Annotated in this window: 98 protein-coding genes (1 of these 98 running past the window's edge); 52 read left to right on the top strand and 46 right to left on the bottom strand. The window is 68.9% G+C overall.

Annotated features, from left to right (window positions below):
- A protein-coding gene (locus BM360_RS08725) for an SDR family NAD(P)-dependent oxidoreductase (protein ID WP_093313382.1) crosses the window boundary here: on the bottom strand, window positions 1-613 show its 5' portion. 215 nt of this gene lie to the left of the window's left edge; 613 of the gene's 828 nt are visible here — the first part of the coding sequence; it begins with the start codon at window positions 611-613; its stop codon lies beyond the left edge, outside the window.
- Between the two features lie 98 nt (window positions 614-711).
- Between BM360_RS08725 and BM360_RS08730 the strand changes: the two genes are divergently transcribed.
- Window positions 712-1,068 (top strand): winged helix-turn-helix transcriptional regulator, encoded by a 357-nt coding sequence (locus BM360_RS08730; protein WP_093313384.1) that lies wholly within the window; start codon window positions 712-714, stop codon window positions 1,066-1,068.
- Between the two features lie 13 nt (window positions 1,069-1,081).
- Here BM360_RS08730 and BM360_RS08735 read toward each other — a convergent pair whose 3' ends face one another.
- On the bottom strand, window positions 1,082-1,996 hold the full coding sequence (locus BM360_RS08735; RefSeq protein WP_093313386.1) for an alpha/beta hydrolase: 915 nt from the start codon (window positions 1,994-1,996) through the stop codon (window positions 1,082-1,084).
- Window positions 1,997-2,014: 18 nt separating this feature from the next.
- Between BM360_RS08735 and BM360_RS08740 the strand changes: the two genes are divergently transcribed.
- On the top strand, window positions 2,015-3,127 hold the full coding sequence (locus BM360_RS08740) for a helix-turn-helix transcriptional regulator (protein ID WP_093313388.1): 1,113 nt from the start codon (window positions 2,015-2,017) through the stop codon (window positions 3,125-3,127).
- On the opposite strand, the gene BM360_RS08745 is transcribed toward BM360_RS08740, so the two are convergent.
- A complete protein-coding gene (locus BM360_RS08745) occupies window positions 3,124-3,891 on the bottom strand; it encodes an SDR family NAD(P)-dependent oxidoreductase (RefSeq protein ID WP_093313390.1) in 768 nt (255 codons plus the stop codon). The two genes, BM360_RS08740 and BM360_RS08745, sit on opposite strands and share 4 nt — an antisense overlap.
- A complete protein-coding gene (locus BM360_RS08750; RefSeq protein ID WP_093313392.1) occupies window positions 3,888-5,045 on the bottom strand; it encodes an LLM class flavin-dependent oxidoreductase in 1,158 nt (385 codons plus the stop codon). The genes BM360_RS08745 and BM360_RS08750 overlap by 4 nt, the downstream gene beginning before the upstream one ends.
- Window positions 5,046-5,299: 254 nt before the next feature.
- On the opposite strand from BM360_RS08750, the gene BM360_RS08755 reads away from it, so the two are divergent.
- Genes BM360_RS08755 through BM360_RS08765 form a run of 3 tightly spaced genes read left to right on the top strand, consistent with a single transcriptional unit; the run spans window position 5,300 to window position 7,252 of the window.
- Window positions 5,300-6,259, top strand: a complete 960-nt coding sequence (locus BM360_RS08755) for an aldo/keto reductase (RefSeq protein ID WP_242653377.1) — start codon at window positions 5,300-5,302, stop codon at window positions 6,257-6,259.
- A 37-nt stretch (window positions 6,260-6,296) separates the two neighbouring features.
- The gene (locus tag BM360_RS08760) at window positions 6,297-6,818 is read left to right on the top strand and encodes an SRPBCC domain-containing protein (protein WP_093313396.1); all 522 of its coding nucleotides are present in this window, start codon (window positions 6,297-6,299) and stop codon (window positions 6,816-6,818) included.
- The gene (locus BM360_RS08765; RefSeq protein ID WP_093313398.1) at window positions 6,815-7,252 is read left to right on the top strand and encodes a VOC family protein; all 438 of its coding nucleotides are present in this window, start codon (window positions 6,815-6,817) and stop codon (window positions 7,250-7,252) included. The genes BM360_RS08760 and BM360_RS08765 overlap by 4 nt, the downstream gene beginning before the upstream one ends.
- Before the next feature lie 44 nt (window positions 7,253-7,296).
- On the opposite strand, the gene BM360_RS08770 is transcribed toward BM360_RS08765, so the two are convergent.
- Window positions 7,297-7,731 carry a nuclear transport factor 2 family protein gene (locus BM360_RS08770; RefSeq protein WP_242653378.1) on the bottom strand — a complete coding sequence of 145 codons (435 nt, stop codon included), beginning with the start codon at window positions 7,729-7,731 and terminating at the stop codon, window positions 7,297-7,299.
- Window positions 7,728-8,543 carry a sugar phosphate isomerase/epimerase family protein gene (locus BM360_RS08775; RefSeq protein ID WP_093313402.1) on the bottom strand — a complete coding sequence of 272 codons (816 nt, stop codon included), beginning with the start codon at window positions 8,541-8,543 and terminating at the stop codon, window positions 7,728-7,730. Before BM360_RS08775 ends, BM360_RS08770 begins: the two co-directional genes overlap by 4 nt.
- 83 nt (window positions 8,544-8,626) lie before the next feature.
- Here BM360_RS08775 and BM360_RS08780 point away from each other — a divergent pair, with 83 nt between their 5' ends.
- A complete protein-coding gene (locus tag BM360_RS08780) occupies window positions 8,627-9,076 on the top strand; it encodes a lipocalin-like domain-containing protein (RefSeq protein WP_093313404.1) in 450 nt (149 codons plus the stop codon).
- Between the two features lie 176 nt (window positions 9,077-9,252).
- On the top strand, window positions 9,253-9,534 hold the full coding sequence (locus BM360_RS08785; protein WP_093313406.1) for a hypothetical protein: 282 nt from the start codon (window positions 9,253-9,255) through the stop codon (window positions 9,532-9,534).
- Window positions 9,535-10,051: 517 nt separating this feature from the next.
- Here the strand turns inward: BM360_RS08785 and BM360_RS08790 are convergent.
- From BM360_RS08790 to BM360_RS08800, 3 genes are all read right to left on the bottom strand, one after another.
- Complete coding sequence (locus tag BM360_RS08790; protein WP_093313408.1) at window positions 10,052-11,227, bottom strand: replication initiator protein A; 1,176 nt, start codon at window positions 11,225-11,227, stop codon at window positions 10,052-10,054.
- 76 nt (window positions 11,228-11,303) lie between these two features.
- Window positions 11,304-12,341 carry a ParB/RepB/Spo0J family partition protein gene (locus tag BM360_RS08795; RefSeq protein WP_093313410.1) on the bottom strand — a complete coding sequence of 346 codons (1,038 nt, stop codon included), beginning with the start codon at window positions 12,339-12,341 and terminating at the stop codon, window positions 11,304-11,306.
- 56 nt (window positions 12,342-12,397) lie between these two features.
- A complete protein-coding gene (locus BM360_RS08800) occupies window positions 12,398-13,594 on the bottom strand; it encodes an AAA family ATPase (protein WP_093313412.1) in 1,197 nt (398 codons plus the stop codon).
- A 383-nt stretch (window positions 13,595-13,977) separates the two neighbouring features.
- Here BM360_RS08800 and BM360_RS08805 point away from each other — a divergent pair, with 383 nt between their 5' ends.
- Window positions 13,978-14,517: a hypothetical protein gene (locus BM360_RS08805; RefSeq protein ID WP_093313413.1), complete on the top strand. Its 540-nt coding sequence runs from the start codon at window positions 13,978-13,980 to the stop codon at window positions 14,515-14,517.
- Window positions 14,518-14,541: 24 nt separating this feature from the next.
- Window positions 14,542-14,739: a hypothetical protein gene (locus BM360_RS19315; protein ID WP_131819219.1), complete on the top strand. Its 198-nt coding sequence runs from the start codon at window positions 14,542-14,544 to the stop codon at window positions 14,737-14,739.
- Here the strand turns inward: BM360_RS19315 and BM360_RS08810 are convergent.
- Genes BM360_RS08810 through BM360_RS08820 form a run of 3 tightly spaced genes read right to left on the bottom strand, consistent with a single transcriptional unit; the run spans window position 14,718 to window position 18,899 of the window.
- Window positions 14,718-16,199 carry an efflux transporter outer membrane subunit gene (locus BM360_RS08810; protein WP_093313414.1) on the bottom strand — a complete coding sequence of 494 codons (1,482 nt, stop codon included), beginning with the start codon at window positions 16,197-16,199 and terminating at the stop codon, window positions 14,718-14,720. The two genes, BM360_RS19315 and BM360_RS08810, sit on opposite strands and share 22 nt — an antisense overlap.
- Window positions 16,200-16,203: 4 nt before the next feature.
- A complete protein-coding gene (locus BM360_RS08815; protein WP_207544549.1) occupies window positions 16,204-17,775 on the bottom strand; it encodes a DHA2 family efflux MFS transporter permease subunit in 1,572 nt (523 codons plus the stop codon).
- Window positions 17,772-18,899, bottom strand: coding sequence for an HlyD family secretion protein (locus BM360_RS08820; RefSeq protein ID WP_093313415.1), 1,128 nt, complete (start codon window positions 18,897-18,899; stop codon window positions 17,772-17,774). The genes BM360_RS08815 and BM360_RS08820 overlap by 4 nt, the downstream gene beginning before the upstream one ends.
- Before the next feature lie 73 nt (window positions 18,900-18,972).
- Here BM360_RS08820 and BM360_RS08825 point away from each other — a divergent pair, with 73 nt between their 5' ends.
- The 22 genes from BM360_RS08825 (at window position 18,973) to BM360_RS08930 (ending at window position 44,101) form a co-directional block, all read left to right on the top strand.
- Complete coding sequence (locus BM360_RS08825; RefSeq protein WP_242653379.1) at window positions 18,973-19,449, top strand: MarR family winged helix-turn-helix transcriptional regulator; 477 nt, start codon at window positions 18,973-18,975, stop codon at window positions 19,447-19,449.
- Entirely contained in the window at window positions 19,446-20,141 is a 696-nt protein-coding gene (locus BM360_RS08830) for a TetR/AcrR family transcriptional regulator (protein ID WP_093313417.1), read from the top strand. The genes BM360_RS08825 and BM360_RS08830 overlap by 4 nt, the downstream gene beginning before the upstream one ends.
- Window positions 20,142-20,183: 42 nt before the next feature.
- Window positions 20,184-21,827, top strand: a complete 1,644-nt coding sequence (locus BM360_RS08835; protein ID WP_131819221.1) for a class I adenylate-forming enzyme family protein — start codon at window positions 20,184-20,186, stop codon at window positions 21,825-21,827.
- Window positions 21,814-22,683, top strand: a complete 870-nt coding sequence (locus BM360_RS08840; protein ID WP_093313419.1) for an amidohydrolase family protein — start codon at window positions 21,814-21,816, stop codon at window positions 22,681-22,683. Before BM360_RS08835 ends, BM360_RS08840 begins: the two co-directional genes overlap by 14 nt.
- Window positions 22,684-22,696: 13 nt before the next feature.
- Window positions 22,697-23,812, top strand: a complete 1,116-nt coding sequence (locus tag BM360_RS08845) for a Rieske 2Fe-2S domain-containing protein (protein ID WP_093313420.1) — start codon at window positions 22,697-22,699, stop codon at window positions 23,810-23,812.
- The gene (locus BM360_RS08850; protein ID WP_093313421.1) at window positions 23,812-24,858 is read left to right on the top strand and encodes an acyl-CoA dehydrogenase family protein; all 1,047 of its coding nucleotides are present in this window, start codon (window positions 23,812-23,814) and stop codon (window positions 24,856-24,858) included. Before BM360_RS08845 ends, BM360_RS08850 begins: the two co-directional genes overlap by 1 nt.
- 1 nt (window position 24,859) lies before the next feature.
- A complete protein-coding gene (locus tag BM360_RS08855; RefSeq protein ID WP_093313422.1) occupies window positions 24,860-26,023 on the top strand; it encodes an acyl-CoA dehydrogenase family protein in 1,164 nt (387 codons plus the stop codon).
- A gap of 5 nt (window positions 26,024-26,028) precedes the next feature.
- Window positions 26,029-26,535 carry a VOC family protein gene (locus BM360_RS08860; RefSeq protein ID WP_093313423.1) on the top strand — a complete coding sequence of 169 codons (507 nt, stop codon included), beginning with the start codon at window positions 26,029-26,031 and terminating at the stop codon, window positions 26,533-26,535.
- Window positions 26,532-28,148, top strand: a complete 1,617-nt coding sequence (locus tag BM360_RS08865; RefSeq protein WP_093313424.1) for a GMC family oxidoreductase — start codon at window positions 26,532-26,534, stop codon at window positions 28,146-28,148. Before BM360_RS08860 ends, BM360_RS08865 begins: the two co-directional genes overlap by 4 nt.
- Before the next feature lie 55 nt (window positions 28,149-28,203).
- Window positions 28,204-29,049 carry a helix-turn-helix transcriptional regulator gene (locus BM360_RS08870; RefSeq protein WP_093313950.1) on the top strand — a complete coding sequence of 282 codons (846 nt, stop codon included), beginning with the start codon at window positions 28,204-28,206 and terminating at the stop codon, window positions 29,047-29,049.
- 134 nt (window positions 29,050-29,183) lie between these two features.
- Window positions 29,184-31,484 (top strand): TonB-dependent receptor, encoded by a 2,301-nt coding sequence (locus BM360_RS08875; protein WP_093313425.1) that lies wholly within the window; start codon window positions 29,184-29,186, stop codon window positions 31,482-31,484.
- A 4-nt stretch (window positions 31,485-31,488) separates the two neighbouring features.
- Window positions 31,489-33,288 carry an acyclic terpene utilization AtuA family protein gene (locus tag BM360_RS08880; RefSeq protein ID WP_093313426.1) on the top strand — a complete coding sequence of 600 codons (1,800 nt, stop codon included), beginning with the start codon at window positions 31,489-31,491 and terminating at the stop codon, window positions 33,286-33,288.
- The gene (locus tag BM360_RS08885; protein WP_093313427.1) at window positions 33,285-34,091 is read left to right on the top strand and encodes a Coq4 family protein; all 807 of its coding nucleotides are present in this window, start codon (window positions 33,285-33,287) and stop codon (window positions 34,089-34,091) included. The genes BM360_RS08880 and BM360_RS08885 overlap by 4 nt, the downstream gene beginning before the upstream one ends.
- Complete coding sequence (locus tag BM360_RS08890; protein ID WP_242653380.1) at window positions 34,082-34,942, top strand: alpha/beta fold hydrolase; 861 nt, start codon at window positions 34,082-34,084, stop codon at window positions 34,940-34,942. The genes BM360_RS08885 and BM360_RS08890 overlap by 10 nt, the downstream gene beginning before the upstream one ends.
- Entirely contained in the window at window positions 34,939-36,762 is a 1,824-nt protein-coding gene (locus BM360_RS08895; protein WP_093313428.1) for a long-chain-acyl-CoA synthetase, read from the top strand. Before BM360_RS08890 ends, BM360_RS08895 begins: the two co-directional genes overlap by 4 nt.
- The gene (locus BM360_RS08900) at window positions 36,752-37,927 is read left to right on the top strand and encodes an acyl-CoA dehydrogenase family protein (protein WP_093313429.1); all 1,176 of its coding nucleotides are present in this window, start codon (window positions 36,752-36,754) and stop codon (window positions 37,925-37,927) included. The genes BM360_RS08895 and BM360_RS08900 overlap by 11 nt, the downstream gene beginning before the upstream one ends.
- Window positions 37,924-38,859: a bifunctional MaoC family dehydratase N-terminal/OB-fold nucleic acid binding domain-containing protein gene (locus BM360_RS08905; protein WP_093313430.1), complete on the top strand. Its 936-nt coding sequence runs from the start codon at window positions 37,924-37,926 to the stop codon at window positions 38,857-38,859. The genes BM360_RS08900 and BM360_RS08905 overlap by 4 nt, the downstream gene beginning before the upstream one ends.
- 10 nt (window positions 38,860-38,869) lie before the next feature.
- On the top strand, window positions 38,870-40,000 hold the full coding sequence (locus BM360_RS08910) for an acyl-CoA dehydrogenase family protein (protein WP_093313431.1): 1,131 nt from the start codon (window positions 38,870-38,872) through the stop codon (window positions 39,998-40,000).
- Complete coding sequence (locus tag BM360_RS08915) at window positions 39,997-40,395, top strand: MaoC/PaaZ C-terminal domain-containing protein (RefSeq protein ID WP_093313432.1); 399 nt, start codon at window positions 39,997-39,999, stop codon at window positions 40,393-40,395. The genes BM360_RS08910 and BM360_RS08915 overlap by 4 nt, the downstream gene beginning before the upstream one ends.
- Window positions 40,392-41,564, top strand: coding sequence for a lipid-transfer protein (locus BM360_RS08920; protein WP_093313433.1), 1,173 nt, complete (start codon window positions 40,392-40,394; stop codon window positions 41,562-41,564). The genes BM360_RS08915 and BM360_RS08920 overlap by 4 nt, the downstream gene beginning before the upstream one ends.
- 64 nt (window positions 41,565-41,628) lie before the next feature.
- On the top strand, window positions 41,629-43,269 hold the full coding sequence (locus tag BM360_RS08925) for an MFS transporter (protein WP_207544550.1): 1,641 nt from the start codon (window positions 41,629-41,631) through the stop codon (window positions 43,267-43,269).
- 13 nt (window positions 43,270-43,282) lie between these two features.
- Entirely contained in the window at window positions 43,283-44,101 is an 819-nt protein-coding gene (locus BM360_RS08930) for a nuclear transport factor 2 family protein (RefSeq protein ID WP_093313435.1), read from the top strand.
- A gap of 4 nt (window positions 44,102-44,105) precedes the next feature.
- On the opposite strand, the gene BM360_RS08935 is transcribed toward BM360_RS08930, so the two are convergent.
- Genes BM360_RS08935 through BM360_RS08950 form a run of 4 tightly spaced genes read right to left on the bottom strand, consistent with a single transcriptional unit; the run spans window position 44,106 to window position 48,188 of the window.
- On the bottom strand, window positions 44,106-44,888 hold the full coding sequence (locus tag BM360_RS08935) for a sugar phosphate isomerase/epimerase family protein (protein ID WP_093313436.1): 783 nt from the start codon (window positions 44,886-44,888) through the stop codon (window positions 44,106-44,108).
- A 9-nt stretch (window positions 44,889-44,897) separates the two neighbouring features.
- A complete protein-coding gene (locus tag BM360_RS08940) occupies window positions 44,898-47,039 on the bottom strand; it encodes an oxidoreductase (protein ID WP_093313954.1) in 2,142 nt (713 codons plus the stop codon).
- 25 nt (window positions 47,040-47,064) lie between these two features.
- The gene (locus tag BM360_RS08945; RefSeq protein WP_093313437.1) at window positions 47,065-47,784 is read right to left on the bottom strand and encodes an EthD domain-containing protein; all 720 of its coding nucleotides are present in this window, start codon (window positions 47,782-47,784) and stop codon (window positions 47,065-47,067) included.
- A gap of 8 nt (window positions 47,785-47,792) precedes the next feature.
- Window positions 47,793-48,188, bottom strand: a complete 396-nt coding sequence (locus tag BM360_RS08950; RefSeq protein WP_093313956.1) for a nuclear transport factor 2 family protein — start codon at window positions 48,186-48,188, stop codon at window positions 47,793-47,795.
- A 138-nt stretch (window positions 48,189-48,326) separates the two neighbouring features.
- On the opposite strand from BM360_RS08950, the gene BM360_RS08955 reads away from it, so the two are divergent.
- Together BM360_RS08955 and BM360_RS08960 are read left to right on the top strand one after the other, a co-directional pair.
- Window positions 48,327-48,839, top strand: a complete 513-nt coding sequence (locus tag BM360_RS08955) for a nuclear transport factor 2 family protein (protein ID WP_093313958.1) — start codon at window positions 48,327-48,329, stop codon at window positions 48,837-48,839.
- On the top strand, window positions 48,839-49,912 hold the full coding sequence (locus BM360_RS08960) for an alcohol dehydrogenase catalytic domain-containing protein (RefSeq protein WP_165611256.1): 1,074 nt from the start codon (window positions 48,839-48,841) through the stop codon (window positions 49,910-49,912). Before BM360_RS08955 ends, BM360_RS08960 begins: the two co-directional genes overlap by 1 nt.
- On the opposite strand, the gene BM360_RS08965 is transcribed toward BM360_RS08960, so the two are convergent.
- A complete protein-coding gene (locus BM360_RS08965; RefSeq protein WP_165611257.1) occupies window positions 49,900-50,781 on the bottom strand; it encodes a LysR family transcriptional regulator in 882 nt (293 codons plus the stop codon). The two genes, BM360_RS08960 and BM360_RS08965, sit on opposite strands and share 13 nt — an antisense overlap.
- Window positions 50,782-50,882: 101 nt before the next feature.
- Between BM360_RS08965 and BM360_RS08970 the strand changes: the two genes are divergently transcribed.
- The 4 genes from BM360_RS08970 to BM360_RS08985 all read left to right on the top strand — a co-directional run bounded on the left by BM360_RS08970 (window position 50,883) and on the right by BM360_RS08985 (window position 56,214).
- The gene (locus BM360_RS08970) at window positions 50,883-51,962 is read left to right on the top strand and encodes a 3-ketosteroid-9-alpha-monooxygenase, oxygenase component (RefSeq protein ID WP_093313960.1); all 1,080 of its coding nucleotides are present in this window, start codon (window positions 50,883-50,885) and stop codon (window positions 51,960-51,962) included.
- A 49-nt stretch (window positions 51,963-52,011) separates the two neighbouring features.
- Entirely contained in the window at window positions 52,012-52,779 is a 768-nt protein-coding gene (locus tag BM360_RS08975) for an SDR family NAD(P)-dependent oxidoreductase (protein WP_093313440.1), read from the top strand.
- Complete coding sequence (locus BM360_RS08980) at window positions 52,776-53,654, top strand: SDR family NAD(P)-dependent oxidoreductase (RefSeq protein ID WP_093313441.1); 879 nt, start codon at window positions 52,776-52,778, stop codon at window positions 53,652-53,654. The genes BM360_RS08975 and BM360_RS08980 overlap by 4 nt, the downstream gene beginning before the upstream one ends.
- 184 nt (window positions 53,655-53,838) lie before the next feature.
- Window positions 53,839-56,214 carry a TonB-dependent receptor gene (locus BM360_RS08985; protein WP_093313442.1) on the top strand — a complete coding sequence of 792 codons (2,376 nt, stop codon included), beginning with the start codon at window positions 53,839-53,841 and terminating at the stop codon, window positions 56,212-56,214.
- Here BM360_RS08985 and BM360_RS08990 read toward each other — a convergent pair.
- The gene (locus tag BM360_RS08990; protein ID WP_165611258.1) at window positions 56,204-57,106 is read right to left on the bottom strand and encodes a helix-turn-helix transcriptional regulator; all 903 of its coding nucleotides are present in this window, start codon (window positions 57,104-57,106) and stop codon (window positions 56,204-56,206) included. The two genes, BM360_RS08985 and BM360_RS08990, sit on opposite strands and share 11 nt — an antisense overlap.
- A gap of 98 nt (window positions 57,107-57,204) precedes the next feature.
- On the opposite strand from BM360_RS08990, the gene BM360_RS08995 reads away from it, so the two are divergent.
- The 5 genes from BM360_RS08995 to BM360_RS09015 are packed head-to-tail and all read left to right on the top strand — an operon-like array spanning window position 57,205 to window position 61,872.
- A complete protein-coding gene (locus tag BM360_RS08995; RefSeq protein ID WP_093313444.1) occupies window positions 57,205-58,170 on the top strand; it encodes an SDR family NAD(P)-dependent oxidoreductase in 966 nt (321 codons plus the stop codon).
- The gene (locus BM360_RS09000; RefSeq protein ID WP_093313445.1) at window positions 58,167-59,888 is read left to right on the top strand and encodes a methylmalonyl-CoA mutase family protein; all 1,722 of its coding nucleotides are present in this window, start codon (window positions 58,167-58,169) and stop codon (window positions 59,886-59,888) included. The genes BM360_RS08995 and BM360_RS09000 overlap by 4 nt, the downstream gene beginning before the upstream one ends.
- Window positions 59,889-59,891: 3 nt before the next feature.
- Window positions 59,892-60,320: a cobalamin B12-binding domain-containing protein gene (locus BM360_RS09005; protein ID WP_093313446.1), complete on the top strand. Its 429-nt coding sequence runs from the start codon at window positions 59,892-59,894 to the stop codon at window positions 60,318-60,320.
- Window positions 60,317-61,273 carry a methylmalonyl Co-A mutase-associated GTPase MeaB gene (meaB, locus tag BM360_RS09010; protein ID WP_093313447.1) on the top strand — a complete coding sequence of 319 codons (957 nt, stop codon included), beginning with the start codon at window positions 60,317-60,319 and terminating at the stop codon, window positions 61,271-61,273. The genes BM360_RS09005 and meaB overlap by 4 nt, the downstream gene beginning before the upstream one ends.
- Window positions 61,270-61,872, top strand: a complete 603-nt coding sequence (locus BM360_RS09015; protein WP_093313448.1) for an EthD domain-containing protein — start codon at window positions 61,270-61,272, stop codon at window positions 61,870-61,872. The genes meaB and BM360_RS09015 overlap by 4 nt, the downstream gene beginning before the upstream one ends.
- Before the next feature lie 21 nt (window positions 61,873-61,893).
- Here the strand turns inward: BM360_RS09015 and BM360_RS09020 are convergent, their stop codons facing one another.
- The 3 genes from BM360_RS09020 to BM360_RS09030 all read right to left on the bottom strand — a co-directional run bounded on the left by BM360_RS09020 (window position 61,894) and on the right by BM360_RS09030 (window position 64,473).
- The gene (locus BM360_RS09020) at window positions 61,894-62,703 is read right to left on the bottom strand and encodes an SDR family NAD(P)-dependent oxidoreductase (protein WP_093313449.1); all 810 of its coding nucleotides are present in this window, start codon (window positions 62,701-62,703) and stop codon (window positions 61,894-61,896) included.
- Between the two features lie 29 nt (window positions 62,704-62,732).
- The gene (locus BM360_RS09025; RefSeq protein ID WP_093313450.1) at window positions 62,733-63,497 is read right to left on the bottom strand and encodes an SDR family oxidoreductase; all 765 of its coding nucleotides are present in this window, start codon (window positions 63,495-63,497) and stop codon (window positions 62,733-62,735) included.
- Between the two features lie 139 nt (window positions 63,498-63,636).
- Window positions 63,637-64,473: a helix-turn-helix transcriptional regulator gene (locus BM360_RS09030; RefSeq protein WP_093313451.1), complete on the bottom strand. Its 837-nt coding sequence runs from the start codon at window positions 64,471-64,473 to the stop codon at window positions 63,637-63,639.
- Window positions 64,474-64,583: 110 nt separating this feature from the next.
- Between BM360_RS09030 and BM360_RS09035 the strand changes: the two genes are divergently transcribed.
- Window positions 64,584-65,666, top strand: coding sequence for a DUF1214 domain-containing protein (locus BM360_RS09035; protein WP_093313452.1), 1,083 nt, complete (start codon window positions 64,584-64,586; stop codon window positions 65,664-65,666).
- Window positions 65,667-65,716: 50 nt separating this feature from the next.
- Here the strand turns inward: BM360_RS09035 and BM360_RS09040 are convergent, their stop codons facing one another.
- From BM360_RS09040 to BM360_RS09055, 4 genes are all read right to left on the bottom strand, one after another.
- Complete coding sequence (locus BM360_RS09040) at window positions 65,717-66,736, bottom strand: alcohol dehydrogenase catalytic domain-containing protein (RefSeq protein ID WP_242653381.1); 1,020 nt, start codon at window positions 66,734-66,736, stop codon at window positions 65,717-65,719.
- A gap of 14 nt (window positions 66,737-66,750) precedes the next feature.
- Window positions 66,751-67,602, bottom strand: a complete 852-nt coding sequence (locus BM360_RS09045; RefSeq protein WP_093313454.1) for an SDR family NAD(P)-dependent oxidoreductase — start codon at window positions 67,600-67,602, stop codon at window positions 66,751-66,753.
- A gap of 25 nt (window positions 67,603-67,627) precedes the next feature.
- Entirely contained in the window at window positions 67,628-68,314 is a 687-nt protein-coding gene (locus tag BM360_RS09050) for a hypothetical protein (protein WP_093313455.1), read from the bottom strand.
- A 126-nt stretch (window positions 68,315-68,440) separates the two neighbouring features.
- Window positions 68,441-69,271: a glucose 1-dehydrogenase gene (locus tag BM360_RS09055; protein WP_242653383.1), complete on the bottom strand. Its 831-nt coding sequence runs from the start codon at window positions 69,269-69,271 to the stop codon at window positions 68,441-68,443.
- Window positions 69,272-69,378: 107 nt separating this feature from the next.
- Between BM360_RS09055 and BM360_RS09060 the strand changes: the two genes are divergently transcribed.
- Both BM360_RS09060 and BM360_RS09065 read left to right on the top strand, forming a co-directional pair.
- Complete coding sequence (locus BM360_RS09060) at window positions 69,379-70,173, top strand: SDR family NAD(P)-dependent oxidoreductase (protein ID WP_242653384.1); 795 nt, start codon at window positions 69,379-69,381, stop codon at window positions 70,171-70,173.
- Window positions 70,174-70,217: 44 nt separating this feature from the next.
- Window positions 70,218-71,096 (top strand): LLM class flavin-dependent oxidoreductase, encoded by an 879-nt coding sequence (locus BM360_RS09065; protein WP_093313457.1) that lies wholly within the window; start codon window positions 70,218-70,220, stop codon window positions 71,094-71,096.
- Window positions 71,097-71,130: 34 nt separating this feature from the next.
- Here the strand turns inward: BM360_RS09065 and BM360_RS09070 are convergent, their stop codons facing one another.
- The 20 genes from BM360_RS09070 to BM360_RS09165 are packed head-to-tail and all read right to left on the bottom strand — an operon-like array spanning window position 71,131 to window position 89,613.
- A complete protein-coding gene (locus BM360_RS09070) occupies window positions 71,131-72,192 on the bottom strand; it encodes an alpha/beta fold hydrolase (RefSeq protein ID WP_093313458.1) in 1,062 nt (353 codons plus the stop codon).
- A gap of 2 nt (window positions 72,193-72,194) precedes the next feature.
- Window positions 72,195-73,739 (bottom strand): FadD3 family acyl-CoA ligase, encoded by a 1,545-nt coding sequence (locus BM360_RS09075; protein WP_093313459.1) that lies wholly within the window; start codon window positions 73,737-73,739, stop codon window positions 72,195-72,197.
- Window positions 73,736-74,917, bottom strand: coding sequence for an acyl-CoA dehydrogenase family protein (locus tag BM360_RS09080; protein WP_093313460.1), 1,182 nt, complete (start codon window positions 74,915-74,917; stop codon window positions 73,736-73,738). The genes BM360_RS09075 and BM360_RS09080 overlap by 4 nt, the downstream gene beginning before the upstream one ends.
- A 3-nt stretch (window positions 74,918-74,920) precedes the next feature.
- Window positions 74,921-76,123, bottom strand: coding sequence for a thiolase family protein (locus tag BM360_RS09085; RefSeq protein ID WP_093313461.1), 1,203 nt, complete (start codon window positions 76,121-76,123; stop codon window positions 74,921-74,923).
- An 11-nt stretch (window positions 76,124-76,134) separates the two neighbouring features.
- Window positions 76,135-76,509: a steroid Delta-isomerase gene (locus BM360_RS09090; protein ID WP_093313964.1), complete on the bottom strand. Its 375-nt coding sequence runs from the start codon at window positions 76,507-76,509 to the stop codon at window positions 76,135-76,137.
- Window positions 76,510-76,514: 5 nt separating this feature from the next.
- On the bottom strand, window positions 76,515-76,976 hold the full coding sequence (locus BM360_RS09095; RefSeq protein WP_278247408.1) for a MaoC family dehydratase: 462 nt from the start codon (window positions 76,974-76,976) through the stop codon (window positions 76,515-76,517).
- A gap of 5 nt (window positions 76,977-76,981) precedes the next feature.
- Window positions 76,982-77,770, bottom strand: coding sequence for an SDR family oxidoreductase (locus BM360_RS09100; RefSeq protein WP_093313463.1), 789 nt, complete (start codon window positions 77,768-77,770; stop codon window positions 76,982-76,984).
- Window positions 77,767-78,849, bottom strand: a complete 1,083-nt coding sequence (locus BM360_RS09105; protein WP_093313464.1) for an acyl-CoA dehydrogenase family protein — start codon at window positions 78,847-78,849, stop codon at window positions 77,767-77,769. The genes BM360_RS09100 and BM360_RS09105 overlap by 4 nt, the downstream gene beginning before the upstream one ends.
- Before the next feature lie 3 nt (window positions 78,850-78,852).
- Window positions 78,853-79,758, bottom strand: coding sequence for an SDR family oxidoreductase (locus tag BM360_RS09110; protein ID WP_093313466.1), 906 nt, complete (start codon window positions 79,756-79,758; stop codon window positions 78,853-78,855).
- Window positions 79,759-79,772: 14 nt separating this feature from the next.
- Window positions 79,773-80,222 carry a nuclear transport factor 2 family protein gene (locus BM360_RS09115; protein WP_093313468.1) on the bottom strand — a complete coding sequence of 150 codons (450 nt, stop codon included), beginning with the start codon at window positions 80,220-80,222 and terminating at the stop codon, window positions 79,773-79,775.
- On the bottom strand, window positions 80,219-80,857 hold the full coding sequence (locus BM360_RS09120) for an LbetaH domain-containing protein (RefSeq protein WP_093313470.1): 639 nt from the start codon (window positions 80,855-80,857) through the stop codon (window positions 80,219-80,221). Before BM360_RS09120 ends, BM360_RS09115 begins: the two co-directional genes overlap by 4 nt.
- Window positions 80,858-80,867: 10 nt before the next feature.
- A complete protein-coding gene (locus BM360_RS09125) occupies window positions 80,868-82,019 on the bottom strand; it encodes an acetyl-CoA C-acetyltransferase (protein WP_093313472.1) in 1,152 nt (383 codons plus the stop codon).
- Window positions 82,019-83,062 carry an acyl-CoA dehydrogenase family protein gene (locus tag BM360_RS09130; protein ID WP_093313474.1) on the bottom strand — a complete coding sequence of 348 codons (1,044 nt, stop codon included), beginning with the start codon at window positions 83,060-83,062 and terminating at the stop codon, window positions 82,019-82,021. The genes BM360_RS09125 and BM360_RS09130 overlap by 1 nt, the downstream gene beginning before the upstream one ends.
- Window positions 83,063-83,075: 13 nt before the next feature.
- Window positions 83,076-84,233, bottom strand: a complete 1,158-nt coding sequence (locus BM360_RS09135; RefSeq protein ID WP_093313476.1) for an acyl-CoA dehydrogenase — start codon at window positions 84,231-84,233, stop codon at window positions 83,076-83,078.
- 1 nt (window position 84,234) lies between these two features.
- Complete coding sequence (locus tag BM360_RS09140) at window positions 84,235-84,990, bottom strand: enoyl-CoA hydratase family protein (protein ID WP_093313478.1); 756 nt, start codon at window positions 84,988-84,990, stop codon at window positions 84,235-84,237.
- Between the two features lie 15 nt (window positions 84,991-85,005).
- On the bottom strand, window positions 85,006-86,097 hold the full coding sequence (locus BM360_RS09145) for an NAD(P)H-dependent flavin oxidoreductase (protein WP_093313480.1): 1,092 nt from the start codon (window positions 86,095-86,097) through the stop codon (window positions 85,006-85,008).
- Entirely contained in the window at window positions 86,097-87,002 is a 906-nt protein-coding gene (locus tag BM360_RS09150) for an enoyl-CoA hydratase (protein ID WP_093313482.1), read from the bottom strand. Before BM360_RS09150 ends, BM360_RS09145 begins: the two co-directional genes overlap by 1 nt.
- A 1-nt stretch (window position 87,003) precedes the next feature.
- The gene (locus BM360_RS09155; RefSeq protein ID WP_093313484.1) at window positions 87,004-87,804 is read right to left on the bottom strand and encodes a CoA-transferase subunit beta; all 801 of its coding nucleotides are present in this window, start codon (window positions 87,802-87,804) and stop codon (window positions 87,004-87,006) included.
- Window positions 87,804-88,691, bottom strand: a complete 888-nt coding sequence (locus tag BM360_RS09160; protein ID WP_341350588.1) for a CoA transferase subunit A — start codon at window positions 88,689-88,691, stop codon at window positions 87,804-87,806. Before BM360_RS09160 ends, BM360_RS09155 begins: the two co-directional genes overlap by 1 nt.
- Window position 88,692: 1 nt before the next feature.
- On the bottom strand, window positions 88,693-89,613 hold the full coding sequence (locus BM360_RS09165; protein ID WP_165611259.1) for a VOC family protein: 921 nt from the start codon (window positions 89,611-89,613) through the stop codon (window positions 88,693-88,695).
- A gap of 361 nt (window positions 89,614-89,974) precedes the next feature.
- Between BM360_RS09165 and BM360_RS09170 the strand changes: the two genes are divergently transcribed.
- From BM360_RS09170 to dmpG, 6 genes are all read left to right on the top strand, one after another.
- Entirely contained in the window at window positions 89,975-91,108 is a 1,134-nt protein-coding gene (locus tag BM360_RS09170) for an acyl-CoA dehydrogenase family protein (RefSeq protein ID WP_093313970.1), read from the top strand.
- A 25-nt stretch (window positions 91,109-91,133) separates the two neighbouring features.
- The gene (locus tag BM360_RS09175) at window positions 91,134-91,958 is read left to right on the top strand and encodes an alpha/beta fold hydrolase (protein WP_093313488.1); all 825 of its coding nucleotides are present in this window, start codon (window positions 91,134-91,136) and stop codon (window positions 91,956-91,958) included.
- A complete protein-coding gene (locus BM360_RS09180) occupies window positions 91,951-92,442 on the top strand; it encodes a flavin reductase family protein (protein WP_207544552.1) in 492 nt (163 codons plus the stop codon). The genes BM360_RS09175 and BM360_RS09180 overlap by 8 nt, the downstream gene beginning before the upstream one ends.
- 80 nt (window positions 92,443-92,522) lie before the next feature.
- The gene (locus tag BM360_RS09185) at window positions 92,523-93,227 is read left to right on the top strand and encodes a fumarylacetoacetate hydrolase family protein (protein ID WP_093313972.1); all 705 of its coding nucleotides are present in this window, start codon (window positions 92,523-92,525) and stop codon (window positions 93,225-93,227) included.
- A gap of 12 nt (window positions 93,228-93,239) precedes the next feature.
- Window positions 93,240-94,184 (top strand): acetaldehyde dehydrogenase (acetylating), encoded by a 945-nt coding sequence (locus tag BM360_RS09190; protein ID WP_093313492.1) that lies wholly within the window; start codon window positions 93,240-93,242, stop codon window positions 94,182-94,184.
- Window positions 94,181-95,215 carry a 4-hydroxy-2-oxovalerate aldolase gene (gene dmpG, locus BM360_RS09195; RefSeq protein ID WP_093313494.1) on the top strand — a complete coding sequence of 345 codons (1,035 nt, stop codon included), beginning with the start codon at window positions 94,181-94,183 and terminating at the stop codon, window positions 95,213-95,215. The genes BM360_RS09190 and dmpG overlap by 4 nt, the downstream gene beginning before the upstream one ends.
- 13 nt (window positions 95,216-95,228) lie before the next feature.
- Here dmpG and BM360_RS09200 read toward each other — a convergent pair whose 3' ends face one another.
- Window positions 95,229-96,245: a helix-turn-helix transcriptional regulator gene (locus BM360_RS09200; RefSeq protein ID WP_093313496.1), complete on the bottom strand. Its 1,017-nt coding sequence runs from the start codon at window positions 96,243-96,245 to the stop codon at window positions 95,229-95,231.
- A gap of 92 nt (window positions 96,246-96,337) precedes the next feature.
- Here BM360_RS09200 and cysD point away from each other — a divergent pair.
- Window positions 96,338-97,254, top strand: a 917-nt coding sequence (cysD, locus tag BM360_RS09205) for a sulfate adenylyltransferase subunit CysD (RefSeq protein WP_093313498.1), incomplete at its 3' end; no start/stop codon positions are given.

Consider the following 97,254-nt stretch of genomic DNA (forward strand, 5'->3'; position numbering starts at 1 on the left):
TGGCATTCTCCTCCGACACCATCGCCATGACGGGCACCTGCGGCGTGTCGGTCGTCTCCGGCGCGATCAGGTTCACGCGGATGCCGTCCGCCGCCAGCTCCAGCGCGAGGCTCTTGGTGAAGCCGAGCAGGCCCGCCTTGCACGCCGAATAGACCGCGCAATTGGGAATGCCGCGAAAACCCTCGATCGACGAGACGGAGACGATGCTGCTGCCGGCACCCCGCCTCTTCAGGAGCGGCAGCATGGCGGAGGTGACGCTGAACACCTGGCCGAGGTTGGTCGCGTAGAGGCGGGCAATCTCGTCCGCATTCTGCCGCGCGAACGGCTTGGCGAGGTTCAGGAAGTCACCGACATTGTTGACCAGCACGTCGAGGCCGCCATGCTTCGCCTCGATCGCCGCCGCGGCCTTGGCGACCACGCCGGCATCGGTCACGTCGCCGACGATCACCAGCGCATCCTCGCCCAGTGCCGCCTGCGCGTCCGCCGCGCGACCCTCGTCAATCTCGATGATCGCCAGCTTCGCGCCGGCCTCCGCGAACGCCTCCGCCGTCGCGCGGCCGATGCCCGCGCCGCCGCCCGTCACCAGCACCGCCTTGCCCGTGAAGTCGAACATGCACCCTGCTCCTTGATTTTGCCGGAGGGTTAGATTTGGCACTTACCAATGGCAACAAGGCACCTTACGGAACCCTGGTATCCTTTGGAGACCATGACATGGCCGATTATCGCGCACTCACCCTCGAGGTGATGGATCTGGTCGGCGACAAGTGGACCCTGCTCGTCGTCTATGTGCTGGGCGAAGGGCCGCTGCGCTTCTCCGATCTGCGCCGCCGCACCGCGCCGATCAGCCAGAAGATGCTGACGCAGACGCTCCGCCAGCTGGAGCGGCACGGCATGGTCACGCGCACCGTGCTGCCAACCGCGCCGCCGCAGGTCGAATATGCGCTGGCCGATCTCGGCCGCAGCTTCCTCGCCGCCGCCAGCGTGGTGTGCGCCTGGACGCGCGACAATATCGACGCGCTGGAGGCAGCGCGCACCCGCTCCGATGCGGCGGCCGGCGAGAAGGGCTGACCGCCGCACCCGCTCAGCCGTGCAGCCGCTTCAGCGCGCCCGCTGCCAGCGCCACCGCCTGATCCGCGATCGGCGCCACGCCGAAGAAGCTGGCGAAGCCGTGAATGCCGCCCGAGAAATCGTGCAAATCGGTCGGCACGCCCGCCTCCCGCAGCTTCACCGCATAGGCAAAGCCCTCGTCATGCAGCGGATCGTTGCCGGCGAGGATGATCGTCGCGGGCGCCAGGCCGCTCACGTCCTCCGCCCGCAGGGGGGCGGCCAGGTGATGCGGGTCCTCGTCGCCGACATAGGCGTTCCAGAAGAAGCGCATCATGCCCGTCGTCAGCATCGCGCCCGCCTCGCCCAGATTGCGGTAGGAAGGCGTGTCGAAATCGCTGTCGATCACCGGATAGAGCAGCACCTGCGCGGCGGGCGCGTTCGGCTTGCCCTTCAGCGCCAGCGCCACCGCGGCAGCCAGATTGCCGCCCGCGCTGTCGCCCGTCACGCCGTAGCGGTCCGCCCGCACGCCGAACTCGGCGGCGCGGCTCGGCAGCTCGGCAATGGCGGCAAGGCAATCGTCGAGCGGCGCGGGGAAGGGATGCTCGGGCGCGAGGCGATAGTCGAGCGACAGCACCGCACAGCCGGAATCGCGCGCCAGGATGCGCGACAGGCCGTCATGCGTGTCCAGCGTGCCGATCACCCAGCCGCCGCCATGCAGCATCACGACAAGCGGCAGCACGGTGCCGGGCGCGGGGTGATAGAGCCGCGCCGCAATCGGCCCGGCCGCCCCCGACACCGTCACGTCGCGCACCTCGGCCACCTCGACGGGCGGCTTGGGCATCGGGTTGTTCAGCGCCGCGCGCATCGATGTCGCCGTCATCGGCTCGGGCAGCGCGAAGCCGCTTGCCGCCATCGCCGCCAACATTTGCTGCAAAACCGGATCGATCATTCTATTCCCCTCCTCATCATGCCGGCGCCGCCACCCGAACCCGCTTATCCGGACCTGCCCGACGTCCTCGCCGCCTTGTTCTCAAGCCTGCTCGATGCCGAGCCGTGGGCCGCCTTCCTGGATCGCCTGCGCACCGCGGCGAACGCAACCTATGCCACGCTGATCCTCGGCCCCCGCACCGGTGCGCGGCCGGGTCTGATCCTGACGCCGGGCGCCGATCCGACGGTCGGCGCCGAATATGCCCAGCATCTGTTCGCCAGCGATCCCTTCATCGGCCTGCCCGACGGCGAAGTCGCCCATTTCCGCGATTTCGTGTCGGAGGAGGCGCTGCGCCGCGCGCCCGATTTCCGTGCCTTCATGAGCAGCCTCGAAGTGCTCGGCGTCGATCTCCATCTGGCCGAGCGGGTGGAGCTCAGGCTCCGCCTCACCCGCACCGAGCGCGAGCCGCCGTTCGAGCGCGACGACGCGATCCGCCTGCAACGGCTGGTGCCGCATGTCCGCATCGCGCTCGCCTTGTTCGACCGGCTGGCGGCGGTGGAGAGCGAGCAGCTCATCTATGCCGGTGCGGTCGCGCAGATGGCGATCGGCGTCGTCACGCTCGATCGGCACGGCAAGGCGCTGCGCGTCAATCCGCGCGCCGCCGCGATCCTGGCCGAGTGCGACGGCATTGCGCTGCGCCACGGCAGCATCGCGCTCGACGATGGCGATCTCGCCCGCCAGCTCGGCGCGCGGCTGGCCAATGGCGCGGCGGGCGATGCGCTGACGCTGCGCGTGCCGCGCCGGTCGGGTGCAGGCGATCTGCTGCTGGTCGTCGGCAAGGCGCCGGCCAACGATCCGGTCGGCGGCGGCCCCGCGGCGGTGCTGTTCCTCACCGATCCCGCGCACGCCCCCCGCATCACCGCCGCGGCGGTGCGCGAACGGCTGGGCCTGACGCAGAGCGAGGCGGCGGTGACGGCGGAGCTGGCCGAGGGCCTCGCTCCGGCGGAGGTGGCGGCACGGCTGGGCATCTCGCTCAACACCGTGCGCGCGCACCTGCGGTCGATCTTCGCCAAGACCGGGGTCAGACGGCAGAGCCAGCTGGTGCAGCTCGTCCACCACAGCCTGCCCGGTCTCGGCCACCCTCCTGGCTAAAGGTCGAGCGGGGCGAAGGCGGCGCTGGCGGCGGCATCCACCACCTGCGCATGGCCGTTGATCGCCGCTGCCTGGCGTGACAGCAGGAACAAGGCGATTTCCGCCACCTGCTGCGCGGACAGGCCGCCGCGATAATCCGGGTCCGCCGGCTCCGCGAGGATGCGGTCGTCCTGCGCCACACCGTTCATCGGCGTCAGCACATTGCCCGGGCAGATCGCATTGACGCGCAGCCCGCGCGACGCGAACGCCCGCGCGGCGGAGCGCACCAGCCCCAGCACGCCATGCTTGGACGTGGCATAGGCCGCCGCCTCGGAAAAGCCGGTCAGCGCCGCGGCGGATGCGGTAACGACGCACGCCCCCTCCGGCCGCAGCCGCGCCTGCGCCTGCTTCAGCCCGAAGAAGGTACCGCGCAGGTTCACGCCGATGATTCGGTCGAAGATCTCCGTCGTGATGTCCTCGAACGGGCCATAACGTTGCAGCATGCCCGCGTTGAGGAAGGCGAGATCGACGCCGCCCCACGCCTGCTCGGCCGCATTGAACATCGCCTTGTTGTCCGCCTCCGACGCGATGTCGGCGCGGATCGCCTGCGCGGTGCCTCCGTCCGCGACGATCAGCGATGCGGTTTCCTCCGCCCGCGCGCCGTCGAGATCGGCGACGAGGACGCGTGCGCCCTCGCCCCCGAGGCGGCGGCTGGCGGCCCGGCCGATGCCGGAGCCGCCGCCGGTGACGAGGGCGACCTTGCCCTCGAACCGCCGCCCGCTCACTCCGCCGCGATCGCGGTCGGCGCCGCCTGCTTGTTGCGGAAGTGCGGGATCACCTTCTGACCGATGTTGCGGATCGTCTCCAGGATGGACTCGTGCGGGATGGTGCCCATCTGGAACAGGAACAGCACCTCGTCCGCGCCCGCTTCCTGCAGCCGCGTGACGTAGCGGATACAATCATCGGCATTGCCATAGGCATCCTGCGCGACCGTGTAGTTGCTGGTCATCGCATCCGCGCCGTCGACGATCTTCTCTTCCGAGATGTAGGCGACGACCTGCTCGCGCGCCTTCTCCAGCGCGTCGGCATTCTCTTCGTCGGACTCGATGTGCGCGGTCGGCTTCGGCCCGCCCTGATACCAGTAGGAGATCGCCTCGGCGAAGAAGCGCTGGCCCTTCAGGCCGATGCGGCGCGCCTCGTCGCGGTCGTCCAGCACGCAGGCCGCGCAGAAGGCGGCGAGATGCTCGGTCGGCACCACGCCGACCTGATCCTCGGCCTTCCGGTTGCGGAAATTCTCGCGGTAGATGGCGTTCTTGCGCGCAATCTCCTCCGGGCCGGAGAAGCCGAGCACCAGCGCGCCGATGCCGCGGCGGCCCGCCAGCTCCAGCGTCGATTCCCGCGTGCACGCATAATAAAGCGGCGGATGCGGCGTCTGCAGCGGCTTGGGGTGGATCGGCCGGCGCGGGATCTTGATGTAGGTGCCGTCGTGCTCGATCTCGTCCTGCGTCATGATCTTCGGGATCAGATACATCGACTCGTCGATCATCGGCTGCAGCTCTTTCAGGTCATAGCCGAACGTGCCGGCTTCCTGCTGCGTGCCGCCCTTGCCCATGCCGAAATGGACGCGGCCGTTGGACAGGATGTCCAGCGTCGCGATCCGCTCCGCCACCTTCACCGGATGGTTCATCGCCGGCGGCAGGCAGACGACGCCGTGGCCGATGCCGATCCGGCTGGTCTTGCCGGCGAGGAAGGCCAGCATCGTCTCGGGCGCGGACATGTGGGCATATTGGGTGAGCGCGGTATGCTCGACGCACCACACCGTATCGAAGCCCTGCTGCTCGGCCAGCATGACCTGCTCGACGATCTCGTTGAAGCAGCGCACCTCGGATTCGCGCGACGGATCCGCCATCTGCGCTTCGTAAATGATCGAGAACTTCATGGGTGATCCTCTCCCTCGCCCGCCGTTGTCCGGCCCCGTGGCATGATCCTAGCGCCCGTGCGGCGGCGTACATCGTCCATTCGGACTATGCGTGGCGCCCTTATGCCGCTCCGCGTTCGCGTAAGTCCAGCGGTTCTGCGGCCCGATATGCGTGGCGCTTGCTTGTTCCCGCCACGAACGCGCGCTACGGATCGCCCGCCACGCCGGCGTGCGCCGGCTCCCTTTTTCGCAAAGGATGACGGATGCTTTCAAAGGTGACGATCGCCGGGACGGACCTGTCCGTCAGCCAACTCTGCTACGGCACCAACATGCTGGGCACCGCGGTGGATCAGGATCGCGCCAATGCGATCCTCGACACCTTCGTGCAGCACGGCGGCAATTTCGTCGACAGCGCGCGCATGTATGGCGATTGGGTGCCCGGCCCCGCCGGCGCGAGCGAGCGGGCGATCGGTGCCTGGCTCAGGACCCGCTCGCGCGAGGGGATCGTGGTCGCCACCAAGGGCGCGGCGATGGACATGCGCGCGGGTGACTGGCGCAACCGCGTGACGCCCGCGGACATCGAGAAGGATCTGGGCGAGAGCCTCGAGCATCTCGGTATCAAGACGATCGATCTCTACTGGCTCCACGCCGACAATCCCGAAGCCCCCGTCGAGCCGCTGATCGACGCGCTGCTCCAGCACCAGGCGGCGGGGCGCATCCGCTATTTCGGCGCGTCCAACTGGTCGGCAGATCGCATCCGCGCCGCCAACGCCTATGCCGCGTCGATCGGCAAGCAGGGCTTCGTCGCCGCGCAGCCCTTCTGGGGCCTCGCCCTGCCCGACAAGGCGGGGGCCGACGCGCAGGGCTACCAGCTCCATTACGAGGGCAATTACGAGACGCTGCACGCCGAAGGCCTGCCGATCATCCCCTATGCCGGGCAGAGCGGCGGCTATTTCACCAAGCTCGACCAGGGCGGCGAGGATGCGCTCGGCGATCAGCTGAAGGCGCGCTACGCCAATCCGGGCAATGCCCGGCGGCTCGCCGCGGTGCAGGCGCTGGCCAAGGCCAAGGGCGTCTCGATCAACGAGATCGTCCTCGCCTATCTGGTCAACCAGCCCAACCAGACCATCCCGATCATCGGCGCCTCGCGCCCTGAGCAGATCGAGGAAAGCGTCAAGGCGGTCGACGTGAAGCTCACCGCGGCCGAGCTGGCGCAGCTGCGCGGCGAGGGCTGATCCGGCGCCGGCCGCCATGCTGCCAAGGAGAGGATAAATGACCGAAGCTCCGTTCGATCCGTTCGCCGCCTACGACAATTCAACGCTCGTCGCCTCCGATCCGATCGAAATCGACGCGCCCGCCTCCGTCGTCTGGGAAGTGCTGACCGACCTGCCGAAGTACAGCGCGTGGAATCCGTTCTGCGTGCGCGCGGAATCCACGCTGGAAATGGGCGCGCCGGTGACGATGTCGCTGGTCGACTATACCGGTGGCGGCCAGCTCGCGCCCAATGTCGAATATGTCTGCGCGTTCGAGCCGGAGCGGCTGCTGTCGTGGGAATTGCTCGACAATCCGGTATGGCCCTACCCCGCCCGCCGCGATCAGGTGATCACCGCGCTCGGGCCGGATCGTTGCCGCTATCTCTCCACCGATGCCTTTCACGGGCCGAACGGCGTCCATGTGATGAATTTCTGCGGCCCCTGGGTGAAGCGCGCCTTCGACGACACCGCCCGCGCGCTGAAGAAGCGGGCCGAGGCGCTCCATGCCGAGCGCGGCGCCAGCCAGGAGAAAGCCGCATGAGCACGCCCACCTTCTCGCACATCGGCCTGTGCGTCACCGACATCGATCGCAGCGTGAACTTCTACGTGCAGGGCCTCGGCTTCGAACTCGGCCAGGGTTACGAGATCGGCGCGCCGTTCCACATCGTCATGGATCTGCCGGACACTCTCCACCTCAAGTCGCAATTCGTCCAGAAGGACGGCGTGCAGCTGGAATTGCTGCAATATTTCGCCCCCGAGACGCTCGGCCCGGCGGAGCGTCGGCCGATGAACCAGCTCGGCCTCACCCACCTGTCCGTCCGCGTCGAGGCGATCGAGCCGGTGATCGAGCGTGTCGTCGCGCATGGCGGCCAGGTCCACCGCGAGACCTATGTCGATGCCGGCCCCGGCGGTGAATTCGTCTACTGCACCGATCCGGACGGCATTCGCGTCGAGCTGATGCGCCTCAACGGCTGAGGCGGCTGGCAGGGCGTTTCTCCGGGGAAACGCCCTGCCGCCACTCAGGCCACCGGGAGCGGGAAATCCGCGCTGAAGCCCGGCACCTGCCGCCGCGCGGCGATCCGCCAGCCCGCGGGCGTGCGGCGGAACTCGTCCTCATACCACAGGCCCGTCACCGACGTGCTCAGCGCACCGCCGGGCTGCACCGCCGTCATCGGCACGAGCGCGGCGGAGCGCACCGTCGCCGTATCGCCGTTCAGCGCGATCGAGTTGGTCGATCCCGCATGCAGCGTCATCGCCAGCCCCTCCACGATCGGCTGGAGGAAGGCGATCATTGCATCCGGCCCCGTCACCTCGCCGAGACCGATATAATCCAGCCGCGCATCCTCGGTGAACAGCGCGCGGAACGCGTCCCAGCGCTGCTGGTCGAGCAGGTGGCAATATTGCGCCAGCACCTCCTCGATCTCCGCCCGGTCGATCAGATCCTGCAAGGTCATCGCGCCCTCCCCTTTATCGCCTGTCGCACGCTCTCCACCGCCGCGCGCGCCCGCACCTCGGCCGGGACGCCCGCCGCCAGCGCCGTGTCCCGCGGCAGCTCCACGCTGGCCCGGCAGCCGGGCGGCAGCGCCGCGGCGAAGCCGGCGACATCCAGCGCCCCCTCCCCCGCCAGTTGCCGCTCGTGCGAGGCCTCATAATCCCACGACAGCGTTTCCTGCACCGCCGGCGCATCGCAATATTGGCCGTAGAGGATCCACTCGCCCGGTACCCCCGCCAGATCCGCCACCGTCCCGCCCGACCGCGCAAGGTGCAGCAGATCCGCATTCACGCCGACGCGCCCCGGCGCCCCCACCCCGCGCACCAGCGCTACCGCTTCGCGGAGCGTGCGCACCTGCGACAGCGGATAATATTCCACCACCACCTTCAGCCCGAAGCCGTCCGCCGCCTCGCAAAAGGCCGCAAAGCGGTCCGCCCGCCGCGCCGCGTCCCGGTCATAGGCCAGCACGTTGACGCCCCATGCGCCGAGCCTCGCCGCCGTCTCCAGCGCGGGGGCGAAAGCCGCGATGTCGCTGCGCGCGCTCAGGGTAAAGGGATAGGCGATGTCCAGCGTCACGCCGCTGTCCGCCATCCGCGCCAGCGTCTCGCGCCGCTCGGCCGTATCGCCGTGGATGTCGAAGCCGGGCAAGCGCGGCAGCACCGCCATGGGCTCGAGAAACAGGCACACCGCCGCGCAGCCCGCCGCCGCCGCCACCGCGACAAGCTGCGACGGTGTCGTGTCCGCCACGGTCAGATGATCCAGCGCCAGCCGCATCGTCGCCCCTCTCCCCTCCTCGCGCTATGGCGTGGCCCGCGCGCAGGCTCAAGCAACGATCCGCGCCCCTCAGGAGAGCGAAGATGACCGGACAGGCAGCCCCCCTCCCCCACCCGCCCGAGGCCGCCTTCGTCGGCGCATGGGATCTGGTGCTGTGGACCAGCTTTCGCGCGGACGGCAACGCGCATCACCCCTTCGGCCGCGACTGCATCGGCCAGATCCTCTACACCGCCGACGGCCGGATGAGCTGCCACCTGACGCGGGCCGGCCGCCAGCCGCTCGGCGCCGGGATCTACGACGTGTCGGATGCGGCGCTTGGCGCCACGACGCGGGATTATTCGGGTTATTTCGGCACGTGGACGGTCGATGCTGCGGCTGGCATCGTCACCCATCACGTGCTCGGCGCCTGGTATCCCGACTGGATCGGCCTCGACCAGCCCCGCCGGTTCAGCTTCGAGGGGGACGAACTGGTGCTGGAGGCAGAGACCGGCGGAGAGCGCGTGCAGCTTCGCTGGCGGCGCGTGGCCGCGTGATGCGGCGCAGCGTGGCGCCGATATGGTTTACGGCCGAGATCCCCGTGGCGCCTCGGTGATCGGCACAAATCATCAGCGTGATCGTGATTAATCGTTCGCTGGCGGTCATTTTGTGCTGGCGTGCCGCAATGCACCATATTAATGCTGCGGCCGCTAATTCTGCCACGGAGACTTCCATGCGTTCGTTCATGCTTACCCTCGCCGCGATCGCCGCGATCAGCGGGTCCGCCGCCATTGCCCAGACCGCGCCCAAGGCCGGCAATGTGATCGTGTCCAGCGACGGCAAGCGCATCGGCCGCATCGACCGGATCGTCAACGACGCCGCGGGCCAGCCCAGCACCGCGTCGGTGATCTTCGACTCGCACTTCGTCTACGTGCCCGTCAGCACGCTGACCGTTGCCGAGAATGGCCGTGCGACCACCTCGCTCAGCCGCAAGGAAGTCGCCGCGCTGCGCTAAGCGCCGCTGCATCTGCGAGCTTTCGGCACCCCGGGCGACCACAGGGTCTCCCGGGGTGTTTTGCGTCCACGGTGCTGCGATGCACCTTTCATCCCTTTCAAACCAAGCGAAGCTCTCACCGCGTTAGAGAGGTTATTCAGAGTCTTAGAAGGTTAGATCCCTCCGGCGCACGGCCAACCCGCCGGAATCGCGCGAGTCGCGCGCATCGGCGTGTTCCCGGAAGATCGACACTTCGTTCCCGAAGGATCGATGTAGCCGTTCCCGAAGGATCGACCCTGCGTTCCCGAAAGGGCGTGCCCCGTTCCCGGAGTGTCGAAGGCCTGCCCTGCGGCGCTGATCGGCCGGCCGGATTGAATCACTTCGCGCGCGCTTTCCGCCGACGAGGTTCAATCTCGTCGCGCGCGCACTCGGCAGCACCGGCTGCGACCAAACGAACCGACACTTCGGGAACGCGCCAGCCGGGCGGCAACGCGAAGCGCCGCGTCGATCGGCAATTGCGGGGGATCGGCAGGCCGCGTCAGCGGCCGAGTTCGTGCCGGTGCTTGGCGTCATACTGGCGGACGAAGCCGATGAACGCATTCTGGTAGTTGACCGGCGTCCGCTCCTGCGCGCCGTCGATCCATTCGCGGAACAGCTGGTGGAGATTGTCATAATCCCACCCCGGACACTCGCCGCGCAGCAGGGCCAGCGTCTCGTCGGTCACCAGCCCGTCGCCTGCCCGCGTCGACAGCCGCGTGATCGTTCGCCGGATCAGCTTGGCGGCATCCTGCGCCGGCACGGCCGCGGCCTCCGCCGCATCGGCGGGGGGAACCGCCGGGACCCTCGCCGTCCGCACCGGCCTGGCCGCCCCCTCCCCTGCCGCACGCCGCCGCATGCGCAAGGCCGGCTCGCGCTTGCCCGCGGCCTGCTCCAAGGTCAGCGCGTAGCCGGGCAGCGCATCCTTCTCGGCGATCTTGGCGATCTCGAATTTGAAGCGGCGATACTGCCCCTCCGCGCCCGATTTCTCGAACAAGGTCGGCATCGAGATGGCGAAGCCCGCCTCCCCTGCCCCGCCGGCATGCTTGCGCGCGACCTTGTACAGCCAGCGCTCGCGTCCGCCGGTAATGTCGAAATAAGCGCGGTCGATGGAGAGCACGCCGCCCTGCATCAGCACGCCCTCATAGAACCAGTTGCTGAGCTCGATCGTCATGCCGCGCGATCGCTCGGTCCGCTCGTCGACCAGCTGCGTCCAGCCGTCGAGCCAGCTGAATGTCGCCTCGCGCCGGTTCTCCGCGCGGATGTTGGTCTTCACCGTCGTAGCGACCAGCCGGTCGAGCGACTGGCCGAGCAGCTCATAGGCACGCCCGGTCGTCGGCCGGCCGATGGCGCGGAGCAGATCATAAGGCATCAGGTGGAGCTTGCGCGGCACGTCGTTGGCGCCGCGCCGCGCCATGTCGGCCAGCACGCTGGCGCAATAGATCAGGATGTCCGCATCCCAGATCGTCGCCATGCCGTAATCCGGATTGGCCGAGACATGGACCCACAATTTGCCGTCGGGCGCGCGATAGTCGATCGGCTTGACCCGCTTGGATTTCGCCAGGCTGAAGAAGGGGCGCTCCATCATCTCCCGCTGATCGCGCAGCGGCAGATCGGCGAGGTAGGGCAGGAACAGGTCGAACTGGCTCGGCACCGGTTCGCGCGCAGCGACGGTCATCGCCTGTTTCCCCGGGAAAACAGCGTCGCCGCGGGCAGGCACGGGGGAACGTTTCCCCGGGGAAACGTCCGCTCATTCATTTCGTCAGACCCGTGCCGACGCGGTCGAGATGCGCCAGCGCGTCGCGCACCGCCGAGATGACCTGCTCGCGATCCGCTCCCGACCCGCTGTGCAGCCGCACCGTCACGCCCTGGCGATTGGCCGACTGAACCGACACCATCAGCCGCCCGTAAGGGCTGCGATGCTCGTAGCGCTCGGGCTTCTCGGCCGGCGTGCGCGGTGCGGCGAGCAGCCGCTTCAGCACCTCGGCGGCGGGCAGGGCAGGGGTGCCCGCCTCCCGCGCCTCAGCCTGCTCGACCGCCAGCCGTTTCGCCTCCGCCGCGATCGCCCTGGCGGCGCGCGGCTCGTCCAGCGCCTGCGCCAGCGCATAAGCGGGCTTCAGCTGCACGTCGCCGGGCGAGGCGAAGGCGGCAACGATCGCATCGGGGATCGACGCGACCTTGATCATCTTGCTCAGCCATCCCTTGGAGAGCTTCAGCCGCTCCGCCATGCGGGTCAGGTGGCTGCCATAATGCGCCGACAGGGCCGCCGCATAATTGCGCGCACGCTCCAGATCCGACACGTCGGCGCGCGCGCGATTCTCGATATCGGCGAGGCGGAAGGCGGCCTCGTCGTCCAGCACCGCGACCTGCGCCAGCAGCATCATGTCCGGATAGGAATGCGCGCGCAGCCAGCTGATCGACCAGTGCCGCCGCGTGCCGGCGATCACCTCATAATCGTGCGCCGGATCGCCCTCCACACGCCGCACCACCGCGGGCACCTTCTGCCCCCCCTCTGCCACCAGCGAATCGATCAGCTCGCGGCAATTCGCCTCGGACAGGTGCGAGTAGCTCCGCGCATTGCCCGGCCACACGCGCACGCGCGCGGGATCGAGCAGCAGCTGCGTCACCTGCCGCACTTCGCCCGCCGCCACGCGTGCCAGCGCACTCTCCCGCCCAAGCAAGGTCGTGCCACGCGCGCGATCCGGCCGCGGCGGGGCAGGGGAGGGGGCCTCCTCCGCCTCCGGGCCGTCGCTCAACAGTGCGTTCAGGTAATCCGCTTGCTTACGCGCCATGGCCGCTCCCCCTCGCGCGCTCACATAACCATATAGGTTCACAGATGCAAGCCATTCTATGCTGCATGGATCAGCGCCTCTTCGCTCGCCGGCGTGACGCGGCCCCAGCCCTGCCGCACCAGCTGCTCGATCTGCCCCAGCGCCTCATCGAGGTTCGCGCGGCAGCGTTTGTGCGTGCGCGGCGTGCCGATCGGCCGCTCCAGCTCGTAGACGGTCATCATGCGAAGCGCCGCATGGCTGATCTCCGCCGAATCGAGGATCGGCACGGGCAGCAGGGCAGGGCCGAAGCTCTGCTCCATGATCGCGCGCACCATGGCGTGGCTGGGATCGTTCGCGTCGAACTTCGAACAGATCAGCCGCACGAAGCTGTAGTCGACCGAAATGCCCGCGCCCTGCAGCTGGCCGATCACCTGATCCATCATCGACAGGAACTGGACGGTGGAGCAGAAATCGGGCGTCGTCGCGGCCAGCGGCACCAGCAGCGCATTGGCCGCCTGCATCACCGCCAGGCTGATCGTGCCGAGGGCAGGGGGCGGATCGAGCAGGACGATATCGTAATCGCGCGCGAGATCGGCGAGGCCCTGCTTCAGCTTGCGGAAGCGCGCCGCCAGCACCGACCCGCCGTCGCTGCCCGCCGCCGCCAGCTCATATTCGACGTCGAACAGCTCGAGGTTGGACGGGATCAGGTCGACATTGGGCCAGGGCGTCCGCTTCACCGCATAGAGGAGGTCCGCCTGCGTCGGATCGATCGACAGATAGGGGTAGAGCGTCTCTTCCCGCTGGATGTTGAAGTGCGGGTTGAAGCCGAACAGCGTCGTCGTCGTCGCCTGGCTGTCGCAATCGACCACGAGCACGCGGTAACCCTGCACCGCCAGATAATGGGCGAGGTGGCAGGTGACGGTGGATTTGCCGACGCCGCCCTTGAAGTTCTGCACCGCGATCACCGCGGGCACGTCCAGCCCGGCGCGCTCGGGCGAGGCGCCAAGCACGCGCCGCATGTTGAGCAGCTCGTCCACCGTATAGCCGGGGCGGCGGCCATTGTCCGACGGCGGGGGCGGGGGCAGGCGGCCGTCATCCTCCGCCATGCGGATGCGGTTGGTCGAACAGCCGAGCAGCTGCGCTGCTTCCGCGATGCCGAAGCGCAGGTTGAGGCCCTTGCGGCTCTCCGGCAGGAAGGCCTTGCGGCGCAGCCGCTCGATCATCCGCTCGCCGGCATCCGCCAGTTCGCCGATCTGCGACACGATTGAATGCATCGGTTGCCCCGCATGCCCGATTGAAGCTTCTTGCGATTCGCTATCTCACAAAAGCTTCAGAGCAGCAATCTTCGTGCGCACGGCCACTACTGACACTTTGCCCGAGGCGGCGGTATCGGCACCCAGTGGCCGGACGATAGTTCGTGCGACCGCCTGCACGCTATCCTCAACCGCCAACCGCGCAGGCCATCTCGGTTCGTGAAATGTGCATGACCGTGCTCGAGCATCGCCTATAACGCCACCACTTCCGACACTTAGCCGCCAAGCCGAGGCAAAGTGTCACTTCCGACAAAGCCGACCTGTTTCCCCGGGGAAACGCATGCAGGGGATTCACGCGAGTCGCCGTTTGTGCTTTGTTCCCGAGTCACCGGAGGAGCCACGAAGTGATCGCCACCCATGCCGCCCCCGCAAGTCCGGCCTTTGCCAGTCGGTCCGCCAGCCTCGGCGCGATCTTCCAGCGCCTCGCCGAGCGCTCCGCCCGGCCGCGTTACGCCTTCATGGTGCTGAACCTCATTTCCGAGGCGGCGGGCACGCGCGGCATGGCCGGCCCGTTCGTCGAGCGCGCCGGCACCCGGCTGCCGCTGCGCGACTGGCTGGCGGGCGAGCTCATGCCCTTGTCCGGCCGCGACAGCCGGCGCGAGGCGCTGCGCCGCCGCATCGTCGCCGAACTCGCGCCCAGGCTGACCGGCGAGGCGGAGCGCGACGCCGCGTTGATCGAGGCGGCGGTGGAGGAGGAGGCGCTGGCGGTCGGCAAGGCCAATGTCAGCCGCGCAGTCACCGATCTCGTCCGTGCCGGGCTGGTGCGGCGCCACTATGCCGGCCGCATCACCGACCATCCCAATCGCGGCGGCAAGCGGCTGGCGGTCTATGCCGTCGATGCCGAGGTGATGGCCGCGATCCGCACGCGCACCACGCTGATCTGACCGGCAGGGCAGGGGAGTGGCCCGTTGGCCGACCCGTTGACGAGCGCCGCATTTGGTGACAGCCTCCCCGAATCACGCCGCAAGAGCGTGACCCGAGGACGGAGAGAGTCGATGGAAACCGACGAACAGGTGATCTGCCGCCTGGATGCGTGGATGTTGACCGTGGCCAGCGGCTTTTCGGCGCTGATCTCGGGCGCGGTCTACCTCATCTTCGCCGCCTGATCGCCCGCGGGCACGCCGCCCGCATCCATCCGGTCCCAGCCGAGGCCGAGCGCCTTGGCGATCGCGACATAGCTGAGCGTCAGGTTCGCACGCGCCTGGATCAGCGCCTGTTCCGCCTGCATCTGCCGCTGCTCCGCCTCCAGCTGCTCGATCAGCGTCCCCGTTCCTGCCGCATAACGCTGCCGCGCCAGTGACGCGACCGCCCCGGCCGATCGCTCAGCCCGCGCCAGCGATGCCAGCGTCACTCGGCTCGCGCCGAAGCGCGACAGCGCACCCTCCGCATCGCGCAGCGCCGTCAGCACCGCACCACGATAGCGCGCCTCGCTCTCGTCGCGCACCGCCTCCGCCTTGGTGATGCGCGCGCGGTTGCGGCCGAAATCGAGGAAGCCCCAGCTCAGTTGCGGTGCGGCGATAGCGGCGAGATCGTCGAGCTTGGTCAGGTCGGTCAGCCGCGATCCGCCAATGCCGACGATGCCCATGAACGACAGGCGCGGGAAGCGGGCGGCCCGCGCCTGGCCGATCCGTGCGGTGTCCGCCGCCAGCGTCCGCTCCGCCGCGCGTATGTCCGGGCGGCGCTGGAGCAGGGCGGCGGGATCGCCGATCGCGACCTGTTCCGGCGGCAGCGGCACCGGCTGCACGGTCCCGAGCGCCGCATCCTCGACCCCCGGTTCGGTGCCGGTGAGCGTCGCGAGCAGGTCGAGATAGGAATCGCGCTGTGCGCGCAGCGGCGTAATGTCGGCACGCGATCCGTCGAGCGCCTGCACCAGCCGCTCGACCTCCGCCTGCGTCACCGTGCCGGCGGCAAGGCGCTGGCGGGTGAGGGCGAGTGCCTGTTCCTGCCGCGCGATGATCGCCTGGTTGAGCGCGAAGCGCGCCTGCCGGTCGCGCAGGTTGAGATAGGCCTCGGCGACCGACGCGGTCAGGCTGACCTGCGCATCGGCCAGCCGCGCCTCGGCCGCATCGGCGCCGGCGCGTGCCGCCTCGATCGCACGGGCGGTGCCGCCGAACAGGTCGACCTCCCAGCTCGAATCGAAGCCGAGATTGTAGACGTTGAGGCTGCTCGTCCCGCCGCCACCGCCGCCCCCCTCCTCCTCGGAGCCGAGGTCGAGGCCGGGCACGCGGGCATGGGCGTAGAGCGCGCTGGCATTGACGTTGGGCAGGCGATTGGCGCGCTGCGTGCGGAACTCGGCACGCGCCTGCCGCAGCCGCGCGGAGGCGACGGCGATGTCCGGATTGGCCGCCAGCGCGCGCGCCTCCAGCGCATTCAGCGTCGGATCGCCCAGCGCTTCCCACCAGCGCGCCAGCACCGGCTCCGCCGTGGTGAGCCCGTCGCCCGCCCGCCGGAAGGCGCCACCCGCGGCGGCATTGGGCGCGGCGGGCGGCGGGCCGGCATAATCGGGCCCGGTGGTGCAGCCGGCGAGTGCCAGCGCGAGCAGGGCAGGGGGGGTGAAGCGGCGCATGGGTCTAGTGCGCTCCTGCCATGGGGGCGCCCTGCGGCAGCGGCCGCAGCAGCAGCGCCAGCGGCGTCACGCAGACGATCGCCACCGTTACGATCCAGAACAGGTCGGCATAGGTCATCGTCATCGCCTGGATCCGGATCGTGCCGTCGAGTGCGCGATAGGCCGCCTCCGTGCTGCCCAGCGTCTGCGCCTGCGCCGCCAGATAGGTCTGCACGCCGGCATCGTTGGCGCGCAGGCTTTCCTCGATGCGGCGGCTGTGCAGCCAGATGCGCTGATCCTGGATCATGCCGATCGCGGCGAGCGCGAGGCTGCCGCCGAGGTTGCGCGCGGTGTTGTAGAGCCCGGCGGCGTCGCTCGCCATCTCGCGCGGGACGGAGCGGATCGCCGCCTGGTTCATGAAGATGGAGGCGAAGATGGTGCCGAGCCCGCGCAGCACCTGCGATTCGGCAAAGGCCGAGCCCGTCGACTCGGATGTCAGCCCGGTTTCGAGATAGGCGGAGATGGCGAGGATCGACATGCCGGTGATCACCGCGATGCGGATGTCCACCGTCCGCATCAGGAAGGGCGTGAACGGCATCATCAGGATCATCGGCAGGCCCGACAGCAGAACGACCTGCGCCGACTGCAGCGAATCATAGCCGGCGATGGCGGAAAGGAACTGCGGGATGACGTAGCTGGTGCCGTACATCACCATCCCGATCGCCATCACCATGATGACGACGGCGCTGAACTGCCGGTCGAGCAGCAGGCGCAGCCGGATGACCGGCTTGGTTGCGCGCGCCTGCCCCCAGAAGATCAGCGCGAAGCCGATCACCGCGGTCAGCGCCAGCCAGCGAATCTCGGCCGAGGCGAACCACTGCTCGCGCTGGCCCTCCTCCAGCACCACGGTCAGCCCGCCGAGGCCGAGGGCGAGGCCGGCAATGCCCGCCCAGTCGGCATAGCGCAGCTGATCCCAGTCGGGCGCGCGGTGCGGCAGCGCGACGGCGAGCAGCGTCAGCAGCGTGACGCCCACGGGCAGGTTGATGAAGAAGGCGTAGTGCCAGGACAGGTTCTCGGTCAGCCAGCCGCCCAGCACCGGGCCGACGACCGGTCCGAGCACGACGGTGACGCCGAACATCGCATTGCCGATCGGCTGCTGCTGCGTCGGCAGGCGCGTGGCGATGATCGTCATCGCCGTCGGGATCAGCGCACCGCCGGTGAAGCCCTGGCCGATGCGGCCGACGATCATCATCGGCAGCGTATCCGACAGGCCGCACAGCATGGAGAAGCTGACGAACAGCGATGTGGCGATCAGCAGCAGGGTGCGCAGGCCCAGCAGCCGCTCCAGCCAGCCGGCCAGCGGGATGATGACGATTTCGGCGACGAGATAGGAGGTGGAGATCCACGTGCCCTCGCTGCCGCTGGCGCCGATCTCGCCCTGGATGGTCGGCAGCGACGAATTGACGATCGAGATGTCGAGCGTCGCCATCATCGCGCCCAGCGCACCCGCGGCCACCGCCAGCCAGTCGGCGGTGCTCGCACGCTCGAACGCCGGCGCGGCTCGGGGCGGCGCGGACCGAGCCGCGGCGTCGCTCACCGGCGCTGCTCCTCGCGCGCGGTGATGCGGCTCATCTCGTCCTTGGCACCCCGCGTGTCGACGGTGACCTCCAGCGACAGACCGGGGACGAGGATGCGGCGCACCTCCGGCCCGGCATCGATGGCGATGCGCACGGGCACGCGCTGGACGATCTTGGTGAAGTTGCCCGTCGCATTCTGCGGGGGGATGAGCGAGAATTGCGCACCGGTGCCGGGCGACAGGCTCTCGACATGGCCGTGCAGCTCGACGCCGGGCAGCGCATCCACCTCAATCGTCGCTGGCTGGCCCGGGCGCATCAGGCCGATCTGCGTTTCCTTGAAGTTCGCGCTGACATAGATGGCGGCGAGCGGCACGACCGACATCATCCGCGTTCCCGGCTGGACGAACTGGCCGGTGCGCACCGTGCGATCGCCGATGCGGCCCGCGGCGGGCGCGCGCACCAAAGTGGCGCCGAGATTGACGTTGGCGGCGGTCAGCTGCGCACGGGCGGCACCGCCCTGCGCCTGCGCCTGACGGATCTGCGCGTTCAGCGAGGCGATGCGCCGTTCCGCGCTGGCGAGCGAGGCGGCGCGGGCGGCCGCCTCGTTGCGCGCGCGCGTGGCCTGGTTGCGCAGCTGCGCCAGCTTCTCGCGGCTTTCCGCGCCGCTGGCGGCGAGCGGTGTGTAGCGGGCCACCTCCTCCTCGGCGAAGCGGAGATCGGCGAGCGACGCATCGCGCTGCGCGCGCGCCTGCTCGACCATGGCGCGCTGTTCGGCGATGCCCGCGCGGACATTATCGGCATTGGCCTCCGCCACGCCGATCTGCGCGCGATATTGCGCCGCCTGCGCGCCATAATCGCGCGAATCGATGCGGACGAGCGGCTGACCCGCCTGCACGTCCTGATTTTCCGCCACGAAGACGCGGTCGACATAGCCGCCCACCTTGGGGCTGACGGTGATCACGTCCGCGCGCAGATAGGCGTCGTTGGTGGAGGCGAGATACTTGCCGACCGTCTGATAGTGGATGAACCACGCCAGCGCCGCGCCGGCCAGCACGACGACGAGCGCGAGGACCGCCAGCTTCACCTTCGGATTGAGGCCGCGGCGTGCCGCGCCCGCCGGTTCGCCCGCTATCTGATCCGCCATGATTGTTCCCGTGGGGCCTTCCCGTGTGACTCCGCCATTGCCTCGCCGCCTGAGTTGTGACAACCCTCTTAATGTGGACCCTCAACATAAATCGGGCGGCCGATCGGCCCTTGGCGATCATGAGCGCGTCAGCCTTGCGGTGCGCGACTTCTACTGGCGGTCGCACCGGCTGGTGGATCGGCTGATGATCGCGGAGGGCGTGTCGTGGGCGCGCACGCGCGTGCTGGCGGAGATCGACCGGCGCGGCCCGCTCCGCTCGACCGATATCGCGACCGGCTTCGGCCTGGCGCCCCGGACGGTGACGGAGGCGATCGACGGGCTGGAGCGGGACGGCCTCGCCCGGCGCGATCCCGATCCGCTGGATCGCCGCGCCAAGCGCATCTCGCTGACCGAGGCGGGGCAGGCGGCGGCGGCGGCATCGGAGGCGTCGCGCATCCGCTATATCCAGGCGGTGTTCGGCGTACTCGATCCGGATGAATGTGCAGAGATGGTGCGCCTGTTCGACAAGCTGAACGAGCGGCTGGAGGCGCTGACGGTGGAGACGGCATGAGCGCGAGCCGCGGCATGGTGCGGGCGGCAACGGCGGCAGCCGCCGCCAGCGAGGCGCCGTCGCGCCGCGCCAGCAACAAGGCGCGCACCACCGCCGCGATCCTTGACGCCGCGCGCGCCTGCATCGCCGAGGGTGGCGTGCAGGCGATGACGATGGACCAGGTGGCGGCGCGCGCGCCCGTCTCCCGCGCCACCCTGTTCAACTATTTCGCGGGCAAGGCGGAGCTGATCGACGCGCTGGTGGAAAGCAACGAGGCGGGCTTCTTCGTTGCGGTGCAGACGTGGCGGGCGGCGGAAGGCCTGTCGATCGGTGAGCGGCTGACCGGCCTGTTCGCCGCCACCGGTCGCTATCTGCGCCGCGCGACGCCGATCCAGCGCGAACTGCTCGGCATTTCGTGGCTGGCGTGGAACGACCTGGTGAGCGTGCCACGCGTCGCCCGCGTGCTCGCCACCTTCGCCGGCCTGCTGGCGGATGCGCGCGACCGGGGCGAGATCGCGCCCGACATCGACATGGCGGCGGCGGGCGAGATCGTCTGCAACAGCTTCCTCGGGGTGATCCATGCGTGGCGGATGGATGCGGCCTATCCCGTGGCCGACCGGCTGGACGGCGCCGCCCGGCTGCTCGCCGTCATGCTCCAGCCGGACCGGCCGGCACCGGCAATCCCGCCCCGCATAAAAATACCTGGACTGTAGTCCAACAATGCGCCAGTCTCCGGCAAAAGCTCGGGAGTGGCTGTGGCGGAGAGGGACAGTGCGGTGGTGGACGCGCTCACCCGTGTGGGTGCGCCGTTCGAACTGACCGATATCGTGGTCGGCGGCGTGCCCATGCGCGGCATGCGCCGGGCCGAGGCGGGGCTGGCCAGCCTGTTCGACAGCTTCGACCGCTTCGCCGACCGTCCGTTCGTGGTGGCGGACGATCTGCGGCTGAGCTTCGCCGAGGTCGCGAGTGCCGCGGCGCGGCTGGCGGGGGTGCTGGTGGAGCGCGGCGTGCGGCCGGGCGACCGGGTGGCGCTGGCAGGCGCCAATTCGGCGGCCTGGATGATCGGCTTCGTCGCGACGGTCGCGGCGGGCGCGATCCCTGCGCTGGTCAACAGCCGCGGCACGGCCGCCGACATGGCGCACGCCATCGCGCTGGTCGAGGCGAAGCTGGTGCTGGCCGATGCGAAGCGCGCGACGATGCTGGCGCCGTTCGGCTTCGATTGCCTCGTCCCCGAAATCGATGTCTCGCCCGGTGCGCCGCCGCTGCCTCGGCCGGGTGCGGCGCCGGGCGATCCGGCCATGATCCTGTTCACCTCGGGCACCACCGGCCGGGCCAAGGGCGCGACGCTCAGCCACCGCGCGGCGCTGACCGGGCTGCTGCTGGCGCAGATGGCGGGGGCGATGATCGCCATCCGCATGTTCGGCGCCGACGCGCTGACCATGCCGCGGCCGCAGCAGGCGACGCTGATGGCCTTCCCGCTGTTCCACGTCAGCGGTTGCCACGCGACTTTCCTGTCGGCGCTCGCCTCCGGCAACCGGCTGGTGATGGCGCCCAAGTGGGAGCCGGATGCGATCGTCCGGCTGATCGAGCGCGAGGGCGTGACCGCGGTGTCGGGATCGCCGGCGATGATCTGGGACCTGATCGCCGCCAAGGAGCGGGCGGGCGCGACGCTGGAGACGCTCACCTCCGTGTCCACGGGCGGGCAGGCACAGCCGGTCAACCTGCTCGACGCGGTGGTCGCCGCCTTCCCGCGCGCCATCGTCGGCACCGGCTTCGGCGCGACGGAGACGGCGGGCGCGATCGCGATGCATACCGGCAGCGACTATCTCGCCAATCCGCGCGCTGCCGGGCGCGTGCTGCCGCTGGCCGAGGTGCGCATCCGCGATGCGGAGGGGCGCGACCTGCCGGTGGGGGAGGCGGGCGAGATCGTCGTACGCGGGCCGATGGTGACGAGCGGCTACTGGAACGACCGCCCGGCGAGCGACCGGGCGCTGAAGGACGGCTGGCTGCGCACCGGCGATGTCGGCGCGCTGGACGCGGCGGGCAACCTCACCATCCTCGACCGGCTGACCGACATGGTCATCTCCGGCGGCGAGAACATCTATTGCGCCGAGGTGGAGGCGGCGATCCAGCAGAATCCCGGCATCGTCGAGGCGGCGGCCTATGGCGTGCCTGACGAGCGGCTGGGCGAGCGGCTGGTGGCGGTGGTGCGCGGGCAGGGGCCGGTCGATCTCGACGCGCTGGCGGCGCATCTGCGCGGGACGCTCGCCGATTATCGCCGCCCGACCGAGATCCGCGTGACGCAAGAGGGCCTGCCGAGGAACGTCTTGGGCAAGGTGGACAAGCGCGCGCTTCGCGCCGCGCACGAACAGGGGGAGGGCGCCGATGCGGCCGCGTGACATCAAGGTGATTGATATGATGCTGGGCGTGCCCATGCGCGAGGATCGATCGGACTGGTTCAACTTCTTCAAGCCGCTGCTGCGCGACCAGCAAAGCCTGTCGCAATTCGCGATGCCGGCGCAGTATATGTTCAAGAACATTCCGACCGCCGAGGGCGTGGACGACCTGCCCGGCTGGACGGTGAGCGAGATGGATCGCTTCGGCATCGATCAGGCGCTGATCGGTTACAATGAAGGATCGCCGCTGAACGACATCGTGCGGGATCGCTTCGCCGACCGGTTCATCTTCGACATGCCGGTCGATCCGAATGGCGGCGTCGACGTGGTGCGCGCGATCCGCCGGGCGCATGCGGAAGTCGGCATCAAGGCGATCAGCGTGTTCCCGTGCGGCTGCGTGCCGCAGGTGCCGATCAACGACAAGCGGATGTGGCCGATCTACACGCTCGCCTGCGAGCTGGACATTGCCGTGCTGGTCAATGTCGGCGTGCCGGGGCCGCGCGTGCCGATGGCGCCGCAGCATGTAGAGCTGATCGACGAGGTCTGCTGGTTCTTCCCCGAACTGCGCTTCATCATGCGCCACGGCGCGGAGCCGTGGGAGGCTCTCGCCGTCAAGCTGATGCTGAAATATCCGAACCTCTATTATTCGACGAGCGCCTTCGCGCCGAAACATTATCCCAAGGCGATCATCGACTATGCCAATAGCCGCGGCGCCGACAAGATCATCTATGCCGGCTACTTCCCGATGGGGCTGAGCCTGGAGCGGATCTTCACCGATCTCGATTCCGTGCCGTTCAAGCCCGAGGTCTGGCCCAAATTCCTGCGCGACAATGCCCGCCGCGCGCTGAAGCTCGATTGAAGGACGCGAAGCGATGACCGACATCGATCCCAAGCTGGCCGCCGCCACCGATGCGCGCACCGCGCCCGTCGCCGTGTGGAAGGTGCTGTCCGAACTGAAGGGCGATGCGCTGAAGGACTGGCGTGTCGCCGAGGTGCACAACCGTCCGAGCGCGGAGGAGCGTGGCATCGACCTGCCGTTCCCGCTCGGCTGGTTCGCGCTCGGCTATTCGGACGAGCTAAAGGTGGGCGAGGCGGTGCCGCTCCGCTACTTCGGGCGCGAGCTGGTGATGTGGCGCGGCGAGGACGGGAAGCCCCGCGTGCTCGATGCCTATTGCCGCCATCTCGGCGCGCATCTCGGCTATGGCGGGCGCGTGTCGGGCAATCTGATCGAATGCCCGTTCCATGCCTGGCGCTATGACGGCGAGGGCGTGGTGCGCGAAATCCCCTATTCCTCGTCCATCCCGCCGCAGGTGAAGCGCCCCTGCGCGCACCAGTGGGTGGTGGAGGAGGCGAACGGCTTCATCTGGACCTGGTATCACCCGCATGGCGAGGCGCCGCGCTGGGAGCTGGACCATTATCCGGAAGCGAGCGACCCCGCCTGGACCGACTATCAGCGCCACGAATGGTTCGTCTACGGGCCGCTCCAGTCGATGGCGGAGAACGGCGTCGACAATGCGCACTTCCAGTTCGTCCACGGCACGGCGGGCTTCCCCGATGCCGAGATCAAGTGGGACGGGCAGCGCCGATCGGGCATCGTCAGCGCCAAGATGGGCACGCCCGCGGGCGAGGTGGACGGGCGCATCGTCAACGGCCAGAACGGGCCGGGCCAGGCCTATACGCGGTTCGAGGGCATTTCGGAGACGTTGCTGGTCGCCGCGATCACGCCGATCGACAAGGATCGCGTCCATGCCCGCTTCGCCTTCACCCAGCCGCGCACGCAGGCGGAAGGGCCGGGGGCGGGCCTTGCCCGCGCGCTGATCCGCGACATCTGCAAGCAGTTCGATCAGGACAAGGTGATCTGGGACCGGCAGGCCTATCTGCACGATGCGATCATCTGCGCGGGCGATGGGCCGATCATGAAGTATCGCCGCTACTATCAGCAATTCTACGCCGAACAGTCTCCGTCGCCCGCGCGTGCGGCCGGCTGATGCAGTTCGCCGAAACGTCCGAACAGACCCTCGTCGCCGAGACCGCGCGGGGCCTGTTCGCCGACTTCGCCGCCACGCTGCGCGAGACCATCGCCGGCGCTGACGGCTTCGATCGCGCGGAGTGGATGCGCGCGGTGGGCGAGATGGGCTTTGGCGGCATCGCCGTGCCCGAGGCGCTGGGCGGCGCGGGGCTGGGCCCGGTCGAGCTGGCGCTGGTCGCGATCGAGAGCGGCACCGCGCTGTGGCCGTCGCCCTTCGTGCCGAGCATCGCCACCGCCATCCCGCTGCTGATCGCCACCGGGCTGACCGAGGCTGTGCCCGCACTTGCCTCGGGCGAGCGGATCGCGACGATCCTGTTTGCGGGCGACGCGGCCTTCACGCGCGAGGGCGACGGCTGGCGCGTGCAGGTCGAGGGGCTGGCGCCGTTCGGACAGGCCGCCGATCTGCTGCTGGTGGTCGGCGCGACCCGGCTGGCGGTGGTGAGCACCTTCGGAGCGGAGCCGCGCCTGTCGCTCGATCTCACCCGCCCGCTTGCGGCGGTGAGCGTGGACGGCATGGCGGATGCGGCGGTTGCGGATGCAGGCCCGGCCATCGCCGACGCGCTCGACCGCGCGCGCGTCATGCTGGCGGCGGAATGCCTGGGCGCGGCGGAAGCGGCGCTGGCGCGGACGGTGGATTATGCCAAGCAGCGCGTGCAGTTCGGCCGCGCCATCGGCAGCTTTCAGGCGCTGAAGCACCGCATGGCCGACATGATGATCGCGACGGAGGCGGCGCGCTCCGCCGTGCTCTATGCCGCGACGGCGGCGGCGGAGGGGGATGCCGGCTTTGCCGAGGCCGCCGCCATTGCCCACTTCACCGCGATCGAGACGCTGCAACACTGCGCGCGCGACCAGATCCAGCTGCATGGCGGCATCGGCTTTACCTGGGAGCATGACGCGCATCTGTTCTTCCGCCGCGCGCAAGGGGCGGCGACGCTGCTCGGCACGCCGGCCGCCTCGCGCGCCCGGCTCGCGCGGCTGATCGGCCTTGATGTGGAGGCGGCCTGACATGCGGCTCGGATTCACCCCCGAACAGGAACGCTTCCGCGCCGAGGTGGCGGACTGGCTGGAGACGCAGCTGTCCGGCCGCTTCAAGCCCTTGCGCAACCTCAAGAGCCAGAGCGCCATGCCCGAGGAGCGGCGCGACTGGGAGCGCGCCATGGCGGCGGACGGGTGGAGCGTGATCGGCTGGCCGAAGGCCTATGGCGGCCGCGACGCGAGCTTGGCCGAACAGGTCATCTTTGCCGAGGAATATGCCCGCGCGGGGGCGCCGGGGCGGATGAGCCATATCGGCGTCGAGCTGCTCGGCCCCACGCTGATCGCCTTTGCCAGCGAGGAGCAGAAGGCGCGCTTCCTGCCCGGCATCGCATCGGGCGATGATTATTGGGCGCAGGGCTATTCGGAGCCCAATGCCGGATCGGACCTCGGGAGCCTGCGCACCCGTGCGGTGCTGGACGGCGACGAATGGGTGATCGACGGCCAGAAGATCTGGACCTCGCTCGCCCGCCATGCCGACTGGATTTTCGTGCTGGCACGGACGGAGCCCGGCAGCCGCGGATCGAAGGGCCTGTCCTTCCTGCTGGTGCCCCTGAAACAGCCCGGCATCACGCTGCGCCCGATCCGCCAGATGAACGGCGAGGCGGAGTTCAACGAAACCTTCTTCGATGGCGCGCGGACGGCCAAAGAGAATGTCGTCGGCGGCGTCGGCAATGGCTGGGCGGTGGCTATGGGGCTGCTGGCGACAGAGCGCGGCGTCTCCACGCTCGGCCAGCAGATGGGCTTCATCGCCGATTATGATGCAATCGTCGCTGCGGCACGAGCGAATGGCGCGATCGATGATCCGGCGATCCGCGACCGGCTGGCGCGTGCCTATGCAGGGCTGAAGATCATGCGTGCCACCGCGCTGCGCATCCTCTCGGCCGAGCAACTGCCGCGCGCGGCGCTGACGCAGAAGGTGCATTGGGCGAGCTGGTATCGCGATCTCGGCGAATTGGCGATGGACGTGGCCGGCCAGACAGGCGAAGTTGCGCTGCCGGGCGCGGAGACGATGCCGCGCATGGCGGACCTGTTCCTCTCCACCCGCGCCGCGACCATCTATGGCGGGACCAACCAGATCCAGCGCAACATCATCGCCGAGCGTGCCCTCGGCCTTCCGCGCGAGCCCAAGGGGTAAAGACGATGTTCGGACCCATCGACCAGATCGGCCATGTGGTGGAGGATCTCGACGCCGCGGTGGCGGCGCGGCTGGCGTTGGGCATCGGGCCGTGGACGGTCTTTCGCGGCACGACCCTGCATGGCCGGCACCGGGGTGAGGAGACGATCGTCACGATCGACGTCGCGCTCGGCTATCAGGGCTCGGTCCAAGTCGAGCTCATCCAGGAGATGACCGGCACGCCGTCGCCTTATGCGGGCGCACGCGGCCCTCATCACCTCGCCTGGCTGGTCGACGATCTCGACGCGGCCGTTGCGCAGGCAAGCGCGCGCGGGCTGGTGCCCGTGTTCGAGGCGGGGAATGCCGCGGTACGCGTCGCCTATCTCGAGCATCCGGCCGATCCGGGCAGCTATTACGAACTGATCGAGGGCGAGGGGATGCGGGCGATGGTCGATGCCGGGATCGTGGCGGCGGCGACGTGGGACGGCAGCGACCCGATCCACGAGATCGACATGCGCGGGCCCGCCGCATGAGCGCGCTGCCCGATCGCGCCGATTACGTCATCATCGGTGCAGGCTCCGCCGGCTGCGTGCTGGCCAACCGACTGAGCGCGGATCCGAAGAACCGCGTCGTCGTGCTGGAGGCGGGCGGCCAGAATGCGCATCTGCTGGCGACGATGCCGGCGGGAATGGCAACGCTGATGCGCGGGCCCAACCAGAGCAACTGGGCGTTCGAGAGCGAGCCTGTCGAGGCGTTGGGCGGGCGGCGCATGTTCGTGCCGCGCGGCAAGGGCTGGGGCGGCTCCTCCTCGATCAACGGCATGCTCTACGTCCGCGGCAACCGCGCGGATTACGACCAGTGGCGCCAGATGGGCCTTGCCGGCTGGAGCTATGACGACGTGCTGCCGCTGTTCCGGCGCATGGAGAATTTCGGCGGCGAGGCCAATGAATGGCACGGGACGGAGGGCGAGCTGCCCGTCCGCTACGGCGAAATCCGCGATCCCATCTACCACGCCTTCATCGCCGCCGGGCGCGCGGCTGGCCACCGCGAGACGGAGGATTTCAACGGCGCCGAACAGGAGGGCGTCGGCCGCTATCAGGTGAATATCGAGGGCGGGCGGCGGGCGGGCGCGCGGCGCGCCTTCCTGCTGCCGGCGCTGAAGCGGCCCAATCTGGTCGCCGCGACCGACATCCACGTCACCCGCATCGTGGTGGAGGAGGGCCGCGCCGTCGCGGTCGAGTATGTCACCGGCAAGGATCGCACGCCCGGCCGCATCGCCGCCGACCGTGAGATCATCGTCAGTGCGGGCACGATGCAGTCGCCGCAGATCCTCGGCCTGTCCGGCATCGGCGACCCTGAGGATCTGCGCGCGCTCGGCCTGCCGGTCGTCGCTTCGCTGCCGGGCGTCGGGCGCAACCTGCAGGACCATGTCGACATCGCGGTCACCTATCGCTCGCGCCTGCCGCTCTTGTGGAGCCGCACCAAGGGCTGGCGCGCGGCGCGGATCGGCATCCAGTATCTGCTGTCGCGCGGGGGGCTGGGCGCCAGCAACTCGCTGGAGGCGGGCGGCTTCCTCAAGACGCGGCCGGAGCTGGACCGGCCCGACGTGCAGATCCAGTTCATTCCCGGCGCCATGGTCAATCACGGGCAGAAGGGCATGCAGCCGTTTGACGGCTTCTCGATCGACATGATCGCGCTGCACCCGGAGAGCCGCGGCACGGTGCGGCTGCGCTCCGCCGATCCGTTCGCCGCGCCGGAGATCCATCCCAACCACCTCGCCACCCCCGGCGACGTGGCGACGCTGCGCGCCGCCGTCTGGCTGGCGCGCGAGATTGGCGAGCAGCCGGCGCTGGCGCCGTGGCGGATCGCGGAGGACGAGCCCGGCAAGGACGTGATCGACGACGATGCGATTGACGCCTGGCTGCGCGAGCGGGCGGCGACGATCTTCCACCCGGTCGGCACCTGCCGGATGGGCGCGGCGGACGATCCCGGCGCGGTCACCGATGCGGCCCTGCGCGTGCGCGGGGTGGCGGGGCTGCGCGTGGCCGACGCCTCCGTCATGCCGACCATCGTCACCGGCAATACCAATGCGGCATCGATGATGATCGGCGAAAAGGCGGCCGACCTCGTGCTAGGGCGCGCCTGACGCTATAGGGACGTTGGACCGGGAACACCCGGCCTCAAGCGCCGAGAGGATGAGCATGGAAAGGACGCTGCCCGGCGTCGAGCTGCGCACCAAGCAGGCGCGCATCCACGTCTATACCTATCGCTACGACACGCCGTCGCACCAGTCGCGCTCGCCGCAGGAGGATGTGCTGGCGCTGTTCGTCGATCAGGCCCGCGGCGCGCGCGGCCTGTTCCGCTCCGATGCGGGCACCAGCCGGCTATTCCCTCTGGGCGGGCTGATGATCGTGCCCGCGCGCGTCTCGATCGAGGCGTCGGGGCCGGGGGGCGACCGGCGGCTCGCCTCCTGCACGATGGTGCCGGGCATCCTGCCTGCGGAGTTCGACCGCGGCGATCTGGCGCATCTGGCGATGTGCGGCGACATTCGCGATCCGCACGTGCGCGCGGCGATGCAGCGGATGGCGCAGGAGGCGGTGCGGCCGGGCTTCGGCCATGACGTGCTGATCGATTCGCTGGCGATGGGCATCAAGATCGATCTCGCGCGCTATCTGATGCGCACGGGCCCGCGCGAGGCGGCGCATGTCGGCATGCTGGCGCAGTGGCAATTGCGCCGGCTGGAGGATCATGTGCAGAGCGTGGAGGGCGGGGGGCTACGCATCGCCGATCTTGCGGCGCTGCTGGAGATGAGCCCCGGCCACCTCGTCCGCACCTTCCGCAAGACGACCGGGCGCACCGTCCACCAGTTCGTCGAGGAGGCACGGCTGGCGCGGGCGCGCGTGCTGCTGAGCGAGACGGACCTGCCGCTCAAGCGCATCGCCGCACAGCTGGGATTCGCAACGCCGAGCAGCTTCTCGCTGGCCTTCCGCCGTGCCACCGGCGTGACCCCCGGCCGCTTCCGCGGCGAGGAGAGTGCGATCAACTGAGCGCCGCCGCGGGGTCGTCGTACAGGAGGCGATTTCGACATGCGCGCGCAGATATGACGATCCGCTACGCCCCACCTCCATTGTCGATTTGCGTAAAGCGACGCGACAAGCAAAAATCCGGAAGGTGGGGAAGAATGGTGAAGTGGATCGGCCTGTTGGCTGGGACGGCGGCGTGTGCACTCGGCACCGCGGCAGGCGCACAGCAGGTGACCGCCGCTGCCACCGCCGCACCGCAGCCGGCGGACAATGGCGGGCTCGAGGAGATCGTCGTCACCGCCGAAAAGCGTGAAGGCTCGCTCCAGCGCACGCCGCTGGCGATCAGCGCGGTCAGCTCCGATCTCATCCAGTCGCGCAACATCACCAGCGCCGCGCAGCTGGGCGCGATCGCGCCGAACATCACCACGACGCTCGGGCCGAATTCCTCCACGCACCTGATCGTCCACATCCGCGGCATCGGCGAATCCGAGCCGATCCTGACCTCCGATCCGCCCGTGAGCATCTATGTCGACGGCATCGTCGTCGGCCGCTCCACCGGTGCGGTGTTCGACATCGTCGACCTAGAGCGGATCGAGGTGCTGCGCGGGCCGCAGGGCACGCTCTATGGCCGCAACACGACGGGCGGCGCGGTCAACTTCATCACGCGGAAGCCCGGCGACGAGTTCGGCGTGCGCGTGATGGCCGGCTACGGCAATTACGATTCGCTGCAGGGCCGCATCTCGGTCGATACCGGCAGCATCGGCGGCACCGGCCTGAAGGCGACGCTCGCCTACATGCACAAGCAGCGCGACGGTTATGTCGACAGCGTGTTGCAGAAGGACAGCAAGGATCCCGGCGCCTTCAATAACGAGGCGGCGCGCGTGGCGCTGGCCTATGATGATGGCGGCCCGTTCCGCGCCAATTACGCGTTCGACTGGTTCCAGTCCAAGGCGGTGGCGCCGGCCAGCCAGCTGGCAGCGGTGGGGCCGAACCAGCTCGCTTATTTCAGCCGCTCGGCCGCGCTCGGCGGCACCGCGCTGATCGGCCCGTCGCAGACGCGGCTGGACACGATCCGCTCGGAGGGCACCTTTACCTTTGACAAGACGACGTCGCATTCGCTGACGCTGGAAGCGGACCTGACGGACGACATCACGCTGCGCTCGCTCACCGGCTTCCGCCGCTGGCGCGGGGACACGGCGAACACCGATATCGACGGCAATGCGGGCCTGCGCGGCCTGGTGGTCAGCCCGCCGCCGGTGGGCGTGCGCGATGTCGGCCTGTTCGGCGCCGACAAGTTCAACCGCCAGCGCCAGTTCACGCAGGAGCTGAACCTGATCGGCACGGCGGGCCCGGTCGACTACGTGCTCGGCGGCTTCTACTTCCGGGAGCGGGCGCGTGAGGACAATCCGCAATATTACACCTTCGTGGTCGTCAATCCGCTGCTGCCCGGCGGCCTCGGCGGTGCGAACCTGACCAACCGGCTGATCTACCGCACGCGCAACGTCTCCAAGGCGGCGTTCGGCCAGCTGACGTGGCACATCACCGACTCGCTCACCGCGATCGGCGGCCTGCGCTATACCGAGGACGAGAAGCGCCTCGTGCAGGCCTCGCCCGCCAACCTGGTGCGCACGCTCAACCGCAATTTCGACAAGCTGAACTATGCCGCGACGCTGCAATATCAGATCAACCCGGAGACGATGGTCTATGGCCGCGTCGCCACCGGCTACAAGGCGGGCGGGTTCAACGCGCGCTCGGTCAACAACGGCTATGATCCGGAGTCGGTGACCAATTACGAAGTTGGCGCCAAGACCTCGCTGTTCGACCGGCGGCTGCGCCTGAACGCGACCCTGTTCTACGCCAAGCTGGACGACAAGCAGCTCAACCAGTTCCTCGCCAATACCGGCGGCGCGGCCAGCGTGACGGTGAATGCGGGCTCGGCCGAGTTCAAGGGCATCGAGCTCGAGGTCGAGGCGCTGCCGATCGACGCGCTGCGGCTGAACGCGTCGTTCGGCTACACGGATCGCAACTTCAAGACGTTCAACGTCGTCGATCCCGCCACCAACCTGCTGACCGACGTGTCGGACGAGGCGCGCTTCAGCTATTCGGCCAGCACCACCTTCACCGGCGGCGCGCAATATACGGTGGGCGAGGTGTTCGGCGGGCAGCTGTCGGCGCGGCTCGATTACACGTACCGCAGCAAGCTCTACTTCAACGTCGTGCCGCGCTTCGCGCCGTTCGACGAGGCGATCCGCGCCAAGGGTGTCGGCCTGCTCGACGGGCGCCTCGCGCTCGGCAAGCTCGACTTCATGGGCAATCGCGGCGAGATCGCGCTCTGGGCGAAGAACCTGACGAAGGAGAAATATCGCATCTCCGGCATCGACTTCGGCTCGCTCGGTTTCGCCACCAACACCTACGGCACGCCGCGCACCTACGGCGCCGAGATCCGGATGGAGTTCTGATCGCATGGCGGAGCCCCGTGTGATCCGGATCGGCGGCGGCTCCGCCTATTTCGCCGACAGCGCGCATGGCGTGCCGCAGCTGCTGGCGGCAGGCGGGCTCGATTACCTCGTCTTCGATTATCTGGCGGAAGGCAGCATGGGGATGCTCGGCCGCCTCCGCCGGGCCGATCCGCCGGTGCGCTACCCGGCCGATTTCCTGAACGTCCATGTCGGCCCCTATCTGCACGAGATCGCCCGGCAGAAGATCAAGGTGGTGGCCAATGCCGGCGCGCTCGATCCGCTCGGCCTGGCGCAGGCGCTGGAGGCGCGGATCGCCGCCGAAGGCCTGTCGCTCACCGTCGCGGCGGTGACGGGCGACGAACTGATCGACCGGGTGGAGCAGCTGCGCGGCCAGGCCGACATGTTCACCGGCGCGCCCTTCCCCGACGGCGTGCTGACGTGCAACGCCTATCTCGGCGGCTTCCCCATCGCCGCGGCGCTGGGGGCGGGGGCGGACATCGTCGTCACCGGCCGCGTGGTGGACAGCGCCATCGTGCTGGGGCCGCTGATCCATGAATTCGGCTGGGGGCAAAGCGATCACGATCTGCTCGCGGCGGGCACGCTCGCCGGGCACCTGCTGGAGTGCAGCACGCAGATCACCGGCGGCACCTTCACCGACTGGCGCGCGGTGGAGAGCTGGGAGACGATCGGCTTCCCCATCGGCGAATGCCATTCCGACGGCAGCGTCGTCATCACCAAGCCCGAGGGGTCGGGCGGGCTCGTCTCGGTCGGCACGGTGGCCGAGCAGCTGCTCTACGAGGTGAGCGATCCGGCCGATTATGTCGTGGCGGACGTGTCTTGCGACTTCAGCGAGGTGCGGCTGGAGCAGCAGGGACCGAACCGCGTCCGCGTGTCCGGGGCCAAGGGCCGGCCGCGGACGCCGTTCCTCAAGGCCAGCGTGACGCACGAGGCCGGCTGGCGCGCGGTCGGCTACCAGCCGATCATCGGCGAGGAAGCGGGCGCCAAGGCGCGGCGACAGGGCGAGGCGCTGTTTGCCCGCGCTCGCGCGCTGCTGCGCGCGCGCAACATGGCGGACTTCACCGAAACCGAGGCGCTGGTGATCGGCGAGGAAGCGAGCTTCGGCGCGCATGCGCGGGTGCAGGGCGCACGCGAGGTGATCCTGAAGATGACCGCCGACCATCCCAGCCCCGAGGGCGCGGGCCTGTTCGCGCGCGAGCAGGCGTCGGGCATCTCCACCATGTCGGTCGGCACCGGCATCAACATCGCGACCAGCGTGCTGCCGCTGACCGGCATCTTCGCTTTCCTCCTGCCGCGCGGCGAGGTCGAGCCGACCGTGACTTATGGCGGGCGGAGCTGGACCGTGCCGACCGGCACGGGCGAGACCACCGCACCCGCCGTGCATCCCGTGCCCGTGCCGGAGCGGACGGACGAGGAGATGACGCAGGCCGACCTGATCCGGCTGGCCTGGGGGCGGAGCGGCGACAAGGGCAGCCTGTTCAACCTCGCGGTGATCGCGCGCGATCCGGCCTATCTGCCGTGGATCGCGGCGGCGATGACGCCCGAAGCGGTTGGCGACTGGTACCGGCATTTCTCGCCGGACGGGCAGCCGCTCGACGTGGATCTCTACTGCGCGCCGGGGCTGAACGCGCTCAACTTCGTCGTGCGCAACTCGCTGGATGGCGGCATCCTGCGCGGCAAGGGCCTCGATCCGGCGGCCAAGGGCATGGCGCAGGTGATCATGCGCTTCCCCGTCGCCATCCCCACAGCGCTCGCGCCGGCGGCCCCCCAGGATGTGACCGCATGAACGATTACAGCTATCTGATGAAGGGCATCGTGCCGCTCCAGACGGAGAGCAGCACGCTGATCAGCTCGTCGCGCTATCTCAACGATCCGCGGCTGCGCGACTGGGTGGCGAGGCACATGCTCCGCCGCAACGGGCCGGACGTGCCGACGCCGTCGGATTCGATGAAGCTCTCGCTGATCATGCGCGAGGTGCAGGACATCGACCATATCAACCGCCTGATCGCGGCGGAGCGCGCGAAGAACCCGGCGCTCGATGCATGGTTCGAGGCGCGCTTCTCGTCCGATTTCAGCCGCGAGGATCTGGCGCGGCATGCGCCGGATACGGTGGGCGGCATCTTCTACCGGCAACTGGTCGACAATGACCTCCAGGTCGATATCGTGCCCAAGTTCACGCCGCGCAACGATTACGAATATTTCCAGCTGCGCGCCGGCCAGCTCCACGATTTCGAGCATATCCTGGGCGGCGGCGGGTTCGACTTCATCGGCGAGCTGGTGCCCTATTACATGCGGCTGACCAACCTGTTCGTCCATCTCAGCCCCGAGCTGGCGGGCGAGCTTTCGGCCTTTTCCATCTTCGGCTCGACGCGCATCATCACCCGCGCGGTGCTGCATTATCCGCAGACGTGGCTGACCGTGCTCGACACGATCGAGCGGGGCGCCAAGGTCGGCCGGGAATCCGAACCCATCTACATGATGCGCTATGAGGAGGTGCTGGACATGACCCCCGACGAGGCACGCGCGCATCTCGGCATTCGCGGCGTGCGCCTGGCGGATACGGCGGAGGCATCAGCGCTATGGTGCTGACCGTGGCAGAGGATGTCGCGCACTATGCGGGCGCGGGCGGGCTCGGCCTTGTGGCGACGCGCTACGGCGCGAAGGGCGGTGCCCCGGTGCTGCTGCTGCACGGCGGCGGGCAGACGCGCGGTGCATGGGTCTCCGCCTCGCGCGCGCTGGCGGCGAGCGGCTTTCACGCCGTCGCACTCGATCTGCGCGGGCATGGCGACAGCGACTGGAGCGCGGACAATCGCTACACGCTGGACGCCTTCGCCGACGATCTGCGCGCGGTGCTCGCGACGTTCGATGCCGCGCCGCTGCTGGTCGGTGCGTCGCTCGGCGGCCTCGCGTCGCTGCTGGCGGCGGGCGAGGCGCCGGCGGCGCCGACCGCGGGGATCGTGCTGGTCGATATCGTGCCGTGGATGGAGAAGAAGGGCGGCGAGCAGGTCGTCGGCTTCATGCGCGGCACGTCGGGCGGGTTCGACACGCTGGAGGAGGCGGCCGACGCGGTCGCCGGCTATCTGCCGCATCGCCCGCGGCCCGAGCGGCTCGACGGCCTGTCGCGCAATCTGCGGCAGAAGGCGGACGGGCGCTGGTACTGGCATTGGGATCCGGGCTTCGTCGCCCCGCAGGACGGGTGGGACATGGAGGCGATCAACGCGCGCCTGTCCGCCGCCGCAAGGGCGGTGCCCGCGCCGCTGCTGCTGGTTCACGGCACCAACAGCGAGATCGTCTCGGCGGAGGGAGCCGCACGGTTCCGCGCGATGCTGCCGGAGGCGCAGGTGATCCCGATCGAGGGCGCGCATCACATGGTGGCAGGCGACGACAATGACGCCTTCGTCTCCGCCATCCTGCCTTTCCTGAAAGGACATGCGGCATGACCGGCTTCGTCGCACCGCCGCGCGCGGAAACCATGAAGCGCCTGATGCGCGGCTATGCCCGCGTCGCGCCGTTCGCCCGCGACATGGCCTATACCGTCGCCGACCGGCTGGAAGAGCGTGCCGCCGATGCGGGCGATGCGGCCTTCATCCTGTTCGAGGAACAGCGGATCAGCTTTGCCGAGATGAACGCGCGCGCCAATCGCGTCGCGCATGCGGCGATGGCGGCGGGCCTGAAGCGGGGCGACACGGTCGCGCTGCTGATGCTGAACCGGCCCGAATATCCGATGATCTGGCTGGGCCTGGCCAAGGCCGGCATCATCACCGCGCTCATCAACACAACCGCGACCGGCCCGGTGCTGACCCACGCCTTCAAGCAGGTGGAGGCCAAGGCGCTGATCGTCGGGTCCGAGCTGACCCAGCTGGTCGAGGGCCTCGCGCCCGCCGATCTGCCCGAACTCGTGTTCGAGCAGTCGGAGACGGGAGCGGACCGTTCGGCCAATGGCTGGCGCGATCTCGACGCGGCGATGGCGGAGGCGCCCGACAGCGATCCGGATCGGGCGCTGCGCGACGGCATCACCATGGCCGATCCGCTCTACCTGATCTTCACCTCGGGCACGACCGGCCTGCCCAAGGCCGCGAAGATGAGCCACATGCGCTTCCTGAATGCGGGCGAGATGATGGCCGGCCTGCTGGAATTCGGCGCGGAGGACACCTTCTACTGCGTGCTGCCGCTCTATCATGGCGCGGGCGGCATGGTGGTGCCCTCCGTCTCGCTCGCGACGGGGCGGCCGTTCGTGCTGCGGCGCAAGTTCAGCCGCTCGGGCTTCTGGGAGGATGTGCGGCGGCATCACATCACCTCCTTCTATTACATCGGCGAAGTCGTCCGCTATCTGCTGGCGACGCCGCCCTCGCCCGACGACCGCGACCATCCCTTGCGCGCGATGACCGGCGCGGGGCTGAAGCCGGACGTGTGGGCCGCCTTCACCGAACGGTTCGGCATCCGCGACGTCTATGAAGGGCTGGGATCGACCGAGGCCAACTACGGCATCACCAATGTCGACAATCGCATCGGCTCGGTCGGGCGGCTGCCCTTTCCGGAGGCGACCAACATCCGCTTCCTGAAATATGACGTGGCAGCGGGCGAGCATGTCCGCAACGAAGATGGCAGCTACGTGCTGGCCGCCCCGCACGAAGTGGGCGAACTGGTCGCCGAGGTGCTGGGCGGCACCGGCGTCGGCGGCTTCTTCGAGGGCTATACATCGGCGCCCGCTACCGAGGCCAAGTTGCTGCGCGACCTGTTCAAGCCCGGCGACTGCTGGTTCCGCTCGGGCGATCTCGTCCGCTTCGACGAGGAGGATTACGTCTTCTTCGTCGACCGCGCCGGCGACACGTTCCGCTGGAAGAGCGAGAATGTCTCCACCGCCGAGGTGGAGACGGTGCTGGCGGGCTTTCCCGGGCCGTCCGTGGTCAACGCCTACGGCGTGCTGGTGCCGGGCACCGAGGGGCGTGCGGGCATGGTGGCGCTGACCTATCCGGAGGGCGTGGAATTCGATCCCGAGGCCTTCTACGCCTTCGCCACCGGCCATCTCGCCCATTATGCCGTGCCGCTGTTCGTGCGGCTGACCGAGACGGCGGACATGACCTCCACGTTCAAGCTGCGCAAGGTCGAGGTGCAGCGCGAGGGCTATGGCCCCGCTTTCGTCCATGGCGACCCGCTGTTCGTCGCCGATCCCGCAGGCCGCACCTATGTGCCGCTGACCCCCGAGGCGCTCGACCGTCTCGGCATCCCACCCTTCGAGGGACCAAGCCATGCAGGTTGATTTCAGCCCCGAGCAGAAGGCGCTCCGCGCCGAGTTCCGCGCCTATCTCGACGGGATCATGACCCCGGACGTGCGCGCCGCCACGCTGAACGCGGAAAGCGGCCCCGCCTATCGCGAGGTCATCAAGCAGATGGGGCGCGACGGCTGGCTGACGCCCGGCTGGCCGAAGGAACATGGCGGCAAGGGGCTGGACCCCCTGACGCAGAAGATCCTGCTGGAGGAACTGGTGCTGGCCGATGCGCCGTTCCCGTTCGTCACCGTCAACACCGTCGGCCCCGCGCTGATGCGGCTCGGCACGCCCGAGCAGCAGGCCGCCATCCTGCCGCGCATTGCGACAGGCGACCTGATCTTCGCCATCGGCTATTCGGAGCCGGGCGCGGGCACCGACCTCGCCAACCTCAAGACGCGCGCGGTGCGCGACGGCGACGATTATGTCGTCAACGGGCAGAAGATCTTCACCAGCGGCGCCGAAGGCGCGGATTACGTTTTCCTGGCGGTGCGCACCGATCCGGATGCGCCGCCGCACAAGGGCATCACCATCCTGATGATGGACACCAAGCTGCCCGGCTTCTCCGTCTCGCCGATCTGGACGGTGGGCGGCTTCCGCACCAACGTGACCTATTACGAGGATGTCCGCGTTCCCGCCGACATGGTGATCGGCGAGGTCAATGGCGGCTGGCGCCTGATCGCCGAGCAGCTCAACCACGAGCGGATCGGCCTCGCCGCGCTGACCTATGGCGCCAATGGCTGCTTCGACCAGGTGGTCGCGTGGGCGCGCGAGGTGGAGGCAGGCGGCGGCATCCTGCTCGATGTGCCATGGGTCCAGTCGGCGCTGGGCGAGGCCTATGCGCTGCTCAGCGCGATCGGCCAGATGGGCAACCGCGTGGCGGCCGAAGTGGCGCAGGGCTCGACCCGCGCCGATCTCGCCTCCGGGCTCAAGGTGTTCGGAACCGAGGGGGTGATCAAGGTCATGCGCCTGCTGCTCGATGTGCTGGGGCCCGTGGGGCTGGTGAAGGACGGCTCGCCCGGCGCGGTGCTGCGCGGCCGGATCGAGCGTGAATATCGCAAGTGCCAGATCAACACGTTCGGCGGCGGCACCGCCGAGGTGCTGCGCGACATGGTGGCGCAGGTCGGCCTCAAGATGCCGCGGGCGGCCCGGGCATGAGCGCGCTCCTCGAACAGGCCCGCGAATGGGTCGGCAAGCCCGCCAACAAGCCGGCGACGGCGCGCGATGCGGTCAACCTGCCAATGATTCGCCGCTGGTGCGAGGCGATGGGCGAGACCAACCCCGTCTATACCGACGAGGCCGCCGCCCGCGCCGCGGGCCACCCCGGCATCGTCGCGCCGCCGGCGATGCTGGATGTGTGGGCGATGCCGCCCTATCGCCCCGGCGGCCGGACGAGCGAGGAGGACATGCCCGTCCTCGCGCTGTTCGATCAGGCGGGCTATACCGGCGTCGTCGCGACCAATGTCGAGCAGCACTATAACCGCTATCTGACGCTGGGCGACGTCGTCACCTCGACGCCGACCGTCGCCGACGTGTCCGACGAGAAGCGCACTGGGCTCGGCATCGGCCATTTCGTTACCCTCGCCTACGATTTCACCGTCGATGGCGAGCCGGTCGGGCGGATGACGTTCCGCGTGCTCAAGTTCAAGCCGAACCTGAAGCAGCCCGAGCCGCAGGCCGCCCCCGCCGCGGGCGCCGAGAGCTTCCCGCATCCGCGGCCCGCCATCACGCACGACAATGCCTTCTTCTGGGAGGGGCTGAACAACCGCAAGCTGCTGTTCCAGTCGTTCGGCGGGCGCCTGCGCCATCCGCCGGGGCCGATGGATCCGGTGACGGGCAGCCTCGATTTCGACATCGTCGAGGCGAGCGGGCGCGGCACCATCCACAGCTTCGTTGTCATGCACCAGCCGCGCATGCCGGGCTTCGATTATCCGCTGCCCGTGGTGCTGGTCGAGCTGGAGGAGGGCGTCCGCATCGTCGCGAACATGATCGACGCCAGCCCGGAGGACGTCGCCATCGGCCGCGCCGTCACCGCCGACTTCGTGGAGGTGGAGCCCGGCTACGTGCTGCCCGCCTTCCGCCTCGCCTGAGGGGAGAGCCATGGACTTCAACCTATCCGACGATCAGCGCGAATTGCGCGATCTCGCCGCGCGCATCCTGAGCGATGCCACCAGCGACGAAAAGCTGCGCGATTTCGCCGCCTCGGGCGAGCCCTTTGACAGCGCCCTCTGGCAGACGCTGGCGGAGGCCGGGCTGCTCGGCCTTGCCGTCTCCGAGGCCGGTGGCGGGCTTGGCCTCGGCATGATCGACCTCGGCCTGCTGCTGGAAGAGCAGGGCCGCACGCTGGCACCGCTGCCGCTCACCGGCACGCTGGCGATGGCGGCGGTGGCGCTCGATCGGGAGGGCAGCGACAGCCAGAAGGCGTGGCTGCCCAAGGTCGTCGCGGGCGAGGCGATCCTGGCCGTCGCCGTCGAGGAGCTGGGCGGGCTCGATCCCGCGCAGCCGATCGCGCGCGCGATTGCCGACGGCAATGGCTGGCGGCTGAGCGGCACCAAGATGGCGGTGCCCTATGCCGCGCAGGCGCAGGCGCTGCTGGTGACGGCGACGACCGAGCAGGGCCCGGCGCTGTTCCTCGTCGATCCGGCAACGCCGGGCCTGCGGATCGAGGCGCAGGCGTCGACCAGCGGCGAGCCGCAGGCGATGGTGACGCTGGATGGCGTGACGCTGGACGGCGACGCGATCGTCGGCAGCATCGAGGACGGTGCCCGCATCGTGCGCGAGCTGGTGCAGCGCGGGCAGGTGGCGCTGGCGCAGCGCCAGGTGGGCGTCGCGGCGGAAGCGCTGCGGCGCACTGCCGATTATTCGTCCAACCGCATCCAGTTCGGCAAGGCGCTCGGCAGCTTCCAGGCGGTGCAGCAGCGTGCGGCCGACGGCTTCATCGATGTCGAGGCGATGCGCGGCACGGCGCTGCTCGCCGCATGGCAGATCGACACCGGCACGGTGCAGGAGGCGGACATCGCCACCGCCAAATATTGGGCGGCGGCGGGCGGCCACCGCGTCGTCCACACCGCGCAGCACCTGCATGGCGGAATGGGCGCGGACGTGACCTATCCCATCCACCGCTTCTTCCTTACCGCCACGCAGATCGGCGAAACGCTGGGCGGCGCATCGCCGATGGCGGCGCGGATCGGCGCGGCCATCGCGCACGGACAGACGGAGCCGCTGGCATGACCTTTCCCGCAGCCGGGCAGACCCTGCCCGAACTCGCCTTGCCGATCACCGCCGGCGCCATCGTCGCCGGCGCGATCGCCACCAATGATTTCGAGAATGTCCACCACGACAAGGCCGCCGCGCAGGCGACCGGCGTGCCCGACATCTTCATGAACATCCTGACCACCAACGGCTTCGTCCAGCGCTACGTCAGCGATTGGTGCGGCACGCAGGCACGCATCGCCGGCATCGCCATCCGCCTCGGCGCGCCCAATTTCGTCGGCGACACGATGACGCTGACCGGCGAGGTGGCGAGCGTCGAGGGCGACCGCGCCACCGTCTCCGTGCGCGGGCGCAACAGCATCGGCGACCATGTCACCGCAACCGTCACCCTCGATTACGGGAGCGCACGATGACCGACGCACTATCGGGCAAGGCCGCCATCGTCGGCATCGGCGCCACCGAATTCTCGAAGAATAGCGGGCGTTCGGAACTGCGCCTCGCCGTCGAGGCGATCACCGCCGCGCTGGACGATGCGGGTATCGACCGCGCCGAGGTGGACGGCCTGTGCACCTACACGATGGACAATAATCCGGAGATCGAGGTCTTCCGGAACATCGGCGGCAAGCAGCTCAAATTCTTCAGCCGCATCCATTATGGCGGCGGTGCGGCCTGCGCGCCGATCATGCAGGCGGCGATGGCGGTGGCGACGGGCGTCGCCGAGGTGGTCGTCTGCTACCGCGCGATGAACGAGCGGTCGCAATATCGCTTCGGCAGCGGCTACACGCCGCCGCCCGTGCCCAATGCGGAGAGCGCGCATTACGGCTATTACGTGCCGTTCGGCCTCGTCTCGCCCGCATCGTGGGTGGCGATGGCGGCGCAGCGCTACATGTATGAAACGGGCGCGACCTCCGAGGATTTCGGTCGCGTTTCCGTCGCCTGCCGGCGCCATGCCGCGACCAACCCCAAGGCGTGGTTCTACGAGCAGCCGATCACGCTGGCCGATCATCAGGCCTCGCGCTGGATCGTCGAGCCGCTGCACCTGCTCGATTGCTGCCAGGAATCGGACGGTGCGCAGGCGATCGTCGTCACCACCGCCGCGCGTGCCGCCAAGTTGCGCCAGCCGCCCGTCATCGTCCGCGCCGCGGCGCAAGGGGCGGCGGACGACCAGCAGATGATGACCAGCTATTACCGGCCGGACATCTCCCGCCTGTCGGAAATGGATCTCGTCGCCCAGCAGCTCTACGCGCAGGCGGGCGTCGGCCCGGCGGACATCCGCACCGCCGTGCTCTACGATCACTTCTCGCCCTTCGTGCTGCCGCAGATCGAGGCGTTCGGCTTCGCGGCCAAGGGTCAGGCGCGCCACTTCATCCGGGAGGAGGGCATCGAGATTGGCGGGCGCCTGCCGGTGAACACCAATGGCGGCCAGCTGGGCGAGGCCTATATCCACGGCATGAACGGCATTGCCGAGGGCGTGCGCCAGGTGCGCGGCACTGCGGTGAACCAGGTGCCCGGCGACGGGCTGGTGCTGGTGACGGCGGGCACCGGCGTGCCGACGAGCGGGCTGATCCTCGGCGCCGCCTGATCCTGCCGCCTTGCCCGCCGGCCATCCACGCGCCACGGAAGGCGCGGGCGGTGGGATGACGGGCATGAGGGCGACAGCGGCGGCCGTGGAGAGGGAGCGCGGGCCGCTGTCCGTGCCCGCCTTCCGCGCGATCTGGACGACCAGCCTGCTCGGCAATGCCGCGCTGCTGATCCTCGGCGTCGGCGCATCGTGGGCGATGACGGACATGACCTCCTCGCCGCGGCTGGTGGCGGCGGTGCAGACCGCGCTGATGCTGCCGGTGATGCTGCTGTCGATGGCGGCAGGAGCCGTCGCCGACATGTATGATCGCCGCCGCGTGGTGCTGGCGGCGCTGTCGCTCGCCTCCGGCGGTGCGGCGCTGCTGACGCTGCTGGCCGCCGCCGGGCTGGTGACGCCGGGCGTATTGCTGGTCGCCTGCTTCCTGATCGGCTGCGGCGTCGCGCTGGCGGGCCCGTCCTGGCAGGGATCGGCGGCGGAGCAGGTGCCGCCGCCGCTGGTGGCGCCCGCCATCGCGCTCAACAGCATCAGCTACAATGTCGCGCGCAGCCTCGGCCCCGCGGCCGGCGGCGTCATCGTCAAGGCGGGCGGCGCCGTCGCCGCCTTCGGCGCGGCGGCGATCCTCTATCTGCCGCTGATCGCCGCATTCTTCGCGTGGCGCCGCGTGCGCGAGCCGAGCCGCCTGCCGCCCGAGCGGCTGGGCTACGCCATTGGCGGCGGCCTGCGCTACATCGTCAACGCCCCGCCGGTGCGTGCGCTCCTGGTGCGGCTGGCGCTCACTGGGCTGCTCGCGGGATCGCTGTCGGGCCTGATGCCGCTGGTGGTGCGCGACATCCTCGGCGGCGGCGCCGGCGTCTATGGCCTGATGCTGGGCATCATCGGCGCGGGCGCGCTGACGGGAGCGCTGACCGCGGGCGAGCTGCGGCGGCGCTACCCCAACGAATGGCTGGTGCGCGCGGGCACCGCGATCACCGGGTCCGCCTATCTCGTCGTCGCGCTCAGCCCCAGCCTGTGGCTTACCGCGCCCGCTCTGTTCGCCATGGGGGCGGCGTGGATGGTGTTCGTGACCGTCATGAACATCGGCGTGCAGCTGCTGGTGCCACGCTGGGTCGCGGGGCGGGCGCTGGCAGGATATCAGGCCGCGATCATGGGCGGCCTCGCGCTCGGCAGCTGGAGCTGGGGGCAGGTGGCCGGCGCCTTCGGCGTGGCGCAGGCGCTGATCGTGTCGGGCGTCGTCACGCTTGGCGCGGTTCTGCTCGGCCGCTGGTTCCCCATGCCGCGCGAGGCGACGGTGGAGGAGGGCAGCGGCCTTGCCACCCCGGCCGTCGCGCTGGCGCTGACCGCGCGCAGCGGCCCGATCACCATCGAGATCGGCTACCGCGTCGATCCGGCCCGCGCGCGCGAGTTCTACACCGCCATGCAGGAGGTACGGCTGATCCGGAAGCGCAACGGCGCCTATCAATGGCTGCTCTCACGCGACGTGGCGGCGCCGGATGCTTGGCTGGAGCGCTATCATTACCTCACCTGGGCGGATTATCTGCGCCAGCGCGATCGCCGCACCGCGGAGGAGGAAGCATTCGAGCGCGACATGCTGGCGCGGCTGGTGCACCCTGACGGGATCGTGGTGCGGCGCTGGCTGGAGCGGCCGTTCGGCTCGGTCCGCTGGAAGGATGAAACACCCGATCCGGGGCAGCCGGCGGGGGTCTGACGGGGAGAGGGACATGCTGAAATGCATCGCGCTGCTGAAGCGCAAGCCGGGCCTGAGCGACGAAGCGCTGGTCGCTTATTACGAAGGGCGGCACGCGCCGCTGATCGTCGGCCTGTGCCCGCAGATCCTCGCCTATCGGCGTAACTTCGTGCAGGCGGAGGGCCGGTTCGAATTCGGCGCGGCGATCGATTTCGATGTCGTCACCGAACTCTATTTCGCCGACCGCACCGCCTATGACGCCTTCGTCGCGCGCAATGCCGAGCCGGAGGTGGCGCGCCTGATCGCCGAGGATGAGGAGAATGTGTTCGATCGCGCCGCCACGCGCATGATGGTGGTGGAGGAACATGGCGGCGCGATCCCCGGCCGCCCGGTGCCCGCCGCCGACGGCCTGCGCGCGCTGCAGGACGAGCGCGCGATCCAGCGCGGCCTTGCCCGGTTCGCGCGCGTGCTCGACGGCAAGGACTGGGGGAGCCTAGGGGACGTGTTCGCCGCCGATCTCGACTTCGACTACGGGCAGGGCGAGCGGCAGGGCATGGCGGCGCTGGAGGATCAGATGCGCCGCTATCTCGATGCGTGCGGCGGCACGCAGCATCTGCTGGGCAGCATCCTCGTCGACGTGGACGGGGACAGTGCGGTCAGCCGCGCCTATGTCCAGGCGCGGCACCAGCGGCGCGGCGAGGGCGGCGGCGCCATCTTCGACTCGAACGGCGAATATGTCGATCGGTGGGCGCGGCGCGCCGACGGCTGGCGGATCGTGCGGCGCGATGCGACTTGGGCGACGCACAGCGGCGATCCGGCGATCCTGGCGGCCGGCGCGGACGAGCTGGGCTGAGCGGCTACCAATAGGCCCGGCTGGCGGCGAAGGCGCGGGCGGCAAGCTCGCGCATCGGCCGGCCGCGCCACGCGGTGCTCAGGATCTCGACGCTGACCGGGCCGGCATAGCCGAGCGCGGCGATGGTCGCGGCGAAGCGGTGGCAATCGAACACGCCCTCGCCCGGCAGCAGGCGCGCATTGACCGTGTCGGCGGGCGCATCGCCGGTGGATGGCGCGGCATCGTCGAACTCGACATAGGCGATCGCCTCCAGCGGCACCGTGGCAAGATCGTCCCAGTCGTCGGGCCCGCGCTCGTGATGCCACAGGTCGATCATCGCGCCTGCCCGGTCGAAGCCGACGGTGCGGGCGAGCGCGACCGTATCGGTGACACGGTCGAGCGGCGTGAACGGCAGATATTCGATGGCGAGGCGCACGCCGTCGCCCACCGCCGCGCACGCCTGCGCCAGCACGTCGCGCCCGTCCGCCACCGCGACGTTGACCTGCACGAACGGCGCGCCCAGCGCCCGGGCACGCTCACCCGCCTGCGCAAGTGCCGCGGCGAGGTCCGGCTCCGCACCCAGCATGCCGGCCGCAGTGATCGCACCGCAGCGCAGGTCCGCCGCCGCCAGCCACCGCGCCGCAGTGTCGAGCCGTCCGCCGCCCGCCTCGAACGCGTCCAGCGTGAAGCGATCGAGCCCGATCAGGTCGAACCCCGCATCCGCCGCCGCTGCGATCTGCGCCTCCAGCGGCACGGGCGCGCCGAGATAGGGCGAGCCGTTGAACGCGTTGAAGCTGAGCGGCCGCATCGCCTCCGCTCAGCCCGCGGCCACCGCCTCCGCCGCGCCGCGGATCGCGCCCTCGATATAGGTGACGCCGGTCGCATCGCCGTAGGCGCGCACCGCAAGGCCCTGCGCCGCCAGCGCATCGGCCAGCGTCGTGTCGCCATGCGCGCCCATCGCGACGATGACATGGTCCGCCGCCACGCGCTGCGCTTGGCCCGCATTGTCGGTGAAGCTGACTGCGGACGCATCGATGGCGATGCCCGACGAGCCCGGGAACATCGCGACGCCATGCTCCTTCAGCTCGGCCAGCAGCCGCATGCGGCGCACCAGCAGCAAGCCGCCACCGAAGCGCGGCGCCTCGCCGACGACGGTGACGGTGCGGCCGCGCTCCATCAGGAACTCGGCGAGCTCCACGCCGACAAGCTCGCCGCCGATGATGACGATGTTCTGGCCGAGCGGCATCCAGGTGTGCGTGGCCTTGCGCACCAGATCGAGGTTCGCCGTCGCACCCGTCATCGCGCCGACCTTGGTCGCCAGACGCGTCGTCCAGCTCGTCTTGCGCTTCAGGTCGCTGCTCGTCTCGCCCAGCATCATCGCGCGCATGTCGTCGCCGCTATAGACGTGGGGCAGGTCGTTGCCTGGGATCGGTGGCATGTCGCGCACCGCGCCCGTCGCCACCATCACCAGATCGGGCTTGAGCGCGGCGATGGAGGCGGGCGTCGCCTCCGTGCCCAGCCGCACGTCGACGCGCGACGCCTCCACCTGCCGCCGCAGCCAATCGAGCAGCCGCTCATTCGGTTCGTAGGCGAGGCCGGCGAAGCGCAGCGTGCCGCCGAGGCGATCCGATTTCTCCAGCAGGATCACCTCGTCGCCGCTGGCATCCAGCCGCCGCGCCGCCTCCATGCCGCCGGGACCGCCGCCGACCACGACGACGCGGCGGCGCGGGTGCTTGGGCAGCCAGTCCTGCCCCTCAAAAGCGGTCTCCGGCCGCACCGCGCAGCGCACGGATTCGCGGAGGTAAGCGGTGCTGACGCAGGTGTAGCAATAGATGCACGGCCGCACGTCGGCGATGCGGCCCTCGGCCAGCTTGTTGGGCAGCTCCGGGTCCGCCAGGATCTTGCGGCCCATGGCGAGGAAATCGAACCCGCCGGACTCGAGCGCCGCTTCCGCCGCATCCATCTCCAGACGGCCCGAGGCGATCACCGGGATGGAGAGGGCGCGCTTGATCGCGCGCGCCGCCTCCAGGTGGACGCCCGGCTCATGCGGGATGTTGGAGGCGGAGTGGAGCTTGCCATTGCCGGTATCGTGATAGGCGGTGACGGTGATCGCGTCGGCGCCCGCGGCGGCGACCAGCGGCGCCACGGTGCGCGCATCGTCGAGCGTGATGCCGACGTCCTTGCCCATCTCGCGCGAATCGAGCTTCACCCACATCGCGAAATCGGGGCCGACCGCCGCCCGCACGGCGCGCACCACATCGAGCAGCAGCTTGGCGCGCTTCTCCAGCGAGCCGCCATAATCGTCGTCGCGCGTGTTGGTGGATGGCGACATGAAGGAGGACAGCAGATAGCCGTGGCCGCCGTGGATCTCGACGCCGTCGAAGCCGGCCCGCTGCGCGCGCACGGCCGCATCGGCGAACTGCTGCACGACATGGGCAATGTCCGCCGGCTCCAGCACCTTCACGGTCGGCATCACGCCGCCGGCGAACGCCGCCATCTCCTCGGGCAGGAAATAATCGGGGAAGTCGCCGGTAAAGGCGGGCGGGATGGCGGGTCCCCACAAGGGATGGCCGTCCTGCGCCGAATAGCCGGCGACGAGGCCGCCATGATGCAGCTGCGCCGCGATCTTGCCGCCCTCGGCATGCACCGCCGCGACCAGCCGGGTGAGGCCGGGGAGGTAGCGATCGTCCGAAATGCCCGTCTGGTTGGGCGAAACCTGCCCGACCGGCAGCGCGACGCCCGTCACGCCCATCACGATCAGCCCCGCGCCGCCCTTCGCCTGCGCGACATGATAGTCGATCAGCCGCTGGCTGACCTGCCCGTCAGGCTCGGACAGGCTGACGCCCATTGCGGTGACGATCATGCGGTTCTTGATCGTCAGCGCGCCGATCCGCCCTTCGGACAGGAGGTTCGGGTGGCTGTTCGCGCGGGGGCGGGGGGCGGTGCGGGCTTGCGCCATCTTGGTCATCCTCTCGGTCGCGCGCTCAGGCGAGCTTGCGATATTCATACTGGCTGGTGGGGAGCACGTGGATGCCGCCCGGCATCTCGATGAAGCGTCCGCAGCTTTCCATCATCAGCGCGCTGTTGGCGGCGAACTTCTCAGGGTCGTCCACCGCATCGTAGAAGACGCGCGCATCCTGCATGGCGGCGGCCGGGAAACATTCCTCGACGATGCCGCCATAGGGATAGGCGCCCTCCGTCAGTGGGCGGGCGACGACGTGCTGGACATATTCGAAATTGGCCTGCGTCTCGATGCCGACGGCGGTGTGCAGCACCTGCCAGTTATGCAGCCATTCGTCCGGCGTGTAGCAATCGGGCCGGCGGATGAAGCAGAATTGCGACCAGCCTTCCGTCCGCTCGCCTTCGCGTGAGGGGTGCTGGGTGTTGGGGATGATGGTCGATTCAGTCACCAGCCACGCGTCGATCCGGGCCGCCGCGGCGGACAGGGCATCGTCCACCGGCTGGCGGAAGGCGGTATGCGCCACGTCGACCCAGACCTGCGCGACGGCGTCCATCTGCTCGCCGGGGCCGGGCTGGCGCAGCGCCTCGGCGGCGGCGACGTCCGCATCCTGGAGGTTGAGGCGGAGCGCGCGGACGTTCGGCAGCGCGAGCAAAGCGGGTGCCGCCTCGTCCTTCAGGCGCGCGTTCAGCGCTTCGCGATCCTCGCCCGGCCGGCGCCACAGCGCATAAACGATCTTTTCCATCTCTCGCCTCAATCGCCAGAAGTAACGGGATCCTCGGAGACGTCCTCCGGACCCCAGAAGCCGCGCAGGCTGGTGATCAGCCCGTCCTCGTCGAAGGTGCACACGTCCAGCGATCGGATCAGCAGCCGCGGGCTGCCGGGCGGCGTGAAGCGCACGTCAAACGCGATTGCCGCCTCCGCCCCGTGCGATCCGCGCGGCGGCCCGATCAGGTCGATCCGCGCGCCGTAGGCCGCGCCGTCGCGGAACAGCTGCGCCATCTCCGCGCGCTGCTTGATCGGCGTGCCGACCGGATCCTCCATGACGGCATCGGGCGCGAACAAGGCGAGCAGGCCATCCGCGTCGCCCGCATTGGTGCGATCGACATAGGCCTGCAACGCAGCCTTCATCACCTGCTGGTCCGGCATGCCCTCTCCCCGCCGCGGCGCGCTTTGCGCACCTGCCCGGCACCGCTTTCGTGGCAATTTCGGACCTCCGGAGCAAGCGGAAAGCGGATTGCGTAGCGGGCGCGGGGCTTCTAGCGACAGGCCCGGGGAGGAGCCGGGATGCAGGAACTGCTCGACAGGATCGCGCTTGCTGATCTGGTGGCGCTTTATTGCCGCGGCTGCGACCGGCGCGATTTCGCGCTGGTCCGCTCGCTTTACCATGACGATGCGATCGACGATCACGGTGCGATGTTCCGCGGCGGCCCGGACGAGTTCGTCGCCTGGCTGCCGACCGCAATGGCGCCGTGGGAGCTGACGGTGCACAGCATCACCAACAGCCTGTTCGCGATCCAGGGCGACAAGGCGGAGGGCGAGCATCACGTCCGCGCCTATCACCGCACGCACGGCGAGCGGCGGCGCGAATATGTCGTCCATGGCCGCTATCTCGACCGCTATGAGCGGCGGGACGGCAAATGGAAGTTCATCCACCGCTCGCTGGTGTTCGATTCGGGCGACATCGTCGACATCGACGAGGATCGCTACGCCCAGATCAGCAAGGACGCCGCGCCCGGCACCGCGGACGAGCGCGACCCCTCCTGGGGCCTGAAGATGCTTGCGGCGAGGAGAGGGTGATGCGCGGGATCGTATTCGATGGCGGCCGCCTGCAATTGACCGACGCCCTGACGGTGCGCGATCCGGGGCCGGGCGAGGTGAAGGTGCGCGTGCTGCGCTCCGGCATCTGCCACAGCGACCTCAACATGGTGGACAGTGGCATGATCCGCACGCCCATCGTGCTCGGCCACGAGGCGGCGGGCGAGGTGATGGCGCTCGGCCCCGGCGTCACCGACTTCGCGGTGGGCGACCGCGTGATGGTCGGCACGCAGACGCCGTGCGGGGAATGCCGCGAATGTGCGCGCGGCGCGCCGGCCAATTGCGACGTGACATGGGGCATGGTCGCGCCGCAGCCGTTCGAGTGGGACGGGCGGCCGACCTACAGCTTCTCCAACGTCTCCTCCTTCGCCGGCGAGATCGTCGCCAAGACGGGGCAGCTGTTCCGCACCGGCGATCTGCCGCCCGAACAGGCGGCGCTGATCGGCTGCGCGGTCTCGACCGGCTATGCCGCGGCGCGCACGCTCGGCCAGGTCGGCGCGGGGGACCGGGTGGTGGTGATCGGCGTCGGCGGCATCGGCGTGAATGCGATTGCGGGCGCCGCACTGGCGGGGGCCGAGGTGCTCGCGGTCGATCTCAACCTGGCCAAGGAGCAGGCGGCGCGCGATGCGGGCGCCACCGACTTCCTGCTGGCGACGCGGGCGATGGATGCGGAGGGGCTCGCCACGGCGCTGCGCGATGCGTTCGATCCGATCGACGTGGCGATCGAGTGCAGCGGTGCCGGCGTCGCCGCGGAAGCGTCGATCCTCGCCACCAAGCGCGGCGGTCGCGTCGTCCTGATCGGGCAGAGCGGGGCGGGCGCACGGGCGAGCTTCGATCTCAACGGTCTGACGATGGGCAAGGAAATCGTCGCCCGCCTGAACGGCGGCGCGCGGCCGGCGGAGGATTATCCGACGCTGATCGCGCTGGCGCAGGACCGCCGCATCGATCTTGGCCGCCAGGTCACGCAGGTGTGGCCGCTGGCCGAATTCGAGGCGGCGATCGCGGCGCTCCATTCGGGGGCCGTGACGCGCGCGGTGCTCGATCATACCGCCTGAGCGCCGAGCCGGACGGCGATCCGCTCCGCCAGCCTTTGGGTGAGCGCGGCGGCGGCGGCGCTCTGCGGCGTGTCCGCGCGGTGGAGCAGCCAGAGGCCCGTGTCGAAGCGCGGATCGGGCGGGGCGATCCGCTCCAGCACAGGATCGTCGTCGGCGGCGAAGCAGCACAGCCATGCTTTCCCGACGCCGCTCCGCACCGCCTGCGCCAGCGCGCCCCAGCTGCTGAAGCGGATCGCACCGGGCGCATCGTCGCCGCTATTGGCGGCGGTCCAGTGGCGGGGCAGTGCCAGCTCCACCTCCTCGCCCCAGCAGAGCGGCGGACCCTCGGGCGTGCCGCGGCGGGCGTAACGCGCCTGCGTGACGATGCCCGCCTGCCGTCCCGCCAGCCGCCGCGGCACCGCACGGATCAGCGCGAGGGCGAGGTCCGCGCGCCGGAGCGTCACCGCTTCCACCGGGTCGATCGCGTGGACCAGCTCGATCGCCGGGCCGCCGGACGGCGCAGCGGCGCCCAGCTCGGCCATCAGCTCCACCACCAGCCCGGCGCTGCTGGCGATGCGCAACGGCGCAGGGTCGGGCGGGGCGAGTGCGATGCGCCGCAGCACCTCGGCAATCTCCGTCTCTACGCGCGCGCCCGCCTCCAGCAGCAGCCGGCCCGCCTCGGTCGGCTCGGGCCCGGTCGGCGTCTCGCGAAACAAAGCGGTCTGGAGCGAGGCTTCCAGCGCAGCGACACGCCGGCCGATCGTCGTGCGGTTCAGCCCGAGCTGCGGCCCGGCCGCGCTGTAGGAGCCCGCGCGCACCGCGGTGAGGAAGACGCGAAGATCGTTCCAGTCCATCCCCGTGCAATGATGCACACCCGGTGTGCAGATCAAGTGCGTCGCCCGTCCCCCTCGCGAACTACGCCAATCGATGCTATGTCGGATGCAAAGGCGTGTCCGGCGTGGCCGACGCGCGCTGGGATGAGGATCGGGTAATGGCGACCAGTAAGGATTATGGCCTGGGCGAGCATCGCTTCCCCCGCGGCTGGTTCATGATCGCAGGCGCGGACGAGGCGACGACCAAGCCGCAGGCGGTGCGCTTCTTCGGGCAGGACATGGTGCTCTATCGCGGCGAGACGGGCACGCCCCACCTGGTCGAGGCCTATTGCCCGCACATGGGCGCGCACCTCGCCAAGAACTCGACCTCCTACATCGTGCTCGACGGCGAGCAGGTGCAGGGCGATTCGATCCGCTGCCCGTTCCACGGCTGGCGCTTCGACGGCAAGGGCCAGTGCGATCACGTGCCCTATTCCAAGTTCGTGCCCAAGGCGGCGCAGCTGAAGACCTTCCACGTCGTCGAGCGCGCCGGCATCATCTGGATGTGGCATGACGAGGAAGGGCTGGAGCCGGAGTGGGAGCTGCCGAGCTTCGGCAACCATTATGATGCGCCCGGCTGGGTCAACTGGAAGATCGACTTCATGGGCGACCTGCCCGTGCACGGCATCGAGATCGTCGACAACATGGCCGATTTCGGCCACTTCGTGCCGATCCACGGGGCGATGGACTTCACCTACTTCGCCAACGAGTTCAAGGACCACATCGTCCACCAATATTACAGCGCCGGCCACCGCACGCTGACCGCGGCGGAGGGCGACCAGCTGGTGCTCGACACGTGGTATGAAGGGCCGGGCTTCCTCCAGTCGGAGATGGCGGGCGAGTATGACTCGTTCATCATGATCGCCAACACGCCGATCGACGACGGCCTCAGCCGCACGTGGCACGCGCTGATGGTGCAGGTGCATGACGGTTCGCGCGAGACCAACGATGCCGATCGCGCCGCCGCGCTCGCCTATCAGGAGGGCAGCCGCCTCGCCTTCGCGCAGGATGTCGAGATCTGGCAGAACAAGCGCGCCTGCCTCGCCCCGCTCGCGCTGCCGAACGACGGGCCCTATGGCAAGGTGCGGATCTGGTACAAGCAGTTCTACAATCCGCGCGCGCAGGCGGAAACCTTCCAGAAGCGCGTGAACGGCCTCGTCGTCACGCACGATACCCGTCCCGACAGCAAGGCCGCCTGATCGCGGCCTTGCCCCGGCCGCTTGAGGCCGGGTGATCTGGGGGGACGGCTTGGCTACATTTCCTGACGGCTGCACGCTGCTGTTCGGCGGCAGCGGCGGCATTGGCAGCGGCATCTCGCGCGTGTTCGCGGCGGGCGGCAGCGACATCGCCATCGTCTATCGCAGCAATGCGGATCGCGCCGCCGCCGTCGCGGGGGAAGCGGAGGCGGCGGGCCGCCGCGCGACGATCCATGCCGCCGACGTGACCGACGAGGCATCGGTGCGCGCGGTGGTGGCGGCGGCGATCGCCACGCATGGCCGCGTGCACAGCGTCGTCTGGGCGGCGGGGCCGCTCGTCAACCAGCGCTATCTGGCCGAGACGCCGATGGACGAATGGCGCCACGCCTTCGAGGTGGAGGTGCACGGCTTCTTCCGCGTGGCGCAGGCGCTGATCCCGCACATGCGCGAGAGCGGCGGCGGCAGCTTCGTGACGCTCGGCTCTGCGGGGCATGACTGGTGGCCCGCGCGCGACGGCATGTCCGTCGCGGTCAAGGCATCGAACGAGCAACTGGTGCAGGGCATCGCCAAGGAAGAGGGGCGCTACCGCATCCGCGCCAATTCGGTGCTGGTCGGCGTGATCGAGGCGGGGCAGCTGCACGAGCTTCAGCGCCTGGGCCAGATCGACCAGCGCTGGATCGACAACACGCACCGCCTGCTGTGCCTTAAGCGCTTCGGCACGGCGGAGGAGATCGGCCACGCCTGCCTGTTCTTTGCATCGAACGAGGCGGCCTACGTGACCGGCCAGCGCATCTCGGTTTCAGGGGGATTTGGGGTATGAGCAGCAGCAACGAGACCGGGCGCAAGGTCGCGATCGTCACCGGCGCCAGCCGCGGCGCGGGCAAGGGCATTGCGGCGGCGCTGGGCGCGGCGGGATGGCGCGTCTACGTCACTGGCCGCACGCTGCGCGAGGGCGATGCCGCGCTGCCCGGCACGATCGGCGCGGCGGCGCAGGCTGTCACCGATGCGGGCGGCGAGGGGATCGCCGTGCAGGTCGACCATGCCGATGCCGGCGCCATCGCCCGCCTGTTCGAGCAGGTGCAGCGCGAGAGCGGACGGCTGGACATCCTCGTCAACAATGTCGCCGCCATCCATGACGATCTTGTCGCGCCGGGACCGTTCTGGGCGAAATCGCCCGATCTGGTGGACATCCTCGATGTGGGCCTGCGCTCGCACTATCTCGCCTCCTATCACGCCGCGCCGATCATGGTGGCGCAGGGGCGAGGGCTGATCGCCTTCACCTCCTCCTTCGGCTCGGTCTGCTACATGCACGGCCCGGCTTATGGCGCGCAGAAGGCGGGCGTGGACAAGTTCGCCGCCGACATGGGCGTCGACTTTCGCGACGAGAAGACGGGCGTCGCCGCGGTTTCGCTGTGGATGGGGCCGCTGCGCACCGAGCGGAGCGAGCGGACTCTGGCGGGGCATCCGGATCAATATGAAGGCTTCATGGCGCAGGCGGAGACGCCCGAATTCAATGGCCGCCTGATCCTTGCCATGTATGACGATCCCAAGCTCGCCGAGCTGAACGGCCAGACGGTGATCGGCGCCGAGATTGCCGAGCGCTACGGCGTGACGGAAGAGGGCGGTCGCAAGCCGCCATCCTATCGCGACATGCTGGGCGAACCGCGCGTGCCGCACCCTGCCATCGTGCGCTGACGCCCTTGCTGCGCGCGCCGGCGGCTGTTGCGCCGTCGCATCGCTGTCCGCGTAAACATACGTGCATTTCGCAACGCATGATCGATTGCTTGCACGCCTAGCATCACGACGCTAACGGGCTGCGCAATCGCGTTAAGGCGAATGATAATCGCACAGAAACGCGCAATTAAGCGGGGAGTCCAACATGCGCCATCACCAGATCAGCCTCACTGCATTGGCCGTGTGCCTGCTCGCTCCCACACCTGTGTTTGCGCAGACCGATCCTGTGCCTGCCAATGTTGCGCAGGACGCGGCCGTGCCGCCGCCGCCCACCACCACCGCGGCGACCACGCCCGAGACGGCGGCAGCCAATGGCGGTCTGCAGGACATCGTCGTCACCGCGCGCCGCACGTCGGAATCGCTGCAGACGGTGCCCGTCGCCGTCACCGCGCTCAGCGGCGACTTCCTTGATCGGCAGAATGTGCAGGACGTGACGAGCGTGCCGCAGTTCACGCCGAACCTCAGCATCCTCCAGCAGTCGACCAGCGTCACCGCCGCGTCGGTCTATATCCGCGGCATCGGCAACCAGGAGCCGTCGTCGGCGGCGGAGCAGGGCGTCGGCGTCTATCTCGACGGCGTCTATGTCGCGCGCTCGGCGGGTGCGCTGTTCGACCTCGTCGATCTCGAGCGGATCGAGGTGCTGCGCGGGCCGCAGGGCACCCTGTTTGGCCGCAACACGGTCGGCGGCGCGATCCAGCTCGTCTCCAAGAAGCCGAGCAACGACTTCCACGTCGAGGCGAAGGCGGGCTACGGCCGCTATAATGAGTGGTTCGTCCGCGGCCGCGTCGACACCGGCTATATCGGCGGCTCGGTCATCAAGGCGTCGATCGCGGGTCTGCACAAGCAGCGCAACGGCTATGTCAACAATCTGCTGACCCCGTCGAAGCGCGATCCGGGTGCGCAGAATGGCGACGCCATCACCGCCAACGTTCAGGCCGATTTCGATGCGGTCACGGTCAACTACAATTTCGACTATAATGACCGTCGCGGCACCGCGCCCTTTTTCCAGGTGATCGTCGCCTCGCCCGATTTCGTGAATTACTACAATGCGTCGCCCGCCTTCGGCGGCGATCCGCTGCAGATCAGCCGCGACCGGCTGGATGATGTGAAGCAGGCGGGCTTCGTCGATCGCAAGGGCCGGCTGCGCTACGATGCGCGCGCCAAGATCGAGGGCCACGCGCTGACCGTCGCGCTGGAGCCGGTCGACGGGCTGACGGTGAAATCGATCACCGCCTATCGCAAGTTCTTCCAGGATACGATCCTGACGCTGGGCGGCCAGGGCAATACGCGCGGCGTGCTGCTCGATCCCGTGACGTTCGCGCCCTCGATCGGAGCGACCACGCCTTATAACGGCAACAATGCGCCGCAGAAGCAGCACCAGTTCAGCCAGGAACTGCAGGCGCTCGGCACCGTCGGGGAGATCAGCTACGTCGCCGGCCTTTATTACTTTTACGAGAATGCCAGCGAGAGCAACAACCAGCAGCTGACCTTCATCCTGCCGGGCGGGCAGGCGGGCCTCAACCTGACGCCGCTGCAGGCGTTCGGCAGCACCTCCGAGAGCGCGGCGGCCTTCGGTCAGGTCAGCTGGAAGCCGGTCGCGCTCGACGAGAAGATGGAGCTGACCGGCGGCATCCGCTACACCGCCGACCGCAAGACCATCCTGCTCGCGGGCGACGTGCAGCCGAATCTCCGCGGCGCAGTCGATTTCGACAATGTGTCGTGGCTGGCCTCGGCCAATTACCGCTTCACCCCCGCGATCATGGCTTATGCCCGCGTCTCGACCGGTTATCGCTCGGGCGGCTTCAATCCGCGCGCCTCGACGCTCAACTCGTTCGATCCGGAAAAGGCGACCGCATACGAGATCGGCCTGAAGTCCGAGCTGTTCGACCGCAAGCTGCGGCTCAACCTCGCGGCCTTCCAGACGGACTATGACGATCTCCAGATCAACCAGTTCGCGAGCGGCACCGGCGGCGCCACCTCGCTCGTCGTCAATGCCGGCAAGGTCGTGTTCCGCGGTTTCGAGGCGGAGATGACCGCGGCGCCGACGGACAATTTGACGTTCGACGGATCGGTCGGCTACACGCAGCCCAAGTTCAAGAGCTTCCTCTACCGTGATCCGGCCAACAACCAGGTGGTCGACGTTGCGGACGAGGCGCACATGAACATGGTCGCCAAGTTCCAGGCGCATGCCGGTGCGCAATATTCGGCCGATGTCGGCATGGGCAACCTGACCGGTCGGGTCGATTATGCCTATCGCAGCCAGATCATCTTCTATCCGCTGGATCGTACCAGCCCGTTCAATCACGACATCCGCTCGCGCCCCGATCACAACCTCAAGGCGCGTCTGTCGCTGTCCGACGTGAAGGTGGGCGGCAGCACGATGGAATTCGGCATCTGGGGCGATAACCTGACCAATCAGACGAACATCGATTTCGCGATCGATTTCGGCGGGCTTGGCTACGGCGCTGCCTCGTTCAAGCGGCCGCGGACCTACGGGGTGGACGCCAAGGTCAGCTTCTGATTGCTGTCCGGAAGGCACCGGGCGGGCGGCCGACGACGCGGTGGAACGCCGCGGAGAAGGCCGCCGCCGACCGGTAGCCTAGGGCATGCGCGATGTCGGCCAGCGGGCCGTCATCGCGCGCCAGCATCGCCTTCGCGCGTGCCATCCGCGCGCGCTGCACGAAGCTGCCGACGCTCTCGCCGGTGGTCGCGCGGAAGGTGCGCATGAAGTGGAAGCGGCTGAGGCCGCACAAGGCCGCCAGCTCGTCAATGGCGGGCGGCGGCCCGTCCGCATCGATCCGCGCGGCGCAGCGGCGGAGCTGGCGGGGGGTGAGGCCGCCGCTCCGCCGCGCCGCCAGCCGCCCCGCTTCCGCCAGATAGCGGGCGAGATCGAGGCGGATCGTATCGACCAGCGCCTGCGCCAGCGCAATGCTGTCCTCGCGCGGTTGCGCCACTTCCTCGGCCAGCCGCAGCATCGCATCCTCGATCGGCTGGCGGCGAATGTCGAAGCAGGCGGCCAGCTGCGCCTCGTCCAGCGCCTTGCCGTGCAGCGCGGGCGGCAGCGCTTGTCCCTCGAAGCGGCAGCGGATCGTCTCGAACGCACCGCCGGCGAAGCGCAGCTCCGACGGTACACCCGCCGGCCGGAAGCTCAAGGAGCCGAACCGGGCGAAGCGCGTCCCCGCACGGCCGAACCGCCCCTCCGATTGCGGCAGCAGCGGAGAGAGGCCGAGCGACAGCATCGCCTGTGGCTCCACCACCGTCACCGTCTGCGGCGCGACCTCCGGATAGTCGCACAGCTCCACCGCAATGCCCGGCAGCGCCAGCGCCGCGCGCACCAGCCGCGGATCGCGCCGCGCATCGGCGATGGAAACGGGATCGACCATGAGCGCGGACTTTAGCAGGAGTGCGCCCACTTGCGCCATCGTGCGCAAACCTGCGGCGGCGGCCGGCGCCTCGCTTCTGCCCGCCCGCACAGCGGCGTAGGCTGCGGCAAAGCCGACAAGGAGACAGGATGCCCCTCGCCCGAAGCGCGCCGGACGACCGCGCCACCTGGACCGCGGCCGACGTGCTGGCCGGCCACGACCTCGCCGGCACCAACGCGATCGTCACCGGCGCCTCCTCCGGCATCGGCGTCGAGATCGCCCGCGCGCTGGCGATGGCGGGCGCGGCAGTGACGCTCGCGGTGCGCGACGTGGCGGCGGGCGCCCGTGTCGCCGAGGAGATTGCGGCGGGCGGTGGCGTGACGCCAGACGTGGCGGAGATCGACCTGCTCTCGCTCGCCTCCGTCCGCGCCTTCGCCGCGCGCTGGGGCGACAGGCCGCTCAGGCTGCTCATCAACAATGCCGGGCTGATGGCGCCGCCGCTGACGCGCACCGCGGATGGCTTCGAGAGCCAGATGGCGGTCAATTACTTCGCGCCGTTCCTCTTGTCCGAGCTGCTGTTGCCGAACCTCAAGGCGGCGGCGCCCGCGCGCGTGGTGATGGTCTCGTCCGGATCGCACCACATGGCGACACTGCGGCTGGACGATCTCAATTACGAGCACCGCGCTTACGACAAGTTCGAGGCTTATGGTCATGCCAAGCTGTGCGCGAACCTGCTGGCGGTGGAATATAGCCGCCGCCACGCAGGCGAGGGCGTGACGATGATCGCGGTGACGCCGGGCGGCGTCTCGACCAATCTCGGCCGGCATGTGACGTTCGAGGATGCGGTGCGGCTCGGCTGGGTCAATCCCGACGGATCGTTGCCCCGGGGAAACATGAAGACGCTGGCGCAGGGCGCCGCCAGCCCGCTCTGGGCGGCGCTCGCGCCCGAGCTGGCGGCGTGCGGCGGCGCCTATGTCGAGGATTGCGCGGTGGCGCCGGTGTGGACCGCCGATCTGCCCGCGGGCTGGGGCGTCACCGCCGCCTCGCTGGACCGGAACGATGCGGCACGCCTGTGGACGGTGGCCGAGCAGATGATCGCGGAGAGCAAGCCATGAACAAGCCGCTGGGCAGTTTCACCGTCGCCAACGACAATATCGCGGGCGAGGCCGCGCGCTGGGAGGCGGAGACGCGCGGGCCGTTCGTCGCGGCCAATCCGGAGCGGCGCGATCCCTTCGTCACGCAGGCGCTGACCTGGCCGATCAAGCCGCTCTACACGCCCGCCGATCTCGACGCGGTCGGCTTCGATTACCTGACCGATCTCGGCTTCCCGGGCGAATATCCCTATACCCGCTCGACCAGGCCGAACGGCCACCGCTCGCAATTCTGGACGATGACGCAGGTGACCGGCTTCGGCAAAGGCCAGGCCTGGTCGAAGCGCGCGCGCTACATGCTCGATCAGGGTCTGTCGGGCCTGATCCTCGAATATGATCTGGCGACGACCAACGGCTATGACAGCGACGATCCCATCGTCGAAGGGGAGGTCGGCCGCGCGGGCATGGCGCTGGACAGTCTCGAGGATCTCGAGGCCGCGTTCGACCTGCCGTTCGACAAGCTGAAATATCTGATGAGCGTGTGCAACGCGCCGCAGCCGGTCAACCTCGCGATGATCATCGCCGCCTTGGAGAAGAAGGGCGTCGATCCGCGGGATTTCGTCCTGCACATCGTCAACGGCATCCTGATCGAATATACGTGCGTCGGCCGCTACATCTATCCGCCCGAGCATGGCCTGCGCATCGCGGTCGACTGCATCGAATATATCATCCGCAATCACCCGAACTGGGCGCCGCTGTCGATCATCTCGGCGCAGTTGCAGCCGGCCAAGGCCAATCCGGTGCAGGAGATTGCGTTCAGCCTCTCGATCGTCTGCGCCTATATCGACGCGACGCTGGAGCGCGGCTTCACCATCGATGAGATCGCGCCTTATCTCAATCACTTCGTCGTCAACGTCGACATGGATTTCTTTGAGGGCATCTGCAAGCTGCGCGCCTTCCGCAAATGCTGGGCCCGGCTGATGAAGGAGCGCTACGGCGCGACACGGCCTGAGGCGATGAAGATCCGGCTGATGACCTCGCCGACCACGATCGCGCTGACCCTGCAACAGCCGCTCAACAACATCGCCCGGCTCGGCATCATGGCGACGGCCTGCGCGCTGGGCGGTGCGGGCGACAATATGACGACGCCGCTGCACGACGAGGCGCACTCGCTGCCCGCGGAGGAGGCGATCCGCGTCGGCGCCGCCATCCAGCACATCGTCGCCTACGAAACCGGCGTCGCCGAGACGATCGATCCGCTCGCCGGCTCCTATTATGTCGAAACGCTGACCAAGCAGATGGAGGATGCCGCTTTCGCCGAGATGGACCGCATCTTCGAGATGGGCGGCGCGACCAAGGCGATCGAGCGCGGCTATTTCCAGCGCGCGCTCGGCCGCGAGCAATATGAGCGCAACAAGGACATCGAGGAGGGGCGCCGCAAGTGGATCGGCGTCAACCACCTGACGCTGCCCGAGAAGAAGCGCGAAATCGAGATCTTCCGGCTCGACGACACGATGGAGGAGGAACAGGTGGCCAAGCTGCAGGCGCTGCGCGCGCGGCGCGACCAGGCGGCGGTGGATGCGGCGGTGGAGCGGGTGCGCCAGGCCGCGCGCGACGGCAGCAACCTCGTGCCCGCCTGTCTCGATGCGGTGAAGGTCTATGCGACGCATGGCGAGCTGTGCAACGCGATGCGCGACGTGTTCGGCGTCCACGCGCCCGACAGCCAGCTGGCAGGAGTCTGACCGATGGAGGATCTGCCCGAACGCCCGCTCCGCGTGCTGCTGGCCAAGCTCGGCATGGATACGCACACCGTCGGCGTCACGATCATCGCGCATGCGCTGCGTGAGGCGGGAATGGAGGTGATCTTCACCGGCCTGAAGCAGACGCCCGAAATGGTCGCTGCCGCCGCGGTGCAGGAGGATGTCGACGTGGTCGGCATCTCCACCCTGTCTGCCGGCCACACGCGCAGCCTGCCGAAGCTCGCGCGGCTGCTGCGCGAGGCCGGGGCGGGGGACAAGCTGCTGCTGGCGGGCGGCGTGATCCCCGAGGAGGATCAGGCCTTCCTGACCGAGGCGGGCGTCCACAAGATCTTCACCATGGGCGCCGACACCCGCGACATCGTCACCTATCTGCGCGGCTGGTGGGCGGAGCGGCAGGCGGCTGAGGCGGCGTGAGCGATCTTGCCGCGGACGTGCTGGCCGGCAAGGTGGCGGCGGGCGCGCGCGCGATCCGCTGGCTCGATGATCGTGACCGTCGCGGCGCAGAATTGCTGCGCAGCATCTATGCACAAACCGGTCGCGCGCACATCATCGGCATCACCGGCCCGCCGGGGGCGGGCAAGTCGACGCTGACCGACATGCTGGTCGCGGAACTCCGGCGGCGGGACCGGCGCGTTGGCGTGATCGCGATCGATCCGTCTAGCCCGTTCACCGGCGGCGCGATCCTGGGGGACCGCGTGCGCATGGCACGCCACACGCTCGACCCGCACGTCTTCATCCGCTCGATCGGCACGCGCGGGCAGGCGGGCGGCCTCTCCCGCTCGACGCACGATGCGGCTCTGGTGCTCGACGCGATGGGCTATGACATCGTGCTGATCGAGACGGTGGGCGTCGGGCAGGACGAGATCGACGTCGTCAACCTTGCACACACGACGATCATCGTCGGCGTGCCGGGCCTGGGGGACGAGGTGCAGGCGGTGAAGGCGGGGCTGATGGAGGCGGGCGAGATCTTCGTCGTCAACAAGGCCGACCGCGACGGCTATGACGCGACGCACCGCCAGTTCGAGCTGATGCTGCACCTGCGCGCCAACAGCCGCCCAGACGACACGTGGGAGGCGCCGCTGTTGCGCGCCGTCGCCAATCGCGATGAGGGCGGCGGGGAGATCGTTGACGCGCTAGAGGCGCACCTTTCCCACCTCAAGTCCGGCGACGGCTTCGCCCGCCGCTCCGGCCGGCGCGAGCGCGAGCAGGTGGCCGGGCTGGTGCGCGAGCGGGCGGCGGCGGCGGTGCTGCGCAGCGCGGAGGCCAGGGCGCTGCTCGATGCGGTGGGTGCGCGGCAACTGGATCCCTATAGCGCGGCGGAGCAATTGCTGGCGCAGTGGCAGAGCGGAGGAGGGCAGGCGGCATGAGCAAGAGCATCTGCGTGATGGGCCACCGCCCAGGCACCGACCGCGCCTTCTTCCAGTGCTATTACGAGGCGAACCACGCGCCGCTCGGCCGCCAGCATTTCCCCTTCACCCGCTACGTCCGTAACCACCTGATCGACGGCGACGATCTGGCGTTCGACACCATCTCAGAATTCTGGGCGGACGATATCGCCGCTGCGGCAGGGCTGATGAACGGGCCGGTGGGGGACATCCTCCGCGCGGACGAGGAGAAGTTCGTCGACCGCCCGCAGATCGCGTCGGCCGGCGCGGACGAGCATGTCCTCTCCCCCGGCAGTCCCGGCGAGGCGCGCACCGCGACGCTGATCGCGCGGGGGCAAGGCGACGAGGCAGCGTTCCGCGAGGGCGTCTTGGCATGGGGCCGCACGCTCGCGGCGGAGATGCCGGCCGTGTCGCTCGATTTCGTCATCGCGTGGCGGGAGCCGGCCTTCCCCGCCGCCGCGGTCTTGTGGACCCCGCAGCCGCCGGGCGATGCGCCCGCGGGGCTTACCGTCCGCCACCTGCACGTCCGCCGCTGCGAGACGCCGCCGGAGCTGCTGCTGGGCAATGCGGCGGCGGGGTGAGGCCCCGCCGGCCGCACCCGCTCAGGCGAAGGTCGGCAGATTGTCCAGGTCGGGCGCCCACGCGACGCCGTTGATGTGCGCGCCGCCGTCGACGAACAAAGTGTTGCCCGTCAGGTAACGCGCATCCTCGCTGGCCAGGAACAGGGCGACGCCGCCGATATCGTCCGCCGGATCGCCCATCCGCCCCATCGGGTTCGCGCCCGAGGATGCTGCCGCGACCTCGGGCTGCAGCTTCTCGAACGTGCGGAACGCGGCCGATTTCGCCGCCGGGCAGATGATGTTGGCGCAGATGCCGTGCCGCGCCCATTCACGCGCGGCGCTGCGCGTGTAGCTGCGCAGCGCTTCCTTGCCGGCATTATATTCGGCGCTGCCCATGTGCGCATTGACGCCGTTGAGCGAGCAGATGTTGATGATCCGCCCCCAGTGGCGCGCGCGCATGTGCGGCATGGCGGCCTCCATCGACCATTTCGCCGCATAGAGGCAGACGCGCATCGCATCCTCGAAGATGTCGTCCGTCTTGTCCTCGATGCGGTGCAGGCCGCGGCCGCGATAGGCATTGTTGACCAGCACGTCGATCGCGCCGAACTTCTCCACCGTCGCCTCGACCGCGCCGATCACCTGATCGCGCTGCGAGACGTCGCACCGCACGAACTCGGCTGTGCCGCCCAGCTGCCGCAGCTGCTCGGTCGTCTCCCGGCCCTTTTCCTCGTTGAAGTCGGCGACGATCACCTTGCCGCCGGCCTGGGCGAAGCGGATCGCCATGCCTTGACCGACGCCGTCCGCCGCACCCGTGATGAGCGCCGCGCGCCCGTCCAGACTGCCCTGTGCCATGTCTTCTGCCCTCCCCTCGTTCGTTCGGTTCAGAAGTGGTCCGGCCGCATGATCGCGTCGGTGCCGCCGTCGTTGAAGATCACCTGCCCGACGAGATAATGGCCCTCGAAGCGCAGCAGATAGGCGATCAGCTCGGCAATCTCGTCCGCCTCGGCATAACCCTCGACGCCCATCGGGTTGGACAGCGCCATCAGGCGGATCATCTCGGGATCGTCGAACAGCGGCATCGTCATCGGCGTCTTGATCACGCCAGGCGCCACGCCGTTCAGCAGGATGTTGCGGCCGCCCCATTCCTTGCTGACAGCGGTGCGGCGGACCCACAGCGACAAAGCGCGCTTGGAGGTCATGTAGGCGGTCTGCTCCTGCGCCATCACGCCCTCGAGCGCCGCGGCCTCGTCGCCGGCGAGGCAGGACTGGATCACCGCCTCGTCATGCGGCAGCAGGGCGGCGGTGGAGCAGATCGCGACGGCGCGGGCGCGCGGCTTCTTCGCCATCAGCGGGTGCAGGCCGGTCAGCGTGGCGACCGCGCCGAAATAGTTGATCGCAATGGTCTCGCGCGGCAGGCCCTGCCCCGAAATGCCGGCGCCCGCCAGCACGCCGTCCAGCCCGTCGGGCGCCATCCGTGCCGCTTCCTCGGCCAGCTTGGCGCGTCCATCGGGAGTGCCCAGATCCACCTCGATATCGGCATTGCGCAGGTCGACGCCGATCACGCGCTCGCCATCCGCGCGGAGCCGCTCGGCGGTGGCGCGGCCGATTCCGGAGGCCGATCCGGTAAGCAGGAAAGTGCGCTGCATCTGTCGTCATCCCCTCTGTCGCGATACGCGTGTGGCGATCCGGCGAGCCTTGCAGGCCATGGACGAAGCACCCCGCGGCCCGATCTCCTACGCACTTTCCCATCGCAGCGGAAGAGTGGAGACGTGTTCGCGGGTGGGGCTAGAGCCGGCCGATGCTCCGCCGGTAATTGCCCGGCGACACACCCGATGCGCGGCGGAAGGCGGCGGCGAAGGCGGACGGGCTGGCGAAACGCAGCAGCGCCGCGATTTCGGCAATGTCGTGCGCGTCGCCCGCCAGCAGATCGCGTGCGCGGGCCATGCGCAAGGCCGCGACATGCTGCGCGATGGAGCGGCCGGTGCTCTGGCGAAAGGCGCGCATCGCATGCGCCGCGCTGATGCCGCACAGCCGCGCCAGATCGCTGATCGTGCAATCCCAATGGCCCGCCGCCAGATGATCGTCAATCCGGCGCAGCTGCCAGCCGGCAAGCCCGCCGACCGACGGCCGCTCCGCCCCGGCCAGCTCGCGCGCCAGCTCGGCCGCGACGACCAGCCCGAGCCCTTCGATCAGCGTGGCGCCGGCGAAACCGGGCGCCGCCACCTCCTGCGCCAGCCGCGCAAGGCTGGCGGCGATGCCGGGGCTGCGCACGTCGAGGCAGCGCGCCAGCAGCCCCGGCCCGCTCGGGCGCGGCAGGCCGGCGCGGATCGGCAGGCGGCAGTGCAGCATCCGCCGGGGCGGCGCGGCCTGCGCCTGGACGTGGAGCGGCAGATCGCCCGGCACCACCACGATCCGCCCCATCCGCGCATGGCCGCGCGTCCAGTCGCTCGCGAGGAAGCGGCCCTGCGACGCATTGGGCTGGGCCGAGAGGAACAGGCCGATGCTGGTGCGCGGATCGAGGTGGGTGCGGTCCACCGTATCGACCGCGGGATGCTCGGCCACGGCGGCCCACATCTCGCCCGCCGCCACCTCGCCGACGATGCGCCAGGCGGGCGTCGTCATCGCTTCGCCTCCGCAACCGCGCGGATTGTCGCCAGACGCGCAGGAACGTGGGCGCGGGGCTTGAGGCAGGCGCGGGAAGCGCGGAGACTGCCGCCAAAAGGAGAGCTGCGATGACGACGACAGGCAATCAGCTGCGCCTCGCTTCCACATGGCGCGATTTCTGCGCGAAGCTGGCGGAGGCGGGCGACGTTCTGCTGCGGGAAGAGGCGCCGGCCACCCCGCTCGATCAGGCGGAGGGCTTGCGCTATCTCAGCCGCCTGACGCGCACTGCGCTGAACATGCTGGTCGATTCCGCGGACCCCGATTTCCCGCGCATCTTCCTGCTGTGCGACGACAAGATCAAGATCGGCGCGGACAATCCCGACAATCTCTACCAGCAGATCGTCGTGCGCGGGGACCGGGATTACCGCATAACCGGCACGCGCGGCACCGTCCCCTATCTCTCGATCGGCAGCAAGGCGAACCGCTACGCCATTGACGGCACGATGGCGTCCACCGGCGAGATCGAGTTTGCCGACGTGGCGCTGGAGCCGGACGGCAGCTTCGAGATCCACGTCAGCCGCGAGAAGAAGCCCGGCAACTGGCTGCCTATGGCGGACGACACCACCCTGCTGATCATCCGCCAGACGTTCGAGGACAAGGCGACGCAGACGCCCGCGATCATGCAGGTCGAGCGGATCGGCGGACCGGCCGTGCCGGCGCTGCTGACGCCCGAGCAGATCGAGGCGCAGCTGATGGGCAGCGCGGCGTGGGTGAAGGGCACGGCCAACACCTTCGCCGACTGGTCCGAATGGTTCAAGACGACGCCCAACCGCATCTACGAAGGCAAGGAGCAGGAGACCTGGATCCGCGCCGGCGGCGATCCCAAGATCTGGTACGGCCACCTCTATTACAAGCTGGAGGAAGGCGAGGCGCTGGTGCTGGAGGTGACGCCGCCCAAGTGCCGCATGTGGAACTTCCAGATCGATAATTGGTGGATGGAATCGCTCGATCACGTCCACCAGAAGATCTGGGTGAACAACACGCAGGTGACGCTGGAGGAGGATGGCCGCGTCGTGCTGGTCTGCGCCGATGCCGATCCGGGCTATGGCAACTGGATCGACCTTGCCGGCCACCGCGAGGGCACCGGCCTGTGGCGCTGGATCGAGGCGGAGGACTTCCCCGTGCCGCAGGTGCGCGTGGTCAAGCTCTAGCCGGCGGGGCCGGGCAGGGGCGTGGGGCAAGCCACGCGCCTGCCGGCCCGTCAGAGCGCGGGATCGATCAGCACCTTGCATTGGGGCGATGCCGTGCGCAGCGATTCGAACATGGCGGGCAGCGCATCCAGCCCGACGGTGGCGGTGTGCAGCGGCGCGGGATCGACCTCGCGGCGGGCGATCGCGTCGATCACCGCGGCGAAATCCTGCTCGGTATAGGCCTGGCTGTAGAGGATCGTCACTTCCTTGCCGAGCGCGGTGAGCGGGACGAGGCGATCCTCCCCCATCACCACGCCGGCCACGACGACGCGGGCACGGATGCCGGCCAGCTCCACCGCCTGCGCCAGCATGCCGGGCAGGCCGACGCATTCGAACACCACGTCCGGCTGCTTGCCCGCAAGGCGGGGGAAGGCGGCGTCGACCGCCTCGGCGGCGGGATCGACGACGGCGGTCGCGCCCGCTTGCGCCACACGCTCGCGCCGGGCGGGGAAGGGTTCGCTCACCACGACATGCGCGGCGCCGGCGGCGCGGGCGAACAGCGCGACGGCCGCACCGATCGGCCCGCCGCCGAGGATCAGCACCGCCTCGCCCCGCCGCAGCCCGGCGCGCGCGACGGCATGGTGGCCGACCGCCAGCGGCTCGACCAATGCCCCCTCGTCGAAGCCGACACCCGCGGGCAGCTTCTGCACCATCGCGCCGCGCGCCGCGACGAACTGCGCGAAGCCGCCCGTCTTGTCGGGGGCATAGCCGGAGAAGGTGCCGCCCGGGCAAAGCGCGGGCAGGCCGGCGTCGCACGCATCACAGGCGCGGCAAGGGAAGATCGGCAGCGCGGTGACGCGGTCACCCGCCTTGAGCCCGCCGCCCACGTCGCGGCCGAGAGCCACGATGGTGCCGGCATATTCATGCCCCAGCACCAGCCCGCTTTCCGGCAGTGGCCGGTCGATCTGGGTGAAGTGCAGGTCCGACCCGCAGATGCCGGCCGCGGCGACGGCGAGGATCACCTCGTCCGCCGCCGGCACCGGATCGGCCACCGTCTCGATCGACAGCGGCCGCCCGGCCGCACGGAACACCGCGGCGCGCATCGTTAGTCGAGCAGGTGGCGCGCCTGCTCGGCGAGCTGCGGCGGCCGTTGCGTCTGGAGGAACTCGATCCGCGTATCGAGCGACTGGCGCGTCATCTCCGGCTGTGAATCCGCCCAGAACCTGCCCTCGGCCATCTTGCGGACGAATTCGGCGACGCCCTGGTCGAGATCCATGCCGTAGGCGGCCATCATCTCGCGCATCGCGGTCCGGTGGCGCTCCGACTTGCTCGGCTCATGGTTGGAGTCGGCCGCGTCGAAGATGCTCGTCTTCAGCATGCCCGGCAGGATGGACGAGACGTGGATCGGTGCGCCGGTACGCTCCAGCTCCAGATAGAGGCATTCGGTGAAGGACTGCACCGCATGCTTGCTCATGATGTAGGCGGTCTGCTCCGGCATCACGCCGAACGAACCGATCGAGCCGAGATTGCCGATCCACGCTTCCTCGCCCGCCTTCAGCATATAGGGGATGAAGGCGCGGCAGCCGTGGACGATGCCGTGGATGTTGATGTTCAGCGTGGCATCCCAGCGCGCGGCCGATATCTCCCACGTATTGCCGATCGTCTCGATGCCGGCATTGTTGATCAGCACGCGGCAGCCGCCATGCCGGTCGAACACGTGCGCGGCGAGGCGATCCAGCTCCTCCGCACGGGAGACGTCGACCACCATCGCCTCGGCCTTGCCGCCCTTGGCGCCGATCTCGCCCGCGACCGTCTCCGCTCGCTCGGCCGACACGTCCGTCACAATCACCGTCATGCCGAGCGCGGCGAAGCGGCGTGCGAAGCCCATGCCGATCCCCGCGCCCGCGCCGGTGACGACCGCCACGCCGCCGCCGAATTTTTCCTGCTCGATCGACATCAATCCCCCTGCTGCTTAGGGCCGATCAGGCCCATTCGACGATCGACAGGACGTGGCTCTGCCGATCGGGAAACACGTAGTCGAATTCGAGAAAGGTCGATTCCCCCAGCGTCCCGCTCGCCAGGATGTCCGTCTCGACGAAGGCCTGCACGCCGTTGCGGCCATAAGCGAAGCGATCGACCTTGCCGTAGATGGGCGAGGCATTCAGCCGCGCCTCGATCTCCGGATCGCTCTTCAGCGCGCGGTTATAGGTGATCTTCAGCCGGCCCTTCAGCTCGGGATCGCTGCGGTTCGCCTCCTCCAGCGCGAGGAAGCGCTCCTCCAGCTCCTCCAGGCTCTCCAGCAGCGTGCCGATATGGAAGCTGTATTCGGGATCGCGGGCGAGATGGCCGCGCATCTCGCCAACCGCGGGATGCTCGTCCGCGGTGCCGATCTTCAGCGCATCGCGGACGGCGGCGACGAGCTTGCGCTGCGCCTCGGGCACGACCGAGAGATAGATGATCCCGTCGCCGCGGCCCTGATGGCGCGGATCGACGACGAAGCGGTAGAAGTGCGCGCCATCGGGCAGCGTCAGATCCTGCGTCTCGACGAAACCCAGCATCGTCAGCAGCCGCGCGGCGAGCGGGCCCTGCTCGGGCGTCTGATAATGCAGCGCGACATGGCCGAGCGAGCGGGCGGCCGCGCTTTGCGTATCCTGGAGTGCAGTTGCCATGCATTCCCCTCCATTATCGGCCGCATCAGCCACAATCTGCGTCGTGCCGGTTACGTCACTCTTACGCCGCGCGCGGGGCTTCCGCAACGGCGCGCGCGTCCGATCCCGGAAGCGCGGAACCGGCCTTCAAAGCAGCGAGACGGGCACGCCGGGCAGGTTCTCGTGATAATAGCCCGCCGCCCAGCCGCCATCGACCGCCAGCTCCGCCGCCGAGATGTAGGAGGCGTCGTCCGAGCAGAGGAACAGGCTGGCAGCCGCAATCTCCTCCGGCTCGCCGATGCGCTGGAGCGGCACGCGGCGGTGGCCGTAATCCAGCTGAGCCTGCGTCTGATCCCCGGTCGGGTTGACCATCGGCGTGTTGACGCCGCCCGGATGCACCGAATTGACGCGCACGCCGTGCGGCCCCAGCTCCAGCGCCGCCGTCTTGGTCATGCCGCGCACCGCCCACTTGCTGGCGGAATAGAGGCCGAGCGCATTGGCACCGCGGAAGCCGTCGATCGAGGCGATGTTGACGATCGAACCGCGCCGTGCCGCCCGCATCGCGCCGCCGACATGCTTGATCCCGAGGAACACGCCCTTGGTGTTGATGCCGAACACGCGGTCGAACTCGGCCTCCTCCGCATGGACCAGCTCGCCGAAGCTCAGCACGCCGGCATTGGCGACGAGCGCGTCGATGCGCCCGTGCGCGGCGAGCATGTCGGCGACGAGCGCCTGCCAGCCCGCCTCGTCCGTCACGTTGAGACGATGGAAGCGCGCGGCCTCGCCCAGCTCGGCGGCGAGGGCATTGCCCTCCGCCTCCAGCATGTCGGCGATCACCACGATCGCGCCCTCGCGCACGAACAGCCGCGCGGTGGCGGCGCCCATGCCGCGCGCGCCGCCGGTGATGATCGCTACCTTGCCTGCCAGCCGTGCCATCGCATCCTCGCTCCCGTTTGCCGCGGCGTAGCGGCGGTCCATCTTCCGGGCAAGCGGAGCGGCGCGTATTCGGCTTGACGACATGCTGCGCGACCGGGCACCAACCCCGCCCAAGGAGCGCGCATATGCGCAACGCGGGGGAGAGGCACGTGACGGAACAGACGGGCTGGGGATCATGCCGGCGGCTGGTCGGCAAGGTGGCGGTCGTGGCGGGGGCGAGCACCGGCATCGGCCGCGCGACCGCGCTTCGTCTCGCCAGCGAAGGCGCGCAGGTGATCGCCGGATCGCCCGCGGGCGAAAAGGCGCAGATCGACAGCCTGATCGGCGAGATCATCGCGCAGGGCGGGACGGCGCAGGGCGCCTCGTTCGACGCGACGGACGATGCCTCGCTCGCCGCCCTGGTCGATCTGGCGGTCGGCACCTATGGCGGCATCGACGTGTTCCACGCCAATTTCGCCGATCTGCGCGTGATCTTCGAGGATAGCGACGCCGCCACCGTCACCGACGACGTGCTCGATCGCACGCTGGAGGTCAATCTGAAGGGCATGGTCCGCGCGACGCGCCACGCCATCCCCAAGCTGCTGGAGCGCGGCGGCGGGGCGATGATCTACACCTCTTCCTCCGCCTCGATCGTGGGCGAGCCGGTGCGCCCCTGCTACGCCATCGCCAAGGCGGGGGTGAATGCGCTCGTCCGCCACGTCGCCTCGCGCTGGGGGCGCGAGGGGGTCCGCGCCAACGCGGTGATGCCGGGCCTCGTCGTGACGCCGGAGAAGCGCGAGACGATGCCGAGCGACCTGCAGCAGCAGGTGCTCGCCTCCGGCCGCTCGACGCGCCTCGGCGAGGTGGAGGACATCGCCGCGATGGTGGCGATGCTCGCGTCCAGGGACGGCGAGTGGATCAATGGCCAGTCCATCGCGGTTGACGGCGGATCGACGGTCAGCTGAGCAGGCTGGCGCGTCAGGAAGAACAAGCGAGCGGGAGACAAGGGATGCGGTTCCACTGCGGCGAGAGCATGACCGCGATCGACACTTACGTGCCGCTGGCGCAGGCGATCGAGAAAATGGGCTATGCCGGCTTCGTCGTGCCCGACAGCCTGATCTACCCGCAGGCATCCGATCAGGAATATCTCTACACCAAGGATGGCGGGCGCGAATTTCTCGAGAACAAGCCGTTCATCGAAAGCTTCATCCTCGCCACGATGATCCTGACCGCGACGACGAAGCTGGAGGTGACGAGCAACGTCATCAAGCTGCCGGTGCGCCAGCCGCTTTATTCGGCGAAGCTCGCCACCTCCGTTGCCGCGATGAGCGGCAATCGCTTCAACTTCGGCGTGGGCCTGAGCGTGTGGCCGGAGGATTATGTCGCGATGGGCGTCGATTTCGCCAAGCGCGGCAAGCGGCTGGACGAATGTATCGAGATCGTCCGCGGCCTCTCCAAGGGCGGCTATTTCGAATATCATGGCGAATTCTACGATCTGCCCGCGGCGAAGCTGAACCCGGTGCCGACCGCGCCATTGCCCATCCTGATCGGCGGCCATGCCGATCTCGCGCTGAAGCGCGCGGCGCATAATGACGGCTTCATGTATGCCGGCGGCGGCGCGGGCCAGCTGGCGCCGCTGCTCGAGAAGATCGCCGCCTTCCGGGCGGAGGCGGGCACCACCGACCGGCCGTTCCGCATCTTCGCCACCGAGATCAGCGGCGAGGGCGGCATCACCATCGATACGGTGCGGCGGATGGAGGATCTGGGCGTCACCGACATGCCGGTGATCTTCCGCAACGTCTATGCGGTGGAGGAGGATCGCCAGCCGCTGCAGGACAAGATTGACGCGCACGCCCGCTTCGCCGACGAGGTGATCGCCAAGGTGTGAGCGCCGGGGCTGCGGGCGTCGGCGGGCCCGCGGCTCAGTGCCGGTATGCGCCCAGGAAATCGAGCATCGCGCGGTTGAACACGTCCGGGCATTCCTGCTGCACGAAGTGGCCGGCGCCCGCGACCTCGATCAGCCGCTTGAGCCCGGGCACCCGCTTCACCATGCGCGCGCGCCAATCGGGGAAGAAGCCGAAGGACGGATCGAGCGCGCCGTGGATGAACAATGTGGGCGTGTGCACGTCCGCATCCGCCCACTCGGCACCGATCCGCCAATTGTCGTCCGCCGCGCGGTAGGAGGCGAGGCCGCCGATCAGCACGCGTGCGGGATCGGGGTGCGCGAAATCGGCGACATAGCGGTCGAACTCCGCCTCGCTCAGCCAGGCCCACGGCAGCGGCGGGGCAGGGGGCAGCGCCTGGAGATAGCCCGCCTGCTCGTCGGTCGTGCCGGTCCAGCTCCACAGATCGCCGGCCGCGCTCAGCGCGTGATAGTCGCGGCGGAGGAATTCGGCGAGTTGCGGCGCCAGCTCCGCCTCGGCCGGGCCGACCGCCTGGAAATAATGCAGGTGGACGAAATGCTGCGCCGCCATCGCAGCGAACCGCTCGCTCGGCAGGTCGTCGGGCGAGGCGCAATCGGGCGCGACCGGATCGCCCGGGCTCTTGCGCGGCGCACCGCCCAGCATCGCGCGGCCGCACAGGTCGTAATCGTAGGGGATGGTGGTGATCAGCGCGCGCACCCGCTCGGGCGAACGCACCGCGAGGTTCCAGGCATGCTGCGCGCCGAAATCCTGCCCGATGACGAGGGCGCTGGCGGCGCCATAATGGTCGATCACGCCGAGCAGCTGCGCGCGCGCCGCCTCCGACGTGTAGAGCGCCTGATCGAGCGGCCGGTCGCTCCGGCCATAGCCGAGGCAGTCCACCGCGACGGCGCGGTATCCGGCCGCGGCGAGCGGGCCGAGCTGGTGCCGCCACGCATAAGAGGAGCCGGGGAAGCCGTGGATCAGCAGCACCAGCGGCGCATCGACCCGGTCCATGCCCGCGGTCAGCGCGTGCAGCGTGACGCCTGCGGTGTCGATCCAGACGTGCCCCGCATCCGCCATGCCTACCGCTCCCGAAGCGCCGTCCGCAGCACCTTGCCGCCCGCATTGCGCGGCAGCTCGTCGACGAACTCGATGCTGCGCGGCGCCTTGTAATTGGCCATGTTCTCACGGCTCCAGGCGATGATCCCGGCGGCGTCCGCATGCGTGCCGGGGCGCAGCACGACGAACGCCTTGCCGACCTCGCCCATCCGCTCGTCCGGCACGCCGATGACGGCGGCCAGCTCGATCGCCGGATGCGCGGCGAGCAGCTTCTCGATCTCGGCCGGGTAGCAGTTGAACCCGCCGGAGATGAACATGTCCTTCTTGCGGTCGGTGATGCGGAGATAGCCGTCCGCGTCGATCGAGCCGACGTCGCCGGTGTGCAGCCAGCCGTCGGCGTCGATCGCCTCGCCGGTGGCCTCCGGATTCTCGAAATAGCCGATCATCCGCCCGCGCCCGCGGACCAGGATCTCGCCCGTCTCGCCGGCGGCGACCGGCCGGCCCGCCCCGTCGACGCAGGTCATCTCGACGCCCGGCAGCGCATAGCCGCAGGTGTTGGCGACCGTCTCGGGCGAGTCCGTCTTGCCCGTCATCGCGATGGCGCCGAACTCGGTCATGCCATAGCCGTTGACGACATTCTCCATGCCAAGCTCACGCCGCATCCGCTCGACCAACACGGGCGGGACGGGGGCGGCGCCGGTGACGGCGACGCGCATGGAGGAGAAATCGCGCTTCTCGCCCGCCAGCCCCTGCAGCAGCGACTGGTAGATGGTCGGCGGGCCTGGGATGAAGCTGACGCGCTCCGTCTCGATCAGGCGCGCCATCTCGTTCACGTCGAACACCGCCATCGGCAGCATGGTGACGCCGAGCGCGAGGCAGGCGACCCAGCCGGCCTTGTAGCCGAAGGTGTGGAAGAAGGGGTTGGCGATCAGGTAACGATCGCTCTCCTGCAGATCGACGCGCTCCGCCCAGGCGCGGAACAGCGGCACGACATTGCCGTGGCTGTGCAGCACGCCCTTGGGGCTGCCGGTCGTGCCGCTGGTGAACATGATGTCGCTCAGATCGTCGGGCGCGACGGCGGCTTCGGCCGCGTCCACCGCGGGATCGTCCGCGCCCTTGCCGGAGGCGATGAAGGCGGCCCAGCCGTCCGCGCCCTCGCCGTCGATCCGGACGATGCCGGCGAGATCGGGCAGGTCCTCCCCCGCGATCATCGTCGGATAGTCGAACCCCATGAACCGCTCGGTGCAGACGAGCAGCTTGGCATAGGAGCGGCGCAGGATGTCGCCCGCCTCCATCCCCTTCATGCGCGTGTTGAGCGGCGTGATCGCCGCGCCCGCAATGTGCGCGCCAAGGCCCGCCAGAATCCACTCGCGCCGGTTGGGCGCCCAGATGGCGACCACGTCGCCCTTGCCGATGCCGCGGGCAAGATAGGCCGAGGCGACAGCACGCGCATCGCGATACAGCTCGGCGAATGTCCAGCTCTCGCCGCCCTCGATCAGCGCGACCTTGTCGGGCAGGCGCGCGGCGGTGGCGCGGGCGGCGCCGGGGATGGTGTCGACGGTGGTCATGCGCCGCGCGGCTCACGCGGCAGGCCGAGCGCACGTTCGGCGATCAGGTTGCGCTGGATCTGGTCGGTGCCGGCGTAGATCGTGTCCGACCGGCTCATCAGATACATGGTCGGCAGCGGCGGCATCCGCTCCTCGTTGGCGCCGATCTCGCCCGCTTGGCCCAGCACGTCCATCGCCAGCTCGCCCAACGCCTTGTGCCACTGCGACCAATAGAGCTTGTAGGTATAGGCCGCGCCCGACAGGGTGCCGCCCGCCGCCGCCTCGTCCTCCGCCAGCATGCGCAGGGCGTTGTAGCGCATGATCTTCAGGCCGGCATGCGCCTTGGCGATCTTCTGGCGGGTGATCGGATCCTGCGCCATGCCGTTGGCCTTGGCCGCCTCGACGATCTCGTCCAGCTCGTTCCTGAAGTGCATCTGCTGGGCGAGCGTGGAGACGCCGCGCTCGAAGCCGAGCAGCGCCATCGCCACCTTCCAGCCATCACCCTCCGCGCCGACGCGGTCCTCCGCTCTGGCGACGGCATTGTCGAAGAACACTTCGGCAAATTCCGCCTCGCCCGTCATCTGGCGGATCGGGCGGGGATCGACGCCGGGCTGGTCCATCTCGACGAGCAGGAAGGACAGGCCCTTGGGGCCGACGCTGCCGGGCGTGGTGCGCGCGACGACGAAGCACCAGTCGGCGATCATGCCCATCGACGTCCAGATCTTCTGACCGTCGATCAGGTAGCGGTCCCCCTCGAGCCGTGCCTTCGTCTTGACGTTGGCGAGGTCCGATCCCGCGCCCGGCTCCGAATAGCCCTGGCACCAGATCGCCTCTCCACCCGCGATCGCCGGCAGGAAGCGCGCCTTCTGTTCCTCGGTGCCGAGCGCCAGCAGCGTCGGGCCGATCAGCTCGACGCCGAGGTGGCCGACGCGGGGCGGCCCCTTGGCGCGGGCATATTCCTCCGCGAAGATCACCTGCTCGGCGATCGACGCACCGCGGCCGCCCCACTGCTCGGGCCAGCCGACGACGCTCCACCGGGCGGCGCCCATCGCCTGCTCCCAGGCGCGGCGTTCCTCGACATTGTCGACCTGGTTGGTCTGCCCGCGAACGCCCCGGAACGGGCCGGAGAGCTGCGTCTCCAGCCAGTCGGCGGCTTCCTCGCGGAACGCCTTCAGTTCCGGGGCGAAAGCGAGCTGCATGATTCAGGCGACCTCGAACAGGCCGGCGGCACCCATGCCGCCCGCGATGCACATGGAGACGACGACATATTTCACGCCGCGCTTCTTCCCCTCGATCAGCGCATGGCCGACCATGCGGCTGCCCGTCATGCCGAAGGGGTGGCCGATGGCGATGCCGCCGCCGTTCACGTTCAGCTTGTCGGGATCGATGTCGAGGAAGCGCTGGCAATAGATTGCCTGGCTGGCGAACGCCTCGTTGATCTCCCACAGGCCGACATCCTGCATCGAGATGCCGGCGCGCTTCAGCAGCTTGGGAATGGCGTAGATCGGGCCGATGCCCATCTCCTCGGCCTTGCAGCCCGCCACCTGGAAGCCGCGATACACGCCGAGGACGGGCAGCCCCTCCTTCTGGGCGGTGGCGAGATCCATCACCACCTGCGCCGACGCGCCGTCCGACAGCTGCGAGGCATTGCCCGCCGTCACGTGGCGGCCTTCCTTGATGACGAGACCGTCCTTGAACACGGGCTTCAGCGTCGCCAGCCGCTCATAGGTGGTGTCGCCGCGCACGCCCTCGTCGCGGTCGAGCGTCACCTCTTCCTTGCCCGTCTCATTGCCTTCCTTGTCGAACAGCGCCTTTTGAACGGTGATCGGCACGATCTCCTCGGCATAGGCGCCGTTGGCCTGGCCGGCGGCGGCACGCTGCTGGCTCAACGCAGCGAAGCGGTCCTGATCCTCGCGGCTGACGCCGTAGCGCTCCGCCACGATTTCCGCCGTCTCGATCATCGCCATGTAGGCGTGCGGATCGTGCTGCTTCACGAATTCGGAGCGGTTGCGAAAGGTGGGTGCATGCTTGTTGAGGGTGAGCGAGATGCTCTCCATGCCGCCGGCCACCGCGACGTCGATCTCGTCCGCGACGATGCCGCGGGCGGCCAGCGCGATGGCGGTCAGCCCTGAGCCGCACTTGCGATCGAGCGTGAAGCCCGCCGTCTCGTCCGGCACGACCGAGACGTGGCTGGTCAGCCGGCCGAGATTGTAGCTCTGCGTGTTCCAGTGGTTGCCGACACCCAGATAGATGTCGTCCACCCGCGCCGGATCGATCCCTGCGCGCTGGATCGCCTGATCCACGACGAAGCCCGAGAGGACGGGCGCCTCGGTGTCGTTGAACGCGCCCCGATAGGCTTTGCCGACGCCCGTGCGGGCGGTGGAGACGATGGCTGCTTCGCGCATGAAATGGTCCTTCAGAAACCGTGCATGTTGATCTGGCCCCAATAGGCCTTCATCTCGATCACATGGTCATTGTCGTCGAACTTGAAAGTATCGATCACGTCGATGCGCTTGTCCGAACCTTCATAATGTAGGTTCACCGAGAAGGGGAAAACCGCATAGTCGCCCGCCACGCGGATCGGCCCTTCCAGCTTCAGCTTCGCACCCGTCTTCATCGACTCGGTATAGAAAGCGCGGATCGCCTCGCGGCCATGATGCTGCGGCGTGCCGATCGGATCCTCGCACGTGGCGTTTTCGGCATAGAGCGCGGCGACCGCATCGGGATCGCCGGCATCGAAAGCGGCGATGTAGGCGTGGACGGCGGCGATCATCTTCTCAGGGTTCGGCATCGGCATTACTCCGGGAAGAAGCGGTTGATCGTGTCGACGACGCAGGCGGGCTTGTCCTTGCCCTCGATCTCGACGGTGACGCGGATGACGCACTGGATGGCGCCGCCCTTCACTTCCTCGGCCGAGACGATCTCGCCAAGCCCGCGGATGCGCGATCCGACCAGCACGGGATTGAGGAAGCGCGTCTTGTCCATGCCGACGTTCACGCCCGCGGAGAAGCGGCGCACCTCGATCATCTGCGGCATGAACAGGTTGACGAGGCTGAGCGTCAGATAGCCATGCGCGATGGTGGCGCCGAACGGGCCGTCCTTGGCGCGCACCGGATCGACATGGATCCACTGATGATCGCCGGTGCAGTCGGCAAAGGCATCGATGCGCGCCTGCTCGATCGTCAGCCAGTCGCTCGGCTCGAGCGCCATGCCTTCCTTGCCGAGCAGGTCGCGCGGAGATTCGAAGATCGTCGCCACCGGCGTCAGGCCCGCTGGCTGGAGACGGAGACGATCTCGCCCGTCATGTAGGAGGACAGGTCGGAGGCCAGGAACATCATCACGTTGGCGATCTCCCACACCTCGGCGGGACGGCCGAACGCTTCCTTCTCGACCAGCTTGTCCAGCGCCTCCTGCGTCGTCACCTTGGCGAGGAAGGGGTGCATGGCGAGGCTGGGCGAGACGGCGTTGATGCGGACGTTGTGCTCCGCTGCCTCCAGCGCCGAGCAGCGGGTGAAGGCCATCACGCCAGCCTTCGCCGCGGCATAATGCGCCTGGCCCTTCTGCGCGCGCCAGCCGAGCACGGAGGCGTTGTTCACCATCACGCCCGATTTCGCCGCATACATGGCGGGCAGGAAGGCGCGCGTCATGCGGAACAGACTGGTCAGCGTCACGTCCAGCACGCGGCTCCACTGGTCGTCCGTCATTTCGACGACGGACACCTCGCCGCCGAGGCCCGCATTGTTGATCAGCACGTCGACGCGGCCGAGTTCGCTGAGCGCCGCATCGCGCAGGCCCTGCACCGCGGCCTCGCTGGTCACGTCGCAGACGAACGTGGCGGGGCGCTTGCCCACCGTCTCGGCGATGCGGTCGGCCGCCTCGCCCAGGCGGCGCTCATGGAAGTCGCTGATCAGCACGGTCGCGCCTTCCTCGGCGGCGCGCTGCGCGGCGGAGAAGCCGATGCCGGTGCCGGCAGCGGCGGTCACCACCACCGTCTTGCCGTTCAGCAGGCCGCGCGGCTGCGGGTAAGCGGGCACGGGCGAGGTGACGGTCATGCATTCTCCTGCAGGATGATCCGCGCCAGCGCCTCGCGGTGCCGCTCGGGCGTGCCGAGCCAGCTGGAGGACGCGCGGGCGCGCTTGAAATAAAGATGGGCGTGATGTTCCCAGGTGAAGCCGATGCCGCCGTGCAGCTGGATCGCCTCGCCCGAGCAGTGACGGTAGCAATCCGCCGCCCAGGCCTGCGCGACGTGACATGCCTCCGCCAGCTCCAGCCCGTCCTCGTCGATCGCCGCCGCGGCATAGAGCGCGGCGGAACGCGATCCCTCGATCAGCACCATCATGTCGGCCAGCATGTGCTTGTAGGCCTGGAACGAGCCGATCGCCCGGCCGAACTGCACGCGCTGGCGCGAATATTCGACCGTCGCATCGAGGCAGAATTGCGCACCGCCCGTCTGCTCCGCGGCGAGCAGGCCGGCACCCACAGTCAGCACCCGCTCGATCGCCGCCCGTGCGCCGCCGGGAGCCCCGAGCACCGCGTCGGCCGGCACGTCGCAGTCGAAGGTCACCCGGGCGAAGCGGCGCGTGCGGTCCAGCGTCGGCAGCGGCTCGACCGTGAGGCCGGGCGTTCCCGCAGACAGCACGACAAGGCTGTCGTCGGCTGTCGCGATGACGAACAGGTCGGCAACGTGGGCGAAGGTGACGAAGGTCGCCTCACCCGTCAGCCGGCCGTCGGCCAGGGTCGGCCGCGCCGCGGTGCCGGCGAAGCTCGCCCTCACCGCGCCGCTTGCCAGCTTCGGCAGCAGGTCCGCCTGCTGCGCCTCGCTGCCGGCGGCCAGCACCGCCTGCACGGCCAGCACTGCCGTCTCGAAGAAGGGCACCGCCGCCAGCGTGCGCCCCGTCTCCTCCAGCACCAGCGCCATCTCGACCGCGCCGAGGCCCGATCCGCCATGCGCCTCGGGCACCATCAGGCCGGCAAAGCCCATCTCGCCGGCAAGGCTGGCCCAGAGGCTCGCGTCGAAGCCCGTCTCGCTCTCCACCGCGGCGCGCTGCGCATCGGCGCCCGCCGCATCGGTGAGGAAGGTGCGCGCGCTTTCCTGGATGAAGCGCTGATCTTCGGTGAGCGCGAAGTCCATGCCTCAGCCCGCGCCGTAGACCGACTTGGCCGGCTCGCGCGTCTCGATCAGCCGGCGAACGATGGGATCCAGCTCGCTCGCCTCGAAGCGTGCGCCCTTTTCGTGCGCAGGGCTGTCCGTCCAGCCCTGCGACAGGAAGATGGTGCCGCCCTTCAGCTCGAACACCTGGCCGGTCACGCCCTTGGACTGGGCGGAGACGAGATAGGCGACCAGCGGCGCCATGTTCTCGGGCGCGAACACGTCGAACTCGCCTTCCTTCGCGTCCATGTCGAACGCCCCGGTCGAGGTCATCCGGGTGCGGGCATTGGGGGCGAGCGCGTTGGCGGTGATGCCGAGCCGCGCCAGCTCCGCCGCCTGCACCAGCGTCAGCGAGGCGATACCGCCCTTGGCGGTCGAATAGGCCGACTGGCCGATCGAGCCCTGAAGCCCTGCGCCCGACGTCGTGTTGATGATGCGCGCATCGACCGGACGGCCCGCCTTGCTCTCCGCACGCCAATATTCGGCGGCGTGGCGGCTTGTGCAGAAATGGCCGCGCAGATGGACGCGGATCACCGCATCCCATTCCTCCGGGCTGCAGGTGAAGAACATGCGGTCGCGCACGAAGCCGGCATTGTTCACCACCGCGTCCAGCCGGCCGAAGGTGGAGACGGCGAGATCGACCATGCGCTTGCCCGCATCCCAATCCGCCACGTCGTCGGTGTTGGCGACCGCTTCGCCGCCCATGGCGCGGATCTCGTCGACTACCTGTTCGGCGGCGCCCTTGGTGGCGCCCGCCTCACCGTGCGTGCCGACGCCGAGATCGTTCACCACCAGCTTCGCGCCCTCGGCGGCGAGGCCCAGCGCATAGGCCTTGCCGAGGCCGTTGCCGGCCCCGGTCACGATCGCCACGCGCCCTTCGCAAATCCCCACGCTTGTTCTTCCTCTCAGCTTTGCGCCGGCGGCTGGATCAGCAGATGCTGCGTCAGATCGCCGTGCAGATCGAACATGCTGTAATCGCGCGTGGCGAAGCGCCACGTCCCGTCCACCTTCTCGAACCCGTCATGGTAGCGGCCCGCGCCGATCACCTGTAGCGGCACGCCGGGCGCCGCCTGGAGCACGGTGTAATAGGACCGGCAGGTCGCCCGCTCGCCGCCGTCGTCGATCTCGACGATCGGGTTGGTGATGACGTGCTTGGTCCGCGGCGTGCCGCAGGGATGCAGCTTCACGTTGGCGCGCCACAGCGCCAGCATCGCGTCCGCCCCGTGCAGCGTCGTGCCGCCGCCCATCTTGATCGTCGCATGCGCGAACAGGCCGGCGACGCCCGTCAGGTCGCCCAGATCCATCAGCTCCGCATAGCGATAGAGCAGGTTGGTGATGTGGACCGCGTCGCTCATCCTTGTGCCTCCGCCGCGCGCCGCTCGCGCTCCGCCGCCTGCGCGCCGGACAAGCGCACCGCCACCGCCTGCGAGGTGGAGCGCGGACGATCCGGCTGCACTGCGGCGAGCGGCGCCACCTCCACCATGTCGGTCAGCGCGCCGCGGGCGAGCCGCTGATATTCGCCGTCGCCGTCATTCTTCCACGTCACCTGATGCGGCTCGAAGCTGCGGACGACTTTGGCGGGATTGCCCGCGACGAGGCTGCGCGGCGGCGTTTCGGTGTTGGACTTCACCAGCGCCAGCGCGGCAACGAGGTTTTCCGCGCCGATCACCGCATCGTCGAGCACCACCGCATTCATGCCGACCAGCGCATTCTCGCCGATCTCGCAGCCATGGATGATGGCGCCGTGCGCGATGGTGGCGCCGCGGCGGATGATCGTGTCGCGCAGCGCATTGGCATGCACCGTCACACTATCCTGGATGCTGCTGTCGCCTTCCACCACGATCCGGCCGAAATCGCCGCGCAGCGACGCACCCGGCGCGATGAAGCAGCCCGGGCCGACGATCACGTCGCCGATCAGCGAGGCGAGCGGGTGGACGTAGCTGGTGGGATCCACCACCGGCACCATCCCCTGATAGGCGTAGCAGGGCACGGCGGCGGCCTCAGAGCCGCTCGATGATGGTGACGTTGGCCTGGCCGCCGCCCTCGCACATCGTCTGCAGGCCGTAACGCCCGCCGGTCCGCTCCAGCGCGCCGAGCAGGTTCGTCATCAGCCGGACGCCCGTCGCGCCGATCGGGTGGCCGAGCGCAATGCCGCCGCCATGGACGTTCATCTTCTCATGCGGGACGCCGAGATCCTTCATCCAGGCGAGCGGCACGCTGGCGAATGCCTCGTTGCACTCGAACAGGTCGATGTCGTCGACCGACATGCCCGCTTTCTGCAGGGCATATTGCGTCGCCGGGATCGGCGCGGTCAGCATCCAGATCGGGTTGGCGGCGCGCACCGAAATGTAGTGGATGCGCGCCCGCGGCTTAAGGCCATGCGCCTTCACCGCGGCTTCGCTGGCGATCAGCATCGCGGCGGAGGCATCGCAATTCTGGCTGGCGACGCCGGCGGTGATGACCCCGCCCTCACGCACCGGCTTCAGCGCGGCGAGACCTTCGAGCGTGGTGTTCGGCCGCACCGTCTCATCAGTGGAAAGGCCGCCCACCGGTGCGATGTCCTTGGCGAACCAGCCATTGTCGATCGCCGTCTGCGCGCGCTGGTGCGAGGCGAGGCTGAACCGCTCCATCGTCTCGCGATCGATGCCCCACTTCTCGGCGATCATCTCGGCGGACTTGATCTGGTTGATCTCCTCCGTGCCGTAGCGCGCGTCCCAGCCCTCGGCCCCGATGAACGGGCTGGAGAAGCCATATTGCTCGCCCGCATACATGGCGGCCGAGATCGGGATGGCGTTCATCGACTGGCTGCCGCCCGCGACGACCAGATCCTGCGTCCCGCTCATCACGCCCTGCGCGGCGAAGTGGATCGCCTGCTGCGACGATCCGCACTGGCGATCGATCGTCGTGCCGGGCACCTCCTCGGGCATGCCGGCGACCAGCCATGCGGTGCGGCCGATGTCACCCGCCTGCGGCCCGATCGTGTCGCAGCAGCCCCACACGACATCGTCGACCTGCGCCGGATCGATGCCGGTGCGCGCGATCAGCGCCTTGATCGGGTGCGCGGCGAGATCGGCCGGATGGATGGCGGCAAGGCTGCCCCTCTTGCGCCCGGTGGGCGAGCGAACGGAATCGATGATGTAGGCGTCGGGCATCAGGCGGCTTTCTGGTCGGACGTGCGGGCAAACAGCGTGTCGGGCCCGGTCGGGCTGCCGAACATCCGCTCGGCGATGCGCGCGCGGTGGAAGGCGGGATCGCCCCAGGTGAAGGTGAGGCCGAGCGCGCGCTTCAGGAAGAAGTGGACGTCCACCTCCCACGAATAGCCCATCGCGCCATGCACCTGGATGGACGCGCGCGCCGCCTGGTCAGCCGCCTCAAGCGCGACGAGCTTGGCGTGGCTGACGCGTGCGCGGGAATGCACGTCCTGCGCGCCGATCTCGGCGGCGGCGGCCTGCACGACGGGGCGGGCGAACTCGACCGCCACCTGCGCGGAGGCGAGATGGTGCTTCACCGCCTGATAGCTGCCGATCGGCTTGCCGAATTGCGTCCGATCCTTGGCATAATCGACCGCGAGATCGATCGAGCGCTGCGCGAGGCCGAGCCCCTGCGCCGCGGCGAACAGGGCCCCGCGGTCGAGCGCCAGCGCCCAGGCGGCGGGATCGGCGTCGATCCGCGTGCCGGCCGGTGGCATGCCGTCGATGCGGAACAGGCGGCGGAACGGGTCGATGCTCTCCTGCCGGACGAGCGTGACGGAGGCGGGATCGACGATGTGCGCCGCGCCGTCATGGTGCAGGATGATCGCCGCGGCGGTATCCGCATCGGCGACGAACGGGTTGAGCGGATGCTGGATCGCAATGGTGGCGGCCGGGTCCGCCAGCAGCGGATGATCGGGCGCGATCGCCGCGAGCATCGGCGCGGCGACGCCCGCACTCTCCACCAGCGGCTCGGGCAGGCCGGCATAGCCCGCCGCCTCGGCGATGGGGGCGAAATCGATCTCGGTCAGGCCGATGCCGCCCGCCGCCTCGGGCAGCAGGACGAGCGTCAGCCCCGTCTCGACGATCGCCGCCCAGCGATCCGCATCACGCGCCTCGCCCTTGTCCATCTGCGCGCGCAGGTGGGCCGGCGTGCAGGTGTCGGCGAGCAGCGTCTTCGCCGTGTCGGCGAACATCTTCTGTTCTTCGGAGAAGGTGAAATCCATGAGGCTAGGGTCCTCAGCGCGGCAGGCCGAGCATGCGCTCGGCGATGATGTTGCGCTGGATCTCGTTCGATCCGGCATAGATCGGGCCGGACAGCGAGAAGATGTAATCGTCCAGCCAGTCGTCCACCGCGCCCGCATCGGGGGCGGAGGGGAGCAGTTCGGCGCGCGGGCCCAGGATCTCCAGCGCGGTCTGGTGGAGGTCGATGTCCATCTCCGACCAGAAGATCTTGTTGGTGCTCGCCTCCGGCCCGATCTTCGCGCCCGCCATCAGCCGGCTGGCTGTAGAATAGATGGACAGGGCATAAGCCTCGGCGTTCATGAACGCGCGGACGACCTGCTTCTTCAGCGCCGGATCGACGCTGTTCTCATGCCGCCGGTAGAGCTCCGCCAGCTTCGCCGCCGCCACCTGATAGCGGGCGGGGCTGCGCAGCATCAGCCCGCGCTCGAACCCGGCCGTCGCCATGCAGATGTGCCAGCCCTGGCCCTCTTCGCCGAGGCGATTGAACGCGGGCACGCGCACGTCCTCGAGGAAGATCTCGGCGAAGCCGACATGGCCGTTGATCTTGCGGATCGGATTCACCGTCACGCCCGGCGCGTCGAGCCGGAAGAAGATCAGGCTCATGCCCTTGTGCCGCTCGGTCCCCGGCTCGCGGAACAGGCCGAACGCCCAGTCGGCAAAGGCGGCGCGGCTGGACCAGATCTTGTGGCCGTTCAGCACATAGTCGTCGCCGTCGCGCACGGCGGTGGCGCGCACGCCCGCCAGATCGCTGCCCGCCTGCGGCTCCGACCAGGCCTGCGCCCAGATCTCGTCCCCGCTGGCCATCGACGGCAGAAAGCGGACCTTCTGCTCGTGCGTGCCGAACTCCATCAGCGTCGGGCCGAGCAGGAAGATGCCGTTCTGGTTGACGCGGCCGGGAGCGCCGGCGCGGTAATATTCCTCCTCGAAGATCAGCCACTGGATCAGATCGACCCCTCGGCCGCCATATTCGACCGGCCACGTCACCATGCCCCAGTCGCCCGACTTCAGCGTCCGCTCCCACGCGCGGTGCGCCTCGAAGCCTTCGCGCGTCGCGTCATAATGTTCCAGCGGCGTGGCCGGCACATGGGCCTCCAGCCAGGCACGCACTTCGGCGCGGAACGCCTGCTGTTCGGGGGTGTAGGTCAGGTCCATCTCAGAATGCGGCCGCCTTGCCGGTTTCCACGAAGGCGTCGCGCGCCTTCTGGCTGTCCTCGTGCATGTACATTTCGAGCGTGAAGCCCTGTTCCCAGCGATAGCCGCGATCGACGTCGCGCGCCTCGAGGCCGTTCAGCGCTTCCTTGGCGATCACCAGCGCCTTGCGGCTCTTGGATGCGATCACCGCGCAGAAGGCGCGGGCCTCCGCCACCAGATCGGCGCGGGGCACCACCTTCTCGACGCCGCCCAGCCGGTAGGCCTCCGCTGCCGGGATGTTGCCGCCGGTGAAGAAGGCCGCGCGCACCTTATGCAGCGGCAGCATGCGCGACATGTGGCTGGCCCCGCCCATCGCGCCGCGATCGACCTCCGGGAGCGAGAAATAGGCGTCGTCCGCCGCGATGATCGTGTCCGATGCGCCGCAGATGCCGATGCCGCCGCCGATGACGAACTTGTGCACGGCGATCACCACCGGCACCTCGCAGTCGTGGATCGCCTTGAAGGTGAGGTAATTGCCGCGGTTGAGCAGCGGGATCCGCTCGGGATGCGCCTGCATCTCCTTGATGTCGACGCCGCCGCAAAAGCCCCGCGACGTCTCCGCCGCGCGGATCAGCAGGACGTTCACCTCCGGGTTGAACCCCGCCTCGCGGATCAGCGCGGGGAAGCTGTTCCACGTCTCGCTGTCGAACGCATTCACCGGCGGCACGTCGAAGACGATCTCCGCGATCCGATCCTTGATCTCCAGCGTGACGGGCATGTCTGTCCTCCTCCTTCAGGCCGCGTGCACAGGCGCGGCGCTGCCGAGTGCCGCGAGCGCGGCCAGCCGCTCATGCGCCTCGGCGACGATGCGATCGACCAGCACCTGGCAGGTCGGAATGTCGTCGATCCGGCCGCCGACGACGCCGGTCGCCATCACGCCATGCTCGACATCGCCGTGGACGACCGCTTTCTGGATCATCATCGGCATGTTGGCGGCCATGATCGCCTGCTTGAGCGGCATCGCGCCGTGCGAGGTCATGCCGCGCGCGGACTTCAGCATGTCGAGCCACGATGCGCCGGTCTGCTTCTTCATCTGGCTGCCGCTCTCGAACGCGCGGAGCCACATGCCGAACGGGCCGGACTTCTCGATCCGGTCCATCGCCTTGGATCGCACCATGCGCTGCGGGATGCCGTCCAGCTTGGTGGTGACGACGATGCCGTCGGTGCTGGCCTTCAGATATTCGGCCTTGGCCGCATCCGGCACCGGGCTTTCCTTGGTCAGCAGGAAGCGCGTGCCCATCGCGATGCCGACGGCGCCGTAAGCCAGCGCCGCCGCCAGGCCGCGGCCGTCCGCCATGCCGCCGCTGGCGATCACCGGCACCTTCACCGCATCCAGCACCTGCGGCAGCAGCACCGTCGTCGGCACCGATCCGGTGTGGCCGCCGCCTTCGCCGCCCTGCACGTTGACCATGTCGACGCCCAGCTGAACCATCTTCTGCGCATGCTTCACCGCGCCGACTGTCGGCACGCACAGGATGCCGGCATCGCGGAAGCGGCCGATCATCTTGGCATCCGGCCCACGCCCGAACGAGACGGCGCGCACCTGATCCTTGTTCTCGACGATCAGGTCGACGATCTTGTCGGCGCCCGGCTGGAAGCTGTGGAAGTTGACGCCGAACGGCCGGTCCGTGCCGCGGCGCACCTCCAGCAGCTTGGTGCGGGCCTCGTCGGGTGTCATCACCGCCGCGCCGAGGAAGCCGAACGCGCCCGCATTCGAGCTGCCGATCACCAGGCTCGGCTCCGCTACCCAGCCCATTGCGGTCTGGATGATCGGCCAGCGGCAGCCCAGCCGCTCCACCATCACCGTGTGCAGCGGATCGCCCATCACGCGTCCCCCGCCTGCTTCTTGTTGGCCGACGCCATCGATTTGGCGTCCTGCCCGGCAAGGCTGTCGATCGAGGTGAGATCGTTCTGCGCGTGGGCGAAGTGATGCATGTGATATTGCGCGTCCATGGCGCTCCGCTTGCCCATCAATTCCTCGACGTGATTGATCGCCTGCTTGCTCAGCCAGTTGCTCAGTCGCGGCTGCGCGACCAGCTTGGCCGCCATGGCTGCGGCGGCATCGCGCAGCTCGGCGCGGGGCACGATCTTGTTGACCATGCCGAACTGCTCGGCCCGCTGCGCGCTCATCCGCTCGCCCAGCAGCAGGAACTCCTTGGCCACCCGTGGCGGCAATTCGTAGGCGTGGGCGAAATATTCGACGCCCGGAATGCCCATCCGGTTGACCGGATCCTGGAAGAAGGCGTCGTCGCTGGCGACGATCAGGTCGCACACCCACGCCAGCATCAGCCCGCCCGCCACGCACGCGCCCTGCACCATCGCGATGGTCGGCTTGGCCACGTCGCGCCAGCGCCGGCACATGCCGACATATTGCTCCTTCTCGCGCGTATAGAGCAGCTCCGCGCCCGGCTTGTTGACGTGGCCCGGCACCATCAGCCGGTTGTCGAACGGCTTGTGCACGTCGCGTCCCGGCGTGCCGATATCGTGGCCCGCGGAGAAGTGCTTGCCATGGCCGCCCAGCACGATGCAGCGCACGTCATCGTCGTTGGTCGCGCGGATGAACGCATCGTCCAGTGCATAGGTCATCTGCCCGTTCTGGGCATTGTTGACCGCCGGGCGGTTCATCATGATCCAAGCGACGCGGTCGATCACTTCATAGGTGACCGGCTCATCCGTTTCGTAGACGGTGTCCACCGTCCGCGGTTCGACGAGGGCGTCGGCGTGGTTCATGTCAGGCGGCTTCCCGGATCGCGGACGGGTTCCCCTTGAACACGCCGGCCCGGACATTGTGCGGATCGAGCTGCGCGATCAACGCCAGCGCCGCTGCATCCGGACCCGCCGTCGTCGGGATGTCCTCGCCGATGCGGGCGAGCGGGAAGCCCGTATTCTCCTGCACCTCGTCGAACGACACGCCGGGATGGAGCGAGACGACGCGCATCTGATGATCCGGCCCGCCGAAATCCAGCACGCACAGGTTGGTGACGATCACGCGCAGATCGACGCCGGAATAGTTGCCGCCCGCCACGCGCCGCGCCGGATTGTAGCCGACGCCCGAGATCATATCCACTTCGCCCGGAACCAGCGTGCGCTGCGTGTGCGACGGGAAGAAGAAACTGTTGGCGTGATAGATGGTGTTGCCCGGGAAACCGCGCACGCCCAGCATCTGCGTCTTCGGCTTGTCGTACGTGCCGCCAAGATAGCTGAGGTTGATCTGGCCGAACCGGTCGATCTGCGTCGGCGTGACCATGGCGTGGCGCCGCCCCGTCCACACCGCGCTGTCGAAGAAGCGCGAGAAGGGGAGATAACCGGCGGCCTTGCGATCGTCATAGCTGCGCGGGCCGATCGGCACCGGCTGCTCGACCAGATAGGCCTCGCCGTCCGTCATCATCAGCTCGGGGCTGTGCGACAGCTTGGCGAGGCCCGCGGCCAGGCGCGGCACGGGGCCGACGCCGGTCGCGACGATCTCGCCATTGTTCCGGAAGGCTTCCGAGCAGGCGAAGACGCAGAGTTCTGCGAGCGTGTAGTCCGTCATCAGAATATCGGAAGCGGGAGAGCCGCGACCGCCTCCTTTCCACCGATTTGCTCGAGATAGGCGCTTTCGCTGGCACCGACGAAACGGTCGGCGACGGCGGACCAGTCGCCCGGATCCTTGGCGGCGTCGGCATAGGCCTTGAACGCCTTCATGTCCCAGCCATAGGCCGGCGGCATCGAGCTTGGATGCGCGCCGCCCGGCATCTCGACGACGCCCGACACGAAGCAGCGCTCGAACACGTTATACTGCGCGTCGCCCGGATAATGATCCTCCATCCGGTCGACCAGTTCCTCGCACGAGACGAAGGTCTTGGCCGCGGCCTTGGCGAACCACTCGTCATAATAAGTGTCGGCGCCGAACAGGTGGACGTTGCCGCGCCAGTCGCTGCGATTGGCGTGAATGAAGGCAACGTCGAGCTTCAGCGCCGGCATCGCGATCAGCGTCTCGCTGTCGGCATAGGGGGACTGCACCGTCTTGAGGCCGCCCAGCTCCGCCAGATCGGTGCCGAGGCCGACGCGCGTCGGCAGGAAGGGCAGGCCGAAGGCGGCGGCCTTCAGCCCCCACTGGAACATGCCTTCGTCCAGTTCCATCACTTCAAGGCCGCCCGCCTCGCGCGCCTTGCGGAACCACGGCTCCAGCGGGATCGCATCGAGCGAGACGAAGGCGAAGACCAGCTTCTTCACCTTGCCCGCCGCGCACAGCATGCCGACGTCGGCGCCGCCATAAGCGACGATCGTCAGATCCTTAACGTCGGAGCGGAGGATCTCGCGGACCAGCGCCATCGGCTTGCGCCGCGGGCCCCAGCCGCCGATCCCCACGGTCATGCCGTCGCGCAGGGTGGCGACCATCTCCTGCGCCGACATGCGTTTGTCCAAGGTCGCCGGCATCTCAGTCATCCTTTTCGTGCGCCCATTTGTGGCCCCAGTCGCTGACGCCCAGGCTGGTCGTGGGCACCCACGTGTCCGGATCGATTACCAGACCGTTCCAGCCATATTCGATGTCGAACCCGCCGGGCGTGCGCATGTAGAAAGAGGTCATCTTGTCGTTGACATGCCGCCCGAGCGTCGCCGAGAGGGGAACCTTTCCCTTGCTTTTCAGCACGCGATCATAGGCACGGCCGACATCCTCGAGCGTGCCGACCTCCAGCATCATGTGCACGGCGCCGTTCGGGCTTTCCGGCATCTGGCCGAGCGCCAGGCTGTGATGACGGCCGTTGCGCGCGTGCATGAAGGCGAAGCCGATGCCGGCATCGTCCGGCCCGCCGCCGGCCAGGAAAAAGCGGCCGAGATCGGTGTCGCCGAAGCCCAGCACCTCCTTGTAGAAAGCGTGCGTTTCCTCAAACGCCGGCGCGGTCAGCACGACATGGCCGAGACCCATGTCGCCATTGTCGCCCGTGACGAAGCGGCTGACCGCGGCGGGCGAGACGAACGGCGCATAATCGTAGAAGCGTCCGTAGAAAAGCTCGAACCCGTTGCCGCACGGATCGGACGAGCGGGCGAGTTCATAGACCTTGCGCCCGCGCGCCTCCATGATGCCCGCACGCTCCACCGGGCGGCCTGCCGCCTCCAGCCGCGCGATCGCCGCATCGAAGGCTTCCTTGGAGGCGAATTCCCAGCCCGGCGCGACGAACGCCTCGCGCTCGCCCTTGCGGATCCAGAAACGGAAGGGGCGATCATCGACGCGCAGGAACAGCACGTCCGGATCACCCGACGGCGATTCCATCGCGCCGAGGATCTGCGTGCCATATTCCTGCCAAGCCGCAAGATCGCGCGTCTCGATGACGACGTAGCCCAACGAACTGACGCTCACCTGTTCCGCTCCCCACCCAGAACCCCGCTCACGGCGCCGATCGGCTACGCAAGTCGATTGCGCCGCCATGCCTGCGCAATTGCATGATCGCCGCGCCCCGGCGGCCTCATGCGATCATCGCCAAAGCGTGTTTGATGCGCTAAAGCGTCACCGCGGACGATGCAAGCCCCCGCGGAAGGCTTGACAGTTTGCGCAGAATAGACCAACTGGATCTACGCATCCCGCCCGTCTAGCCGATGAGGTCGGGAACCAGGAGACGGTGATGAACGCGAGCAGCGCAGTCCTCTCGATGCCCGATACCGGCTACGCCCAGGTGGCGGAGCTTGTGACCCCCGAAATCCTCATCGAACGCGCGCGCGCGATGGTGCCGGTGCTGAAGGCGCGCGCCAAACAGGCGACCGCGCAGCGCCGCATCCCGGACGAGACGATCGCCGAGATGCAGGAAGCGGGCTTCTTCCGCATCCTCCAGCCCAAGCGCTGGGGCGGGTATGAGATGAACCCCAACGTGTTCTTCGAGGTGCAGAAGCTGCTGGCCGAAGGCTGCATGTCGACGGGCTGGGTCTACGGCGTCGTCGGTGGCCATCCCTACGAGCTGGCGCTGTTCCACGATCAGGCGCAGGTCGATGTGTGGGGCGAGGATGACAGCGTGCTCGTCTCCTCCTCCTACCAGCCGGTCGGCGTGGTGGAGCGGGCCGAGGGCGGTTTCTACCTGTCAGGCCGCTGGGGCTTCTCCTCGGGGTCGGAGCATTGCGACTGGGTACTGCTCGGCGCGATGATCCCGCCGGCCGAGGAGGGCGGCCCGCCCGACATGCGCACCTTCCTGCTGCCGCGGGCGGACTACAAGATCGAGGATGCGTGGCACACGTTCGGCCTGCAGGGCACGGGCAGCCAGGATATCGTCGTCGATCGCGCCTTCGTGCCCGAGCACCGCACGCACAAGGCGGTGGACGGCTTCCTCTGCCGCAATCCCGGCCAGGCCGAGAATGACGCGCCGCTGTTCCGCCTGCCCTGGGCGCAGATCTTCCTGCGGCTCGTCTCCACCGCCGCGCTTGGCGGCGCCAAGGCGGCGGTGAAGGGGGCGCTGGAGATCACCGCCAACCGCGTGTCGACCAACACGGGCAAGGCCTCCAAGGCCGATCCGATGGTGATGAGCGCGATCGCCAAGGCCTATTCGCAGATCGACGAGATGGAGCTGGTGCTCCAGCGCAACGTCAACGACATGCTCGGCCATGCCGAGCGGGGCGAGGAGGTGCCGATGGAGAAGCGCACGCTCTATCGCTACCAGTCGGCCTCCGTCGTGCGGCGCTGCGCGGAAATGGTGGACGATCTGCTGCCGCTGCTGGGCGGCCGCGCCATCTACATGTCCAGCCCGCTGGTGCAGCCGTGGCTTGACCTCAATGCCGCGCGTGCGCACGTTGCGAATGACCCGAACAACATGGCGGGCGACGTGGTCGGCAGCCTGATGGGTCAGCCGCCTGCCTTCATGTTCGTCTGACGCGACGCAAGGGGAGAGGGCAGGGGTGGCCGAATTGCAGATCAGCACGCACCGCGTGAGCGGCGATTACGACATCGTGGTGGCGGAGACCGGCCCGGCGGACGGGCCGGCGGTGGTGTTCCTCCACGGCAGCGGCCCGGGCGCATCGGGCCGCTCCAATTTCCGCAAGAATGTCGATGCGTTCGTCGCGGCCGGCTACCGCGTGCTGCTGCCCGACCTGATCGGCTATGGCGCCTCGTCCAAGCCGGAGGGGATCGACTATACGCTCCAGCTCTTCACCGACACGGTGTATGAGGCGCTGCAGGCGCAGGGCGTGACCAAGGCGACGCTGATCGGCAACTCGCTGGGCGGCGGCATCGCGCTGCAGATGACGCTCGACCATCCCGAATTCGCCGAGAAGCTCGTCCTGATGGCGCCCGGCTGCGTCGCGCCGCGCGAAGATTATTTCGTGATGCCCGGCATCGCCAAGATGGTGTCCAACTTTGGCGGGCCGGATTTCAACGTGGACGAGCAGAAGCGCCTGATCGGCAACCTGCTCCATCCCGACGCGCACCACCACATCACCGACCAGCTGGTGGAGGAGCGCTTCGCCGTCGCGCGGACGCAGCCGAAGGACGTGCTCGTCCGGATGCGCACGCCCGATCTCGGGCCGCGTCTCGGCGAAATCACGCAGCCGATCTTCGTGCTGTGGGGCCTGAACGACGAATTCTGCCCTGAGGCGCATAGCCGCCTGTTCCTCGATCGCTGCCCTGATGTGCGCGCGATCACCTTTGCCCGCACCGGCCACTGGGTGCAGGTGGAGCGGGCTGAGGAGTTCAACCGTTACTCGCTCGATTTCCTGCGTGACTGAGGCCGTCGCGGTCGCGGACGATGTGGTTCCGCTGTTCAAAGGCGCGATGCGGCGGCTCGCCTCCGCCGTCGGCGTCGTCACGGCAGAGGGGCCGGACGGCGTCACCGGCATGGCGGCGACGTCGATCACCTCGCTGACGATGGATCCGCCGGCGGTGCTGGTCTGCGTCAATCGCTCGGCCAGCCTGCACGCCTGCCTGTCGCAAGGCTGCGCGTTCAACATCAACATCCTGTCGCGCCACCAGCGCGACATCTCCTCCGCCTTCGGCGGCGCGGTCGCGCGAGAGCTGCGCTTCACCGTCGGCGCCTGGACCCCCGATCATCGCGGCCTCGCCATGCTCGACGATGCGCAGGCCAATCTCTCCTGCGTGGTCGATGCGATCTGGCCCTATGGCACGCACAGCATCGTCGTCGGCCGGGTCGAGGCGGTGCGGCTGACGGGCGAGGTCGCGCCGCTCATCTACCAGGACGGAACCTATCTGTGAGCGACACTGACGGGCGCATCGACGCCTTCGCCGACGAACTCTATTCCGCGCTGCGCGAGCGCCGCACCGTGCCGCCGCTGATGGCGCGCGATACGACGCTGACGATCGACGACGCTTACGCCATCTCGCTGGGCGCGCTGGAGCGGCGCACGGCGGATGGCGAGCGGATCGTCGGCAAGAAGATCGGCGTCACCTCCAAGGCGGTGCAGGACATGCTGGGCGTCCACCAGCCCGATTTCGGCTTCCTGACCGACCGCATGTGGGTGAAAGGCGACATCGACGTCGAAGCCCACGGCCTGATCCAGCCGCGTGCCGAGGCGGAGATCGCCTTCATCCTGAAGAGCGACCTGAACGGCCCCGGCGTGACCGCCGAGGACGTGCTCGCCGCGACGGAGAGCATCGCGCCCTGCTTCGAGATCGTCGACAGCCGGATCGACGACTGGAAGATCGGCATCGTCGATACCGTCGCCGACAACGCGTCGTGCGGCGTGTTCGTGATCGGCGAGGCCCGCGTCGACCCGCGCGGGCTCGACCTGCCGGCGCTGCACGTCACCGTCACCAAGAATGGCGAGCCTTTGTCCGAAGGCTATGGCTCGGCGGTGCAGGGCTCCCCGCTGCAGGCGGTGGCGTGGCTGGCTAATACGCTCGGCGCGCACGGCGTCACGCTGAACAAGGGCGACGTGATCCTGTCCGGCAGCCTCGTGCCGCTGGCGCCGGCCAAGGCGGGCGACCTGTTCGAAATGGAATTGCACGGCATCGGGCGCTGCGCCGCCCGCTTCGTCTGAGGAGTATCAAGGGTGGCGAAGGTCAAGGCGGCGATTATCGGTTCGGGCAATATCGGCACCGATCTGATGATCAAGATGATCAAATATCCCCAGAATATGGAGCTGGTGGCGGTCGTCGGCATCGACGAGAAGTCGGAAGGGCTGGCGATGGCGCGCGAGCGCGGCGTTGCGACCACGCACGAGGGCATCGATGGCCTGAAGGCGATGGATGTCTATCCCGAGATCGGCATCGTGTTCGACGCGACTTCGGCCTATGCCCACAAGGTCCACGATGCGGCGCTGCGCGCGGATGGCAAGCAGGTGGTGGATCTCACCCCCGCGGCGATCGGCCCGTTCACCATCCCGCCGGTCAACATGGAAGCGCATCTCGACCAGCCGAACGTCAACATGGTGACGTGCGGCGGGCAGGCGACGATCCCGATGGTCGCCGCGGTCTCCCAGGTCGCCAAGGTCCATTATGCCGAGATCGTCGCCTCGGTGTCGTCGCGCTCGGCCGGGCCCGGCACGCGCGCCAATATCGACGAGTTCACCCGCACGACGGCTGCCGCGATCGAGCAGGTCGGCGGAGCGGAGAAGGGCAAGGCGATCATCATCCTCAACCCCGCCGAGCCGCCGATGATCATGCGCGACACGGTGTTCACCCTGTCCGACGGCGCCGACGAGGAAGCGATCCGCGCCTCCGTGCACGCAATGGTCGAGAAGGTGCAGAAATATGTGCCCGGCTACCGCCTGAAGCAGGAGGTGCAGTTCGAGCGCTATGGCGACAACAACAAGCTGAAGATCCCCGGCCGCGGCGAGTTCACCGGGGTCAAGACCTCGGTGTTCCTCGAGGTCGAGGGCGCGGGCGATTACCTACCCAGCTATTCCGGCAATCTCGACATCATGACCGCGGCGGCAAAGGCGACGGGTGAATTGCTCGCGCAGAAGCTGCTCGACCGGCAGCAGGTGAACGCATGACCTTCGACGTGCAGACCCAGAAGCTCTACATCCAGGACGTTACGCTCCGCGATGGCATGCACGCCATCCGCCACATGTACGGCATCGATCATGTCGCGGCGATCGCCAAGGCGCTCGACCAGGCGGGCGTGGATGCGATCGAGGTGGCGCATGGCGACGGCCTGTCGGGCACCAGCTTCAACTACGGCTTCGGCGCGCACACCGACTGGGAGTGGCTGGAAGCGGTGGCCGAGGTGCTGGACAAGGCCGTCCTCACCACGCTGATCCTGCCGGGCCTCGGCACCGTCGAAGAGCTGCGCCGCGCTTATGATCTCGGCGTCCGCTCGGTCCGGGTCGCGACGCATTGCACCGAGGCGGATGTCTCCAAGCAGCATATCGGCATCGCCCGCGATCTCGGCATGGACGTGTCGGGCTTCCTGATGATGAGCCACATGATCGAGCCCGAAGCGCTGGCGCAACAGGCGCTCCTCATGGAGAGCTATGGCGCGCACTGCGTCTATGTCACGGACAGCGGCGGCGCGCTGGACATGGACGGCGTGCGCGATCGTTTCCGTGCTTATGACCGCGTGCTCAAGCCCGAGACGCAGCGTGGCATGCACGCGCACCACAATCTCTCGCTCGGCGTCGCCAACTCGATCGTCGCGGCGCAGGAAGGCGCGGTGCGGATCGACGCCAGCCTCGCCGGCATGGGCGCGGGCGCGGGCAATGCGCCGCTCGAAGTGTTCGTCGCCGCCGCCGACCGCAAGGGCTGGAACCATGGCTGCGACGTGATGGCGCTGATGGATGCGGCGGAGGATCTCGTCCGCCCGCTTCAGGATCGCCCGGTGCGTGTCGATCGCGAGACGCTCGCGCTCGGCTATGCCGGCGTCTATTCCTCCTTCCTCCGCCATGCCGAGAAGGCGGCGGGCGATTACGGCCTCGATACGCGGGCGATCCTGGTCGAGCTTGGCCGTCGCAAGATGGTTGGGGGCCAGGAGGACATGATCGTCGACGTGGCGCTGGATCTGGTGAAGGCGCGCGACGCCGCCTGAGCCGGCACGCGGATCAGGCGAGGCTGGCGACGCTCGTCAGCACCAGCCGGACCAGATCCGCTTGTCCCCGTGTCGCCGTCTTGGCGTAGAGCCGCTTGGAGTAATTGCGCGCCGTCTCGATTGTCAGGCCGAGCGCGGTGGCGGCATCGGCAAGGCTTTCACCCTCCGCCAGGCGGACGGCCAGCCGCGCCTCGCCCGCGGATAAAGCGAACAGCCGCACCAGCGCGTCGGCCGCACCTTCCCCCAGCATAGGCGCCACCCGCGTCAGCGCAACAACGGTGGGCATGGTCGAGGCGGCGAGCGGGCGCTCGGGCACCGGCACGGCGAGCAGATCGAGCGGCGGATCGCCGGCGCCCTGCACCGCCATCGGCAGCGCAGCAGGAAGCTGCCCCAGCGGCCGCTCGCCCGGAGGCGCGGAGCCGCCGCGGTCGAGCGGGCGCGCCTCCCGGTCGAGCGCCGTCCAGCCGACGCCTGCGCGCCGCAGCGCATCGTCCGCCACCGCCGCGCGGAATCTGGCCCGGTCCAGCTCGGCCAGCGTGCGCAGCGCGATCGACAGATGCGGCGCGAGCGACGAGAGCAGGGCGCTGTCCGCCGCAGAGAAATCGTCCGCCGTGCGCGTCACGCTCAGCCATGCACTGCCGCCGCCACGCTCGGTGATCCGCATGAAGCGGCCGAAGCGGATGCCGATCCGCTCGAGATAGTCGCGCTGGAAACGGCTGTGGCCGGCATCCTGCGGGTCCATCATTTCGGTTGCGGCATAGACGCGGCCGGGCCGCAGCCGGTGATAGGGCGTTGGATCGAGTCCGGCGAGGTGATCGAGCCGGTCCGCCTGGGATCGCACGTCGCGGCCGGCGAACCACTGTGCCGCGCGGTGGATCGGCGTGTCGCCCTGCGCGACGATCAGTGAAACATGATCGGCGCGCGTCCGGCGTAACATGCGGCCGAGGAACGTCGCCCAGCGCGGCTCCTCATGCACGCCGTCGTGCAGCACGGTCAGCAGATCGATCTCGTCGGAGCGGGAGAGCGTCACGGTAATCCTCGGCCACCTCCCATATGGGAGGTGCAGCGCGAAGCAAAGTGCATACATCCATCCATCAGGAGCGGATCCAGGAAGGACGACCGATGGCGCAGGACGCGCAGACCCTCACGCATCTCGAACGGTTGGAAGCGGAAAGCATCCACATCCTCCGCGAAGTCGTCGCCGAATGCGAGAAGCCGGTGATGCTCTATTCGGTGGGCAAGGACTCGGCGGTGATGCTGCATCTCGCCCGCAAGGCATTCTATCCGTCGCCGCCGCCATTTCCGCTGCTCCATGTCGATACGACGTGGAAGTTCAAGGCGATGTACGAGCTGCGCGACCGCATGGCGCGTGAGAGCGGCATGGAACTCCTCGTTTACCATAATCAGGAGGCGAAGGATCGCGGCATCAACCCGTTCGATCATGGCGCGCTCCACACCGACATGTGGAAGACGGAGGGGCTGAAGCAGGCGCTCGACCTCTATGGCTTCGACGCGGCGTTCGGCGGCGCGCGGCGCGACGAGGAGAAGAGCCGCGCCAAGGAGCGCGTGTTCAGCTTCCGCTCGGCCAATCACCGCTGGGATCCGAAGAACCAGCGGCCGGAGCTGTGGAATCTCTATAATGCCCGCAAGAACAAGGGCGAGAGCATCCGCGTCTTCCCGATCAGCAACTGGACCGAGCTGGACATCTGGCAGTATATCCAGCTGAACGACGTGCCGATCGTGCCGCTCTATTTCAGCGCCAAGCGGCCGACCTACGTGCATGACGGCCAGCTGTTCATGGCGGACGATCCCGAGCGGCTGGAGCAGACGCTCGGCCGCAAGCCCGACATCGTCGAGCGCTCGATCCGCTTCCGTACGCTCGGCTGCTTCCCGCTGACGGGCGCAGTCGAGAGCGAGGCCAAGACGCTGTCCGAGGTGATCCAGGAGACGCTGCTCACCACGACGTCCGAGCGCCAGGGCCGCGTGATCGACAAGGATGCCGGCGGCGCCGGCATGGAGAAGAAGAAGCAGGAGGGGTA

It is taken from the genome of Sphingomonas jatrophae, assembly GCF_900113315.1.
Classification (GTDB): domain Bacteria; phylum Pseudomonadota; class Alphaproteobacteria; order Sphingomonadales; family Sphingomonadaceae; genus Sphingomonas_P; species Sphingomonas_P jatrophae.

What these genes read in the sequence shown, in the direction of transcription:
- BM360_RS08730 (WP_093313384.1), top strand. Translation starts at nt 712, where the DNA reads ATGGCCGATTATCGCGCACTCACCCTCGAGGTGATGGATCTGGTCGGC.
- BM360_RS08735 (WP_093313386.1), bottom strand. Translation starts at nt 1,996, where the DNA reads ATGATCGATCCGGTTTTGCAGCAAATGTTGGCGGCGATGGCGGCAAGC.
- BM360_RS08740 (WP_093313388.1), top strand. Translation starts at nt 2,015, where the DNA reads ATGCCGGCGCCGCCACCCGAACCCGCTTATCCGGACCTGCCCGACGTC.
- BM360_RS08750 (WP_093313392.1), bottom strand. Translation starts at nt 5,045, where the DNA reads ATGAAGTTCTCGATCATTTACGAAGCGCAGATGGCGGATCCGTCGCGC.
- BM360_RS08760 (WP_093313396.1), top strand. Translation starts at nt 6,297, where the DNA reads ATGACCGAAGCTCCGTTCGATCCGTTCGCCGCCTACGACAATTCAACG.
- BM360_RS08765 (WP_093313398.1), top strand. Translation starts at nt 6,815, where the DNA reads ATGAGCACGCCCACCTTCTCGCACATCGGCCTGTGCGTCACCGACATC.
- BM360_RS08770 (WP_242653378.1), bottom strand. Translation starts at nt 7,731, where the DNA reads ATGACCTTGCAGGATCTGATCGACCGGGCGGAGATCGAGGAGGTGCTG.
- BM360_RS08775 (WP_093313402.1), bottom strand. Translation starts at nt 8,543, where the DNA reads ATGCGGCTGGCGCTGGATCATCTGACCGTGGCGGACACGACACCGTCG.
- BM360_RS08780 (WP_093313404.1), top strand. Translation starts at nt 8,627, where the DNA reads ATGACCGGACAGGCAGCCCCCCTCCCCCACCCGCCCGAGGCCGCCTTC.
- BM360_RS08785 (WP_093313406.1), top strand. Translation starts at nt 9,253, where the DNA reads ATGCGTTCGTTCATGCTTACCCTCGCCGCGATCGCCGCGATCAGCGGG.
- BM360_RS08790 (WP_093313408.1), bottom strand. Translation starts at nt 11,227, where the DNA reads ATGACCGTCGCTGCGCGCGAACCGGTGCCGAGCCAGTTCGACCTGTTC.
- BM360_RS08795 (WP_093313410.1), bottom strand. Translation starts at nt 12,341, where the DNA reads ATGGCGCGTAAGCAAGCGGATTACCTGAACGCACTGTTGAGCGACGGC.
- BM360_RS08800 (WP_093313412.1), bottom strand. Translation starts at nt 13,594, where the DNA reads ATGCATTCAATCGTGTCGCAGATCGGCGAACTGGCGGATGCCGGCGAG.
- BM360_RS08810 (WP_093313414.1), bottom strand. Translation starts at nt 16,199, where the DNA reads ATGCGCCGCTTCACCCCCCCTGCCCTGCTCGCGCTGGCACTCGCCGGC.
- BM360_RS08820 (WP_093313415.1), bottom strand. Translation starts at nt 18,899, where the DNA reads ATGGCGGATCAGATAGCGGGCGAACCGGCGGGCGCGGCACGCCGCGGC.
- BM360_RS08830 (WP_093313417.1), top strand. Translation starts at nt 19,446, where the DNA reads ATGAGCGCGAGCCGCGGCATGGTGCGGGCGGCAACGGCGGCAGCCGCC.
- BM360_RS08840 (WP_093313419.1), top strand. Translation starts at nt 21,814, where the DNA reads ATGCGGCCGCGTGACATCAAGGTGATTGATATGATGCTGGGCGTGCCC.
- BM360_RS08845 (WP_093313420.1), top strand. Translation starts at nt 22,697, where the DNA reads ATGACCGACATCGATCCCAAGCTGGCCGCCGCCACCGATGCGCGCACC.
- BM360_RS08850 (WP_093313421.1), top strand. Translation starts at nt 23,812, where the DNA reads ATGCAGTTCGCCGAAACGTCCGAACAGACCCTCGTCGCCGAGACCGCG.
- BM360_RS08855 (WP_093313422.1), top strand. Translation starts at nt 24,860, where the DNA reads ATGCGGCTCGGATTCACCCCCGAACAGGAACGCTTCCGCGCCGAGGTG.
- BM360_RS08860 (WP_093313423.1), top strand. Translation starts at nt 26,029, where the DNA reads ATGTTCGGACCCATCGACCAGATCGGCCATGTGGTGGAGGATCTCGAC.
- BM360_RS08865 (WP_093313424.1), top strand. Translation starts at nt 26,532, where the DNA reads ATGAGCGCGCTGCCCGATCGCGCCGATTACGTCATCATCGGTGCAGGC.
- BM360_RS08870 (WP_093313950.1), top strand. Translation starts at nt 28,204, where the DNA reads ATGGAAAGGACGCTGCCCGGCGTCGAGCTGCGCACCAAGCAGGCGCGC.
- BM360_RS08875 (WP_093313425.1), top strand. Translation starts at nt 29,184, where the DNA reads ATGGTGAAGTGGATCGGCCTGTTGGCTGGGACGGCGGCGTGTGCACTC.
- BM360_RS08880 (WP_093313426.1), top strand. Translation starts at nt 31,489, where the DNA reads ATGGCGGAGCCCCGTGTGATCCGGATCGGCGGCGGCTCCGCCTATTTC.
- BM360_RS08885 (WP_093313427.1), top strand. Translation starts at nt 33,285, where the DNA reads ATGAACGATTACAGCTATCTGATGAAGGGCATCGTGCCGCTCCAGACG.
- BM360_RS08890 (WP_242653380.1), top strand. Translation starts at nt 34,082, where the DNA reads ATGGTGCTGACCGTGGCAGAGGATGTCGCGCACTATGCGGGCGCGGGC.
- BM360_RS08895 (WP_093313428.1), top strand. Translation starts at nt 34,939, where the DNA reads ATGACCGGCTTCGTCGCACCGCCGCGCGCGGAAACCATGAAGCGCCTG.
- BM360_RS08900 (WP_093313429.1), top strand. Translation starts at nt 36,752, where the DNA reads ATGCAGGTTGATTTCAGCCCCGAGCAGAAGGCGCTCCGCGCCGAGTTC.
- BM360_RS08905 (WP_093313430.1), top strand. Translation starts at nt 37,924, where the DNA reads ATGAGCGCGCTCCTCGAACAGGCCCGCGAATGGGTCGGCAAGCCCGCC.
- BM360_RS08910 (WP_093313431.1), top strand. Translation starts at nt 38,870, where the DNA reads ATGGACTTCAACCTATCCGACGATCAGCGCGAATTGCGCGATCTCGCC.
- BM360_RS08915 (WP_093313432.1), top strand. Translation starts at nt 39,997, where the DNA reads ATGACCTTTCCCGCAGCCGGGCAGACCCTGCCCGAACTCGCCTTGCCG.
- BM360_RS08920 (WP_093313433.1), top strand. Translation starts at nt 40,392, where the DNA reads ATGACCGACGCACTATCGGGCAAGGCCGCCATCGTCGGCATCGGCGCC.
- BM360_RS08925 (WP_207544550.1), top strand. Translation starts at nt 41,629, where the DNA reads ATGAGGGCGACAGCGGCGGCCGTGGAGAGGGAGCGCGGGCCGCTGTCC.
- BM360_RS08930 (WP_093313435.1), top strand. Translation starts at nt 43,283, where the DNA reads ATGCTGAAATGCATCGCGCTGCTGAAGCGCAAGCCGGGCCTGAGCGAC.
- BM360_RS08935 (WP_093313436.1), bottom strand. Translation starts at nt 44,888, where the DNA reads ATGCGGCCGCTCAGCTTCAACGCGTTCAACGGCTCGCCCTATCTCGGC.
- BM360_RS08940 (WP_093313954.1), bottom strand. Translation starts at nt 47,039, where the DNA reads ATGGCGCAAGCCCGCACCGCCCCCCGCCCCCGCGCGAACAGCCACCCG.
- BM360_RS08945 (WP_093313437.1), bottom strand. Translation starts at nt 47,784, where the DNA reads ATGGAAAAGATCGTTTATGCGCTGTGGCGCCGGCCGGGCGAGGATCGC.
- BM360_RS08950 (WP_093313956.1), bottom strand. Translation starts at nt 48,188, where the DNA reads ATGCCGGACCAGCAGGTGATGAAGGCTGCGTTGCAGGCCTATGTCGAT.
- BM360_RS08955 (WP_093313958.1), top strand. Translation starts at nt 48,327, where the DNA reads ATGCAGGAACTGCTCGACAGGATCGCGCTTGCTGATCTGGTGGCGCTT.
- BM360_RS08960 (WP_165611256.1), top strand. Translation starts at nt 48,839, where the DNA reads ATGCGCGGGATCGTATTCGATGGCGGCCGCCTGCAATTGACCGACGCC.
- BM360_RS08970 (WP_093313960.1), top strand. Translation starts at nt 50,883, where the DNA reads ATGGCGACCAGTAAGGATTATGGCCTGGGCGAGCATCGCTTCCCCCGC.
- BM360_RS08980 (WP_093313441.1), top strand. Translation starts at nt 52,776, where the DNA reads ATGAGCAGCAGCAACGAGACCGGGCGCAAGGTCGCGATCGTCACCGGC.
- BM360_RS08985 (WP_093313442.1), top strand. Translation starts at nt 53,839, where the DNA reads ATGCGCCATCACCAGATCAGCCTCACTGCATTGGCCGTGTGCCTGCTC.
- BM360_RS08995 (WP_093313444.1), top strand. Translation starts at nt 57,205, where the DNA reads ATGCCCCTCGCCCGAAGCGCGCCGGACGACCGCGCCACCTGGACCGCG.
- BM360_RS09000 (WP_093313445.1), top strand. Translation starts at nt 58,167, where the DNA reads ATGAACAAGCCGCTGGGCAGTTTCACCGTCGCCAACGACAATATCGCG.
- BM360_RS09005 (WP_093313446.1), top strand. Translation starts at nt 59,892, where the DNA reads ATGGAGGATCTGCCCGAACGCCCGCTCCGCGTGCTGCTGGCCAAGCTC.
- BM360_RS09015 (WP_093313448.1), top strand. Translation starts at nt 61,270, where the DNA reads ATGAGCAAGAGCATCTGCGTGATGGGCCACCGCCCAGGCACCGACCGC.
- BM360_RS09020 (WP_093313449.1), bottom strand. Translation starts at nt 62,703, where the DNA reads ATGGCACAGGGCAGTCTGGACGGGCGCGCGGCGCTCATCACGGGTGCG.
- BM360_RS09025 (WP_093313450.1), bottom strand. Translation starts at nt 63,497, where the DNA reads ATGCAGCGCACTTTCCTGCTTACCGGATCGGCCTCCGGAATCGGCCGC.
- BM360_RS09030 (WP_093313451.1), bottom strand. Translation starts at nt 64,473, where the DNA reads ATGACGACGCCCGCCTGGCGCATCGTCGGCGAGGTGGCGGCGGGCGAG.
- BM360_RS09035 (WP_093313452.1), top strand. Translation starts at nt 64,584, where the DNA reads ATGACGACGACAGGCAATCAGCTGCGCCTCGCTTCCACATGGCGCGAT.
- BM360_RS09045 (WP_093313454.1), bottom strand. Translation starts at nt 67,602, where the DNA reads ATGTCGATCGAGCAGGAAAAATTCGGCGGCGGCGTGGCGGTCGTCACC.
- BM360_RS09050 (WP_093313455.1), bottom strand. Translation starts at nt 68,314, where the DNA reads ATGGCAACTGCACTCCAGGATACGCAAAGCGCGGCCGCCCGCTCGCTC.
- BM360_RS09055 (WP_242653383.1), bottom strand. Translation starts at nt 69,271, where the DNA reads ATGGACCGCCGCTACGCCGCGGCAAACGGGAGCGAGGATGCGATGGCA.
- BM360_RS09065 (WP_093313457.1), top strand. Translation starts at nt 70,218, where the DNA reads ATGCGGTTCCACTGCGGCGAGAGCATGACCGCGATCGACACTTACGTG.
- BM360_RS09070 (WP_093313458.1), bottom strand. Translation starts at nt 72,192, where the DNA reads ATGGCGGATGCGGGGCACGTCTGGATCGACACCGCAGGCGTCACGCTG.
- BM360_RS09075 (WP_093313459.1), bottom strand. Translation starts at nt 73,739, where the DNA reads ATGACCACCGTCGACACCATCCCCGGCGCCGCCCGCGCCACCGCCGCG.
- BM360_RS09080 (WP_093313460.1), bottom strand. Translation starts at nt 74,917, where the DNA reads ATGCAGCTCGCTTTCGCCCCGGAACTGAAGGCGTTCCGCGAGGAAGCC.
- BM360_RS09085 (WP_093313461.1), bottom strand. Translation starts at nt 76,123, where the DNA reads ATGCGCGAAGCAGCCATCGTCTCCACCGCCCGCACGGGCGTCGGCAAA.
- BM360_RS09090 (WP_093313964.1), bottom strand. Translation starts at nt 76,509, where the DNA reads ATGCCGAACCCTGAGAAGATGATCGCCGCCGTCCACGCCTACATCGCC.
- BM360_RS09100 (WP_093313463.1), bottom strand. Translation starts at nt 77,770, where the DNA reads ATGACCGTCACCTCGCCCGTGCCCGCTTACCCGCAGCCGCGCGGCCTG.
- BM360_RS09105 (WP_093313464.1), bottom strand. Translation starts at nt 78,849, where the DNA reads ATGGACTTCGCGCTCACCGAAGATCAGCGCTTCATCCAGGAAAGCGCG.
- BM360_RS09115 (WP_093313468.1), bottom strand. Translation starts at nt 80,222, where the DNA reads ATGAGCGACGCGGTCCACATCACCAACCTGCTCTATCGCTATGCGGAG.
- BM360_RS09125 (WP_093313472.1), bottom strand. Translation starts at nt 82,019, where the DNA reads ATGCCCGACGCCTACATCATCGATTCCGTTCGCTCGCCCACCGGGCGC.
- BM360_RS09130 (WP_093313474.1), bottom strand. Translation starts at nt 83,062, where the DNA reads ATGGATTTCACCTTCTCCGAAGAACAGAAGATGTTCGCCGACACGGCG.
- BM360_RS09135 (WP_093313476.1), bottom strand. Translation starts at nt 84,233, where the DNA reads ATGGACCTGACCTACACCCCCGAACAGCAGGCGTTCCGCGCCGAAGTG.
- BM360_RS09140 (WP_093313478.1), bottom strand. Translation starts at nt 84,990, where the DNA reads ATGCCCGTCACGCTGGAGATCAAGGATCGGATCGCGGAGATCGTCTTC.
- BM360_RS09145 (WP_093313480.1), bottom strand. Translation starts at nt 86,097, where the DNA reads ATGGGCGATCCGCTGCACACGGTGATGGTGGAGCGGCTGGGCTGCCGC.
- BM360_RS09150 (WP_093313482.1), bottom strand. Translation starts at nt 87,002, where the DNA reads ATGAACCACGCCGACGCCCTCGTCGAACCGCGGACGGTGGACACCGTC.
- BM360_RS09155 (WP_093313484.1), bottom strand. Translation starts at nt 87,804, where the DNA reads ATGACGGACTACACGCTCGCAGAACTCTGCGTCTTCGCCTGCTCGGAA.
- BM360_RS09160 (WP_341350588.1), bottom strand. Translation starts at nt 88,691, where the DNA reads ATGCCGGCGACCTTGGACAAACGCATGTCGGCGCAGGAGATGGTCGCC.
- BM360_RS09170 (WP_093313970.1), top strand. Translation starts at nt 89,975, where the DNA reads ATGGTGCCGGTGCTGAAGGCGCGCGCCAAACAGGCGACCGCGCAGCGC.
- BM360_RS09185 (WP_093313972.1), top strand. Translation starts at nt 92,523, where the DNA reads ATGGCGCGCGATACGACGCTGACGATCGACGACGCTTACGCCATCTCG.
- dmpG (WP_093313494.1), top strand. Translation starts at nt 94,181, where the DNA reads ATGACCTTCGACGTGCAGACCCAGAAGCTCTACATCCAGGACGTTACG.